Consider the following 113,256-nt stretch of genomic DNA (forward strand, 5'->3'; position numbering starts at 1 on the left):
AAGAACCACTGGCTGCGCCCGAACGGCCGGAACGGCGCCGACATGGTGAGCCTTGTGCGGTCCGAGGCTGCGGTCGGCGCCGCCCATGTGGAATTCATGCTGCACTCCTCCGAGTTCATGCCGGGGGGCAGCCCGACGTTCCGCGACGCCGAGGCGATCGAGCGGCTCTACGCCGACATCGATGCCGTCTTCGCCGAGGGCGCCGCTTTGTTCGAGGGTGCCACCCTGGCCGAGTTCCGGTCGAGCTTCGCCACGGCGGTGCAGCCGGTCCCCGATCCGATCGAGGCGATGGCCTCGGGCGGCAACGTGGTTATTGATGGCTTAAGGAGTTGACCTCTACGGTATAGTCCATCAGGAATGGTGGACCGGCTCGGCCGGGGCAGGATGAGGACGGCATGGATACTCTCTTCGTCGCTCTGAAGCGCGGCTTTCTCGCCGGTACCATCGCGGGTCTCCTCGCCGTCGGCGGGCTTCCGGCCCGGGCGACGGCGGCGCAGGCGGGGACCGATGCCCGCCTGTCCGCCGAGACCCTGGCAGCGGTGACGACGGTCACCGGCAGCTATCTCGCCGGCCGGCACGCGCAGCAGACCGACGACTGGGCCGCCGCGGCCGAATTCATGGGGCGGGCGCTCGCCAGCGATCCCGGCAACCTGGCGCTGCTGCGGCGGACCTACCTGCTGCAGCTGGGCGACGGACGGATCGGCGACGCCGCCGACCTGGCGCGCCGGCTGACCTCGGTGGAACCCGGCAATCATCTGGCGGCGACCCTGCTGGCGGCGGACGACGTGATCGCCGGCCGCTTCGCGGAGGCGCAGGCGCGGCTCGCCGGCGGCACCGACGACGCGCTGGCCCGCTATGTCGAACCGATCATGCTGGCCTGGATCGCCGTCGGCCGGGGCGACCTGTCGGCCGCCTGGTCCGCGCTGGAACCCATGTCCAAGGCCCAGGGCTTCGCAGTCCTCCACAACTTCCACGCCGGCCTGATCGCGGAGCATGCCGGCGACGCCGTCGCCGCCGAGAGCTGGTTCCTGAAGGCGATCGGCGCCGGGGCGCCGCTGCGGATCGTCCAGACCGTCGGAGGCTTCTTCGAGCGCGCCGGACGGCCGGAGGAGGCCCGCGCCCTCTATGGGAAATTCATCGCCGACAATCCCGGCACCCTGCTGCTCCAGGCCGACCTGGACCGGCTGGCGCGCGGCGAGAAGCCCGCGCCGACCGTCGCCGACCCTCGCCAGGGCATCGCCGAGGCGCTGTTCGACATCGGGAGCGCGCTGAACCAGGAAGGGGCCGGCGAGTTGGCGTTGATGTACGGCCGCATCGCGGTCCATCTGCGCGCCGACCTGCCGCTGGCCCGCCTGATGATCGGCGACATCCTGGCCCAGCGCACCCGCTACGAGGCGGCGCTGGCGGAATATTCCGCGGTCGGCGGCGGCGACGGGCTGCGCTGGACCGCCCGGCTGCGCAGCGCCGGCCTGCTGGAGAAGCTGGGCCGGACCGACGAGGCGGTGGCCCTGCTGGACGCCATGGCCGCCGAACGGCCCGAGCGGGCCGACGCGCTGATCGAGCTGGGCGACGTGCAGCGCGGGGCGGAGCGGTTCGACCAGGCGATCGCCGCCTATGACGCGGCGCTGGAACGGCTGGGCGAGCCGCAGGCGCGCCACTGGCTGCTCTACTACACGCGCGCGATCTCCTACGACAAGACCAAGCGCTGGACCGAGGCCGAGCGGGACCTCCAGCGGGCGCTGGAACTGTCCCCCGACCAGCCGCTGCTGCTCAACTACCTGGGATATTCCTGGATCGACCGCGGCGTGAACCTGGACCGCGGCCGGTCCATGATCGAGCGGGCGGTGCAGCTGAAGCCGTCCGACGGCTACATCATCGACAGTCTGGGCTGGGCGCTCTACCGCCTGGGCGATTTCGGCGGCGCCGTCACCCACCTGGAGCGCGCGGTGGAGCTGAAGCCGCTCGACCCGACCATCAACGACCATCTGGGCGACGCCTACTGGCAGGTAGGCCGCCGGGCGGAGGCGCGGTTCCAGTGGCGCCGCGCGCTTCAGAACGCCGAGGAGCCCGAACTGGCCAAGACGATCCAGGCCAAGCTCGACAACGGGCTGCCCCGGCACCAGACCGCCGCCGACCTGAACGCGCCCGCTCCGCAGTCCCCGGCTCCCCAGGGTCCCGCGCAAGGCCAGCCCGCCGCCCGATGAACTCCGACCAATCCTCGATCGTCGAGCACGCCCCGGCGAAGCTGAACCTGTACCTGCATGTGCTCGGCCGCCGCCCCGACGGCTACCACGAACTGGACAGCCTGGTCGCCTTCGCCGACATCCGGGACACCGTGACGATCCGCCCGGCCGACCGCCTGACGCTGGAGATCGACGGCCCCTTCGCGCCCGCCCTGGCCGGGGAGGCCGCCGGCGACAACCTGGTGACCCGGGCCGCCGTCCTGCTCGCGCGCGCGCTCGGTCGGGACGAGCCCGGCGCCGCGATCACCCTGACCAAACGCCTGCCGGTCGCGTCCGGCATCGGCGGCGGATCGGCCGACGCCGCCGCCTGCCTGCGCGCCCTTGCGCGGCTGTGGGCCATCGGCGCGGACGATGCCCGGCTGGCACCGATCGCCGCCCGGCTGGGGGCCGACGTGCCGGTCTGCCTCAGCGGCAGGCCCGCCTATTTCGGCGGGATCGGCGACATCGTGGATCCGGCGCCGCCGCTGCCGTCCTGCGCCGTGGTGCTGGTCAATCCCGGAACGCCGCTGGCGACCCCGGCGGTGTTCAAGGCCCGGAGCGGCCCGTTCTCCCTCCCGGCCCGCTTCGAGGGGGAGCCGCCGGCCGACGCCGCGGCCCTGGTGGCGCTGCTGGCCGCCCGGGGCAACGATCTGACCGCCCCGGCGCGGACCCTGGTCCCCGCCATCGCCGAGGTGCTGGAAGCGCTGGACCGGACGCCGGGCTGCCTGCTCGCCCGCCTGTCGGGCAGCGGCGCCACCTGCTTCGCGCTCTATGCCGACCGGGACGAAGCCGCCGCGGCGGCCGCCGGCCTGGAGAGCGACCATCCCGGATGGTGGGTGCGGGCGGGCGGGCTGCTGGCCTGAGAGGCTTTTCTTTTCCGGTTCTTCACGATTGGCCCGGTTCTTCACGATTGGTAAGCCCGTGCCGGTGTATGGAGGGGGCCGGTAACCCGATCCCTTCCGACGACGGTGCGTCCATGAGCGATTTCGTGAAGTTCCTGCGCGCGGGCCTCGTCCTCGCGGGCATCCTGGCTTGCGCCGCCCCCGCATCCGAGGCCCAGGCGTCCGAGAAGAAGGAAGGCCCGGTCTCGCTCAGCGTGCCGATCACCAACCTGACGCTGCCCCTGCTGCTGGAGGACCGCAGCATGGTCGGCCGCCTCGACCTCGTCCTGGATGTCCAGGCGACCGATGCCGCCGCCGTGACCCGGATCGAGGAGCAGCTCCCCCGCATCCGCGACCTGCTGCTGACCCGCGTCACGCCGGCGCCGATCCCCGGCAGCAGCAACGTTTCGGCGCAGACGCTGACCGAGATGAAGAGCCGTATCCTGGCCCTGCTGCGCGAAGTGGTCGGGGCCGACGCGGTGAAGGCCGTCTACATCGTCAAGGCGATGACCCGGCGGAGCTGAACCGCCCGACGGATCACCCGCCCGTCCGCCCGCCTGTCTACCGGGAGGGTCACCAGCCGGCGACCACCGAGCCCTTGAACTTGTCCTGGACGAACTGCTTGACCTCCGGCGAGTGGTAGGACTCGACCAGCTGCTTGACCCAGGGCTTGTCCTTGTCCTGCTCGCGCACCGCGATGATGTTGGTGTAGGGCGAGTCCGCGCTCTCGCGGGCGATGGCGTCGGTCAGCGGGTTCAGGCCGGATTCCAGCGCATAGTTGGTGTTGACCGCCGCCGCCGTCACGTCGCCCAGCGAGCGGGGGAGCTGCGCCGCGTCCAGCTCGACGATGCGGATGCCCTTCGGGTTCTCGACGACGTCGATCGGGGTGGCCTTCAGCCCGGCGCCCTCGGCCAGCTTGATCACGCCCTCGGCCTCCAGCAGCAGCAGCGCCCGGCCGCCGTTGGTCGGGTCGTTCGGCACGGCGACGGTGGCGCCCTCGGGCAGCTCGGCCAGGCTCTTCACCTTGTTGGAGTAGATCCCCATGGGGAACACCACGGTCTTGCCGACCGAGACCAGGTCCAACCCCCGGTCCTGGACCTGGTTGTCCAGGTAGGGCTGGTGCTGGAACGAGTTCGCCTCGATCTCGCCGGCGGCCAGGGCCGCGTTGGGGATGACGTAGTCGGTGAACTCGATGATCTTGATCTCCAGGCCCTGCTTGGCGGCGATCGGCTTGACCGCGTCCAGGATCTGGGCGTGCGGGCCGGCCGAGACGCCGACCCGGACGGTCTCGGCGGAGGCAGCACCCGCGAGGGCGATGGCGGCGGCGCCGACCAGGGCGGCACCGAGGCGCCGGGACAGGATCTTGGCGGAGGGGATGTTCATGAGGGTCCCACTTTCTTTAGGCTATTGGGCTTCAGGCTGTTGGGCTTCAGGCTGTTGTACTTCAAGCTGTCGAATTCGTTGTTCGTCTTGATCAGCGGGTTCCGATGGCCCGCTTGTTGAGCTTGCGGGCGAGGCGGTCGCCCAGGCTCTGGACGATCTGGACCAGCACGATCAGCACCAGGACGACGGCGGCCATCACCTCCGGCAGGAAGCGCTGGTAGCCGTACCGGATGCCCAGGTCGCCCAGGCCCCCGCCGCCGACCGCGCCGACCATGGCCGAGTAGCCGATCAGGCTGACCACCGCGAGCGTCAGGCCCAGCACGATGCCGGGCAGCGCCTCGGGCAGCAGGAACTTGGCGATGATCTGGAGCGGCGTGGCGCCCATGGCCTCGGCCGCCTCGATCAGGCCGCGGTCCACTTCCCGGATGGCGCCCTCGATCAGGCGCGCGATGAACGGGATCGCCGCCACGGTCAGCGGCACGATCGCCGCCGAGGTCCCGATCGAGGTGCCGGCGACCAACCGGGTGAAGGGGATGATCGCGACGACCAGGATGATGAACGGGGTGGAGCGGGTGGCATTGACCACCACGCCGGCGATCCGGTTGAACGCCACGTTCTGGAGCAGTTCGCCCCGGCCGGTGGTCGCCAGCAGCACGCCCAGCGGCAGCCCCAGCAGGGTGCCCAGCAGCGCTGCCAGGCCCACCATGTAGAGCGTTTCGACGGTGGCGTTAACCAGCAGCGCGTAGACTTGCGGGGACATGTCCGAGGACCTCTACCGACAGGTTGTTGACTTGGATGAACGAGATGGCGGACTGCACCGCCTCGGCGCCGCCGACCGCCTCGACCACCAGGATGCCGAACGGAGCGCCCTGGATATGGTCGATCCGGCCGTGCAGGATGTTCACGTCGAGCCCGAAGCGCCGGGTCATCTGGCTGATGATCGGCGTGTTGGCCATGGCGCCCTTGAAGGTGATGCGCAGCACCGGGTTGCCGCCGGGCAGCGGCTCCGCCACCAGCCGGGCGGCCAGGGTTTCCGGCAGCTCGGCCCCGGCCACGGCCGAGACGAAGCTGCGGGTCGTCGGGTGCCGCGGCGCCGTGAACACGTCGAACACGTCGCCGCGCTCGATGATGCGGCCGGCCTCCATGACGGCGACGCGGTGGCAGATCTCCTTGATCACGGCCATCTCGTGGGTGATCAGGACGATGGTCAGGCCGAGCTTCTCGTTGATGTCGGCCAGCAGGCGCAGGATCGACGTGGTGGTTTCCGGATCGAGCGCCGAGGTCGCCTCGTCGCACAGCAGCACCTTGGGCTCGCTGGACAGGGCGCGGGCGATGCCGACCCGCTGCTTCTGGCCGCCGCTCAGCTCTGCGGGATAGCGGTCCCGCTTGTCGCCGAGGCCGACCAGGTCGAGCAGCGGCTCCACCTTAGCCTTGATCTCCGCCTTGCGCAGCCCGGCCAGTTCCAGCGGCAGCGCCACATTGTCGTACACGGTGCGCGACGACAGCAGGTTGAAGTGCTGGAAGATCATGCCGATGCCGCGCCGGGCGGCGCGGAGGCCGGAACCGTCCAGCGCCGCCATGTCGACGCCATCGACCGTGACCCGCCCGGCGGTCGGCCGCTCCAGCATGTTGACCACGCGGATCAGCGTGCTCTTGCCCGCCCCGCTGCGGCCGATGATCCCGAAGATCTCGCCGCGGCCGACGGAAAGGTCGATCCCGTCGAGCGCCCGAACCTCGGGACCGCCGCCCCGCCCGGGAAACACCTTCTCGACACCGTGAAACTCGATCATCCCCATACCCCGCAAAAACAAAAATCCGCCCACAGCAGCTACGCCGGGCGGATCCCCACGCTCTTTAGCTGCATTTATAAAGCGCCCGCAATCTGGTGCTCAAATCGGCGCTGTGAATTGCTATATAATCACATGCTGCGTTGCGTCAAATGGAATTTCCGACGCATCTCCCATGTGGTTTGTGCAGGCGTCCGCTCCGGACTCTCTCCGGAATTCCTCCGGAATCTCTTCGGGACAAGGGCTTCCCGCACCCGGAGATGGTGCCAAGCAGCCGCTTGCGGAAGCACGCTTTTGTGGCTATGGTCCGCCCCACCTCAAGGCTGGGGCGTCGCCAAGCGGTAAGGCAGCGGTTTTTGGTACCGCCATACGCAGGTTCGAATCCTGCCGCCCCAACCAGCCTGATCGCGCGCAGGCTGAAGCGCCGGAACGTTTCCTGAAAATTGAAAAGAAGCTTCGATGGTCCCTGCGGGTGTTCGCCATTGGAGAACTTGCGCTTGACGCGGCATTCTCCATGAGAGAACATCGGGCATTCTTGGGAGAACGACCGTGCAGATCCAGATACTCCCGAAAGCGGCGAAGGACCTCAAGGCGCTGGCGCCGCCGGACCGAGCCCGCGTCGTCTCCAAAATCGAGCAGTACGCCGCCGACCCCGCTTCGCTGGTCAACAACGTCAAGGCATTGCAGGGGTCTGACCTGTTTCGCCTGCGCGTAGGGGATTATCGGATCCTTTTCACCGTTAACGAAGACGGCACCGTGTCTGTCCTGCTGGTCCACCGCGTTCGACACCGGAGAGAAGCCTATGACTGAGACGCTCACCATTTCCCGCGCCGAGTACGACGCGCTCACCGAGCGGGTCGAGGACCTGGAAGATATCCTGGCTGCGATGAACGCGCGCGGTGGTCAGCCGATGCCGCTGGAGTGGGCCGGGCGAATCATCAATGGGGAGAGCGCCATCCGGGTCTGGCGCGAGTTCCGGGGGCTGTCGCTGCGGGCGCTCGCCGCCAAGTCGGGTGTGAGCGCGGGTTATCTGTCCGAGATCGAGGCGGGCAAGAAGCCCGGGTCGGTGGAGGCCTACAAGGCGCTCGCAGAGGCCTTGGACACGTCCGTTGATTGGCTGGTCCTGTGACGGCGGAGCAGGGTCCGCGGCGGCCCGCCTGATAGGGCGGGGTACAGTGGTGGCGCTGGTCGGCTACGTGCACGTCTTAGCTGAAGCCTGAGCTACCCTCAGGCAATACGATGAGTTGAGGCATGCCACCGGTGCTGCGGTCTTCAAGAAGAAGTACAGCCACGTCAAACCACTTCCGGTCCTGGGAAGCGATCCATTCCGGCTCCGCGCTGGGATTGAGGATTGCAATCCTGAAAACATCAGGACAAAAAACCTTGAAAACTCCGCTATCCTTCTCTTCATCCAACGGCGCACGCTGATGCCTCGCGTGCTGGTGGAGGGCTGCGCAACATAAGGTCTCCAGATAGGAATGACCACGTTTGTTGACATCCCGGAGGGGGTTAGCCATCACCGATACGGTCGCCTGTGCCGTTTCCGGCAACGCCGGACATTCACGCCAAGGAGTACGCATAACGACGTTTGTTGACATCCCCGTGGGGCGTAGCCACCGCCGGCACCCGTGGCCCGGGCATCTATGGCGCTTCCCGACAGTCACACCAAGGAGTACGCATGATGACGTTCGCTGACATCCCCGGGGGGAGAGATTACTGCGGGCACCCATCCCCGGAACGCGCCGGCAACTCCTGACAGTCACACCAAGGCGAACGGATGATCACGTTTGTTGACAGGCTCCCAGGGGGTGAGCGGCATGGCGGGCACCCCGCCGCCCGGCTACTCGCTGCCCGCCGACAGACCGGCGTTCTGAAGATAGGGGGAAAGGCGTGCCGCTGCCGTGACGGTGATGGGCATGGTGTCGCTGTCCACCCCCGGACCAGACAGCCTCGCGAAGGCGCCCAGGATATCCTGCAACTCCAGCCCGGGGATCGGGAGCAGGTCGTCGGTGCGGACGCCGTCGATCCCGTCGAGCATGGTGCCGTCCACCTCGGTCGGGGATGCCAGGCAGGCGACCACCTCCGGTCGTCCCGGCGTGTCCAGGCGGATGTGGAAGGGCCGTTCCGGTCCCGGCGGCACCTCCACGACCCTGCCGGCCGGAACCAGGGCGTCGGGCTGGAACCGGTTGGGAAAAAGCCGCGCCACCTGGCCGAGCCCGTCCGTGTAGTAGCAATAGACGAAGCTGTCCGATGTGGTCTCCACCCGCACAACGATGGTCTCCCCGGCGGGCAGGACCGGGGCCGCGCCGTGGTCGCTGGAAACCAGCAGGCCGACAGCCGCCTCCGCCGGTTCCGGCGCTTCCGTCACTTGTATCGCTTGCGCCGTTTGGACTGCTTCCGGGCGGACCGGGGAGGGCTCCGGCCCGGTGGCGACAAGCCAGTACGCCGCGGCGGCGGCAGCGACGCAGGCCAGGGCGGGGATGCGGAGGCGGTGCGGACGGGAAGGGGCCGGGGGTGGCCGTTCGCCGGGGGATGCCTGCGGAAGGCCCGCCTCCCGCAGCGGGGCGAGATGCCATCGGGACACCGGGCCGTCCGGATCCAGGTCCAACCCTGCGGTCCCGGCCAGCAGCACCTGGAGCACGCGGCCCTCTCCCAAATCCGCCTGGGACAGCGCCACCAGCCTGCCCAGCAGGTCCGCGTCCAGAGCATGGGCCTGCAGGACGACGAGAAGCCCGGCATCCTCCCCCCGGAGCAAGCGGGAGGCCAGCGCCGCGGGGCCGCCGGCGGTCTGCCCTCCGGCCGGGACGGTCCGCGAGGGGGCCGCCTGGTCGAGCAGATCCTCCAGCGTCGTGCCGGCCTGGGCGACGGCGGTCATGACCACGGCACCCGCCGCCTCCAGGCGCGATCCGACGGCCTGGGCCAGAAGCGCGGCGTCGTCCTCCCGGTCGGCGGTCACGGCCAGGGCCCTGCGGCCTGCCATGGCGGAGAGAAGCACGGCGTTCAGGATCTCCCCGGCATCCGCTGGGGCGCCGTCCTGGCCGCCGCCCGGGTGCCGCGTCCCGACCGAGGGCACCCCAACCGATGTAGTCCGCGCCGTCGCCATCCCGATGCCTCGCGTTCCGGAGTTCCGCGTTCTGCGCAGCCGGGGCCGAGGGCCCGGACGCCTTGTTCGGGATTGGTTAAGGCCGATCCGGCCCGCCCGCTATGAACCGGTTCACATCCCGGCCCAGTCCCGGCCCAGGTCACGGGGTAGCGCCGGTGACGAATCAACGCTATCATCACCCATAACGGCCAGCAGCCGGGCCGGCGGCCGGCGACCACCCCGGCCCGCCGCCCAGGCCCTTTCTGAGCGTTCGGGAGAACCCAGCGACCATGACCGGCATGATCGATGACAAGAGCCCGCAGTCGCCGCCGTCCGGCCGGCGCGGGCCGGCGGAGCACGAGCGGCGCGGGCAGATCCTTGCCGCGGCGGACGAGCATTTCCGCCACTACGGCTACAAGAAGACCACGGTCGCCGACCTGGCGAAGGCGATCGGGCTGTCGACCGCCTACGTCTACAAGTTCTTCGAGTCGAAGCAGGCGATCGGGGAGGCGGTCTGCGGCCGGTGCCTCGGCTCCATCGAGGCCGAGCTGCGCGCCATCGCGGGGGAGCCGAAACTGGCGGCCGACCGGCTGCGGCGCATCTACAAGACGCTGGGCAAGCGTAGCGCCGAGCTGTTCTTCAACGACCGGAAGCTCCACGACATCGTCCAGGCCGCGGTGGAAGAGGACTGGCAGGCGCCCATGACCCACAAGGCCGCCCTGCAGGACATCGTCCGGCAGGTGGTCGGGGACGGCAGGGACGCCGGGGAGTTCGAGCGCAAGACACCGCTGGACGAGACCTGCCGGGCCATCATCCAGACGATGCTGCCGTTCTGGCATCCCCTCATCCTGGAGCGGACCCTGGACGACCTGGACGACAATACGACCGCCGTGGCGACCCTGGTCCTGCGGGGGCTGAGCGCATGACCGACGGGGCGGCGGCGTACCCCCTATCCTTTGGGTGATGAGTAACAAGTGACGGATTGACAAATTCATCACTCGTGAATTAGCGTGGTCTTCAATGTCCCACGGAGGCCAGCCATGACGCGTTCCAGCAGGTCCAGTACCTCCACCGCCTTTTCCCCGCTCGCCCTCTCCCCGCTCTCCTTTCTTCCGGCCACCCGCCGCATCCCGGCGACCCTCCCCCTCATGGCGTTGGCGCTCGCGCTCGCCGCCTGCACCCCGTCGCAGTCGGCCGAAGAGGCGCCGGCCGATCCCCGGACCGGTCCCCAACTGGTCCGCGTCGCGGCGGTGCAGCCCGCCGGCCCCGCCGTCCGCGGCTTCACGGGCACCGTCTCCGCCCGCATCCAGAGCAACCTGGGCTTCCGCGTGCCGGGCAAGATCGTCGAGCGGCTGGTCGATGCCGGCCAGGTGGTCCGGTCCGGCCAGCCGCTCATGCGGATCGACCGCACCGGGTACGAGCACGCCATCGCGGCGCAGCTCGGCAACGTCGCGGCGGCGAAGGCGCGGCTGATCCAGGCCGCCGCCGACGAGACCCGGCTGCGCGGGCTGGTGGCGTCCGGCGCCGTCTCCACCGCGGCCTACGACCAGGCGAAGGCCGCGGCCGACAGCGCGCGGGCGTTGCTGGCCGCCGCCGAGGCGACCCTGAAGATTGCGCGGGACGAGGCCGACTACGCGACCCTGGTCGCCGATGCCGACGGCACGGTGGTGGAAACCCTGGGCGAGCCCGGGCAGGTCGTCGGCGCAGGGCAGCCCGTCGTCCGGCTGGCCCATGCCGGCCCGCGGGAGGCGGCGGTCAGCCTGCCGGAAACCCTGCGCCCCGCCCTCGGCTCCGCCGCGCGGGCAAGCCTCTACGGCAGCGGCGCGGAGTGGCCGGCCCGCCTGCGCTTGCTCTCGGATGCCGCCGATCCCGTCACCCGGACCTTTGACGCCCGGTACGTCCTCGACGGCGAGGCGGCGCGGGCGCCGCTGGGCGCCACCGTCACGGTATACCTGGAAGGGGCCGCAGCACCTGCCGCCGGCACGGTCCCGCTCGGCGCCGTCGCCGACCGGGGCGACGGGCCGGGCGTCTGGGTGCTAGACCCCGGCTCCGAGCCCGGCGGGGCGACCGTCTCGTTCCGGCCGGTCCGGATCGGCGCGGTCGGCGGGGAAACCGTCACCCTGGACGGCGGCGTCGGCGTCGGCGAGCGGGTCGTGGCGCTGGGCGGGCGCTTCCTCCACGAAGGGCAGCGCGTCCGCGTCGCCGAGGATCTCGCGGTGCTGCGATGACGGGCTTCAACCTTTCCGCCCTGGCGGTCCGCGAGCGCTCGGTCACCCTGTTCCTGATCGTCGCGATCATCCTTGCCGGGGGCTACGCCTTCGTGAAGCTGGGACGCGCCGAGGACCCCGTCTTCACGATCAAGGTGCTGACGGTTTCGGCGATCTGGCCCGGAGCGACCGCCCGGGAGATGCAGGACCTCGTCGCCGATCCGCTGGAGAAGCGCCTTCAGGAGCTTCGCTGGTACGACCGCGTCGAGACCTTCACCCGTCCCGGCCTGGCCTTCATGACGGTCACGCTGAGGGACGACACGCCTCCGTCCGAGGTGCCGGCCGAATTCTACCAGGCCCGCAAAAAGCTGGACGACGAGGCCCGCAACCTTCCGCAGGGCGTCCTGGGGCCCTTCGTCAACGACGAGTTCTCGGACGTGACGTTCGCCCTCTTCGCGGTCCAGGCGCCCGACATGCCGCCGCGGCTGCTGACGCGGGAGGCCGAACGGCTCCGCCAGCGGCTTCTGCAAGTGGCGGGGGTCAAGAAGGTGAACATCCTGGGCGAGCGTCCGGAACGGATCTTCGTCGAGTTCTCCCACGCGAGGCTGGCGACCCTCGGCATCGGGGCCAGGGACATCTTCGACGCGCTCCAGCGCCGGAACGCGGTCACGCCGGCCGGATCGATCGAGACCGACGGGCCGCAGGTCTTCGTCCGGCTCGACGGCGCCTACGACGACCTGCAGGAGATCCGCGACACGCCGATCGTCTCCGGCGGGCGCGTGCTGAAGCTGTCCGACATCGCCTCGGTCGAGCGCGGCTACGAGGACCCGGCCACCTTCCTGATCCGCCACGGCGGCGAGCCGGCCCTGATGCTCGGCGTCGTCATGCAGGACGGCTGGAACGGCCTGGAACTGGGCGCGGCGCTGGAGTCGGAGCGGGCGCGGATCTCGGCGGAGCTGCCGGCCGGCCTCGCGCTCACGAAGATCACGGACCAGGCGGTCAATATCCGCGAGTCCGTGGACGAGTTCATGCTCAAGTTCTTCGCGGCGCTGGGCGTGGTCATGGCGGTCAGCCTCGCCAGCCTGGGGTGGCGGGTCGGCATCGTGGTCGCGGCGGCGGTGCCGCTGACGCTGGCGATCGTCTTCGTGGTCATGCTCGACACCGGGCGGGCGTTCGACCGGATCACGCTGGGCGCCCTGATCGTGGCGCTCGGCCTGCTGGTGGACGACGCGATCATCGCGATCGAGATGATGGTGGTGAAGCTGGAGGAGGGCTTCGAGCGCGCCAAGGCCGCCGCCTATGCCTGGAGCCATACCGCCGCCCCCATGCTGTCGGGCACGCTCATCACCGTCATCGGCTTCACGCCGGTCGGGTTCGCCAGGTCGACCGCGGGCGAGTATGCCGGCAACATCTTCTGGATCGTCGGGTTCGCCCTGGTCGCGTCCTGGTTCGTCGCGGTGATCTTCACCCCCTATCTCGGGGTCAGGCTGCTGCCCGACATCAAGCCGGTTCCGGGCGGGCACGCGGCGATCTACGCGACGCCCAACTACCGCCGGCTGCGCCGGATCGTGGGATGGTCGGTCCGCCGCAAGTTCCCCGTCGCGGGCGCGGTGGTCGGCCTGCTGGTCCTGTCCGGGCTGGGCCTGGGCACGGTCAAGCAGCAGTTCTTCCCGGCCTCCGACCGGCCGGAGGTGCTGGTCGAGGTGCAGATGCCGGAAGGGACCGGCATCGCCGCCACGTCGGCCGCGACGGCCAAGGTCGAGGCCTGGCTGAAGCTCCAGCCGGAGGCGGAGATCGTCACCAGCTACATCGGCCAGGGCGCCGCCCGGTTCTTCCTGTCCTACAGCCCGGAACTGCCCGATCCGTCCTTCGCCAAGCTGGTCGTGCTGACCCCCGACGCGGAGGCGCGCGACCGCCTCAAGCTCCGCCTGCGCCAGCGGATCGCGGAGGGGCTGGCCCCGGAGGCGCGGCTGCGGGTGACCCAGCTGGTGTTCGGCCCCTATTCCCGCTTCATGGTCAATTTCCGGGTGATGGGTCCCGATCCGGCGCGGCTCCGCGCCATCGCCGACGAGGTCCAGGCGGTGATGCGGGCCAATCCCCACACAAGGCAGGTCAACCAGGACTGGGGCGATCGCGCGCCGACGGTGCATTTCGTCCTGGACCAGGACCGCCTGGGCCTGATCGGCCTGACGCCCCGGGACGTGGGCGAGCAGCTCCGGTTCCTGCTGGCCGGCGTGCCGGTGACCCAGGTCCGGGACGGCATCCGCGCGGTCGAGGTGGTCGCCCGCAGCGCCGGCCCGGAACGCCTGGACCCGTCCAGGCTCGGCGAGCTGACCCTGACCGCGCGCGACGGCCGGCCGGTCCCGCTCTCCCAGGTCGGCCGCGTCGAGATCCGGCCGGAGGACCCGATCCTGAAGCGCCGCGACCGCACGCCCACCATCACCGTCCAGGCCGACATCGACGAGACCCTGCAGCCGCCCGAGGTCTCGCTGGAGATCCTGGAAGCGCTGGCGCCGCTGACGGCGCGGCTGCCCGACGGCTACCGGATCGAGGCGGGCGGCAACATCGAGGACGCGGGCAAGGCCAACGCGGCGCTGCTCCCGCTGTTCCCGGTCATGATCCTGCTGACCCTGCTGGTCCTCGTCGTGCAGACCCGGTCGCTGTCGGCGACCGCCATGGTGTTCCTGACGGCGCCGCTGGGGCTGGTCGGCGCCGTGCCGGCCCTGCTGCTGTTCCAGCAGCCCTTCGGCTTCAACGCGATCCTGGGGCTGATCGGGCTGTCCGGCATCCTGATGCGCAACACGCTGATCCTGATCGGCCAGATCCACGCCAACCAGCGGGACGGGCAGGATCCCTACACCGCCGTGGTCGAGGCGACCGTCCAGCGCGCCCGGCCGGTGATCCTGACGGCGCTGGCCGCCGTGCTGGCCTTCATCCCGCTGACCACCTCGGTCTTCTGGGGCTCGATGGCCTATACCCTGATCGGCGGCACGGCGGCCGGCACGGTGCTGACCCTGGTGTTCCTGCCGACCCTCTACGCGATCTGGTTCCGGGTCCGCGCCGGCGAGGCTCCCGCCGCGCCGCGGGCGACGCCGGATGACCTCATCCCGGGGTTGACGGTCTCCGGCTCGCGCCATAGCGTCGTCTGACAAGCCGCGACAAGAAGGCGGCGGAGGGGGAAAGAGCATGCATATCCTTATCATCGGCGCGGCCGGCATGGTCGGCCGCAAACTGGCCGGGCGCCTGGCGGTTGACGGCCAACTCGGGGGGAAGGGCGTGGACGTCTTGACCCTGGCCGACATGGTCGAGGCCGAGGCGCCGGCCGGCTTCACGGGCGAGGTTCGTAAGGTCGCCCTCGACATCTCCAAACCGGGCGAGGTGGAAAAGCTGGTCGCCGCGCGGCCGGACGTGATCTTCCACCTCGCGGCCATCGTCTCCGGCGAGGCGGAGGCGGATTTCGAGAAGGGCTACGCGATCAACCTGGACGGAACGCGCTTCCTGTTCGAGGCGATCCGGCTCGAATCCGCCCGGGAGCCTTACAAGCCGCGCGTCGTCTTCTCCTCCTCCATCGCGGTGTTCGGGGCGCCGTTCCCGGAGAAGATCGGCGACGAGTTCTTCACCACGCCGCTGACCAGCTACGGCACCCAGAAGGCCATGGGGGAGCTGCTGCTGGCGGATTATTCGCGGCGCGGTTTCTTCGACGGCATCGGCATCCGGCTGCCGACCATCTGCATCCGTCCGGGCAAGCCGAACAAGGCGGCGTCGGGCTTCTTCTCCAACATCCTGCGCGAACCCTTGGCCGGGCAGGAGGCCGTGCTGCCGGTCGGCGAGGATGTCCGGCACTGGCACGCCAGCCCGCGCTCCGCGGTCGGGTTCCTGCTGCACGCCGCGACCATGGACCTGGAGCGGCTGGGCTGGCGCCGCAACCTGTCGATGCCCGGCCTGTCGGCGACGGTGGGGGAGCAGATCGAGGCGCTGCGCCGGGTCGCCGGCGACAAGGCCGTGAAGCTGATCCGGCACGAGCCCGATCCCTTCATCATGAAGATCGTGGCAGGCTGGTCGCGCGACTTCGATACCAGCCGGGCGGAATCCCTGGGTTTCACGGCGGAGAAGAATTTCGACGAGATCATCCGGGTCCATGTCGAGGACGAACTGGGTGGGAAACTGCCGACTTATTCCTGAAACGGGTCGAAGTGGCCGCGGGTCGGTTCGATCTTCGGGCTTGACGGTTTGAAGCTCCCGCCGTAGCGTTCCCTGCAAGCCGCGATCAGACGGCTGTCGTGGGGAGCGTTCCGGTGTGGCTGTCTTGATTCCAGGGTCTTCGACCGCATGGTCCGGCCTGTCGGCCAGCGAAAGGGCCGTGCTGGACCTGCTGTTCTGGTCCCCGGGCCTGTCCCGCGACACGATCTCGACGCGCGCCGCCTTCTCCAAGACCCGCACCAACGCCATCGTCGCGGGCCTGATCGAGCAGGGCCTGGTCGAGGAGATCGGCCTTCAGGAATCGACCGGCGGCCGGCGCGCCGAGACGATCCGCATCAACCGCGGGCTGGGCGTGCTGCTGGGCGTCGATCTCGACGCCACCCGGTTCGACGTCGCCGTCTTCACCCCCGACCTCCACCTGCTGGCCCGCGACGGCGAGGAGATCGACGTGCGCCGGGGTCCCGGGCTGGTGCTGTCCCATGTCCGGGCGCGGATGCGCGGCCTGCTGGCGCGCTGCGGCGCCACGGCCGACCAAGTGCTCGGCATCGGCATCGGCGTTCCCGGCCCGGTGAATTTCGACACCGCCGAACTGGTGGCCCCGCCGCTGATGCCGGAATGGGACAGCTTCTCGATCCGCGCCGACCTGCGCGCCGACTATGCGGCGCCGATCTTCGTGGACAACGACGTGAACCTGATGGCCCTGGGCGAGCTGTGGCACCTCCGCCGCCGGCTGCAGGACTTCCTGGTCATCAAGGTCAGCACCGGCATCGGCTGCGGCATCGTCTGCCACGGGCAGGTCTATCGCGGGGCCAACGGCTCGGCCGGCGATGTCGGGCATATCTGCGTGGACACCCACGGCCCGCGCTGCCACTGCGGCAATATCGGCTGCGTCGAGGCCATGGCCGCCGGACCCGCCATCGCCCGCATGGGGGCGGAGGCGGCCCAGGCCGGCGAAAGCCCCGTGCTGGCCGACATGCTCGCGGCCAAGGGGGCAATCGATCTGGGCGACGTGGCCCAGGCCAGCCGCGCCGGCGACGCCGCGTCCAATATGATCATCCAGCGCGCCGGGGCGAGGATCGGGCAGATGCTGGCCTCCGTGGTCAATTTCTTCAACCCGTCCCACGTCTTCATCGGCGGGGAGGGGGCACGCATCGGGCCGCTGTTCCTGGCCTCCGTGCGGCAGAGCGTCTACCAGCGCTCCCTGCCGCTCTCCACCCGCAACCTCCAGATCCAGTACACCCCGCTCGGCGAGCAGGCCGGGCTGATCGGCGCCGGCGTCCTGGCGATGCAGGAGGCCATGAGGGACAGGGCCCGGAATGGGGCGCGGGGAAACCTGCTGGAACCCAGCCAGCTTGAGAGTGCCGGCCCATGAGCATCGCCGTCCGGTTCGATGGAATCGTGAAGGAGTTCGGCTCCGTGCGCGTGCTGCACGGCGTCGGCTTCGAGCTGGCGCCCGGCCGGGTCTACGGCCTGCTGGGCGAGAACGGCGCCGGCAAGTCCACGCTGATGAAGATCCTCAGCGGCTACGAGCAGCCGACCGGCGGCACCGTCCATGTGGACGGCCAGCCCCGGACCTTCCGCAGCTCCCGCGACGCCGAGGCCGCCGGGATCGTCCTGATCCACCAGGAATTCAACCTGGCCGAGGACCTGACGATCCAGCAGAACATCTTCCTCGGCCATGAGAGGAAGCGCGGCTGGTGGCTGGACGAGGCGGCGATGCGGGCCGACACCGTCCGGGTGCTGGCCCAGGTCGGCCTTGACCGCGACCCCGACACGCCGGTCCGGCAGCTGATCGTGGCGGAGAAGCAGCTGGTCGAGATCGCCAAGGCGCTCGCCCGCAACGCCCGCCTGCTGATCATGGACGAGCCGACCGCCTCCCTGACTCCGGGGGAGACGGAGGCGCTGTTCGCCCTGATGGCCAAGCTCCACGGCGAAGGCGTCACCATCGTCTATATCTCCCACAAGCTGGACGAGGTGGAGCGCACCACCGACGAGGTGATCGTGATGCGCGACGGCCGCTTCGTCACCCGGCAGGCCACCCGCGACGTGACCCGCCACCAGATGGCCAACCTGATGGTCGGGCGGGAGCTGTCCGACCTCTACCCGCCCAAGGACCCGGCGCCCGCCGGCAAGCCGCCGCTGCTGAGCGTGCGCGGGCTGAACGTGCCCGGCTGGGCTTCGGGTATCGGCTTCGAGGTTCAACCCGGCGAGATCCTGGGGTTCGCCGGGCTGGTCGGCGCCGGCCGGACCGAGCTGTTCGAGGGACTGCTGGGCCTGCGCCCGCACGACGTGGAGCGGATCGAGCTGGACGGCCGGGAGATCCGCATCCGCAACCCGCGCGACGCGGTGGACCAGGGCCTGACCTACCTGAGCGAGGACCGCAAGGGGAAGGGCCTCCATGTCGGGTTCGGCCTGAGCGAGAACCTGACCATGATGGCGCTGGAGCACTACGCGAAGCCCTGGCTCCGCCCCCGCGAGGAGCGCCGCGCGCTGGAGACGGCTGTGAAGGATTTCGGCATCCGCACCGGATCGCTGGACGTCCGCGCCGCCTCCCTGTCGGGCGGCAACCAGCAGAAGCTGGCGCTCGCCAAGGTTCTCCACCCCCGGCCCAAGGTGGTCGTCCTGGACGAGCCGACCCGCGGCGTCGATGTCGGCGCCAAGCGGGACATCTATTTCCTGATCCAGCGGCTGGCGCGCGAAGGGCGCGGCGTCGTCGTGGTCTCGTCGGAGCTGATGGAACTGGTCGGCCTGTGCCACCGCGTCGCGGTGATGCGCGCGGGCCGCATCCAGGCCGTCGTCGACGCGCAACATCTGACCGAAGAGGAGCTGATCTCCCATGCGACGGGAACGAAGCAGTGAGGGGGCGGCGTGGTAGAGCGGCAAGCTGAACCCCGGACGGTGCCCCGGTTCCAGCAGGTGCGGTCGCTGGGCTCGTGGCTGCACGGCGTCGGGCCGATCGCGGGGCTGGTGCTGCTGTGTGTCGTCGGCACCCTGCTGAACGGCGATTTCGCCTCGCTCGACAACGCGACGAACGTGCTGACCCGTACCGCCTTCATCGGCATCATCGCGGTCGGCATGTGCTTCGTCATCATCTCGGGCGGCATCGACCTGTCGGTCGGCTCCATGGCGGCGCTGATCGCCGGCCTGGTCATCCTGCTGATGAACACGCTGGCCGGGTGGATCGCCCAGCCGGTGCTGGTGGTCGCCGCCGGCATGGTCTGCTCGGTCCTGCTGGGCGCCGCATTCGGCCTGATCCACGGGCTGCTGATCACCCGCGGCCGGATCGAGCCCTTCATCGTCACGCTGGGCACGCTCGGCATCTTCCGGGCCTACCTGACCTACTTCTCCAACGGCGGCGCCATCACCCTCGACTACGAGCTGTCGGACGTCTACAGCCCGGTCTACTACGCGACCCTGGCCGGCCTCCCGGTTCCCGTCTGGGTGTTCCTGCTGGTGGCGGTCGCGGGCGGCCTGATCCTGAACCGGACCGCCTACGGGCGCTACGTCCAGGCGATCGGCTCCAACGAGCAGGTGGCGCGCTACGCCGCGGTGAACGTCGACCGGATCAAGGTGCTGACCTACGCGCTGCTGGGCGCCTGCGTCGGCATCGCGACGCTGCTCTACGTGCCCCGGCTGGGCTCGTCCTCGCCGACCACCGGCCTGCTGTGGGAGCTGGAGGCGATCGCCGCGGTGATCGTCGGCGGCACCGCGCTGAAGGGCGGGTCGGGCAGCATCGTCGGGACCGTCGTCGGCGCCATCCTGCTGTCGGTCATCAGCAACATCCTGAACCTGACCAGCGTCATCAGCGTCTACCTGAACGCGGCGGTCCAGGGCTTCGTGATCATCATCGTGGCGTTCCTGCAAAGGCGGAAATGACCACGCCGGCAAGGCCGGCAAAAGCAAGGGGAGGAAGAGACCATGACGTTGAAGTCCTGCATAGTCGCGATGGCCGCGGCGGCGGTCGCGTTCGGGGCGCCCGCGGCGGCGTTCGCCCAGAACAAGGTCAACCTGGGCGTCGCCATCCCGGCGGCGACCCACAGCTTCACCGCCGGCATCGTCTGGTGGGCCAACGAGGCCAAGAAGGAGCTGGAGGCCAAGCACCCCGACCTGAAGGTCACGATCAAGACGGCGGCCAACGCCGGCGAGCAGGCCAACCAGCTCCAGGACCTGGCGACCGCCAACAGGATCAACGCGCTGGTGATCTTCCCGTTCGAATCGGCGGCGCTGACCCGGCCGGTGGCCCAGGTCAAGAAGCAGGGCGTGTACGTGACCGTGGTCGACCGCGGCCTGACCGACACCAGCGCCCAGGACGCGTACGTGTCCGGCGACAACACAGCCTTCGGCAACGTGCCCGCGGAGTACATCGCCAAGGCGCTGGACGGGAAGGGCAATATCGTGGCCCTGCGCGGCATCGCCACCACGCTCGACAACGAGCGGATGGACGCCTTCAACTCCGTGCTGAAGAACTATCCCGACATCAAGCTGCTGGACGCCCGGTACGCCAACTGGAACCGCGACGACGCCTTCAAGGTGATGCAGGACTACCTGACCCGCTTCAAGCAGATCGACGCGGTGTGGGCCGCCGACGACGACATGGCGGTCGGCGTGCTGAGGGCGATCGAGCAGGCCAAGCGCGAGGACATCAAGATCGTGTTCGGCGGCGCCGGGGCCAAGGGCATGATCAAGACCCTGATCGACGGCGCCGACCCGCGCATCCAGGCCAACGTCTCCTACTCGCCGAAATTCATCTACGAGGCGATCAAAATGACGGCCGAGGCCCGCCTGAAGGGCGAGGCGCTGCCGGCAACCACCATCGTGCCCTCGGTGCTGATCACCAAGGACAACGCGAAGGACTTCTACTTCCCCGACAGCCCGTTCTGAGGAACCCCGGGGCGGACCCGGCCGGGCCCGCCCCATTCCCCGACGACCGTATCTTCTACCACTGGTAGCGGATGCGACCGAGCAGCGCGTAGGCCTGCTGGCCGTCGCGCAGCTCGGCCGCCCCGCCCAGGTTCAGGGCCGGCCCCATGGGCAGCTCGGCCGAGACGCCGGCGGCGAGGATCACGGCGTTGCGCGGCTGCTCGTTGCCCTCGACCGCGAAGCTGCCGCCGGTCGCCCCGGCGAAGCGCGAGGTGATGGTGGCGTCCGGCTGCACCAGGTCATAGCCCCAGCGGACCTCGAGCGACGGCGTGACGGTCCCCAGCGTCTCGGTCCGGAACGGGGCGGACGCCGCGACGCCGAGGGTGGCGGTCAGGGCGTTCTCCGCCTTGCCGGAGACGGCCAGTTCCGCCCCGGTGGCGCCGTTCTCGGTATAGCTGTCCTGGACGAAGCGGGTCCAGGACAGCCCGGCGGCGGGCTTGATCTCGAAACCCTCGATGTCGTAGGTGCGGCCTCCCTCGACCGCGGCGGACAGCTCGGTCCCGCCGAAGTCCGACGTGGCGACCCCCGGGCTGGCCACGAAGGCGATCCGCCGCGCCCCGTGATAGTCGTTCTGGGCGATCCCGACCTGGACGTTCAGGTCGGTCCGTCCCCAGGTCTGGCTGCCGTAGAGGCCGAGCTGATAGCTGCTGACGTCGCCGTCGGTGCCTGCCCGCTCATGCAGGACGACCGTGCGGGAGAACCCGGCCGACACGCCGACCACGGTGCCCGGCGCCACCTCGGCGTCGGCCCCGAACTGCATGCCGCCGCCCCGCCAGTCGAAACCGTTGTCGGTTCCGGCGTCGCCGTCCGCCCGTCCATAGAGGCCGAAGCCGCGGCCCCAGACCCCGCCGCGGGAGCTTCCCGCGACCGCATCGGCGGGTGCGGCCGCCAACTCGGCCGGATTGCCGGCGAAGGCGAACTGCGGGCCGGGAGCGTTCGCGTCCCCGGCGCTCCTCACGGCGCCCAACCGCTGCCCGACCGCGTCCCGGAACCGGGACGACGCGCCGGTGGCGATGGTGCTGAAGGCGTTGGAGGCGTCGGGCGCCATCTGGTCGAACGCGCCGGCCGCCTGGGCGGCGTCCAACTGGTTGAGCCGGGCCAGGGCCGTCTTGAAGTTCCCGGTGGCGCTGCCCTGCGACTGGTCCAGCGCGCGGGCGACGGCGGTGCCGGCCGCGCCGCTGGCGACCGACTGGTAAGTCGTCGCGTTGCGCACGACGGTGACCTGCACGGCATCAGCCCCGTAGCTGACCTCCGGCATCAGGAACAGGCTCGGCAGCGATCCGCTCAGGGTGGCGAAGCGGCCCGTCACGCCCCTGGTGGCGGACAGGACCGTATAGGCGGTATCCTGCGCATAGGTGCCGGACGCCGCCGTCAGCGCCAGGGTGCCGCCGTCCAGCACGGCGGAGCCGGCGGCCTGGAGCAGGTCCGACCGGCCGGCCGCGTCGATGTCCACCGCCACGGTGCCGGTGGAGGCGTTGGTGAAGCCCCCGGTCACGGCCAGCGTTGCGATCGAACCGGTCCCGCTTCCTGGCGATACCGTACCGGCGTTGGCCAGCGTCGCGGTGGCGATCGCCGCCGAGCCGCCCAGGCCGGCGCCGGCGGCGACCGTCACGCGGCCGGTGCTTTCCAGCGATCCGGTCAGCCGAACGGTGCCGGTGTCGATGCGGGTGGTCTCGAACCCGGAGAAGGCGTTGGCGTCGCCGTAGGTCGCCCCGCTTCCGACGGCGAAGACCAGGGCGTCCGACCCGGCGCCGCCGCGGACCGCGCCGGAGAAGCCGCCGCCGCGGACCGTCAGGCTGTCGTTGCCGGCCCCCAGGTCCAGCGCCACCGCGCCGGTCCCCGCACCGGAGATGGTGCCGCTGTTCGTCACGGTGTCGTCGTAGGGGCCGACCAGGGTGATGCCTGCCCCGGCGAGGCCCGCGATCGTGCCCTCGTTGGTGATGGTGGTGGCGCCGTAGGCGCTGCCCGACGCCCCGTCGTCGATCAGGATGCCGCGCGTGGCGCCCGTGATGGTGGCGCCGGCGGCGTTCAGGATGGTGCCGCCGCCGGCCGCGATGCCCTCGCTGCCGTTGGGCCGCCCGCCGCTGTCCACGCCCCCGGCGCCGGTCCCCCGGATCGTGCCGTAGTTGGAGATCGTCGCGATCAGGTCGATATCGACCCCGTCGCCGTCGCCGTTCTGGGAGGCCGTGCCGCTGCTGTTGAAGATGTTGCCGGCGCCGGCATAGTCGCCGGAGATCAGGCCGTAACTGACGACCGTGCCGTTGCCGTCCGATCCGACGCCGGACCCGTTGCGACCGGTGATGGTCCCGCCCGCCAGGTTGGTGACGCTGATGTCATTGTCGGCTGTGATGCCGTGCCGCGCGCCGGAGATCACGCCGGTTGCCTGGTTGGTCACCGTGACGCCCGTCCTGCCACCCGCGTCGATCGCGTCCGAGGTGCCGTTGGCGCCGCCGCTGGTATTGGCGCCGAAGCTTCGGATGGTTCCGGCATTGTCGATGACGGCGTTCAGGCCCGGTCGTAGCGCGTCGTCGTTCAGCGCCTCGATCAGGCCGGTCGCCGTATTGGTGACGGTGAGCGCCACGCCGGCCGTGTTCATGGTGCGGAGGTCCAGCGCCTGCCCCTGCACCGAACTGGTGGTGTCGGTCGGCGCCGCGGCGCGGATCGTGCCGGAATTGGTGATGGCGACCGAGCCGCTGGTGATGTTGGTGTTGATCCGGAACGCGTCGTTCACGTCGGACTGGAACAGCGCGCCGGCGCGGTTGACCAACGAGAAGGTCCGGGCATTGGCGGCGCCGGAGGTGTCGAAGCCGCGGCTGCCGGTGGAGCGGATCGTGCCGACATTGTCGAGCAGGGCGCCGGTCGCGAAGTTGTTCAGCGTGACGGAGGTGCCGGAGGTCTGGAGCGTCCCGGTCGCCTGGACCGTGCCGGTCTGAGTGCCGCTCAGGGTCCTCGACGTGGTGCTGGTGGTGCCGGCGGCGACCGTGAACTGAGCCGAGGCCGGCGTCGCGCCGGTGAGCAGGAGGCCGGCGGCCAGGGGTAGGCCGAGGATCAGGGGGCTGACGCTGGAAAGAAGGATGCGCTTCATGAACTGATGGACTCCGTCGGCTGCGACCGGCCCGCCGGCAGGGAGCGGCGTCCGATGTATTCCGAAGGGCTTAATCCATTCGGTTTTCAGAAATGTGACGGGATTAGGGCAAGTGGAATTTAGTTCGGAAATGCTGAGTGCTTCTAGATGCCGGCGTCCGGCATCGTCGCGGTTCCCGACAGCCTGACGCCCGGCCCGCCGGACTCGTCCGCATCCTGGAAGCTGACGCCGGCACCTTCAAGCGCGCGGCGGATCGCCGCCATGGTCGCCCGCTGCATGTCCCTTTGGCCGCTTACGAATCCGCGCACGGTGCTTCGGCTCACTTCCGCGGCGGCGGCAAGCTCGTCCTGGGTCCAGTCCAACAGCGCGCGCGCGGCGCGGCATTGCTCGGGGGTCAGCGGCATCAGGCGAAGATGGGGATGTGACTTAAAAGGTCAAGATGCGCCATTTTGGTTGATTTGCATGCGGGGGCAACCATGTAGCAGGTGCAGCAGATCCGGATTCGGAGGGGAAAGAACAGTGCCGGCGCATCACACACCGCTTGTCTCGATGATCGCCATCGGCCTTGTCCTAGCCTTCCTCCTGGGGCTTGTCTCTCACCGCCTGCGCGTCTCCCCGCTGGTGGGATACCTGCTGGCCGGGATCATCGTCGGTCCCTTCACGCCGGGCTTCGTCGCCAACCAGGCGCTGGCGAACGAGCTGGCGGAGATCGGCGTGATCCTGCTGATGTTCGCGGTCGGCCTGCATTTCTCGCTCAAGGACCTGCTGTCGGTCAGGGCGGTGGCACTGCCCGGGGCCGTGGTGCAGATCGGCGTCGCGACCCTTCTCGGCATGGCCCTGGCCTGGGCGCTCGGATGGCCGGTCGGGGCGGGGATCGTCTTCGGCCTGGCGCTTTCGGTCGCCAGCACGGTCGTCCTGATCCGCGCCCTGCAGGAGCGGCGCATCATCGACACCGACCGGGGCCGCATCGCGGTCGGCTGGCTGATCGTCGAGGATCTGGCGATGGTCCTGGTGCTCGTCATGCTGCCGGCGCTCGCCGGGGCGCTGAGCGGCGCCGGGGAGACGCCGGACTGGTACGCCATCGCGGTCTCGGCCGGGCTGACCCTGGTGAAGGTCGCCACCTTCGTCGCGATCATGCTGATTGCCGGGCGCCGCGTTGTTCCCTGGATCATGCATTACGCCGCCCACACGGGATCGCGCGAGTTGTTCCGCCTGTCGGTCTATGCGGTCGCCCTGGGGATCGCCTACGGCGCCGCCGCCCTGTTCGGCGTGTCCTTCGCGCTCGGCGCCTTCTTCGCCGGCATGGTTCTGGCGGAGAGCCCGCTGAGCCAGCGGGCGACCGAGGAGGCGCTGCCCCTGCGCGACGCCTTCGCCGTGCTGTTCTTCGTCTCGGTCGGGATGCTGTTCGATCCCGGCGTCCTGGTCCGCTCTCCCTGGTCGGTGCTCGCCACAGTCGCCATCATCGTGATCGGCAAGTCGATCGCCGCCTACTCGATCGTCCGCCTGTTCGGCCGTTCCAACGGGACGGCGCTGACCATCTCCGCCAGCCTGGCGCAGATCGGCGAATTCTCCTTCATCCTGGCCGGCCTGGGCGTCGGCATGGGCGTGCTTCCGCAGGAAGGGCGCGACCTGATCCTGGCCGGCGCCATCATCTCGATCCTGCTGAACCCGCTGATCTTCGCCGCCGTGGACCGGCCGCGGTCCCGCAAGGCGCCGGACCGGACGCTCCTGACCTCCGCCGGGGATAACGCCGTCCCGGCCGCGGACGAGGCCGTCGGGGCGGCCGTGCCCGACGCGGTCGCCGACCTGACGCCGACGAGCCTGACCGGCCACGATGTCCTGGTAGGCTATGGCCGGGTCGGGTCCCTGGTCGGATCCGGCCTGCGCGCTGCCGGGCGTCCGGTCCTGGTGTTCGAGGAACGGGCCGACGAGATCGAGGCGGCGCGCCGCGACGGCGCCGAGGTGGTGGTCGGCAACGCCGCCGATCCCGAGATCCTGGCGACCGCCAACCTGCCGGGCGCCCGTCGGCTGATCGTCACCGTCCCCGAAGCCTTCGAGGCGGGGCAGGTGGTCGAGCAGGCGAGGGCGGCCAATCCCGACCTGGAGATCGTCGCCCGCGCCCACACCGACGCGGCGGTCGAACACCTGACCGACCTCGGCGCCAGCCTGGCGGTCATGGGCGAACGGGAGATCGCCATGCGGATCCTGGAGCGGATCGAGCACGACGATGAAGCCGCCGGAGTCCGTCCCCAGGCCGGCGGAGGACCCGCGGACCCGACTGCGGATTAGCCGGCCCGTCCGCTTCCGCTTGACACAGGCTTTCAATTGGGTGAAGATATTTTCATGAATGTGAATGGCAACGTCAAGACCGCGGGCCGGACGCTGGATGTGTTCGAGGCGTTCGAGGATATCGGCAAGCCTCTGACCCTGTCCGACCTGGCGCGCCGGTTGGAGATGCCGGTCAGCAGTTGCCATGGGCTGGTCGGCACGCTGAAGGCGCGGGGCTACCTGTACGCCGTGAACCGGCGCACGCTCTATCCGACCCGCCGGATCCTGGAGATGGCGCGCCGCATCGTCGCCAAGGATCCGATGCTGGAACGCATGGCCGCTTTCCTGGAGCGGCTGCGCGACGACACGGGGGAGACCGTCATCCTGGGCAAGCGCCAGGACGACGCGGTGATCTATCTCGACGTGGTCGAGGGGGCGCGGACGATCCGCTATTCCGCTGAGCCGGGCGAGCTGAAGCCGCTGCATTCCAGCGCGATCGGCAAGGCGATGCTGGGGGAGATGGCTCCGGCCGACCTCGCCGCATGGCTGGCGGGGCATTCCCTGGACGCCGTCACCGAAAACACGCTGGTCACGGCGGAAAGCCTCGCGAGCGATCTCGCGGCCGGGCGGCAGCGCGGCTACCACGTCACGCGGGGCGAAAACGTGGCCGACGTCATGGCCGTGGCGACCGCCATCCATCTCAACGGCGAGCCGCTCGGCGTCGCGGTCGCGGGACCGCTGGAACGGATGAAGTCCGGGCTCGCCGTCCACGCGGAAAGACTGCTGGCGATGAAAACGGCCGTCGAGGCCGGCGAGGAACACCCATGAACGACGAACTTCTGGTTGAGCGCCGCGACGACGTCCTGTCCGTCACCCTGAACCGGCCGGAAAAGCGCAACCCCCTGAGCCGCGCCCTGCTGGAGGCGCTCCGCCGATGCTTCGAGGCGCACGCGGACGATCCGGGCTTGCGGATCGCCGTGCTGCGCGGGGCGGGCGAGAAGAGCTTCGCGGCCGGCGGCGACCTGAAGGATCTGGGCATGCTCCGCTCGGCCGAGCAGGCCGGCGAAATGGCGGACTATGCCAAGGCGGCGCTCGACGCGGTCCGCCGGTTCCCCGTTCCCGTGGTCGCCGCCCTCAACGGCGACGCGCTGGGCGGCGGGGCGGAACTGGCCGTCGCCTGCGACTTCCGCGTCGGCGCCCGCCATGCCCGGATCGGCTTCGTCCAGGGCAGACTCAACATCGCGACCGCCTGGGGCGGCGGCATCGACCTGCTCAATCTGCTCGGACCCGCCGCGGGACTGCGGCTGCTGGCCCGCTCCGATCTCCTCGACATGGAGGCGGCGCAGGCGATCGGGCTGGTGGACGCGGTGGCCGAACCCGACCAGGAACTGGACGGGGCCGTCGCCGACTTCATCGGGCCGATGCTGCGCCAAGCCCCGCAGGTGCTCCGGGCCTTCAAGGCGCTGGCGCTGGCGCATCGCTCGGGAGCTTCCCGCACCGACATGGAACGGCTGGAAACCAGGCTGTTCGCCGGGACCTGGGTCCATGACGACCACTGGTCCGCCGTCGAGCGGCTCAACCTGGGACGGAGGTAGCATGACCGCCGCGCAATCCACCAAGGCAGAAAGCACCAAGACGGCCGTCGCGGCCGAACTGGAAGCCGCGAGGCCGGGTCCCGGCGCGCCGAAGCCGGTGACCCCCTCGGGGATCGAGATCCCGGCGGTGGTCACGCCCGACATGCTGACGCGGCCGGACCCCGGAATGCCGGGGGAAGCGCCGTTCACGCGCGGGATCTTCGCCGACGGGTACCGGGGGCGGCTCTGGACGATCCGCCAGTATTCCGGCTTCGGCACGGCGGAGGAGTCGAACCAGCGCTACCGTTTCCTGCTCGACGGCGGCCAAACCGGGCTGTCCGTGGCGCTGGACCTGCCGACCCAGTGCGGGCTCGACCCGACCGACCCCATCGCGAAGCCCGAGGTCGGCAAGGTCGGAGTCTCGCTGTCCAACCTCGCCGAGGCGGAGATCCTGTTCGACGGCATCGACCTGTCGAAGATCTCCACCTCCTTCACCATCAACGGCACCGCGGCGATCATCTACGCCATGTATTGCGCGGTCGCCGACAAGCAGGGCGTGCCGCGCTCCAAGCTGACCGGCACGATCCAGAACGACATATTGAAGGAGTACGTGGCGCGCGGCACCTGGATCTTCCCGGTGCGCCCGAGCATGCGCCTGATCGCCGACACGATCCTGTTCTCCAACGAGGAAACGCCGCGCTTCAACCCGATCAGCATCGCCGGCGCCCATGTCCGCGACGCCGGAGCGACGGCGGTGGAGGAACTGGGCTACACCCTCGCCAACGGGCTCGCCTATGTCGAGGAACTGCTGCGGCGGGGCGGCGATGCCACGAAGTTCGCCCAGCGGCTCAGCTTCTTCTTCTATGTCCACATGGATTTCTTCGAGGAGGTCTGCAAGTTCCGGGCGGCCCGGCGGCTGTGGGCCAACCTGCTGGAGGAGCGGTTCGGCATCACCGATCCCAAGGCGCAGCGCTTCCGGTTCGGCGTCGTGTGCGGCGGTTCCTCCCTGACCTCGGCCCAGCCCTACAACAACATCGTGCGTGTCGGCATCGAGACCATGGCGGCCGTCATGGGCGGCGCCCAGTCAATCTTCACCTGCGCCTACGACGAGGCGTTCCAGATCCCGACCGAGTTCAGCGCCGAGATCGCCATGCGGACCCAGCAGATCGTGGCCCACGAGACCGGCATCTCCAAGACCGTGGACCCGCTCGGCGGGAGCTATTTCGTGGAGTGGCTGACCGAGCGCATGGAGCAGGAGACCCGAGCCGTCATCGCGGAGATCGACGACTACGGCGGCGTGATCAAGGCCATCGAGGACGGCTATCTCCAAATGCGGATCGCGGAGCGGGCCAAGCTCCGCAAGCAGGGGATCGACAGCGGCGAGACCGTCGTCGTCGGCCAGAACCATTTCCGGCGCGACAACCAGACCGACGATTTCGGCGAGGTCTTCCGCCTGGACCCCCAGGCGGCCCGCCGGGTGCGCGAGAAGTACGACGGCGTCATGGGGCGCCGCGACGAAGCCCGCGTGACCCGGAGCCTGGAGGCGCTAGGCAGCGCCGCGGCCGACGACGGGGAGAACGTGATGCCGTACCTGATCGAGTGCTGCCACGCCTATGCCACCGTCGGCGAGATGGTGGCCGCGCTGAAGAATCACTGGGGCGAGTTCCAGGAGCCGATCCGACTGTGATCATCCGCGCATCGCGGCCAGGAAGCGGCGGGCCGGGAAACGGCAGACCGGGAACCGATGGGGGAGGAAACGACAATGAGCCTGAAGGGCAAACGCATCCTGATCGCCAAGCCCGGCCTGGACGGGCACGACGTCGGCGCGAAGGTGATCGCCCTGGCGCTGCGCGACGCGGGGGCCGACGTGATCTATACCGGCCTGCGCAAGAGCCCCGACTACATCGCCCGCGTCGCCGTAGAGGAGGACGTGGACGCGGTCGGCCTCAGCCTGCTGTCGGGCAGCCACAACGAGCTGGTGGCCGAGACCCTGCGCTGCCTGCGCGACCTGGACGGCGGGGACATCATGATCTTCGTCGGCGGCACCATCCCGGCGGAGGACCAGCCGGAACTGCTGCGGATCGGCGTCCGGGGCGTGTTCACCGCGGACCAGAAGCTGGAGGACGTGGTGGCGGCCATAGACCGGGAACTGGCCGCATGAGCGGGCCGCTTTCCGGCATCCGCATCCTCGAAGCCGGCCATATGCTGGCGGGTCCCTATTGCGGCATGCTGCTGGCCGACCTGGGCGCCGAGGTGATCAAGATCGAATCGCCCGAAGGCGACATTGCCCGCCGGCTAAGCCCCCACCGCGTCGGTCCCCACAACGCCTATTTCGCCTCCCTCAACCGAAACAAGCGGAGCGTCGTGCTGGATCTCGGGTCGGCCGAGGGACAGGCGGCCCTGGGGCGGCTGGCCGCGTCCAGCCAAGGGCTGCTGACCAACATGCGGCCGGCGGTGATCCGCAAGCTCGGCCTGACCTACGACAGCCTGTCCGCCCACAATCCCCGGATCGCCTGCCTGGCGCTGACCGGCTACGGGCTGGACGGCCCGTACGCCGACAGGCCCGCCTACGACTACGTGATCCAGGCGCTGGTCGGCATCATGGCGCTGACCGGCGATCCCGGCGCGCCGCCGGTGAAGTGCGGCTACTCGGCGGTGGACAATTCCGCCGGCATCATGGGAGCGCTCGGGCTGGTCGCCAAGATCCTGGAGGGCAAGGGCGGACAGATCGACGTGTCCCTGTTCGACACCATGCTCTCGCAGCTGAACTATGTGGCCGGCGCCTGGCTCAACGCCGGCGAGTCCCCGAGCCGGTACGAGAGCGGGGGACATCCCTACATCGTCCCCGCCCAGATCTTCGAGACCGCCGACGGCCACCTCGCCCTGTTCATCACCCACGACGATTTCTGGCGGCGCTTCGCCCGCGAGGCCGGCCGGCCGGAATGGCTGTCCGACGAGCGTTTCGGCACGATGGCGGGACGCACCGCCAACCGCGACCTGGTGATCCGCGCGGTCGGCTCGCTGCTGCGGACCCGCGGGACGGCGGAGTGGGTCGGACGGCTGGCACCCCTGGGCATCGTCGTCGCCGGCGTCGAGCGGCTGGAGGACGCGCTGGCGGGCGACCTCGCGCGCAGCCACGACATGGTGGTGTCGATCCCGACCGCCGACGGCGACTTGGCCGTCGTCGGCAATCCGATCCGCTTCCCGGGCGAGCCCACCCGGTACGAGCCGCCGCCGCTGCTCGGCGAGCACACCTCGGCGCTCCTGGCGGAGGGGGCGGGGGGATGAGCATGGCCGGAAGCCCGTCCCGCCGCCGGGAACTGAGCCGGACGCTCAGCCGGATCAGCCGGGCCGGTGTGACGCAGACCCTGGCCGGGCACGGCGATGCGGCGCCGCCCGCCCGTCCGGCCTATCGCATCGGCATCACCGGCGCGCCGGGGGCCGGCAAAAGCACGCTGATCGCCCGCTTCGCCGCGCGCCGGCTGGAACGGACCGCGGGAGAGGTCGCCGTCCTGGCGATCGACCCGACCAGCCCGATCACCCACGGGTCGATCCTGGGCGACCGCGTCCGGATGGACGCCATCGCCGGCGACCCCCGCCTCTATATCCGCTCCCTTCCCAGCCGGGGCAGCCATGACGGCCTGGCCGACAACCTGCCGGACCTGCTCCTGGCCCTGGACCGGTACGGCTTCGACGAGGCGCTGGTCGAGACGGTGGGGGTGGGGCAGGCCGAGCATGCGGTGCGCACCCTGGTCGATACGGTCGTGCTGGTGCTCCACCCCGAATCGGGGGACAGCGTCCAGGCCATGAAGGCCGGCATCCTGGAGATCGCCGACATCTACGTGGTCAACAAGGCCGACCTGCCCGGCGCCCGGAAGACCGCTGCCGAGATCCGCGCCGTCACGCGACGCGTCGGGGACGGCGGAGCCTGGACGCCGCCCGTGATCCTGTGCACCCAGGGCGACGACGCCGGCCTGACGGAGCTGGACGAGGCGGTGGAGCGGCATCGCGCCTGGGCGGCGGAACGCCGCGACGCCGGTGCGGTCCGCCTCGCGCGCGCCCGGCACCATGCCCAGGCGCTGCTGTCCCGCCGGGCCGCCGAACTGATCGAGGAGTCCGACCCGGCCCTGTTCGACGGGCCGCTGGAGCCGATCTACCATCGGATCCTGCGCCGCTTGGCCGATGATCTGGGAGGCAAATAATCCGGAAGATGACGATCCGGGGTGGCTCCCGCTGGCCGGATGGTCTTAAATGGATGAAAAGAGGGAGAAAATCCCCGGAACAAGAATGCAATCAAAAGAGGAGGAGACGTTCATGGGAAATACAGGCATGTGGAAGACGGGCAGGCTCCTGACGGGGCTGGCGCTCGGTGCGGCGCTGACCCTGTCGGCTGCGGCGGCCGGTGCCCAGACCCTCAAGATTTCCCACCAGTGGAAGGCGCAGACCGATGCCCGCGACCGTGCCGTCCGGGTCTTCGTGGAGGAGGTCGGCAAGAAGGCGCCCGACCTGAAGTTCCGCATCTTCCCCGGGCGTTCGCTGATCCAGAACCCGGTCGCCCAGTTCGACTCGCTCCAGAACAATTCGCTGGAGATGGCGATCTATCCGCTGGTCTACGCCGTCGGCAAGGTGCCGGAATTCTCCATCACCATCATGCCCGGCCTGGTCAGCAACCTGGACGAGGCGGTCAAGCTGAAGGACTCCGCCTACCATAAGCGGCTCCAGGAGATCGCCCACGCCAACGGGGTCCATATTGTCACCTGGTGGTGGACGCCCGGCGGCTTCGCGTCGAAGAACCGGGAGATCCAGGGACCGGACACGGTCAGCGGCCTCAAGATGCGCGCGGCCGACCCATATTTCGAAACGGTGCTCCAGGCGGCCGGCGCCTCCGTCCAGTCGATGCCCTCCACCGAGATCTACTCGGCGCTCCAGACCGGCGTGCTCGACGGCGTCATGACCTCGGCGGAAAGCTTCGTCAGCATGCGGATCTACGAGCAGACCAGCAACGCGACGGTCGGCGGCGACAACATCCTGTTCATGCTGCTCCAGCCGCTGATCATGTCCAAGCAGGCCTGGGACAACCTGACCCCTGACCAGCAGAAGGCGTTCGAGGAGGCGGCCACCGTCAGCGAGGAATTCTTCAACGGTCTCCAGCGGGAGGCGGACCTGGAGATGAAGCGGGCCTTCGAGGAGGCCGGGGCCGACGTGAGGCCGCTGACCGACGCGGAGTTCGAAGCCTGGGTCGACCTGGCGCGCGAGACCGCCTGGAAGAAGTTCGAAACCGAAGTCCCCAACGGCAAGGAGCTGATCGGGCTGGTCGAGACCTCGCTCCAGAACGCCCAGTAAGCCAAGAACAAAGAAAAGAAAGATGCGGGTGCCGCCGAGCCGGCCCCCGCGCATGCCAAACGGGGGAGGACAGTCGATGCGTGCAGTGATCGCGCTGATCGACCGCCTGTCGATATCATGTGCCGTCGTGGCGTCGGTGCTGCTGGCATCGGCGGTCGTGATCGTCTGTTACATGGTCGTGATCAGGACGTTGGGTTACTCCAGCTACTGGGAGATCGAGGCGTCGATCTACATGGTCGTCGCCGCGACCTTCCTCGCGTCGCCCTATACGCTGATGACCAGGGGGCATGTGTCGGTCGATTTCCTGCCCTGGATGATGGGGCAACGCGCCGCCCGCGTGATCCAGGCCGGGATCGCGGTGGTCGGGATCGTCATCTGCCTCTACATGGCCTGGCTCGGCTGGCACCTCACCCTCGAGGCGATCGCGAGCGACGAGCGCAGCACCAGCATGTGGCGCCCGGTCAAATGGCCGCTCTACGTCATGATGCCGATCGGCCTCGGCCTGACCGCCCTCCAATATCTGGCGGAGATTTTCCGGAGCGCTTCGGACGAGGCGCCGGCCAAGGCGCCCCTGCCGCGGATGGAGGCGGTTCCGGAACCTGCCCCCGGACGGAACACCCCCGGCCGGAGCGACCCTGAACGGAGGATGCCCGCGCGATGACCGAACTCCAGATCGGCTCCCTCATCCTCGTCTGCACCACGCTGGTGCTGTTTTCCGGCATCCCGATCGCGTTCGGGCTGACCGTCGTCTCGATCGCTTTCCTCTACGTCTTCGACGGGCCGGGCAGCCTGTCGGCCGTGCCGCGCACCTTCCTGGACGAGATCAGCGGCTTCGCACTGCTGGCGGTGCCGATGTTCGTGCTGCTCGGGTCGCTGATCGGGTCGTCCCGGGCGGGCGCCGACATCTACGAGGCGCTCCACCGCTGGCTCGCCCGCGTGCCGGGCGGGCTGGTGATCGCCAACATCGGCGCCTGCGGCCTGTTCTCCGCCCTGTCCGGCTCCAGCCCGGCGACGGCCGCCGCGATCGGCAAGGTCGGAGTGCCGGAGATGCTGAAGCGCGGCTGCCCGCCGGGCCTCGCGACCGGCGCCATCGCGGCGGGCGGGACGCTGGGCATCCTGATCCCGCCGTCGGTCACCATGATCCTGTACGGCGTCGCGACCGAAACCTCGATCGGGCGGCTGTTCGTCGCCGGCGTCGTGCCGGGCGTCCTTCTCGTGGTGATCTTCTGCGTCTATGCCTGGGCCGCCACCGCCTTCGCCGAGCGGCATTCCGTCCAGCCGCGCGAGAGCTACACGCTCCGGGAGAAGATCCGCGCGTCGGGTACGGTGATGCCGCTGTTCGGCATCATCGCGCTGATCATCCTGGCGCTCTACGGCGGCTACGCGACCCCGTCGGAGATCGCGGCGCTGGCGGCCATGCTGGCGTTCCTGTACGTGGCGCTGGTCTACCGCATCGTGAACCGGGAGAACCTGTGGCCGATCTTCGGCAACGCGGTGCGCGAGAGCTGCATGATCCTGCTGATCATCGCGGCATCGGGCCTGTTCTCCTACATGATGTCGCTGCTCTACGTGACCCAGACCATGGCCGACCTGCTGGTCGGCTGGGAACTGAACCGCTGGGTCATGCTGCTGGTGGTCAACGTCTTCCTGCTGGTGGCCGGCTGCTTCCTGCCGCCGGTCGCGCTGATCCTGATGACCATGCCGATCCTCCAGCCGGTGCTGGAGGCCAATGATTTCGACATGATCTGGTTCGGCGTGCTGATGACGATCAACCTGGAGATCGGCCTGATCACGCCGCCGGTCGGGCTCAACCTGTATATCCTGCGGAACGTGGCGCCCCAGGTGCCGCTGATGACCGTCCTGTGGGGATCGGTCCCCTTCGTCCTGATCATGATGGGGTTCATGGTGCTGCTCTGCTTCTTCCCGGGCCTGGCCCTGTGGCTGCCCAGCCAGATGTTCGGCCCGTGATGACGGGGACCATCCGCTTCGAGAACCGGGGCGAGGTGGGAGTCGTCGTCATCGACAACCCGCCGCGCCGCAACGCGCTGACCGTCGGCATGTGGGCGGCGCTGGGCGAGCTGGTCCGCGGGATCGACCGCGAGGGCGGGCACCGCTGCCTGGTCCTGCGCGGCGCCGGCGAAGAGGCGTTCGCGTCGGGCGCCGACATCAGCGAGTTCGAGCACGAGCGGTCCGACCGCGAGCAGGTGACCCGCTACCACGAGCGCTATGTCGGCCCGGGGCTGGCGTCCCTGCTGGAGTGCGGCATCCCGACGGTCGCCATGATCCGGGGCACCTGCATGGGCGGCGGGCTGGAGATCGCGTCCTGCTGCGACATAAGGATCGCCGCAGACGACGCGAAGCTCGGCATCCCGATCAGCCGGATGGGCTTTCCCCTGGCGTTCGGCGAGACCGAACTGCTGTTCAGGCTCCATGGCCGCGGCATCGCGGCCGAACTCCTGCTGGAGGGCCGGATCTACGACGCGCGCGAGGCCCTGTCCAAGGGGTTGGTCGAGCGGGTCGTCCCGGCCGAACGGCTGGAGGAGGAGGCGCTGGCGACCGCCCGCCGGGTCGCCGCCGGGTCGCCCAATGCGCACCGCAGCACCAAGGCCCAGTTCCTGCGCCTGCTGCGCGACCCGTCGCCCGTCACCGCCGAGGAGCGCGCGCGGTCCTACGATTTCGCCGACACCGAGGACTACCGGATCGGCTACCGGGCGTTCCTGCAGAAGGTCAAGCCGGTCTTCGAGGGACGGTGACGGTTCGGCGCAGGGGTGGTCGGCATAACTGATTGTTTCCCGAACCTGTTATCTCCTTCAGAATGACGTGACCAACGTTCCGCTGAGGAGATGGCCATGCAGCCGTTCAAGACCGTCGATATCGCCTTCGGCCGGGGTCACCTGACCGTGGGGCTGCCCGAAGAGGCCGAGGTGACGGTGATCCGGAAGGCCTCCCTGCCGAAGCTGGCCGACCAGGACGGCGCGGTCCGGGCCGCCTTCGCGAACCCCGTGGACTCTGCCCCGCTCGCCGAACTGGCGAAGGGCCGGGGCAGCGCCTGCATCCTGATCTGCGACATCACCCGGCCGGTGCCCAACCGCCTGTTCCTGCGGCCGATGATCCAGACCCTGGCCGAGGCCGGCATCCCGAAGGACCGCATCACCGTGCTGGTCGCGACCGGCCTGCACCGCCCCAACGAGGGCGCCGAGCTGGCCGAGCTGGTCGGCGATCCCTGGGTGCTGGAGAATGTCCGGGTCGAGAACCACTTCGCCATGCGCGACGAGGACCACGCGGACCTGGGCCGCACCGCCACCCGGAACACGCCGGTCCGCATCGACCGGCGCTTCCTGGACGCCGACCTGCGGATCGCGACCGGGCTGGTTGAGCCGCACTTCATGGCCGGCTGGTCGGGCGGCCGCAAGGTGGTGGCGCCGGGCGTCGCCGGGCACGAGACGATCCGGACGTTCCATTCCGCCCGATTCATGGAAGATCCGCTGGCGGTCCAGTGCAACTTGGTCGGCAACCCCCTGCACGAGGAGCAGCTGGAGATCGTCCGCATGATCGGCGAGATCTACGCGCTCAACACCGTGATCGATGAGGACCGCGACCTCGTCCACGTCACCTTCGGCGAGATCATCGCCAGCCACCTGGCCGCCGTCGGCTTCATCCAGGACGTGACCCGGATCAGGCTGCCGCAGCGCTTCAAGACCGTCGTCACCTCCTCGGCCGGCTATCCGCTGGACAAGACCTATTACCAGACGGTCAAGGGCATGGTGACCCCGCTGGACATCCTGGAGCCGGGCGGCACCCTGATCATCGCGTCGGAATGCTCGGAAGGCATGGGCTCCAAGGAGTTCCGCGACGCCCAGGCGCGTCTGGTCGAGCTCGGGCCGGAGCGTTTCCTCGCCACCCTGACCGCCAAGTCGCTGGCCGAGGTGGACGAGTGGCAGACCGAGATGCAGCTGAAGCCCATGCGGATCGGCCGGGTCCAGCTCTACACCTCCGGCCTCGACGAGGAGGAGCGGCGGATCACCGCGGTCGAGGTGATCGGCGACCTGGACGCCGCCGTCGCCGACAGTATCCGGCGCCATGGCGACAGCCGGGTCGCGGTGATCCCGGAAGGCCCCTACGTCGTCCCCGTCGTCGAGGCGGCATGACCCTCCGCCACATCCACCTGGACGCCGTCGGCGGCATCGCCGGCGACATGTTCGTGGCGGCCCTGGTCGATGCGGTGCCGGCGCTCCGGGACCGGGTGCTCGACGATGCCGCCGCCGTGCTGCCGTCAGGCGCCGGGACGCCCGTGTTTTCCGCCGGCGCCAGCGCCGGGATCTCGGTGCTGCGCTTCGGCCTGGAAAGCGGCGGGCGGGACGGCGGCCATGACCATCACGACGGCACCGGCAGCTACCGGCATATGGTCGGCCTGATCCGGGAGGCCCGCCTGTCCGAGGGAACCGCCGGCCACGCGGTCGCGATCCTGACCCTGCTGGCCGAAGCGGAAGCGGCGATCCACGGCGTTCCGGTCGAGCAGGTCCACTTCCACGAGATCGGCGACTGGGACAGCCTGATGGACGTGGTCGCGGCCGGCTCGCTCGCCGCGGCGCTCGAGTCCACCTGGAGCGTTTCCGATCTGCCGCTGGGCGGCGGGCGGGTGCGGACCGCGCATGGCCTGCTGCCGGTGCCGGCCCCGGCGACCGCCCGCCTCCTGGAAGGATTCCACTGGCGCGACGACGGCGTGTCCGGCGAGCGGGTAACCCCGACCGGGGCCGCCATCCTGCGCCACCTCGTCAATGGTCCCGGCCGTCCCGGCGGGCGGCTGGAGGCGACCGGGAGCGGCGCCGGCACGCGGGAGCTGCCGGGCACGCCCAACATCCTGCGGGCATTGGTGTTCGACACGGCCGCCGCGGGGGCCCGGGACGTGGGGCAGGAGGTGGCGGTGCTCAGCTTCGACGTCGACGACATGACAGGGGAGGAGATCGGCGTCGCCGCCGACCGGCTCCGCGCGCTGGACGGCGTGCTGGACCTGGCGCTGGCGCCCCTGGCCGGCAAGAAGGGCCGCCCGCTCACCGGGTTCCGCCTGCTGGTCCGCCCCGACGCCCTGGCCTCCATCCGGGAACGCTGCCTGGTGGAGACCTCCACCATCGGCCTGCGCTGGCGGACTGAGCGGCGGACGGTCCTGCCCCGCGCGTCCTCCGGCGAAATGGTCCGGGTCAAGCGCGTGGAGCGGCCCGGCGGCGGGACCACCGCCAAGGCGGAGAGCGACGACCTCGCCGGGATCGATGGCCTCGCCGCCCGGCGGGCGCGCAAGGCTGAAGCGGAGACGGGGCCATGAGCGCGCGGGAAGCCCAGGCCCGCCTCGTCGCGGCGCTCGACCGGCATGCCGAGCTGGTGATCGCCGTATCCGGCGGGGTGGACAGCATGACGCTGGCCTTCGTGGCGCACCGGTTCTCCCGCGGGCGCGTTTCCATGCTGCATGCGGTCTCCCCGGCCGTTCCGCCCCACGCCACGGCGCGGGTCCGTGCCCATGCCGGGCGGGAGGGCTGGGACCTCGCCGTCGCCGACGCGGGGGAGTTCGCCGACCCGCGCTACCGCGCCAATCCGGTGGACCGCTGTTTCTTCTGCAAGTCCAACCTGTACGACCGCATCCGCTCGGTCACCGAAGGAACGGTCGCCTCCGGCACCAACCTGGACGACCTGGGCGATTTCCGGCCCGGGCTGAAGGCGGCGTCCCAGCGGGGCGTCGTGCATCCCTTCGTGGAAGCCGGCATCGACAAGGCGACGGTGCGGGCGCTCGCCCGGCTCCATGGCCTGGACGATCTCGCGGAACTGCCGGCCCAGCCCTGCCTGTCCAGCCGGGTCGAGACCGGCATCGCCATCGACGCCGACGACCTGGGCTTCATCGATCAGGTCGAGACAGCCGTCGCGGCCCTGGTCCCGGCCGGATCCAGCGTCCGCTGCCGGATCACCCATGCCGGCGTCGCCCTGGAACTGGACGACCCCGAGACCGCCGGCGAGACGGCCGGGCGCCTGGTCTCGGACCTGTGCGCCCGCACCGGCCGCACCTTCGGCGGCGTGCGCCCCTATCGCCGGGGTTCCGCCTTCCTGCGGGATGCGCCATGAGCGACTTCGTGATCGACTGGGGGCGGGAAGGGCGCACCGGCGTGCCGGAAGCGGTGCTGTGCGCGTCGAAATCGGTGGCACAGGTCGAGGCGATCCTGAAGGAGGCGGCCATGGCCGGCCGCCGCTTGCTGTTCACCCGGCTGGAGCCCGCCGCCTTCGAGGCCCTGGCGCCGGAATGCCGCGCCATGCTCGATTACGACTCCCTTTCCCGCACGGCCTGGTGCGGAGCCTTGCCGCCGGCGGGGGCCGCGCGCGACGGCATCGGCATCGTCGCCGCGGGAACCTCCGACCTGCCTGTCGCCCGCGAGGCCGCCCGGACCCTCGAGTTCCTGGGGTTCTCGGCGCCGGTCGTCGCCGATGTCGGCGTCGCGGGCCTGTGGCGCCTGATGCGCCGGCTGGAGGAGATCCGCGGCTGGCGCGTCGTGATCGCGACGGCCGGCATGGAGGGGGCGCTGTTCAGCGTGCTCGCCGGGCTGGTCGACTCGCCGGTCATCGCCGTCCCCACTTCCGTCGGCTACGGCGTCGCGGCCGGCGGGACCGCGGCCTTGCACACGGCGCTCGCGTCCTGCGCCCCGGGCGTCCTCGCGGTCAACATCGACAACGGGTTCGGCGCGGCCGCCGCCGCCGCGAAGATGCTGAATAAAATGTGAGACAAATTGCTATTTGTCCGTCATGCCATATGGTGCGATAAGGGGGCAGGCACCAGGGAGCGGAAAGGACGCCTCTCAGCGATGTTCCACTGGAAGAAGCATGCCCGGTACGAGGTGGTCGCCGAGCAGGCCGGCCATGCGAGCATCGACGGTATCTTCGAAACGGAACACGAGGCGGTCGAACGCGCGACCTACCTGCTCAGCCTCGCCAAGTTCACCCGGGTTCAGGTCGTCCAGGTCGCCAAGCACACCCAGACCGTCGTGTTCGAGCGGGCGTCGCAGACCGGCGGGGCCGGGATCATCGGCATCACGGCGATCGAGGACGCCCATTTCTGCACCGACGTGCTGGACGTCTACGGCCATCCCAGCCGGATGACCCTGCTGCGCCTGACCCGCCGCCATGCCGACCGCCAGATCGCGATCCCGTGCGAGACGCTGCACGATTACCTGGCGCTCCGCCTGATCGAGCGGGAGGGCATGCTGCTCAATTCGGGCATCACGCGGCTCGCCCGGGTGCAGTCCAGGGAGAACGCGACGGTAGCCGCCGAGCGCGAGCGGGAACTGGGCGCCCTGTGGCTCCGCCTGAAGCAGCTCGCCCAGACCTCCGACAGCTTGGCCGGATACGGCAAGCTGCTGATCCAGAAGGGGCTGGGCGCGTTGCAGGAACAGGTGGCATCGACCTGCGCGCCGGCCGAATGCGACCGCGTCGTCAGCTACGCCTTCGCCCGCCTGCTGGAGGGGCACCGCGACTGGGGCACCAAGACCCGCGCGCTGATCCAGGTGCTGGAGGAGGACGACGGCGACGCCACCGGCATCGCCTGGGTCGATCAGGTCCTGGCGGAGACGATCGACGGCCGCGACCCGATCAAGGTCCTGATCGGCTATTCGCCCGACCTCGGCGCGGCGCTGGGCAGCCTGCTGGCCACGCTGAACGGCCGGCTCGACGACCGCCACCCTTTCACGCCGGTGCTGATGGACTTGAGCAACGCCCTGGCGCGCTGGCACCTGCCGGAGGTCGAGGCGGCCCTGCTGCGCCGCGTCGCGACCGGGCTGACCGGCAGCCAGCCCCTGACCAAGGAGGGGCCGATCGCGGACGCCGCCGCGCTGCGCCGGATCGTCGCCGGCCTCGCCTGCTTCAGCGGCTTCCGCGGCGGTCCCGACATGAGCCAGGCGCTCCTCCGCCGGGCCAAGACGGCGCTGCGTTTCGGGGAAGCAGACCTGCCGTTCGAAACGGCGGTCCAGCAGCTCTGCGGCAGCCTCAAGGGACCCGGTGCCCAGATCGGTTTCCTGCTGGACTTGGCGGAGACCGAACTGGGGCGCCAGAAGGGCGTCTTCCTGTTCGGCAGCCTGTCCCGCATCTTCTCCCGCCTGCGTAGCGCCCGCGATCTGGCGCCCGCCCACGTTCCCATGGAGGATATCCGCCGCGAACTCGGCGGTCGCCTGCGCCGCGCCGGCATCCCGCGCGACCTCGCCGACCAGCTGATGTACAAGATCTCGTCCCTGCCGGCGGAAGCGCCGAGAGCGCTGCTGCGTTAGAGCGGTTTCCGACCGGGTTGAACCGCTCCGGCGGGGGCGACGCAAGCGTCATTCAGGTTCTTGCCACAGATTACGGCGATGGACAAAGATACGGACCGGATCATCTGAGGATATCGCCGTCATCTGTGGCCGAATTTATTCATTCCATGCCGGCTTCGAACAAGGTGCACCAAGCCTCACGGGTTCAGCAGCCACACCGAGGCGTTCAGCACCGCCGCGTAGCTGACCCACAGCAGGTACGGCACGAACAGCCAGCCCGCCAGCGGACGTACGCGCCAGAACGCCACCATCGTGGCGGCCACCGCGATCCAGAGCGCCGATATCTCCGCGAAGGCCAGGCCGGGCTGCTGCATGCCGAAGAAGATCAGCGACCACAGGATGTTCAGCCCGAGCTGGAGCCCGAACAGCAGCAGCGGCCCGCGCGCCCCGGCCAAGCCGCGGTCCCGCCAGACCAGCCAGCCGGCGACCGCCATCATGCCGTAGAGCACCGTCCAGACCGGCCCGAACAGCCAGTTCGGCGGGTTGAACCAGGGCTTCTGCAAGCCGGCGTACCAGCCGCCGATCTGCGGCAGGGTCACGGAGGATGCCGTCGCCGAAGCGACGGCGACGAGGATCACGAAGGCCGCGAGCCCGATCAGGGACCGGCTCCGGCTGCCCGCCCGGCCTGGGGCGGCGATGGTGGACTGGGTCATCATGCTGCGTGACATCGGACGCGGGACGGCGCCGGTCAAGGTCCTCTATTCCGGTGTTCCCCCCAAGGGAGCCTTGTCGCGGGGGCGGGTGCGGCAAATGTCTGGTTCAATCCTCGACATCGCAACCCTGGACCACCACCATGAAGCCGGAAGACATCATCGGCGCATGGCTGGCAGGCATCGCCATCTGGGCGGCAGCCATGCTCTGCGTCGTCCTTTTCGGGCCGATCGAACACCGGTCCGGTCCGGTCCCCACGCCGGCCGGGATCACCATCGACGACTGGTACGCCGGCGCCTGGCAGGACGAGGGCCAGCGGGAGTGGGACGAGGCGGACCGGCCCACCCGCCTCGAACCGGAACTCCCCTGGCTCCCCGCCGAAGACGGGACCGGCCAGCCACCGGGGGTGGACGTCAGCCTATCGCCCCTCGCGCCGCCAGGCGGCCAGTAGGGCGCCGACCACCAGCAGGACGACCAGCCCGGCGGGAAGCAGCGACGCCTCGCTGACGCCGGTCACCACGTAGTCGCCGTTGGCCCGCAGCCCGATCCAGTTGTTGCCGGCCTGGTCGCGGTCGGGCCGGGTGCGCCGCACGTCCACGTCGCCGTCGGCCAGCCAGTGGACCCCGCCGCCGCTGGCCTGGGCGGCTGGAGCCATCGGCTCCCCGGTCGTGCGCACGTCGGCCAGTTCCGGCGGGTTGACCGCGCCGACCACGGCCAGGGCCGTGCGCTCCCCGTCACTCACCCGGTAGATGCCGGGTTCGGTCGCCAGCACCGCGGCGGTCGCGAGGCCGTTGCCGTCCTCGACCAGATCGACCCCGCGCACCTGGTCCGACGGGCTGGTCAGCTCGACGGAGCGCGGGTCGGGTTCCAGGCTGCGGCGCTCGATCGTGATGCGGTTGCCCTCGACCTTGGCGCGCAGGTCGTTCTCCTCCAGCTCCGGCTCCTTCATGAGCCAGTGGGCGAGACGCCGGAGCAACTCGGCCTGCGGGCCGCCGCCCTCGTAGCCGCGGGACCACAGCCAGATCTGGTCGCTGGCGATCTGGGCGACCCGGCCTTCGCCGACGCGGTTCAGGATCATCAGCGGCCGCTGGTCGGCGCCTTCCATCACGACGCTGCCCTGGAGCGGAGTCACGTCGGTCTGGCGGAACCATCGGCCCCAGCTCGGCTCCTGCCCCTGGGGAGCGCCGGCCGGCACGTCGCCGGGCAGGCCGGCGGTTACGGGATGGCGGCGGCCCAGCTCGGTCACCGACGGCTTGAACGGCCGCTCGATCACCTCGCCGGTCGGCTCGCCGGGCAGCACGGCGCCCAGCGGCGTGCGGAACAGGCTCATGGAGGTCGAGAAGGTCGGTCCTCCAGCTTCCAGCAGGGCGCCGCCGTTCTCCACATAGCTCGCGATGTTGCTGAGATACAGCTGGGGCAGCACGCCGCGCCGCCGGTAGCGGTCGAAGATGATCAGGTCGAACTCGTCCAGCTTGATCTCGAAGAGCTCCCGGATCGGGAAGGCGATCAGCGACAGCTCGCGGATCGGCGTCCCGTCCTGCTTCTCCGGCGGGCGCAGGATCGTGAAATGGACCAGGTCGACGCCGGGATCGGCCTTCAGCAGGTTGCGCCAGGTCCGCTCGCCCGCGTGGGGCTCGCCCGACACCAGAAGCACCCGCAGCCGGTCGCGCACGCCGCTGATCACCACGGCGGCCCGGTTGTTGGCCAGGGTCAGTTCCTGGGGGGCGGCGGCCACCTCCATCTCCAGCACGTTCTGGCCGCCATGCTCCAGGTTGAACTCCAGCGGCACGTCGCGGCCGACCGGCACCCGGAATGGGCGCGGGGCGCCGCCGTCCTGGCGCACGTTGACGACGGCGTCGGGCGACTGGCTGCCCGGCATGTCCTCGACCCGCACGGTCACGGTGACCGGCCTGCCGACCAGGCCGAAGCTGGGCGCCCGGACCACGGCCAGCCGGCGGTCCGCCTCGTCGCGCTCCCCCGTCAGCAGGGTGTGGATCGGCCCCAGGTCCTCCAGCCCCTTGCCGCCGCCCGGAACGTCGTGGACCTGGCCGTCGGTGATGAAGACGGCGCCGGCCATGCGCCGGCGGGGCAGGTCGGCCATGGCGTTATCGAGCACCTCGAACAGCCTGGTCTCCTCGATCGCGCCGCCGACGCCGCCTTCCGCGCCGCCGGTGCGCACGATCCGCACCTCCAGGTCGGGGAAGCGCGACAGCCGTTCCTGGAGGTCTGCCAGCGCGCGTTCGGTGCGGGCGCGGCGCTCGCCGATGTTCTGGCTGGGGGACTCGTCCACCACCAGCACGGCGACGTCCCGGATCGGCTCACGGTCCTCCTGGACCAGCGCCGGGTTCAGCAGCGCCACCGCCAGCGCGGCCAGGCCCAGGGTCCGCCACGCGGTCCCGCGGGCCCGCCGGAAGGCCGCCACGAGGATGCCGGCCGCCGCCAGGACGAACAGCGGGATCAGCACCGCCCAGGGAAGCAGCGGGGAGAAGTCAATGGCGGTGCCGCCACCCATCATTGGCCGAGCCTTTCCAGTATGGCGGGCACATGGACCTGGTCGGCCTTGTAGTTGCCGGTCAGGGCATACATCATCAGGTTGACGCCGAAACGATAGGCCATCTCGCGCTGCCGCTCGCCGCCCGGCACGACGGCGTTCAGCGGCCGGCCGGCCTCGTCGACCGCCCAGGCGCCGGCCCAGTCGGCGGAGCCGATGATCACCGACGACACGCCGTCATTGTGCCGGCCCTCCTCGGCCTCGACCCAGACGTCGCCGCCGCCGAACCGGCCGGGAAAATCCTGGAGCAGGTAGAACGCCTTGGTCAGCACATGCTCGGGCGGGACCGGCGCCAGCGCGGGCACGTCGAGCCCGTCCACCAGCTGGCGCAGCCGCTGGGCGCCCGGCCCGCCGCCGGTCAGCGCCGAGCCGGGGCCGTACTGCCGGTCGCGGGTGTCGAACAGGATGGTCCCGCCGTTGCGCAGGAACTCGTTCAGCCGGAGGCGCGCCGAATCGCTGAGGTCGGGCTGCGACGGCGAGATCGCCCAATAGATCAGCGGGAAGAAGGCCAGCTCGTCCTGCTCCAGGTTCACCGCCATGGCGCCGGCGGTCTCGACCGCGGTGCGGCGGTTCAGGATCTCGCTCAGCCCCTCCAGCCCGGCCCGGGTGGTCTCGTCCACCGTCCGGTCGCCGGTCACCACATAGGCCAGGTAGGTCTCGCCGCTGGCCTTGATCGCGAACTCGTCCGAGGCGCGCGCCGGGCCGGTTCCGGCGGCGACCAGCCCCGCCGCGAGCAGGACCGCGGATGCGGCCGCCGCGGCGCGGCGCCGGCGGCCGAAGCGGATGTTGCCGAGAAGCCCGCGCAGCACCAGCGCCACGAACAGGTCGATGATCGCCAGCGCCATGGCGGCTCCCAGCAGCCAGGGTTTCAGGTCGATCTCGCCGCGTGCCGCGTAGGTTCCCTGGGCGACGCCGGCGGGCAGCCGGCGCAGGGGTTCGATCGCGGTCACCAGCGAGGTCAGGTTGAGCGCCCGGCGCGCCTCCTCCGTCCCGTAGAAGCCGGGCGGGTGGCGGGGGCCGAGCGATTCGGGCCGGAACGCGTTGCCGGCGATCGGGAATACGGTGGCGGGCGGCGGGATCAGCTGGCCCAGCCCGTCGAGCACCTCGATCGGCGCGAAGGTCGCCGCCTGGACGTCGCCGGACACGCCCTCGCTCAGCGCGGTCACCCGCCGCAGCATGTCCACGAATAGGCCGGACAGCGCCAGGTTCGACCAGTCCGAATTGGCCGTGGTGTGGACCAGCACGATCCGGCCCTCCTCGCGCTGCTCCGCCGTGACCAGCGGGGTGCCGTCGGCCAGCCGCGCCCAGGTCTTCTCGGCGAGGTCGATCGACGGCTCGGCCAGGACCTGGCGGTCGACCACCACGTCGGGCGGAACGGCCAGGCCGGCGAAGGGGCTGTCGGGCGGGAAGGGCGCCAGCCGCGCCGGCTCCGACCAGGACAGCGCGCCGCCCAGCGTCCTGTCGCCCAGCCGGAGGCGCACCGGCACCAGCTGGTCGGTATGCTGGGCCAGCCGCGGCCCGGCGAAGCGCACCAGCACGCCGCCGCGCTCCACCCAGGCTGCCACGGCCTGCGCCTCGGTGTCGGTCAGGGCGCCGATGTCGGCCAGGATCAGCACCGACAGGTCGCGGCCCATCAGGTCCAGCACGCTGCCCCGTCGGATCTCGCTGAACGGGGCGAGCGCCCGTTCCAGGTAGTAGAGGTCGCTCAGCAGCGGCTGGTTCTCGCCCTCGGGTCGTCCGGACACCAGGCCGACCGGGCGGCGGCGCCAGCGCTCGTCCAGCAGGACGGTGGCCCCGGCGGTCGCCTCGCCCTCGATCGACAGGCGGGTGACCTCGTTGCGCAGCTCCACGGGAAGCGACAGCGGGACCTCCAGGCTGTCCGAGCCGGGCGCGAAGGCGGTTTCCTGGCGCGCGAGCAGCCGGCCGTCGGCGGCGGTCGCCCGGACCGTGACGGGGGTCGGCAGGGTCGTGTCGGCCCGCCGCACCCGGGCCACCAGGTCGTTCCCCTCGATGCTGGGCGGCAGCAGCAGGTTGGGCAGGCGGTCGGCACCGTTCATCAGCACCTCGGCGCCGCCCAGCTGCTGGAGCCGCTGGGCCAGCGGCAGCGCCGCCGCGTCGGCCAGCCCGTCGGACAGCCAGACGGTATGGGCGGAGCCTTCGACCTGCAGCCCGCGGAGCGTCTCCAGCACGGCGGCCCGGTCGGTCGGCCAGGGCCGGGGGGCCAGCGACTGGGTCAGCCGCCTGGCGTCCGCAGGCCGGAGCAGGGTGCTGGGCTGCGGCTTCTCGCCGGAGGCGGACGGCGCGGTCGCCACCACGATCAGGTCGCGGCCGTTCCGCTCCGCCTGGTCGACCAGCTCGCCCATGGTGCGCTGGCGCGCCTGCCAGTCGCGGGCGGCGCCCCAGCCGTTGTCCACCACCAGGATGATCGGGCCGCTGCCCGGCAGCCCGGCGCGCGGGTTCAGCAGCGGCTGGGCGAGCGCCAGGATCACCAGCGCCGCCAGCACCATCCGCATGATCAGCAGCCAGAGCGGCGTCCGGGCGGGGGTCTCCTCCCGCGCCACCAGGTCGCGCAGCAGGCGGATCGCCGGGAACTGGACGATCCGGGGGCTGGGCGGCGTCAGGCGCAGCAGCCACCACAGCACCGGAAGAACGATCAGGGCACCGAGGATCCAGGGTGCGGCGAAGGCTATCGGTCCCAGTCCCAGCATCTGTTCAGCTCTTCGGTGCTTGGGCAATCGCCCCGTGAAGTGCCAGGAGCGCCGTCTGCGGCGGCCTGTCGGTCCGGTGCGTCGCGAAGCTCCAGCCGGCGGCGCGGGCAAGGGCCGCCAAGCCGTCGCGGTGGGCTTCCAGCCGTTCCAGATAGGTCTGGCGGACCGCCTCGACCCGCGGGATCAGCAGTTCCTCCTCGCCTTCCAGGCCCTCGAACTCGATCCGGCCGGCGAAGGGCAGCGTCTCTTCCGCCGGGTCGAGCACCTGGACCAGGTGGCCACGCACGCCGCGGCCGCTGAACGCCGCCACGGTCCGCTGGATTTCCGCCAGGGGCGACAGCAGGTCGCCGATCAGCACGGCCTGGGCATGGCGGGGCAGGAGCGGCACCGCGGGCAGCCCGTCCCTGGGCAGCTGCCCCTCCGCCAGGGTCATGGCGAGCCGGTTCAGCGTCACCTTGTTGCCCGACGGCGGCACGCCCGAACCCAGCAGGGCCACCCGTTCGCCGCCGCGCACCAGCAGGACGGCAAGCGCCAGCAGCAGCAGTTCGGCGCGTTCCTTCTTGGTCGGCAGGCCGGGGGACGAGCGGTAGTCCATGGACGACGAGGCGTCCGTCCAGAGCCAGACGCTCTGCGCCGCCTCCCACTCGTTCTCGCGCACGAAGACGGGCTGCGATTTGCCCGACTGGCGCCAGTCGATCATCAGGGCGCTGTCGCCGACCTCGTAGCGGCGATACTGCCAGAAGGTCTCCCCGGTCCCGACGCGCCGGCGGCCGTGGACGCCCTGGGCAACGGTGGAGGCGACCCGCTCGGCCGCCACCAGCAGGGGCGGCAGCCGCGACGCCAGCGCTTCCGACCGGTGCTGCGCCCGCAGCGAGGTCGCCGCGAGATCGGGCTTTCCCATCCTGTCGCGCGCCATGCCCGGCTACCGCAGCGGGGCGCAGAGGCGGTCAATCACGTCGTCGAGCGTGATGCCGTCGGCGCGGGCCGCGAAGTTGAGCGCCATGCGGTGCTTCAGCACCGGCTTGGCCAGGGCCAGCACGTCGTCGAGCGAGGGCGACAGCCTGCCGTCGAGCACCGCGCGGGCGCGGGCGGCCAGCATCAGCGCCTGGCTGGCGCGGGGGCCGGGTCCCCAGGCCACGTGGCTGCGGATCTCCTCCATCTCGCTGGTCTCCGGCCGGCCCGACCGGACCAGGCTCAGGATGCCCTCGACCACGCTCTCGCCGACGGGGATGCGGCGGACCAGCCGCTGGGCCGCCATCAGGTCGGCCGGGTTCAGCACGGCGACCGCGGCCTCGTCCTCGGTCCCGGTGGTGGCGATCAGCATGCGCCGCTCGGCGTCGTAGTCGGGATACGTGACGTCGACCTGCATCAGGAAGCGGTCGAGCTGCGCTTCCGGCAGGGGATATGTGCCTTCCTGCTCCAGCGGGTTCTGGGTCGCCAGGACGTGGAACGGCTGGGGCAGGGGATGGTAATGGCCGGCGACCGAGACCCGGCGCTCCTGCATCGCCTGGAGCAGGGCCGACTGGGTCCGCGGGCTGGCGCGGTTGATCTCGTCCGCCATCAGCAGCTGGCAGAACACCGGGCCGGGGATGAAGCGGAACGACCGGCGGCCGTTCTCGTCCTCCTCCAGCACTTCCGAACCCAGGATGTCGGCCGGCATCAGGTCGGGGGTGCACTGGACGCGCTTGTCGTCGAGCCCCAGGACGATGCCCAGCGTCTCGACCAGCCGGGTCTTGGCGAGGCCGGGGACGCCGATCAGCAGCACGTGCCCGCCCGCGAGCAGGGTGATCAGGGTCAGGTCCACCACGTCCTGCTGGCCGAAGATGATGCGGCCGATCCGGTCCCGCACCATGGACAGGCGGCCGCCCAGGGTTTCCACCTCGGCCAGAAGCTGGGCCGGATTCTCGATCCCGGCAGACCCGTGGCGCATTGCATCGGTAGCGGTCAAATCAGGGATCTCCTGTGCTCTCAAGACAACCGGCTGCGGAACCCCCGCCGGAAACCAGGCGTTGCGACGCCCGTTCTCAATCAGGGTATCGGACCTAGATTACCAGTATGGCGAAATTGCGTACCCGGGTACCGATATTAACAGGAAATTCGGCTTCACAAGGGGGAAAGCAAGCCTATGACCAGTTCGATTCCGACGCCGGGCATGCCGTCCGGCCTGTTCCGCCCCGACGGCCCGGGGCCGGACGAGGGCTACCCGATTCGCATCGATCGCGACGGCACATGGTACTATCATGGGTCGCCGATCCGCCGGCTGGAGCTGTCCAGGCTCTTCTCGACCGTTCTCCGCCGCGACGAGGCCGGCGATTACTGGTTGGTTACTCCGGCGGAACGGGGCAGGATACAGGTCGACGAGGTGCCGTTCACCGCGGTAGGGTTGACCGTCAGCGGCGAGGGCCCAAACCAGCGGTTGACCTTCCGCACGAACCTGGACGCCGAGGTGACCGCCGGGCCGGATCATCCGATCAGGGTTGAGGAGGATGATGGAACCGGCGAGCCGAGACCCTATATCCTGGTGCGTGACAATCTGGAAGCCAGGATTACGCGATCGGTCTTCTACGATCTGGTGGAGCGTGCCGAGACGCGCGGGGACGGAGAGGAAGTTCAGGTCGGAATATGGAGCATGGGCACATTCTTTCCTCTGGGGCGTCCGATGAGCAGGGCAACGGGGATCTGACCGTCGGCGACATCACCAAGGAGCGGATCAGGAGCCTGATCCCGCGTTTCGCGGCCGCACCCGGCCGCACCCTCAGCATCAGGGGCGACCACGACCTCAATCCCGGCACCGGCGCCCCGGCGCAGCTCCGCCACGCGGCTGTGCTGGTCCCGCTGGTCGAACGGCCGGACGGGATGACGGTCATCTTCACCCAGCGCACCGCCCATCTGGCGGCGCATGCCGGGCAGATCAGCTTTCCCGGCGGCGGGATGGAGCCGACCGACCAGGACGCCCTCGCCTGCGCCCTGCGCGAGACCTCGGAGGAAATCGGGCTGGCGCCCGAGCGGGTGGAGGTGGCCGGGCGGCTGGACACCTACGTGACCCGCACCGGTTTCGAGATCACGCCGATCGTGGGCTTCGTCCGCCCGCCCTTCATCCTGAACCCGGACCCGTTCGAGGTGGCGGAGGTGTTCGAGGTGCCGCTGGACTTCTTCCTGAAACCGGGCGCCGCCCGCAAGGAGACCCGCCAGTTCCAGGGCACCCAACGGTACTTCTACGTGTTTCCCTACGAGCACCGATACATCTGGGGAGCGACGGCCGGGATGCTGGTGAACCTGGTCGACGTGCTGCACGGGCGATGCTGAGGAAACTTCTCCTGGTCGTGCTGCCGCTGATGCTGCCGACCCTGGTCTACATGGCCTACATGCTGGTCGAGCGCCGCCGGGCCGGCGCCTCGGGCGGCGCGGTCCAGCCCTGGTGGGTGGGCGCGCCCTGGACCCCGCTGATCGTCGGCGGCGTGGCTCTGGCCGGACTGACGCTGGTGACGGTGGCGCTCACCGGCGGTTCCGATACGACGGCCACCTACCATCCCGCCCGGCTGATCGACGGCCGCGTGGTGGAGGGCGAGACGACCCCGTCCGCTCCCGCGCCGGGGCGCTGAGCCGTGGAGCCCGCCGGCAGGATCGAGCTGCCGCCCGCGATGGCGGCGCCCGGGACGGTGCGGGTGTTCGATGCCCTCACGGCGGACGGGGCCAAGGCCCGCTTCGTCGGCGGCTGCGTCCGCGACTCCCTGCTCCGGCGGCCGGTCAAGGACATCGACATCGCGACCGATGCGGAGCCGGAACGGGTCCTCCGGCTGCTGGAATCCGCCGGCCTGCGGGCGATCCCCACGGGGCTTGCCCACGGCACCGTCACCGCGGTGGCGGACGGGTCCCACTACGAGATCACGACACTTCGTCACGATGTCGAAACGTTCGGCCGGCACGCCCGCGTGGCCTTCACAGACGACTGGATGATTGACGCGTCGCGCCGGGACTTCACCATGAACGCGCTGTTCTGCGCGATCGACGGCACGCTGTACGACCCGTTCGGCGGCGTGCGCGACGCGCTGGCCGGCCATGTCCGTTTCGTCGGCGATCCCCGAGCCCGCATCACCGAGGACGTGCTGCGCCTGCTGCGCTTCTTCCGCTTCCAGGCCCATTACGGCCGCACACCGCCGGAGCCGGCGGCGCTGGACGCCTGCGCCGACTTGGCGCCGCTGCTGCCCCGCCTGTCGGGCGAGCGGGTCCAGGGCGAGCTTTTCCGGCTGCTGGGCGCCGCCGACCCGCTGCCCGTGCTGCGTCTCATGGCCGACCTGGGGATCATGGCGCACCTGCTGCCGGAGGCGACCGCGCTCGACCGGCTCGGGCGGCTGCTCGGCATGGCGCCGGACCGGCCCGATCCCCTGCTGCGCCTGGCCGCCCTGCTGGAGGTGGACCGCGCGGGCGCCCTCCGGGTCGCGGAGAGGCTCAGGCTGTCCAACGCCGACACCGACCGGCTGGCGCTGCTGGCCGCACCCCCGCTGGACCCGGCTTCCGCCGGTCTCCGCCCCGCGCTCTACAGGCTGGGACCGGACAGGGTGCGCGACGTCGCCCTGCTGCATGCCCCGGGCCGCATGGCCGAGGTGGAGGCGGCGGTCGGCGCCTGGGAGAACCCCCGCTTCCCGCTCCAGGGTCGCGACCTGCTCGACCTGGGCATTCCCCGGGGCAAGCTGGTCGGACAGCTCTTGCGCGACCTGGAGCGCTGGTGGGAGGATCGGGATTATCGCCCCAGCCGCGAGGAATGCCTGGCCGAACTGCGCGCCCGGCAGTGAAGTCCGGGAAAGGACACCAGCGATGCGCGCCCTGATCGTCACCGTCGTCCTGGCCGGCGTCCTGATCGCGCTGGTCTTCGGCAACGCGGCTTTTTCCATCGCCGTACTGGCCGACCGCATCGGGGGCGTCAACGCCTTCACCTATCGGATCGCCTCGACAGCCGTCCTGATCCTGGCGGTGGCCTGGCTGCACGCGCGCCTTACCGCCGGCCCCGGCTGGCTGCCCCGCGCCGTCCTGGCCGGCCTGCTCTGGCTCGCCGCCTCCGTCGCCCTGGAACTGACGATCGCCCGCGCCGTGATGGGCGTCAGCTGGCCCAACCTGCTCGCCAACTACGCCTTCTGGCGCGGCGAGCCCTGGCCCTTCGTCCTCCTCCTCGAACTGGCCGCCCCCATCCTGTTCGGCTGGCTGCGCAACCGAAGGCCGTAGGGCTGCGGATCGTCGGCCGTCGGTGCTCTCTCGGCGAGAGCTCCTGATCAAAGGATCTCAAATCATCCACAGATGAACGCAGATGGACACAGATACTTAAGCCTTATCTGTGTCCATCTGCGTTTATCTGTGGGCAATACAATCCATTTAATAATGCTTTACGGCCACTTCACCTCCGGCGGCATCGACATCAGGATCGCTTCCACGTTGCCGCCGGTCTTCAGGCCGAAGGTCGTGCCGCGGTCGTAGAGCAGGTTGAACTCCACGTAGCGGCCGCGCCGGACCAGCTGGTGCTCGCGCTGCTCGGGCGTCCAGGGGTCGTTCATGTGGCGGCGCACGATCCGGGGATAGACGTCCAGGAAGGCGAGCCCGACGTCGCGGGTGAAGGCGAAATCGGCCTCCCAGTTCCCGGAATCCAGGTTGTCGTAGAAGATGCCGCCGATGCCGCGCGGCTCGTTCCGGTGCGGCAGGAAGAAGTAGCGGTCGCACCACTCCTTGAAGCGCTCGTAATAGTCCGTCCCGTGGGCGTCGCAGGCACCCTTCAGCGCCGCGTGGAAATCGGCCGCGTCCTGTTCCGCCGGGAACATCGGCGTCAGGTCGGCGCCGCCGCCGAACCAGCCGAGGCTGGTGACGATATGACGCGTGTTCATGTGGACCGCGGGGACCAGCGGCGAGCGCATGTGGGCCACCAGGCTGATTCCCGCGGCCCAGAACCTTCCGTCGTCCGCCGCGCCCGGCATGTTCTTGCGGAACTCGGGACTGAAGGTGCCGTGGACGGTCGAGATGTTCACGCCGACCTTCTCGAACACCCGGCCGCGCATGATCGACATCACGCCGCCCCCGCCGTGCGACCCCTCGGCGTCGGGCCGATCCCAGGCCTTGCGCTCGAACCGGCCGGCCGGCATGTCCGAAAGGGTGCCGGTCAACTCGTCCTCCAGCGCCTCGAACGCGGCGCAGATCCGGTCGCGCAACTCGGCGAACCAGGCGGCGGCGCGGGCCTTGTGCTCCTCGGTCGGGACCGCGCGGTCCTTCGTGTCGTCCATCCCCTCAGTCCCTTCCCGTTTCCATTCCGATACCGTCGGTTCCCTTACCGTCGGGGGCAGTCTGCCGCAACGCTTCGCCCAGCACCATGGCCGCGGCGAGGGCCACGTTCAGCGAGCGCAGGCCCGGCCGCATCGGGATCCTGACCCGGGCGTCCGCGGCTTCCGCGACGCCGTCCGGCACGCCGGCGCTCTCGCTGCCCAGCAGCAGCGTGTCGCCGGGCCGGAAACCGAAGTCGAGATAGGGGACCGAGCCGCGCGTGGTCAGCAGGACGAGCCGGCCGCGATTCGTTGCGGCGACGTATTTTTCCCAGGAGGCATGGCGGGCGAGATCAAGATGATCAATATAATCCATACCGGCGCGGCGCAGCCTGCGGTCGTCCAGGATGAAGCCGCAGGGCTCTATGATGTCCAGCGGCACGCCCAGGCAGGCGGCAAGGCGCATCATCGCGCCGGTATTCTGGGGAATGTCGGGCTGGTAGAGCGCGAGCCTGATGCGGCTAGTGTCAGTCGGCGGAAAAATCAAGAGTCATTCTTTCTGCGAAACGACCCAGTCGGGCAAGCGCGACACTATGTCCCCGGAACTCCGACTTTCCTTGACCGGGAACCGGAGGTATATCCCTGTCGCAACTGCGGCCGGCGCGAACCGGCCCCTAGTCCCGAGGTTTTGGGCTCGAGGTTTTGGGCAAGGTCCGAAGCAGACACGGCCGAAAACTATTGTTAATGTCCGTCCGGTTTGCAAGCGCACGCCAGTGCGCTTGCCAGGGCCAAGGAGAGAAAAGCTAATGTCGGATACCACCCATCCGGCCGGTGCTGGCGGTCAGGGAGGCCATGAAGGCGAGGGAGCGACCCGTCGCGATTTCCTCTATCTCGCTACCGCGGCAGTCGGCGCGGTCGGCGTCGCGTCGGTCGCCTGGCCGTTCATCAACAGCATGAACCCGGCGGCCGATACGCTGGCGCTCGCCCAGATCGACGTCGATCTGTCGCCGGTCCAGGTCGGCCAGGCGATCACGGTCACGTGGCGGGGCAAGCCGGTCTTCATCCGCCGCCGCACGGAGGAGGAGATCGCGACCGCCCAGGCGGTCGACCTCGCCGAGCTGCGCGATCCCGCTCCCGACAGCGCGCGCGTCCAGCAGCCGCAATGGCTGGTCATGGTCGGCGTCTGCACCCACCTGGGCTGCGTCCCGCTCGGCCAGAAACCGACCGATCCCAAGGGTGATTACGGCGGGTGGTTCTGCCCCTGCCACGGTTCGCACTACGACACCTCGGGCCGCATCCGCCGGGGTCCGGCACCGCTGAACCTCGCCGTTCCGGAATACGCCTTCCTGACGGACACCTCGATTCGCCTCGGCTAGTTGGTCAACTGGAGCTGAACATGGCTGCCCCGCAGTTCAAGAACCCCATAGTCCGGTGGATCGACTACCGCCTGCCGATCTTCACCGGGCTGCACCACGAGTACAACGAATACCCGATGCCGAAGAACTGCAATTATTTGTGGTCCTTCGGCGCGATCGCGATGGTCACGCTGATCATCATGATCGTCTCCGGCATTACCCTGGCGATGAGCTATACGCCGCACACCGCCTACGCCTTCCAGTCGGTCGAGCGCATCATGCGCGACGTCAACTCGGGCTGGCTGATCCGCTACATCCACATGAACGGCGCGTCGATGTTCTTCATCGCCGTGTTCATCCACATCTTCCGCGGCCTGTATTTCGGGTCCTACAAGGCCCCGCGCGAGATCCTGTGGATGCTGGGCGTCGTCATCCTGCTCCTGATGATGGCCACCGCCTTCATGGGCTACGTCCTTCCCTGGGGCCAGATGAGCTTCTGGGGCGCCACCGTCATCACCAACCTGTTCTCGGCCTTCCCGATCATCGGGGACCACATCGTGACCTGGCTGTGGGGCGGCTTCTCGGTCGACAACCCGACCCTCAACCGGTTCTTCGCGCTGCACTACCTGCTGCCGTTCGTGCTGCTGGGCGTGGTCTTCCTGCACGTCGCCGCGGTCCATGTCCACGGGTCCAACAACCCGGTGGGCATCGACATCAAGGGCCCGCAGGACAGCCTGCCGTTCCACCCCTACTTCACGATCAAGGACACCTTCGGCCTCAGCATCTTCCTGCTGGTGTTCGCCGGCTTCGTGTTCTTCGCGCCGAACTACATGGGTCATCCGGACAACTATATCCCGGCCAACCCGCTGGTCACCCCGGCGCACATCGTCCCGGAATGGTACTTCCTGCCGTTCTACGCGATCCTGCGCGCGGTTCCCGACAAGCTGGGCGGCGTGCTCGCCATGTTCGGCGCCATCGCGGTCCTGTTCTTCCTGCCCTGGCTCGACACCTCCAAGGTCCGCAGCTCCAACTACCGGCCGATTTACCGGCAGTTCTTCTGGGTTCTGGTCGTCGCCTGCCTCGTGCTGGGCTATGCCGGCGCCATGCCGGCGGAAGGCATCTGGCTGACCGTCGCCCGTGTCGCGTCGATCTACTACTTCGCCCACTTCCTGATCATCCTGCCCCTGCTCGGCAAGCTGGAGCGTCCGCGGCCGCTTCCCAGCAGCATCAGCGAACCCGTACTGGGCGGTGGTCGCATCGCGACCGCGGCAGCCGCCAAGCCGATGGAGAAGGCCTAACATGCGCGCGTTGAAGACGGTCATCCTGGCCGCGGCCCTCGGCCTCGGCCTCACGGGCACCGCCCTTGCCGCGGGTGAAGCCCCGGTTCCGCCCAAGCAGGAATGGTCCCACAGCGGCATCTTCGGCACCTTCGACCGGGCGGCGCTCCAGCGCGGTTTCCAGGTCTACAAGGAGGTCTGCGCGACCTGCCACTCGATGAACCTCGTCGCCTACCGCAACCTTGAGGCGCTGGGCTTCAACGAGGACGAGGTCAAGGCGATCGCGGCCCAGTACGAGGTCACCGCGGGGCCGAACGACAACGGCGAGATGTTCGAGCGGCCCGCCATTCCGGCGGACCACTTCAAGAACCCGTTCCCGAACGAGCAGGCCGCCCGCGTGGCCAACGGCGGCGCCTATCCGCCCGACCTGTCGCTGATGGCCAAGGCCCGTCCTTACGGCGAGGACTACATTTACGCCCTGCTGACCGGCTACGAGGATCCGCCGGAAGGCTTCAACGTGCCGGACGGCCAGTACTACAACAAGTACTTTCCCGGCCACCTGATCGGCATGCCGCCGATCCTGCAGGACGACAGCGTCACCTATGCCGACGAGACCCCGGCCACCCAGGCCCAGCTGGCCCACGACGTCGCGGCCTTCCTGACCTGGACCGCGGAGCCTCACCTGGAAGCGCGCAAGCAGACCGGCGTGAAGGTGATACTGTTCCTCCTGGTCTTCACGGGTATGATGTACGCCGTGAAGCGCAAGGTCTGGGCCGACGCGCACCCCTGAGTGCCGCCGGTGTCTATCGGACCTCCTGGAAAAGGGCGCCTCCGGCGCCCTTTTCTTTTGTCCGAACGCGCGAAGAAGGGAAGGAAGCGACGAATGATGACGTTCCATGACATCCATGGGTTCTGGTTCAGTCCGGCGACCCGCCCGAACTGGTTCGAGAAGAGCGACGCGTTCGACGCCGAGGTCCGGCGCCTCCTGCTGCCCGCCCACGAGCAGGCGGCGGCGAACCGCCTGGCCGAGTGGCGCGACGATCCGCGCGGCTGCCTCGCGCTGGTGATCCTGCTCGACCAGGTGCCCCGCAACGTGTTCCGCGGCAGCGCCCGCGCCTTCGCGACCGATGCCGCCGCCCGCGACCTGACCAGGCTGGCGGTCGAGCGCGGCTACGACGGCGGCTTCGACCGGGATGAGCGCACCTTCCTCTACCTGCCGCTGGAGCACAGCGAGGATCTGGCGGACCAGCGCCTCTCGGTCGAACTGTTCCGTGACCGGGTGGGCGATCCCGGCTATCTCGACTATGCCGAGCGGCACCTGCGGGTCATCGAGCGGTTCGGCCGCTTTCCCCACCGCAACCGCATCCTCGGCCGGGTCTCGACGGAGGAGGAAGAGGACTTCCTGAAGCAGCCGGGATCGTCGTTCTGATGGCCGCCCCGGCGATCGGCCCGATCTCGGGCATCGACCATACCCTGGTGGGCGTCCGCGACCTGGAGGCCGCGCGCGCAACATGGCGGCACCTCGGCTTCACCGTGACCCCGCGCGGCCGCCATATCGGCTGGGGGACCGGCAACTACTGCATCATGTTCCCGGGCGACTATGTCGAGCTGCTCGGCATCGTCGATCCCGGCCAATTCCTGAACCGACTGGACACCCTGCTGGAGACGCGGGGCGAAGGGTTCCTCGGGCTCGCCTTTTCGGCCCCGGACCCGGACGCCGTCCACCTGGCCCACCCCGACGTCACCGGACCGCCGAAGGACCTCGGCCGTTTGCTGGAACTGCCCGAGGGGACGGTAACGCCGCGCTTCTCGCTGGTCCATTTCAAGCCCGAGGCGACGCCCGGCCTGTCGGCCTTCTGCTGCACGCACCTGACGCCCGGCCTGCTGCGCCGTCCGGATTGGCTCGACCACGCCAACGGCGCCATCGGCCTGGAAGGGGTCACCGTCCCGGCGGAGGATCCCGCAGCGCTGGCACCCGCCTACGAGGCCCTGTTCGGCCCGGCGTCGCTTCATGCCGGCAGGGGCCGCCTCGACATCCGCGCGGGGACCCATGACCTGCGCTTCGTCGCCCCGGACCGTCTCGCCCGCCGCTACCCCGGCCTGGAGCCCGCGCCGGTGATGACGGTGCTCTGCCGCGACCTGGCGGAGACCGGCGCCTACCTGGGCGGCCAGGGGATTGCGACGGCGGAAGCTCCGGGTGCGCGCATCGTCGTGCCGCCGGACCAGGCCAACGGCGTCATCCTGGAGTTCGCCGTGTCTTGAGTCCTGGTAGCCCTGCACAGTGGTTTTGGTCGATTTGCCGTAGGTCGGCCTCGGCCGAAGGCCGACGCCGACAGCGTGGCCGGAGCGTTGACGCAGGGTGTCGGCGTTCGCCCTGACGGGCGAACGCCGACCTACGCCACTGAGCCCTAGACCGCCAGCCGGCGCACCAGCGCCGGGATGTCGGCGACCGGCGTCGGCGGCGCGAACAGGAAGCCCTGCATTCGGTCGCAGCGGTAGGCCCTGAGGAAGATCAGCTGCTCGTGGGTCTCGACCCCTTCGGCGACCACCCGCATCTTCAGGGCATGGGCCATGTTGATGATCGCGTTCACGATGGAGGCGGCGTCGGGATCCTCGACCATGCTCTGGACGAAGCTCTTGTCGATCTTGATCGCTTCGATCGGGAAGCGCTTCAGGTAGCTGAGCGAGGAATATCCGGTTCCGAAATCATCCAGCATGAAGCGGACGCCGGCCGCGTGGAGTTCGAGCAGCGCGTCGCGAATCCCCGGCGTGCTGCGGAACAGCGCCGTCTCCGTCAATTCCAGCTTCAGGTGCGATGCCGGCAGGCCGGAGTCCCTCAGGATCGCCAGCGCCTTCCGGCTCAGGAGCGGGTCGCTGACCTGGCGGCCCGACAGGTTGACGGAGACCGGCACGTCGACCACCCCCTCGCGCCGCCACTCCGCCATCTGGCGGCAGGCGTCGCGCAGCACCAGCTCGCCCAGCGGGATGATGAGGCCGGTTTCTTCCGCAGCCGGAATGAACTCGCCGGGGGAAATCAGGGCACCGTCCTCGCCCCGCCAGCGGACCAGCGCCTCGAAGCCGGTCAGCTTCAGCGTCTCGACCTCGATCTTGGGCTGGTACAGCAGCTCGAACTGGTCGGCGTCGATCGCGCGGCGCAGCCGGCTCTCCAATGAGAGCTGGCGGGCCGCGTGGGTCTCCATGTCGGGAGAGTACAGCTCGTACCGCGAGGTGCCGAGGTCGCGGGCGCGCTGCAGGGCGGCCCCCGCCATCCGGACCAGCTCGTCCGGTCCGGTGGCGTCGGCCGGGAACAGGCTGACGCCGATCATCGGCGGCAGCAGGAAATCCTGCCCGTCGGCCTCGATCGGCGTGCCGAAGGTGGCGATGATGCTCTTGACCGTCGCCAGCGCCTCCTCATGGTCCGCCAAGTCGGGCAGCAGCACGGCGAACAGGTCGTCGCCGATCCGGCCGACCAGGTCGCCCGGGCCGAGCGCCCGGCGCAGCCGGTCCACCAGACGCCGCATCAGGTGTTCCGCGGCGCTGCGGCTGTGCGCGAACCGGATCGGGTCGAGCCGGTCGAAGCTGATCGCCAGCAGGGCGGCGACCCGGCCGGCGGATTCCGACTGCTCCAGCGCCGCGGCGACCCGCTCGCTGAACAGCGACAGGTTGGGCAGCCCGGTGACCTGGTCGAAGGAGGCGAGGTAATGGATGCGCTCGCGGGCGCGGCGGGTTTCCGTCACGTCCTCGAACAGCCCGATGATGTATTTCGGCCGGCCCAGCGGATCGCGCACCAGCGACGCCGTGGTGCGCGCCCACAGGGCGGTCCCGTCGCGGCGCTGGAACCGGCGTTCGGTCTGGAACGTGGCCCGGCGGCCGCTCAGCAGCTCCTGGAAGCGGCCGGTGACGTGGGAGATCTCGTCGATATGGACGAATTGCTTGAAGGACTTGTCGATCAGCTCGTCGCGCCCGTAGCCCAGCATGTTCTCCAGGGTGCGGTTCACGTCGATGATCCTGCCGTCCACGGCGGCGTAGCCGATGCCGACCCCGGCATGCTCGAAGATCGAGCGGAATCGTTGCTCGCTGTCGCGCAGCGCCTGCTCGGCCACCACCCGTTCCGATATGTCGATGCTCGATCCGAACAGGCGGGTGACCCGCGAACCCGCGACCCCTCCGGTGATCGGCACCAGCCGGGTTTCCCAGTGGCGGCGGCCGGTCGGCAGGTGAAGCACCTCCTGAAAGGTGGTCGGCAGCCGGCGCTTGACGCAGGTCCGGTAATGGGCGAGGACGCTCGCGGCGTCGTCCGGCGGCAGGACCTCCGCCGGGCTGCGGCCGATCACGTCGGCTGCGATCAGGCCGGTCTGCTCCTCGTGGCGGCGGTTCAGCATCGCATAGCGGAAGCTGCCGTCCGGCTGGACGTCGACGATGAAGACGGCGGCCAGCAGGTGGTCGATGACCAGGCTGATCTGGCCGTCGCTCGGGCCGGTATCCTCGGTGACCAGGATGTGCGAGGCCGGGCCGTCTCCGGTCACACTGATCGGCTGGATGATCAGCGCGACGGGGCCGGCGGCCAGGTTGAGGATGACCGTCGCGATCTCGTTGGCGGCCAGCACCTCGGCGAGACGGGCGACATCCTCCGGGCGGGCCGACCGGGCGGCCAGCTCGCCCAGCGGGCGCCCGACGATCTCGTCCGCGGTGGCACCCAGCAAGTGCATGAAGCGGCTGTTCACCGCGACGACCTCGGGCTCCGCCGGGGGCGCCGCCGGCCTCTTCAGGATCGCGTGACCGGTTCCTTCGGACGCCGGGTTGCGCGGACGCGCGACCAGCGCTTCCAGACCAGCGGCCATCACATCATACATGCCTGTACTTAAACCCATTGATCCGGCCCATTGATCCGGCTCGTGCCGTACTAGCTCCTGTCACAAGTAACACAGTAAGCCGGATCATTGCCCCATTTTTAGTAAAAAATCTTTTCCTCCATCGTTTGGAGTAAGGTGATAATGACCTCGCAGTCTCACACGTTAAAGCGGAAATGGAAGATGTCGCCGTCCTGAACGACATACTCTTTGCCTTCCTGCCGCATCTTTCCCGCTTCTTTTGCAGCCTGTTCGCCGCCCAGTGTGACAAAGCTGTTATAATCGATCGTCTCCGCCCGGATGAATCCCCGTTCGAAGTCGCTGTGGATCGCGCCGGCGGCCTCGGGAGCCTTCGCGTTGCGTCGCACCGTCCAGGCCCGTGCCTCCTTGGGACCCACCGTGAAGAAGGTGATCAGGTCGAGCAGGGCATACCCGGCGCGAATCACCCGGTTCAGCCCCGGCTCTTCCAGCCCCAGGGTCTCCAGGAATTCCGCCTTTTCCGCCGCGTCGGCGAGTTGGGCCACCTCCGACTCGATCGCCGCGGAGACGACGACGCTGGCCGCGCCCTGCGCCTTCGCCATTTCGGCGACCTTGGCCGACAGGGCGTTGCCGGTCGCGGCCGAGGCTTCCTCGACATTGCAGACATAGACGACAGGCTTCCCGGTCAGCAGCAGCAGCGACTTGAACAGCGGCTGTTCGTCCGCGGACACCTCCAGCGTCCGGGCGGGCTTGCCGGCCTGGAGGACCGCCAGCGCGCGCTCCATCATGTCGGCGGTCGCCTTGGCTTCCTTGTCGCCGCCCTTGGCCTTCTTCTGGGTGGCGGTCAGCCGGCGCTCCAGGCCGTCCATGTCGGCCAGCATCAGCTCGGTCTCGACGGTCTCGGCGTCGCGGATCGGGTCGATGCCGCCCTCGACATGGGTGATGTCGTCGTCCTCGAAGCAGCGCAGCACATGGACGATGGCATCGACCTCGCGGATGTTGCCCAGGAACTGGTTGCCCAGCCCTTCGCCCTTGCTCGCGCCCCGGATCAGGCCGGCGATGTCGACGAATTCGAGCTGGGTCGGGATGATCTTCGCCGACTTCGCGATGGCGGCGATCTTGTCCAGCCTGGGGTCGGGCACGCCGACGCGGCCGACGTTCGGCTCCTTGGTGCAGAACGGGAAGTTGGCCGCTTCGGCCGCCTGGGTGGCGGTCAGCGCGTTGAACAGAGTGGACTTGCCCACATTCGGCAGGCCGACGATGCCGCAGTTGAAACCCATGGGATGCCGTCGCTTTCAAGAGATTTGCCGGGGGCCGGCGTCCGGCCCGTCTGGCAGGTTATATGCGGCACCGGGGACTAAAACGAAAGTCCCGTACGGCCCCGTGCGGCTCATGCTATGATAGCCCTATCGAAAAGGGGAGATCCGCCGACCATGTCCGATCCGCGCCAGGAACTGCTGCGCCAGATGGCCGCCCTGCGGAGCAGCCTCGACCCCAAGGTGATCCAACGCCTCGATCTCGCCAGCGAAGGCAAGGTGCCCTACGACCGGGAGACCGCCCAGAGCGCGGTACGCCAGTTCCTGGCGACCCGGCGCGACGGCGGCAGGTTCCAGCGCAAGCTTGTGGATGCCCTGAAGAAGGGCGGCGGCAAGGACTGAAGGGCCGGGGAAGCTGCCGGACCGCGGGGCTCAGGCGCCCAGCGCGACGCGGCTGGCGAACTTCTCGGGCTGCCCCGCGACCATCAGCGGAAACTCCCGCGAGACCGTGTCGAGCAGCGGTTCCAGCCAGGATTGCTCGGTCTTGCTGAAATCATGCAGGACATAGCCGTGGACCTGGTCCTTGTGGCCGGGATGCCCGATGCCGAGCCGGATGCGCCAGTAATCCTTGCCGATATGGTCGTCGATCGAGCGCAGGCCGTTATGGCCGCCATGGCCGCCGCCCTGCTTCACCCTGACTTTCCCGGGGGCGAGGTCGAGGTCGTCGTGGATCACGATCACCTGGGGCGGGGCGAGCTTGAAGAACCGCATCGCCTCGCCGACGGACTGGCCGGAAAGATTCATGAAGGTGTGCGGCTTCAACGCCAGCACCTTCTCCGCATCGACCGAGCCGTCGCAGCTCTGGCCCTGGAAGCGCCTGCGCCAGGGGCCGAAGCCATGGCGGCGGACGATCTCGTCCACCGCCATGAAGCCGATATTGTGCCGGTTGCGGGCATATTCCGATCCTGGATTGCCCAGACCCACCAGCAGCAGCATGGGCTTACTCCTGCGCCTCCGGCTCCTCGCCGGCGGCTTCGGACTTCACCGCCGACGGGGCGGCGATGGTCGCGACCGTGAAGTCGCGGTCGGTGATGGTCGGCTTGACGCCGGCCGGCAGCGTGACCGCGCTGATGTGGATCGAATCGCCAAGGTCGAAACCGGTCAGGTCCACGGTGATGTGCTCCGGGATCTCCTCGGCGCCGCACTCGACCTCGATCGCGTGGCGGACGATGTTCAGCATGCCGCCGCGCTTCAGGCCCGGCGACTTCTCCTGGTTGACGAACTCGACCGGGACTTCGACGGTGATCCTGGCTTCCCCGCTGACGCGCAGGAAGTCGACATGGATCGGCGTGTCGGTGACCGGGTCGAACTGCACGTCGCGCGGGAGCACATGGTAGGACGCGTCGCCGACCTTGACGTCGAACAGATGCGTGAAGAAGCCCGGGGTGCGCAGGATGCGGTCGAACTTCAACCGGTCCAGCGAGATCATCACCGGCTTTTCCTTGTTGCCGTAGATCACGGCGGGGATCCGGCCTGCGCGGCGCGTCTGACGGGCAACCCCCTTGCCGGCCCGGTCGCGCGCCTCGGCGGCGAGAACTGTAGCTTCGGACATACTCTACTACTCCAATGACAAGGCGGCCGCTCCGGGCCGCCTTTGGGTGAACGCCAGCCTCCAGGGGTGCTGGCGTACCGCGGCCGCCTTGCTCGGCGCCGACCGCAGGTCCCTGTGCGGGGAGCCTTCCCGAGGCTCCCGCGAATTCCTGAATGATCCGGTCAGTTGAACAGGCTGGAAACCGACCGTTCCTCGCTGATCCGGGTGATCGCCTCCGCGATGAGCGGGGCGATGGTGAGCTGGCGCACGTTGCGCGACACGCGCACGGCCTCGGTCGCCTGGATGCTGTCGGTGGTCACCAGCATCTCCAGCGGCGACGACGACACGCGGGCGACGGCGCCGCCGGACAGCACGCCGTGGGTGACATAGGCGCTGACCGACTTCGCGCCTTCCTTCATCAGGGCGGCGGCGGCGTTGCACAGGGTGCCGCCGCTGTCGACGATGTCGTCCACCAGGATGCAGCGCCGTCCCTCGACCTCGCCGATGATGTTCATCACCTCGGACACGCCGGCCCGCTCGCGGCGCTTGTCGATGATCGCCAGGTCGGCGTCGAGCCGCTTGGCGATGGCGCGAGCGCGCACCACGCCACCGACGTCCGGCGACACGATGACAAGCTGCTCGCCGTGCTTGGTGGTCTCCTGGATGTGGCGGACGAAGACCGGCGCACCCTCCAGGTTGTCCAGCGGGATGTCGAAGAAGCCCTGGATCTGGCCGGCGTGCAGGTCCAGCGTCAGCACGCGGTTGGCCCCGGCCATGGTGATCAGGTTGGCCACCAGCTTGGCCGAGATCGGCGTCCGCGGACCCGTCTTGCGGTCCTGGCGGGCATAGCCGTAATAAGGCAGCACGGCCGTGATGCGGCGCGCGGATCCGCGGCGCAGCGCATCGATGGTGACCAGCAGCTCCATCAGGTTGTCGTTGGCGGGGTACGAAGTCGACTGGATGACGAACACGTCCTCGCCGCGGACGTTCTCCAGGATCTCGACGAACACTTCCATGTCCGAGAAACGGCGAATGCTGGCCTTGGTCAACGGCACGTTGAGTGCGGCCGAGATCGCTTCGGCCAGCGGCCGGTTGCTGTTGCCGGCAATGACTTTCATACTTCGCAGCTCTCTTCTGGAAATAGTGCCGTTGACGCCGCCCCGATTGTCCGGAACCGGTGCAGCACGAAATCGGCCGGGACCATATCAGCCCGCCCCCGTCATGTAAATGTTCGATGACGGCCGTCGCGGCCCCCATGCACCCTGCACATGGGGTCAACGCACGGAGGCGGCGCCCTGTTCCTCGCCGGGCGGAAAGCCACGTCAGATGACGCAACTCACCATCAGTCCCAGCACGCAGAAAGCGATGAGCATGATCGTGTAGGGCATCGGCGCGGGTCCTCAGGACTGCCGGACGATGACCGAGATGCCGCGGCCGTAGTCCGCCTCGCCGCGCAGGGTCGCCCGGCGATAGCTGAAGAAGCGGTCCTCCTCGGCCACCGTGTCGTTCGGGCAGCGCTGGAGCGCCGCGACGCCGCTGCGGCCGAGCCGGCGCGCGACATAGCCGCCGACGTCGAACATGAAGTGCCCGGCCCGGCGCGCCGGCGCGAAGAAATCGCCGTTCGCCGCGTCCTCGTCGAGGAACGGCGCCGGGAACTCCGGCCCGACCTCGTAGGAGCGCTGGGCGATGCAGGGGCCGATGGCCGCCACGATGCGTTCGGGACGGGCACCCAGGGCCTTCATGGCGCCGATCGTCGCCTCGATCACGCCGGCCTTGGCGCCCTTCCACCCGGCATGCGCGGCCCCGATCACGCCGGCCTCGGCGTCGGCGAACAGGACCGGGACGCAGTCGGCGGTCAGGATGCCGAGCGCCACGCCCGGGGTCGCGGTCACCATGGCATCGGCGCGGGGCGGCGTCTCGCCGGGCCGCCAGGGCCGTTCCACCGTCACCACGTCGGGGCTGTGGACCTGGTAGAGCGTGACCAGCCGGTCGGGCTCCAGGTCGAACGCCGCGGCGCATCGGCGCCGGTTCTCGGCGACGTGGCGGGGGTCGTCGTTCGATCCGAGCCCGCAGTTCAGGGAAGCGTAGATGCCCGTGCTGACGCCTCCCCGCTTGGTGAAGAAGCCGTGCCGGATGGCCGGAATGTCGTTCAGCGCGCCGAGTGTGATCACGTCAGGGTCCAGTGCTCCAATGTCGGGTCCTTGATGCTCGGCCCGTCAGATCCCCGCGGCACCCTCCTGCCGGGGATCGGTGAGGGCAAGGACCTTGAACAGTGTGCCCATCTCTGAACCGTCGATCAAGCGATGGACGGCCGAATCGATGTCCGCCGCCTGCTCCGGCGTCGCCCGCCGGCGCAGCTGGCCGGCGCGCTCCCGGATACCCAGGGCGGCCAGGAAGGCGCCCTGCGTGGTCGGCCCCCAGGTCCGGGCGCCGCCGGACCGGGCCGCGTCGGCCAGCATCCCGAAATCCACGTGGGCCGTCAGGTCGGCCGTCCCGGGCGCCTCCAGCACCGGCACGAAGGCGTGGCGCCGCACCGCCTGGAGCGTCTCGCCGGCCGCGGAGACCGGATGGCCGTAATCGACGATCAGGGCGGCCCCGCCCGACGCCGCCAGCCGGACGCCCAGCTCGTGCGCGACCGCCATCGCGGCGGGGCACGCCTCGAACACGCTGCCCGGCGGCGCCTCCCGTATGGCGGCCGGGATCAGCGCCTCGACGGGTCCCGGCCGGCGGTCGAGCACGAAGCGGAAGCAGCCCTCCGCCTCGTCGAAATCGACCATCCGCTCGGTCCAGCCGTGCGCGGTCTTCTCGAACTGCCGGATCGGCAGGGCGTCGAAGAACTCGTTGGCGATCACCAGCAGCGGGCCGTCCGGCACCCCGGCCAGCGCGTCGTGCCAGCGGGGAGGGCGCTCCCCCAGGGCCGGCGCCAGCAGCTCGCGCTGCCGTTCGCGCAGGACCGGGCTGGTCTCGACCAGATGGACCCGGGCGGCGTGGCGGAACTGCGGCACCATGGCGGCGGCCCGCAGGGCGTCGCGCATCAGGGTGCCGCGCCCGGGTCCCAACTCCACCAGGTTGACCTGGTCGGGCGCGCCCATCGCCGACCAGGTATGGGCGCACCACAGGCCGATCAGCTCCCCGAACATCTGGCTGATCTCCGGCGCCGTCACGAAGTCGCCGGCGGCGCCGAACCGGTCGGCGGTGATGTAGTAGCCGTGCTGCGGGTGCCCCAGGGCGTCGCCCATGAAGGCCGCCACGGAGATCGGCCCCTCCACGGCGATACGCCGCCTCAGGTGCCCGGCCAGGCCGCCGTCATCCATCCCGCGCATCCGCCCGGCCGGCCGTCCGCCGGGCGTCCGTCCGGCCCTTGCGCCGGGCATGGACCACCAGCGCCAGCCCGAACAGCACCATGGGGACGGACAGGATCTGGCCCATGGTGGCGTGGCCGCCCAGCAGGAAGCCCAGCTGCGGGTCTGGCTCCCGGAAATACTCGGCGAAGATCCGCGACAGGCCGTAGCCGATGAAGAAGATTCCGGCCAGCAGCCCGGGCCGGGACCTGACCGACGGGCGCCGCGCCAGCACGGCCAGCACGGTGAACAGCACCAGCCCCTCCAGCACCGCCTCGTAGAGCTGGCTGGGATGACGGGGCAGGCCGCCGGCCCGTTCCCCCGGGAAGATCACCGCCCAGGGCACGTCGGCCACGCGGCCCCACAGCTCGGCATTGACGAAGTTGGCGATGCGCCCGAAGAACAGGCCGATGGGCGCGGCGCAGGCGATCAGGTCGCCCAGCGCCAGCGGCGAGAAGCCCCGCCGGCGCGAGAACAGCAGGATCGCCGCCATCACTCCCAGCAGGCCGCCGTGGAACGACATGCCGCCGTGCCAGACCGCCAGCGCCTCCAGCGGATTGCTCAGGTAGTACCCGGTATTGTAGAAAAGCACGTAGCCGATCCGACCGCCCAGGATCACGCCGATCACCGCCCAGGTCAGGAAATCGTCGAAGTCGACCGCGGTCGGCGGCCGGTCGTCCTTGCGCGCCAGATGGATGCAGTAGCGCCACCCGGCGACGAAGCCGACCAGGTAGGCCAGGGCGTACCAGCGGATCGCGATGGGGCCGATCTGGATCGCGACCGGGTCGATGGCGGGGAACAGGATGGCAAGCATGGCGCGGTTCGACTTCGGTGCGGCGGCGGCCCCGGGAAAATCCGCCCGCGGGACTGGCCAGGGGACGGGGTAACCCGCCGGGGCTGGCGACCTTATAGGCTCCCTTGCCGCACCGCCGCAAGGCACCCCTGCCGTCCCGGATGCGTCCGGCCGGCCGATGCGGCGTTGATTCGGCCCCGGTCCATCCCCATAATGGTGTCTCTTTGGAGGATACGGATCCATGCAGGTCGATAACAAGCTTCTCGACGATCTGGCCCGGGTGGCGGGCGGCGCGGTCGGCGCGCTGACCGGCTTGCGCGGTGAGGTCGAGGCACAGGTGCGCCAGCAGTTCGAACGCATCCTCAGCCGGATGGACCTGGTCAGCCGGGAGGAGTTCGAGGCGGCCCGCGAGATGGCCGTCAAGGCCCGATCCGAGCAGGAGGACCTGGCGGACCGGGTGACCGCGCTGGAAGCCCTGGTCGCGACCCTGCTCGCCGAACGCGAGCTGGCCCACGAGACGGCCGCCCCGAAACGCCCGGCCGGCGGCCATGCCGCCAAGCCCGCGGCGGACGAGGCGGGGGAGCTTAGGCCCGGTTCCGCTTCCGGCGGCGCCTGACCGCCCCCGCCCGGCCGGCGATACGTCCGCGGCCCGCCCGGTCGCGGGCGGTCGCCTCATGTGCAAATTTATGGAATTCTGTTGCGAGTGTGGGGCCGTTCTGTCACGGTCCTCGGGGTAGTAGCCCCATGACCACCTGGATACGACATCTCGGGGCATAGTAGATCAGACGGTACAAGCCGGCTGGGCCCTCGGGATCGGGCCGTTTCCGGTGTCGGCCGGGGCGAACGCCGTTCACCGCGCGATCAGGGAGTCGCAGGCATGTCGGCAGTCGCCGTCGAAGAAACGCCCACGTCAACGCTCAATCCGCTGGATATCGTCGAGGAGATCGTCGTCGCCAACGAGTGGCCGTTCGACCGTTCCAACGAGGATGAGCTGATCGTCGAGATCGCCGCGCGCTGGTGCGATTACCGCCTCTATTTCGTCTGGCAGGGCGAGGTGAGCGCGATGCAGTTCTCCTGCCAGTTCGACATGAAGGCGACCAAGGCCCGCCGGCACGAGCTCAACGAGCTGCTGTCGGAGGTCAATGCCAAGATGTGGCTTGGCCATTTCGACGTCTGCCCCGACGAGCACACCCCCATGTTCCGCCACACGACGCTGCTGCGCGGCGCCCCGCGGGCGAGCGTCGAGCAGATGGAGGACCTGGTCGAGATCGCCCTGATGGAGTGCGAGCGCTTCTATCCCGCCTTCCAGTTCGTCATCTCCGGCGGCAAGTCGGCGTCGGAAGCCGTCACCGCGGCCATCCTGGACACGGTGGGGGAGGCCTGAGCCATGGGTTGCTCGCTGCTTCTGGTCGGGTGCGGCAAGATGGGCGGCGCCATGCTGGACGGCTGGTTCGCCGCGCGGACGGTCGACGATGTGGTCGTGGTCGAGCCGCAGGGCGCCTTCGGGGCCGACGCGCCGCCCGGGGAGCACCGAATCGTGCGCTGCGCCGGGCCGTCCCGGATCCCGCCGGGCTTCGATCCCGACGTGGTGGTGTTCGCCGTCAAGCCGCAGGTGATGGACGAGGTGGTCCCCGGCTACGCCTCCTTCGCCCGTCCGGGCACGGTGTTCCTGTCGATCGCCGCCGGCAAGACCGTCGGCTACTTCGCCGAGCGCCTGGGCGCGCAGGCGGCGATCGTCCGCGCCATGCCGAACACCCCGGCCTCGGTCGGCCGCGGCATGACCGTCGCCGTTCCCAACGACGCGGTCACCGAGGATCAGCGCCGCCTGTGCGATACGCTGCTGGGAGCGGTCGGGCAGGTCGCCTGGGTCGAGGACGAGGGGCTGCTGGACGCCGTCACGGCGGTATCGGGCGGCGGTCCCGCCTATGTCTTCCTGCTGATCGAGACGCTGGCGAAAGCCGGCGTGGCCGCCGGCCTTCCGGAAGACCTGGCGATGCGGATCGCCCGGGCCACGGTAGCGGGCAGCGGCGAACTGGCGATGCGGTCGGCCGAACCGGCCTCCGTGCTGCGCCGGAACGTCACCAGCCCCAACGGGACCACCCAGGCCGCGCTTGAGGTGCTGATGGCGGCGGACGGGATCCAGCCATTGTTCGACCGCGCCATCGCCGCCGCCACGGCCCGGTCGCGCCAGCTGGCGGGCTGACTCTCCCGGTCAGCCGCCCGGCATGCCGTGGGCGGCCGCGAGCGGCTGAAGCATCTCGCGCAGGCGCAGCAGGGCGCGTTTCTCGAGCTGCCGCACCCGGTCCTTGGAGATGCCGAGTTCCCGCCCGATCGCCTCGAAGGTCGGCGCCGCCTCGCTCATGTGGCGGTGGCGGATGATAGCGGCCTCGCGCGCCGGCAGCATGGCCAGCGCCCGGTCGATCAGGCCGCTCCAGGTCCGGCCCATGCTGCGCTGCTCGACGATCTCCTCCGGGCTCGGCTGGTCGGCGGGCAGCCGGTCCAGCAGGCTTTCCGCCTCCTCGCCGTCGCCGGCCGGCAGGTCGAGCGACTGGTCGAGCCGCGCGATCCGGTGGGCAAGGCCCGAGACCTCGGCGGGCGGCATGTCGAACCGGGTCGCCAGCACGGCCAGAGCCTCGTCGTCGAGCCCGTCGGACGAGGTCTTCCGTTCCGCGGCGACCTTCTTCAGGGCGAAGAACAGGGCCTTGTGCGCGGCGGTCTTGCCGACCCGCACCAGCGACCAGGACCGGACCACGTAATCCTGGATCGAGGCCCGGATCCACCACATGGCGTAGGTGCCGAGCCGCGCCCCGCCGTCCGGGTTGAACTTGCGGACGGCCTGGATCAGGCCCAGCGTCCCCTCCTGGATCAGATCGTTCACCGGCAGGCCGAACCGTCCGTAGCTGCGGGCGATCCGGACCACGACGCGCAGGTGGCTCGCGACCAGCCGCTCGGCCGCGATCTGGTCGCCGGCCGCCGAGCGCAAGGCCAAGTCGCGCTCCTCATCGGGGGTCAGATAGGGAAGCCGGTGAGCCAGTGTCATGAGGCAGCCGGAGGCCCAGCCGAACGAAGCAGTCATGGTTTTCATGCCCGAAGCAGGTTTCGCGCCCGACGGGGGAGGCGCGGCAGCATCGCATGCCCTTGCACACAGTCAACTCCCCATCGCGCCGATCGTCACCGCCGGACAGGGCATTTCGGCCTGGCGGTCCGGCATAATCGACGGGGTTCCGGCCCGGGGGCTTTGGCATCCGCGCCGGCGGCCCAATCTTAAGGGCATGGCAAACGAACTGCACGGGAATCACGGAAACCATGGCCAAGAAGGCTGATCTGTCGCGCCAAATCATCGATGCCGCCATGAGGCAGGCCGCGGACAAGGGATGGCGGGCCACGACCATGGCCGACATCGCGGCCGAGGCCAAGCTGTCGCTGGCCGACATATACCGGATCTTTCCGGGCAAACCCGACATCCTGCGCGGGTTCACCCGCCAGATCGACGAGGCCGTGCTGGCCGGAGGCGGGGAGGGCGACGAGGGGGAATCCGCGCGCGACCGGCTGTTCGACGTCATGATGCGCCGCTTTGACGCACTGACCCCCTACCGGGCCGCGGTGGAGAGCATTTCCCGCGACCTGCGCTCCGATCCGGTCGCCGCCGCGTGGCACGCGTGCTCCCTGCGGCGGTCGCTCGCCTGGATGCTGGAGGCCGCGGGGATCTCGGCGGACGGCTTCGCGGGCGCGCTCCGGGTCAAGGGCCTGGGGGCGGTCTACCTGGCGGTCATGAGGGTCTGGCTGACCGACGACAGCGCCGACCTGTCGCGCACCATGGCGGCGCTCGACGCCAGGCTGCGCCAGGCCGAGCAATTCTCCCGCACCCTGCGCTCCCGCGGGGACCGCGGCGGCGCTCCCCGGCCCGACGACTCCCCGGCCCAACCCGGCGGAACGGTCTGAGGGGCGTTGTTGTTGCGCTGCACAAAAGAAGTTGACGCAGAATTGCGCAATCTGCATGATGTGGCATCACACCTGTTGCGGCGCAGCAACGACGAATGCTCTCAAGGGGATGGCACATGGCAAAGACTAACCCGTTCTTCGACGTCGACGTTTCCAAGTTCACCGACGTGTCGAAGCTGATGTCCGAATTCAAGCTTCCCGGCGTCGATGTCGAGTCCGCGCTCGCCGCGCAGCAGAAGAACATCCAGGCCCTGACCGCCGCCAACCAGCTCGCGTTCGAGGGTTTCCAGGCCGTCGCCCGCCGCCAGTCCGAGATCCTGCGCCAGACCATCGAGCAGACCACCTCCATCGTCTCCGAGCTGCTCGCCGCCGGCTCGCCGGAGGAGAAGGTCGCCAAGCAGGCCGACCTCGTGAAGGCCGCCTTCGAGAAGGCCCTGGCCAACACCCGCGAATTGGCCGAGCTGGTCACCAAGTCCAACTCCGAGGCCGCCGACGTGATCAACAAGCGCGTCAGCGAGAGCCTGGAAGAGCTGAAGTCGGTCGTCGCCAAGGCCAAGGCGGCGAAGTAAGCGCCACCGAGGCAGCGGTCCGCCGTCCGCGGGACACCGGGGCCGCCGCCGGGCAACCGGCGGCGGCCTTGTTTTTCAGGTGTCCTGCCGGTAGCCTGCGCGCCCTGAAAAAGAAGGGGGACTGCGGATGACGGGCAAGACCGAAATGACGGCCACCATGAACATCGGCTTCGAGGATTTCCTGAAGGTCGACATCCGCGTCGGGACGATCACCGCCGTGGAGCCCTATCCCGAGGCGCGCCGGCCGGCCTACAAGCTCCAGGTGGATTTCGGTCCGGAGATCGGGGTCCGCCGCACCTCCGCCCAGATCACCCGCCACTATTCGCCCGAGACACTGGTCGGCCGTCAGGTCGCCGGCGTCGTCAATTTCCCGCCGAAGCAGATCGGAAAGTTCATGTCCGAGGTGCTGGTCCTGGGCTTTCCAGACAAGAACGGCGACGTCGTGCTGGTCACGCCGGAGCGCAAGGTTCCGGACGGCGGGCGGCTGTACTGACCCCGCTTTCCCGGCTCCGGCCGACAGACGTCGTTTGAGAAAATTCCCGCTCGTTCATCCGATGTAAAGCGGTGATGACTTACTGCGTCCTGTAAATGGCGATGCATCATGCTCGCCATTACTACAGTTTTGCGGTAATTCATGGAAAACCCAAGAAGTCTTTCCACTCTCCTGTCCATCAGCATCGCGGTGCTGTGCATCGCGCCGGTGGCCGGGGTCAGCCTGCTCGCCAACGGGACGATCGGCAGCCGCCTCCGCGACCAGGCGGGCGCCGGCGCGCTGGATCTCAGTGCCCAGATCGCCGACAAGCTGGATCGCAGCATGTTCGAGCGGTGGCAGGACATCCGGATGATCGGCCGGATCCAGGAAACCCTGGAAACCGACTCCGATCCGGACCGGCTGCGGGTCAAGCTCGAGACCCTCCAGCGGAGCTCTCCCGAATATGCCTGGGTCGGCCTGGCGAGCCCGGAGGGCAAGGTCCTCGTCAGCACCGGGCGCCTGCTCGAGGGCGCCGACGTGTCGGGCAGGCCTTGGTTCCGGGCCGGCAGCCGGAACATGTTCGCCGGCGACGTCCACGAGGCGGTGCTCCTCGCCAAGAAACTGCCGCCGAACGCCAAGGGCGATCCCCTGCGCTTCGTCGACGTCGCCATGCCGCTCAGGCGTGCCGACGGCGTTCCGCTCGGTGTCCTGGGAGCCCATCTCAGCTGGTCGTGGGGAGAGGAGATCACCGCCTCGGTCCTCGATGTCCGCGGCGACCGGAGCGAGAGCGCCGAAGCGCTGATCGTCAGCGCCGAAGGCGACGTCCTCCTGGGGCCGGAAGACCTGACCGGCGGGAAGCTGGACCTGCTCAGCCTGGGCGCCGCGCGCCAGGGCGGCACGCGCTACGGCCTGGAGACCTGGCCCGACGGCCGCGACTACCTGACCGCCGCCACCCTCACGGCGGGGCATCGCGATTATCCGGGGCTCGGCTGGGCCGTGGTGGTGCGCCAGGACGCCGACAAGGTCCTGGCCCCGATCCGGCGGTTCCAGTGGAACCTGGCGCTGCTCGGCCTGGGCGCGGCGCTGGCCGCCGCGTTCGCCGGATCGGTGCTGGCGAAGCGGATCACCCGGCCGCTGCTGGAGATCGCGGAGGCTGCCGACCGGATCCGCGAGTACGACCACGACGCCCGCATCCCCTACACCCGTTCCTATGCCGAGGTTTTCCGGCTCTCCAGCGCGCTGGTCGACCTCGACGCGAGGCTGCGGCGGCGCGTGGCCGGCCGGTCCAAGGCCCCCGCCGCCTGAACCGGCTGGGCTCCGCGCCGCCGGCGGCCTACTGGGCCGCCCGGCTGCCGAGCCCGGCCAGCAGGCCCTGCCAGTTCACCCGCGATACGTTGAGCTGGTAATCGTCCGAATAGATCTTCCGGATCATCCTGTCGCGGGTCTCGGCGTCGTGCAGGAACTTCACCACGAATGCGCCGTCGCGCTCGTTGACGACCGTGACCGGCATCACCCCGACATCGGCGACATGGAGCAGGAAGCCCTCGCCGACATCCGTCGGGACGGCCCCCTGGATACGCGCTCCACCGATCGAGATGTCGATCAGGCGCGCCGGGATCAGGTCGCCGGCCAATTCCATCTCGACCTGCTCGTCGGTCGGATAGCGTTCGTCGCCGCGCAGCCGGGGCAATTCGATGCAGACGGTCATCGCCAGCAGCAGGACGATCAGGTTGTAGAAGCTCCAGAACAGGATTACCAGCTTTCCGTCCCCGGCGCCGCCGTCCGGGGCGTAATCCGACAGCATGGCATAGACCATGCCGCCGGCCGTCATCAGCGCCAGCGCGCCGAACCGCCGCATCATGACCCATTGCACGATCCGCCGGCTGCGCTCGCCGCCCTTGGCGGTGACCTTGAACTTCTGGCCCTCGGGCCGCAGCAGGCCGGTGAATACTGCCCGGTTGATCTCGAACATGGTCAGCACCTGGCTGACATCGTTCATGATCGGGATGATCTTGGCCTGCGTGGTCCAGTTCAGCGCGATCATGACGGCGACGAAATAGGGTATGAAATAGGCCACCACGTCGTGGAACGGCGCGTTCACCGCGCTGATGCCGAACCACCAGTAGAGCGCCGGGATCAGCAGGCAGGCCAGCCGGAAATAGAAGGTCGAGCTCCAGTAGAGCAGGGCGTCCAGCAGGCCGAGCCGGTCCATCCAGTCCAGCCGGTTGCTCCGGAACGGGCTGAGCGGGCCGCGGACGATCTGCATCAGCCCCAGGCACCAGCGCCCGCGCTGGGTCACGTACTCCTTCATCCCCTCCGGGGCCAGGCCGTCGCTCAGCCGCTCGTTCAGGTAGACGGTGCGCAGCCCGTGCTGCTTCAGGCGCAGCGTGACCAGGAAGTCCTCGGTCACGCTGTCGGTCGGGAAGCCGCCGATCGCCTTCAGCCCATCCCAGCGCATCATCGAGGAGGTGCCGCAGCAGAAGGCGATGCCCCAGGCGTCCCGGCAGGCCATGAGATGGTCGAAGAAGAAGCGCTGCTCGTCCGGATAGGCCCGCCCGATTCGCAGGTTCGACTGGATCGGGTCGGGATTGAAGAAATGCTGCGGCGTCTGGACCAGCCCGACCGTGGGATCGTGGAACAGGGCCAGCGTGCGGCTGACGAAGTCGTCGTGGGCGACGAAGTCGGCGTCGAGCACGACGATGAATTCCGGTTCCCTTTCCAGGGTCGCCAGGTGCGCCAGGCCGTTGTTGATGTTGCCGGCCTTGGCGTGGCTGTTGTCGGGCCGCGTCAGGTAGCCGACGCCCCGGGCGGCGCACAGGTCGCGCAGCCAGTCCCGGCGGCCGTCGTCCAGCACCCAGACCCGGAGCGCGGGGTGGTCGATGCCCAGCGCGCCGGCGATCGTCCGCGACAGGATCGCCTCCTCCTCGTTGTAGGTGGTGATCAGGACGTCCACCTGCGGCGGCCGGTCGGCCGGCCACCACCGCGCGTTCGCCGTGGCCTCGTCCCGCCGGTCGCGGGTCCTGGACAGGATCAGCGACGACAGCGTGGACCCCAGCATCACCAGGGTTTCCAGCGTCATGAAGGCGGCGCCGCAGACGAAATCGGCGTCGAGCGCCGGCGGCGGCAGCGTCTCGGCCAGCCGCCACGCGATGTAGCGCCAGCCCATGCCGACCGACACCAGGAACAGCACGGCGCGCACCCGCACGTCGGAGGTCGAGCAGAACGGCAGCACCGCCAGGGCCAGCCCGGCGATCACCAGCGACGGCGCCAGGCCGGCCTCCAGGGCCGAGAAGACCATCGGCCTACAGGTCCAGCCAGGAGCGCAGCCGTCCGGTCGCGTCGCCGATGCCGGAGAACGAGATCTTGCCGGTCCGGCCGACCGCGCAGTTCGCCTCCGGGTCATGCAGCAGGCCGGGCACCGACAGGGCCACGTCGTAGCGCTGGAGATGGTCCGGCCCCGGGCTGATCGCCATGTTGTTGTAGACCGTCGCGGCGCCCGAGCCGGCGAGCCGGAGGACCACCGCGTCGTAGCTCCGGCGCGTGCCGGCCAGCCGGAACCGGGCCGGATCCCCGACCCGCAGGCGGTTGTAGTCGCGCTCGCCGACCGACGCGGTGACCACCGTGGTCGAGCAGTCCAGCAGGCGCAGGATGTCCTGGCCCTTTCGGGCATATTCGCCGGCGCCCAGCGCCGCTTCCCAGACCCGGCCGTCCACGGGGGAGTTCAGGAACGCCTCGCGCATCCGGCCGACCCGCTGGCGCTCCACGGCGATGTGGTCGCGCACCTTGGCGAGCCGGCCGGTGCGTTCCTCCAGGCCGGCGCGCAGTTCGGCGGCCAGCAGGTCCAGTTCCATCGTCCGCTGGCTGGAATAGGGCGTGTCGTTGTAGCTGTCGCCCAGGAAGGTGCCCTTGGATGCCGCCGCGTGCTGGATCCTCAGCGTCTCGACCCGGGCGGCGGCCGCCTTCGCGGCCAGGGCCGCGACGCTGTGGCTGGCGCTCGCCTTGTCCAGCAAGGCCGCGGACTGGATGCCCTTGGCCTTCAGCTCCTCGGCCCGCACCAGGGTGGCTTCGGACTCCTGGCTGGTCGCCCGGGCGCCGGCCAGCATGGCCTCCGCCTCGTCGATCTGGGCGCGGAGCTGGCGGAGCCGGCCCTCCTGGTAGGACAAGGTACGTCCGGCCAGTTCCGCCCTGCTGCCCTTCAGGTCGGCGAGCCTGGCCTGGAGCAGGGCGGTCTCCGCCGACAAGGCGTCGGCGGCGCGCTCCAGGTCCTGGACCCGCGCATCGTCGGCCCGCTCGTCCGTGACGCTGCCCAGCGGCTCGCGGGCATGGACGCGCTGGCCGATTGCCAGGGGTTTCATTTCCAGATATCCGTCGATCGGAGACCTGACCACGGCGACCCGGGCATTGATCACGGCATCGCTGCTCACGATCGAGAAACCCTCGCCGATCAGGATATATATACCCAAACCGGATATTACCGCTCCGGCTATCAGCTTGGCCGATTTGTTGGGCACCTTGATCTTCCCATGTAATATACTTCCAACTCCGGAAAGTATTACTGGAAGATGGTTGAGAATCGGTAAGCGTACCGGGATATGCAGGGCGCCGGCGCCGACGGGTCAGACCGGCAGCCGCACCACCGCGCGCAGGCCGCCGCGCGGGCTTTCCGCCAGCGTGATGTCGCCGCCATGGCTCCTGATCACGTCGCGGGCGATGGTCAGGCCCAGGCCGACGCCGCCGGTCGACCGGTTGCGCGACTCCTCCAGCCGGAAGAAGGGTCGGAACACGTCCTCGTGGGAACCGGCCGGTATGCCGGGACCGTCGTCGTCCACGGTGATCTCGATCGCGTCGTCGCGCCGCCCGGCCTGGACCCAGACATGGTCGGCGTAGCGCCGGGCGTTGCCGATCAGGTTGGCCAGGCAGCGCTTGACCGAGTTCGGGCGGAGCGGCAGGCTCATCTCGTCCTCCAGGTGGACGTCGACGATGGCCCCGTCCCGGCGCGCGGCGCTGACCGCCTCGTTGATCAGGCGGTTCAGGTCGGTCGGGACCGGCGTCTCGGCGCCCTCGCCGCGGGCGAAGGCCAAGTAGCCCTCGATCATCTGCTCCATCTCGATCACGTCGGTCTTCAGGTCGTCCACGTCGGGCCCGTCGCCGAACAGCTCGAGCTGGAGCTTCATGCGGGTCAGCGGCGTGCGCAGGTCGTGGGACACGCCGGCCAGCATCTCGGTCCGCTGGCTGATCTGGCGCTGGATGCGTTCGCGCATCACCAGGAAGGCGGCGGCGGCCTGCCGGACCTCGGCGGCCCCCTCCAGTTTGAACCGGGTCACGTCGCGGCCCTTGCCGAAGGCGTCCGCCGCCGCGGCCAACCGGCGGATCGGCCTGATCTGGTTGCGCATGAAGATGATCGCGATGGCGAACAGCACCATGGCGGCGCCGACCATCCAGAGCAGGAAGATATAGGTCGTGGAGCTGAACAGGCGGCGCTCGGGCGCCATCACCGACAGCACGCCGTCGGCCATCTGCACGCGGATCTCGACCCAGTTGCTGGCGACCCGGGTGTCCACCGTGAAGGGCTTCCGCACGCGCTCGTCCAGCGCCATGCCCAGCGTGCGCTCCAGCAGGCTGCTCAGCTCCTGCCGGCGGTTCGGGATGACCGCCTCCGGCTCGAAGGTGATGATCAGGTCCATGGTGCGCGCCGCCATGGCCAGCGTATCCGTCCGGTCGGCCATCGAGACGTCGCGCTCCAGCTGCTCGATCACCATGCCGATCTCGCCGGCCACCGCGAAGGCGAGCCGGTTGGTCATGGTGTCCCAGTGCCGGTCGTAGAAGATCCAGGTGGCGACCACCTGGAGCAGGATCACCGGCGTGACGATGATCAGGAGCGACCGCCCGAACAGCGTCTGGGGCAGCATCCGCTTGATCAGCCCGCGCGGCCCGCGCCGGTCGGGACCGTAGCTGCGCGCGGTCAGTTCATGTATCGCCGTCATGGCCCTGCCTCGTGAACCCGGGAATGGGACCCGGCCGGTATAGTCATTCCGGTCTCAGAACATAACCCTCGCCGCGCACGGTGTGGAGATAGCGCGGCAGCCTGGGATCGTCCTCCAGCTTGCTGCGCAGGCGGCTGACCTGGACGTCCACGGTGCGCGCGTTGCCCACGATGCCGGCGCGGTCGGCCAGTTCCTCGCGGGTCAGGATGGCCCCGGGGCGGCCCGCCAGGACCCTCAGCAGGGCCGCCTCCGCGCTGGTCAGGCGCACCGTCTCGTCGCCGGCCCTCAGCTCCTCCCGGTCGGGGACGAAGGTCCATTTGCCGATCCGCAGGTCGGTCATCGGCTCGACCGGGCGCGGCACCCGGCGCAGGATCGAGGTGATGCGCAGGACGAGCTCGCGCGGCTCGAAGGGCTTGCTCATGTAGTCGTCGGCGCCGGCTTCCAGCCCGGCGATGCGGTCGTCCAGCTCGCCCCGCGCGGTCAGCAGCAGGATCGGTACTTGGCTTTCCCGCCGCAGGCTCTCGGTCAGGTCCAGGCCGCTCTCGCCCGGCATCATGACGTCCAGCACGATCAGGTCGAAGGCGAGGCTGCCCAGCTTGGCCCGGGCGTCGGCCGCGTGCTGCGCCGTGGTCACCATGAACCCGTTCTTCACCAAGTACTTGCGCAGCACCTCCCGCAGCCTCAGGTCGTCGTCGACCACCAGGATGTGGGGCATCTCCTCGGTCATGGCGGCATCCTGTCAGCGTTTGTCAGCGTTGTTCTGTCAGCGTTTGGGGGGCGGGCGGTCCATCCTGGCGGTGAATTTCGGGCGGTCCTCGTCGTCGATGATGCCCAGCATCACCTCGCGGAAGCCCTCCACCGCGACGGCGCCGGCCTTGCGGTAGGCTTTGGCGATCCGCTGGCGCTGGCTCTCGGACAGCTGGCGCTCCAGCTCGACGCCCTTTTCGGTCAGCTCCAGCAGCCGCTGGCGGCGGTCGCGCACGCCCGGGCGCTGGGTCACGAAGCCCAGCCGGACCAGTTCGCTCAGTACCCTGGACAGGCTCTGCTTCGTTATGCGCAGAATCGATAGCAGCTCTGTAACCGTGATCGCGGGGTTCCGGCCGATGAAGTAGATGACCCGGTGGTGGGCACGCCCGAGGCCGATTTTGCCAAGGATTGCATCGGGTTCGGCGGTGAAGTCGCGATAGGCGTAGAACAGCAGCTCCATGCCCTGGCGCAATTCCTCCTCGCGCAGGAAGAGGGGGTTCACCCCGGTTTTTACGTCAGCCATGTTGACACAAGTGCAATCCGAATGTTACGTGTTACCCGCCATGCCGAGACATAATCTAACAATGAAAGTGCTTTGTGATGTCCATGCTTCCCTTCGATGACCGCGAGGGCCAGATCTGGTTCGATGGCGAACTGATCCCGTGGCGCGACGCCAAGGTCCATGTGCTGACCCACGGCCTGCACTATGCAAGCTGTGTATTCGAAGGTGAGCGGGTTTACAACGGTTCCGTCTTCAAGCTGACGGAACATTCCGAACGGCTCGCCAAGTCCGCCGAGGTGCTGGGCTTTTCGCTGCCCTACAGCGTGGAGGAGATCGACGCGGCGACCAATCTGGTGGTCAAGGCGCAGGGCTACACCGACGCCTATGTCCGGCCGGTCGCGTGGCGCGGCAGCGAGATGATGGGCGTCTCCGCCCAGCAGAACACCATCCATGTCGCGATCGCCTGCTGGGAGTGGCCGAGCTACTTCTCGCCGGAGGCGCGGATGGCCGGCATCAAGCTGCAGACCAGCAAGTGGGCGCGCCCCGCTCCCAACACCGCGCCGACCAGCAGCAAGGCCGCCGGCCTCTACATGATCTGCACCATGAGCAAGCACGCCGCCGAGAACGAAGGATTCCACGACGCGCTGATGCTGGACTATCGCGGCCGCGTGGCCGAGGCGACCGGTGCCAACTTCTTCATGGCGGTGGACGGCAAGCTGCACACCCCGACCCCGGATTGCTTCCTGGACGGCATCACCCGCCGCACGGTGATCGACCTCGCCAAGCGCCGCGGCATCGAGGTGATCGAGCGGGCGATCATGCCGGACGAGCTGAAGACGGCCGACGAGATCTTCCTGACCGGCACCGCCGCCGAGGTGACACCGGTCGGCCAGATCGACGACCTGAAGTTCACGCCCGGCCAGATGTGCAAGACGCTGATGACCGACTACGACACCCTGGTGCGCGGCGCCACCGCGGCGGCGGCGGCGGAATAGTCTCTCCGGCCCAGTCACGGAATGCCCGGGGGGCGGCGGAAGTTCAGGCTTCCGCCGCCCTTTCGCTTTGCGCGGGCGCGCCTTCCGCCCGGCCGTTCCAAGCGATCCGATGTAGTGATGCGATCCTGTTCTTGCCTTGGCTGTGCTCACCGGGTGCGAACATTATAGTCGCGCGGAGTTACGAAAATTACATAGACTTATAAGCTTTGTCATGGGCTCTGCGACATCTTGTTCAGACACAATCCCGAACTTCCGACTATTCTAGGGCCGGGATCCCGCCATCGGTTCGCGAGCCGCATCGTGGCGCTCCCAGGGTGCGCAACCCGTGGAAGTCGGCTTTGGGGGTTTAAGGAGGGTTCGTGATGGGAGGGCGTGAGGAGCAAGGCTCGGGGCCGGGCAGGAGCAGGTTTTCGCTCAGGAGCATCAACCAGAAAGTCATCCTGTCCGTGGCGCTGCTGCTGATCGGCGGACTCGGCGGGCTCGTGGCCTATCAGAGCTACACGTCGCGTGTCCTGGCGCTCAGCACCTTCGACGACAGCAACGCCATCCTCACCGCGACCCTGGGCGACAACATGTCCAGCGCGGTGAAATATGCGCGGACCGAGGCACTCGCCAACTCCTACAAGGAGATCGCGCAGAACCCCCGCGCCGGGCTGGACGGGGTGATCGTGCAGGCCGCCGACGGCAAGCTCCTGAACGAGTTCGCTCAGCCCGGCTTCGACAAGGCCCTGCTCCAGGCCTTCGTCGAGTCCCACAAGCTGCCGGCGGACAGCAACATCGTCACGGCCTCGACCGACGACCATACCTACATGATCATCCCGGTGGCGTTCGGCGCCCAGCGCGAGCGGATCGGCACGCTGGCGGTGGCCTGGAGCCGCGCCGCCGTGATGAAGGCGATCGCGGACGACACCATGGCGTCGGCCCTGATCTCCATCGGGATCGTGGCGGCACTCGTGACCGCGCTCTACCTGCTGCTGCGACTCGTCGTGATCCGCCCGACCGGGGTCATCTCCGAAGCCATGGCGAAGATCACCCGCGGCGACCTGGATTTCGAGCTGGACCTGATCCGGCGCGGCGACGAGATCGGCACGATGGCGCGCGCCGTCGGCGTCTTCCGCGAGAACGCCCTCAAGGTCCTCGACTTCGCCCGCGAGCAGGACCGCCTGAAGGCGGAGGCCGAGCAGAAGCGGGTCGAGATGGTCGGCAGCATGGCCAACGACTTCGACCGCAAGATGGCGTCCGTGCTCGACACCGTGTCGCGGTCGGCTGAGGAGATGGCCTCCTTCGCCCGCGCCATGTCGGAGAAGATGAACGAGGCCGAGCGCGGCACCGCGGAAATCACCCGGGCCACCGACAACACCATCTCCAACGTCGGCAACATCGCCGCCGCGACGGAGGAGCTGTCCGCCACCACCAGCGAGATCGCCCAGCGGATCAACGAGAGCGTGGACGTCGCCCGCAAGACCGCCACCGCCGCCGACCAGACCAGCCGGACCATCGCCGACCTAGCCGCCCAGGCGCTCAAGATCGGCGACATCGTCCAACTCATCAACGACATCGCGGGCAAGACGAACCTGCTGGCGCTGAACGCCACGATCGAGGCGGCGCGCGCGGGAGAAGCCGGCCGGGGCTTCGCCGTCGTCGCGTCGGAGGTCAAGGCCCTGGCCAGCCAGACCGCCCAGGCGACCGACGAGATCACCCACCAGATCATGGGCGTCCAGCAGGTCACCAACCGCGCGGTGGAGGAGATCCGCACGATCTCGGCCGTCGCCGACGGCGCGCGGGAGATCGCTTCGGGCATCGCCGCCGCCGTGGAGGAGCAGAACATCACCACCCAGGACATCTCGCAGGCTGCCGCCCACGCCGCCAACGGCACCCAGGCGGTCGCCAGCAACATCAACGTGGTGACGCTGGGAGTGGTCGACGCCAGCCAGACGACCCGCCAGCTGCTGGAGGCGAGCCAGGAGGTGACGAAGCAGTTCGATTACCTGCGGGCCCAGGTGAAGCAGTTCCTCAACGACATGCGCGCCGCGTAGCCGCGGCCCGTCCCATCCCCCGTCTCAGCCGCCGCTTCGGCCGATGACCCGGTGCAGGGTGCTCGACAGGGCGTTCTTGATCCTCCGCTGCGCCCTGTTGGACCAGCGCTGCTCGTAGGCCCGCTTGCGCTCCAGCCGGGCGGTCGGTTTGTCCACGTTCCAGGGATAATCGACCGCTACCACCGGTTCCGGCTTCTGCACGGCGAACAGCAGCGAATAGACCTTACGGGGCTGATTCGAGAGATTCGGCCCGGCATAGTGCAGCGTGCGGCTGTGGTGGATCGAGACGGAGCCCTTGCGCAGCGGCACCGTCACGGCCTTGTCCAGATCGACCCCGACCGCCTCCAGGCCCTCGATCCGCTTGTCGTCGCGGTAGTTGCGGTGAGTCAGCATCGGCCCGGTATGGCTCTCCGGAACGAAGGTCAGGCAGCCGTTCTCCTCGTCCACGTCCTGCAGGGGCAGCCAGATGGTGATGTTCTCCACATGGCTTCCGGCCCGGTGGAACGCCTGGTCCTGGTGCCAGGGAGTGGCGGAGTCGGGATGCGGCGGCTTGCTGATCGCGTGATCGAACGAGAAGCGCGCGTCCGCGCCGAGCAGGGTCTTCGCAACCGCCTCGGCGTTGGCCCAGAACGCCGTGCGCAGCAGTTCCGGCGCGTATTTGGCGGGGTGGAGCAGCTGCGGCAGCTTGAACTCGTCGCCCTGGTCCAGCCCGGCGATGTCGTAGAAGTCGCCCTCTTTCCAGCCGGCACGGGTCCGGAACAGCCGCTGGAAGGAGCGGTCGATCTCGTCGACCTGGGCGGTATCGATGAAGTCGGGGATCGTCAGGTACCCCTCCTTCCAGAAAGTGTCGATCTGATGCTTGCTGAGCGCCACCCGGGGCCGGCGCTTCACTAGGTTCCAGCGCATGTCGAACGGGAGCGTCTTGTGGAGAACCACGTCGAGGACGGTCAATTCGATCTCCGAACGAAACTAGTTACAGTTGATCCAATGCCGTCATCTTCCACGCACGGGTAACGAAAATCATTCCGGAAGTTGTTCTAATCCGAGGTCGTGGCGCCGAAAGCCGCCGGGATTCCCGAACGCGCCGCCCTGAGCGCAAAGGTCGCGCCGGACGGGTAGGGAAATCGGATTGCGACAGGGATCCGGCCGATTTACCTCCACGCTCATCGTTCTTGATTTGTTTTTAAAGGCTCCGATAAATTTATGCATCCTCCGCTTCCGCCCAAGGTCCGCCGCCATGCAACCAGCCCCACATTCCTCATCCACCCCGGTGATCCGCCTGACCGCCCACCAGGAGGCGTTCTGCCAAGCCATGGCCGAGAATGTCGGCGGGGCGGAGGCGGCCCGGCGGGCGGGCTATTCGCCGAACGGGGCGAAGCAGCGCGGAGCCTTCCTGATGACGCAGCCGGAAATCCGCATCCGGGTCGATCAGCTCCGTGCCGCCCGCGCCGCCAGCCACGAGGCCGACCTGGAGGAGGCGGCGGAGACCGTCAAGACCATCATCGCCGAGGCCATGGACAGGAAGTCGCTGTCGCTCGCCTTGCGCGCGGTCGAATTGCGGCTCAAACTGCGCGGCGTGATCCGGGACAAGCGGATTCCCCACCACTACGTCAGCGACGCCCCGCATCCCGACGCCGACCTGGAGCAGCTGGATTTCGACCCGGCCGAGGATGACGACGCCCCGGTGGCCGAGATGCCGGCCGAGGTGCCGGCCGAGGTGTCGGCAGGGGGGCGGGCCGAAACAGTGACCCCGGATAGTGACCCTGCGCCGCCGCCCGCCGCCGCCGGGCGGCCGACTTCGGCAAACCCCACGCAGAAGCCGTTCCGCCACCGCGAGCAGGGCGGCGGCCCGGGCCGCCAAGGGCACCGGGACCGCCGCGCCGCTTAAACCGGCCCCGCCGCGCCGCGCCTCAGAACTTGTAGCGCAGGGCCGCCGCGATGATGTCGACGCTGCCCTCGCTCACGGCGCGCGTGTTGGTGGACAAGGCCGCGACGGCGCCGGGCTGGGTGGTGTTGATGTCGGCGTCGTCGATGATGATGTGGGTATAGGCCACGTCCACGACGAAGCTCTCCGACAGGGCGTAGGAGGCGCCCGCGCTCAGCCAGTACCGGTCGGCGTCCGGCGTCCGGGTCGAGCGGAAATTGTCCACCGTCGGGGTCTCGTCGTACTGGAAGCCGCCGCGGACCGTCCAGGCGTCGTTGAGCTCGTACTGGGCGCCGATGGCCAGCGAGAAGGTGTCCTCGTAGTTCTGGCCGACGACCTGATCGGGCAGGCCCGGCCGCTTGACGCGGATCTCCTCGAAGTTGCTCCAGCCGTACCAGTTGTACTCCGCCATCAGGGTCAGCTTCGGCGTCAGCTCGTGGGCGACGCCGACCGCGATAATGTCGGGGAGGTTGAGGTCCGCGGTGCCGGGGGAGGTGTTGAATGTGGTGCCGGCCCGGCTCAGCTGCACGTCGCCGTCAAGCGTGTGCTCCACCTGCGACCGGTAATGGATGCCGATCCGGGTCGTCGGGATCGGCTCGAACATCACGCCCACATTGTAGCCGAACGTCCAGTCGTCGCCCTCCACCTTGGAGATGATGTCGGGGCCGGTCCCGGTGAACACCGCGTTGGTCAGCTTGGCGTCGGCATACTGGATGTCGATGCCGCCGCCGATCGAGATCCAGTCGTTGACCCTGTACGCGACGCTGGGCGCGATGTTGAGGGTCAGCAGGTCCGTCTCGATCGAGTCGTAGCGCCCGAACCAGTTGGCGTCGTACTTGTTGGCGAGGCCGAACGGGGCGGAAACTCCCAATCCCACCCACAGGTCCCGGTCCATCAGCGGATAGGCGAAATAGGCGTTCGGCACCGGCGTCGGATCATAGGGATTGCCGCCGTCATTGCCGCCGACCGGGCGGGTCAGCGCCCCGGCGGGCGTCCGGACGGTCGCGGTCGAGCCGCGGTTCTCCAGGTCGGCGCGCGGGATCAGCAGATGGACGCCGGCGGTCGCCTCGGGGCCTTCCAGCCGGGTCATCCCGGCGGGGTTGAAGAAGATGGTGCTGGCGTCCTCGCCGATCGCGGACTCGCCGGCGAAAGCGCGGCCCAGCCCGGTGACGCTCTGCTCCTTGATGTAGAAGCCGGCGGCCTGGACGGCCTGGGTGCCGGCGAGCAGGGCGATCGCCGAGGTGGCGACCAGGACGTGTGCCGTCGCACGTCCCGGGAAGCGCTTGATGGGATTCATTGGGTGTCTTCTCCCGTTTGATTCTTTCTTCCGCGGATCGTTGATCTTTTCCGCAGGTATGGGAGAAAGGGCTACTAGCAGTTTACGTAAACGTCAAGACCCCCGTGCGGGGAGGGAGACGAAGCGCCCGCAGGTGTGGCGCTCCGTCTACACGGGCCTGACAGGGCAGGCCGGTGTCACCCCTGTCCGGTCACGTAGCCGCGCAGGGTTTCCACCTCCAGTTCGGTCTCGTCCAGCCGCTGCTTGACCACGTCGCCGATGCTGATCATGCCCAGCAGCTTGCCGTTCTCGACCACGGGAAGGTGGCGGAAGCGCCGGGTCGTCATGACGGTCATGATCTCGGCGATGGTGTCGGAGGGGGAGCACTGCTGCACGTTGCGGGTCATGACCTCCTCGACCCGCCGGTTCAGCGTGTCGGCACCGAACTTGGTCAGGGCGCGGATGATGTCGCGCTCGGAGATGATGCCGCGGATGCCTTCGTTGCCGTCCATCACCAGGACGGCGCCGATCCGGTTCTCGGTCAGCAGGTTCGCGGCCTCCCCGATGGTTCGCTCGGGCGCGATGGAGATGACGCTGGAGCCCTTGCGCTTGATGACGGCTGCGACATGCATGGAACCTGCTCCTCCTTGTCAAGGCGGCCCGTGGGCAAGATGCGGGCGGACCGCCATCATTGGTCTTGTCAATCGACAGGCCATGATACGTCCATTCCCGGGGCGCCGTGCAAGCCGGAGTTGTCGCTCCTCTCTTTATTGTCCCTGACCCTGGACGCCGTTCTGGACAGGGCGCCCGGGAATCTGGGCCAGGCAGTTCTCGATGATGGTCTGGCACTGGGCCAGCTGGCTGCCGCCGATGCCCTCCGGTCCGCCATAGACGATCCGCTCGACGACGCCGTTCCGCAGGGTGAAGGTCGCCTGGCAGCTGAAATTGCGGAAATCGTAGGTCGGCGCGAAGGAGCCGTAGTAGGGAAAGCCGTAGCCGTAGCCATGATAGGGATAGCGGCTGAAGCCCATCAGCGGCGTATAGCTCTGGTAGACCACCGTCCGGTTGCTGGTGTAGGTGAAGTATTCCAGGTTGTCGACCGTGGCCATCCGTTCCGGGACGCCGGCGCAGGACAGAAGAGTCTCCTTGGGCATGCCGACGAAGGCCGTCTGGGCGAACAGCGCTTCGTCGGCGCGCGGGTTGGCGCAGGACGCCAGCGCCGCGGCGCTGAGGCCCAGCAGGGCGGGGCGCAGGGGGAATGCCGCCAGGGACATCATCGTTCGCATCCTCGCTCAGGGCGCCCGCAACCGCTCCGGCGCCAGATCCACGGCCTTCACTCCGAGGGCGGCGAGGTCCTCCGGCACCCTGCCGTCCGCCAGCAGCCCGGCGGCGGTCCGCGCCATGCCCGGCGCCGTCTGGATGCCGTAGCCGCCCTGGCCGGCCAGCCAAAAGAATCCTTCGGCCTCGGGGTCGGGTCCCACCACCGGGCTCTTGTCCGGCGCGAATGTCCGGAGCCCAGCCCACCGGTGGCTGATCCGCCGGACCTTGAACAGGCACGCCCGCTCGATCCGGTCAACCGTCAGTGCGATGTCGAGTTCCTCCGGCTGGACGTCGCAGGGTTCGACCGGCGTCTCGTCGGCCGGCGAGCCCAGGAGCCGGCCGCCCTCGGGCTTGAAATAGAATGTTTCGTCCACGTCGCAAACCATCGGCCAGCGGGGCAGGCCGGCCTCGTCGGGGATCGGCGTGGGATCGAAGGTGATCGCGGTCCGGCGCTTCGGCACCAAGCCGACCGGGGCCAGCCCCGCCATCCCGGCGACCGCGTCGGCCCAGGCCCCGGCGGCGTTGACGACCCAGGGGGCGTCGAAGGTCCCGGCGCGGGTTTCCGCCCGCCAAGTCCCTTCCCGGCGAGTCAGCCCCATCAGTTCCGCGTCGGTCACGACCTCGCCGCCCTGGGCGCGCAGCCCGCGCAGATAACCCTGGTGAATCGCATGGACGTCCATGTCCATGGCGTCCGGCTCCCACACCGCGCCCGCGACATAGTCCGGCCGCAGCATCGGGGCGAGCGCCAGGGTCGCGTCGCGGTCGAGCAGCTCCACGGACGGCGTCAGCACGCTGCCGGTGCGGAACGCGCCGTCCAGGCCGTCCCTCTGGTCATTCCGCCCGACCAGCACCACGCCCCGCGGGGTCAGCACCGGATGCTCGGCGAAGCCCGAAGCCACGGCGGCGTCGTAGAAGGGCCGGCTGCCGACGGTCAGCGCCCGGATCACGGCGTTGCCGTAGGTCTCGGTATAGAGGGCGGCGGAGCGGCCGGTCGAGTGGTAGCCCGGCTGTGCCTCGCGCTCCAGCAGCACGACTCGGCCGCGGGACGAGAGCTCGTAGGCCGCGGAGGCTCCGGCGATGCCGCCGCCGATGATCAGGAAGTCGCAGGAAGTCATGGTGCGCAGTACCGGTCCGCCGTCGATGTTCAGGGATTTCCCATAGTCTATGCCCTGCGGACCGCTTAGTCACATCCCCTGGAGGAGGATGTCCACGGAATGGACTGGCGGGATCAGGCGGCGCCCCGCAGTTCCTCGGCGCGGCGCAGGTCGACGGAAACCAGCTGGGAAACCCCCCGCTCGCCCATGGTGACGCCGAACAGCCGGTCCATGCGGGCCATGGTCAGCCGGTGGTGGGTGATGATCAGGAAGCGGGTGGCGCCGACGCGGGCCATCTCCTCGACCAAGGTGCAGAAGCGGTCGACGTTCGCCTCGTCCAGGGGAGCGTCCACCTCGTCCAGCACGCAGATCGGCGCCGGGTTGGTCAGGAACACGGCGAACAGCAGCGACAGCGCGGTCAGCGCCTGCTCGCCGCCCGACAGCAGGGACAGCACTTGGAGCCGCTTGCCCGGCGGGCTGGCATAGATCTCAAGCCCGGCGTCCAGCGGGTCCTCCGCCTCGGTCAGCTTCAGGTACGCCTTGCCGCCGCCGAACAGCCGGACGAACATGTCCTGGAAATGCCGGTCCACCGTCTCGAACGAGGCCAGCAGACGCTCCCGCGCCTCCCTGTTGAGGCTGGAGATGCCCTGGCGCAGCCGGCCGATCGCGGCGACCAGATCGGCGCGCTCGCTCTGCATGCCGGCGATCTGCTGGTCCAGCTCGGCCGCCTCGGCCTCCGCCAGCAGGTTGACGGGGCCCATGTTCTCGCGCTCGCGCACCAGCTTCTCCAGCCGCGCCTCGATGCCGGCCGGGTCGGGAAGCGGCTCGCCGGGCGGCAGGTCGGCCAGGGCGGCCGTCTGCTCCGGCGCGCATTCCAGCTTCTCGGCGATCCGCTCGCGCACCGCCTCCAGCGTCTGGCGGGCCGAGGCCACGGCGGCTTCCGCCCGCACCCGGGCCTCGCGGGCGTCGCCCAGCCCCGTCTCCGCCTGTTTCAGGCGCTTCTCGGTGGCGGCCAGCGTCGCTTCGGCCTCGTTCAGGGTGTCGGCGGCGCGCTTGCGCACGCGTTCGGCATCGGCGATCCGGGTCGCCAAGTCGGCCCGCTCGGACTCGATCTCGTCCGGGCGGCCGGCCAGCTCCTCCAGTTCCGCCTTCGCGGTCTCGGCGCGCTCCATCAGTTCGGCCAGCCGCTCGTCCGCCCCGTCGGACCGGCCGGTCCAGCCGCGCCGTTCCGCCTCGATCGCGGCGAGGCGCTGGCGCCGGCCCTGGGCCTCGCGCAGGATGCGGTCCAGCGCGTTCTGCCGGCCGACCAGATCGGCGCGGGTCTCCGCCAGGGTGGCGCGCAGGTCGGCGACCCGCTCCCGTGCCTGTCCCGAGTCGGGCAGCGCGTCCAAGGCGGCCCGGGCTTCGGCGACTTGGCGCTCGGCTTCGCGCCGGTCGGCGTCCAGGCGCTCCACCGCCTCGGCCAGGGCGGTCAGGCGGGAGGCCGCCGCCGCGGCCGCCTGGGCCAGCTTGGCGTGCTGGTCGCGGGCGCGGCCGACCACGCCGAAGGCGTCCCGCACGGCGTCGCGGCACCGCCGTTCCTGGACCGCGGCCTCCGACGCGGCGGTGCGGGCGGCCTCGAACTCCTCCCGCGCATGGGCGGAGGTATCCTCGGCGCTTTCCAACTCCAGGCGAAGCTCGGCGAGGCGGTTGCGCTGCTTCAGCCGGATCGCGGCCGCCGTCGGGGCGCCCGCCGCGACCGACAGCCCGTCCCAGCGCCAGGAGGCGCCGTCGCGCGTGACCAGGATCTGGCCGGGCAGCAGGGTCGGGGCCAGGGCGTTACCCTCCTCGGCACCCGCGACGACGCCGATATGGTCGAGGCAGCGGGCCAGGGCAGGGGGTGCCTTGACCCGGGAGGCCAGCGGCTCCGCCCCGGCGGGCAGGGGCGCGGTATGGTCGAGCGCCGGGTGAGCCCGCCAATGGACCGCCGCGGCCTCGTCCAGCGGAGCGGTCAGGTCGTCGCCCAGCGCCGCGGCGATCGCCACCTCGTAGTCCGGCGCCACGGTGACGGCATCGATCAGCGGCGGGAACAGGTCGCCGGAGCCGGACTCCAGAAGCTCCGACAGCGCCCTCTCCTCCGCCTTCAGCCGGGCGCGGGCGCCGTCCGCCGCCTGCTGGGCCTCGCGGCTGCGGGCCTGCGCGGTTTCGGCCGCCGCCTTGGCGTGTTCCGCCGCCTCCGCCCGGTCTCTGGCGAGGTCCAGCGCCTCCTCCGCGGCGGCGACGGCTTCCTCCGCCGCCTCGATGTCGGGACGGGACGCCAGCTCGGCCTCCAGGGCCGCGCGCTGGCGCTGCTGCTCGTCGAGCCGGCGGGTCGCGGTCGCCAGCCGCTGCTCCAGCTCGGCGGACTGCCGCTGAAGGGCGGTGCGGCGGGCCTCGTCCGCGGCGGTCCGCTCGGTCAGCGCCGTCAGTTCGCGGTCCAGCGCCTCGACCCGTTCGCGGGCCTCGGCCAGGGACTCGCGGGCGGCCTCCTCGACGGCGGCCTCGTCGCCCTGTTCCTCGATCAGGCCGTCCCGCTCGTCGGCGAGGCGGGCCAGCGCCGTCCCGGCGTCCTCCGCCAGCGCCCGCTCGCGCGCCAGGTCGGTGGCGACCTGGGCCAGCCGGCGCTGGTTGGCGGTCCGGGCCTCGGCGACCCGCTTCTCCTCCGCGTCCAGCGCCTCGCGGGCGATCACCAGCCGCTGGAGCGCCTGGGCCGCCTGGGCCTCGGCCTGGCGGAGGCGGGGCAGCCCCTCGGCGTCGGCGGCGCGCCGGGTGGTCTCGGCCGCGACCTCGCCCATTCGGTCGCGCACCAGCACCTCGGCATCGTTGAAGGCGAGCCGCGACGCCGCGAGCGCCGCCTGGGCCGCGACCCAGCGGATATGGAGCAGCACCGCCTCGGTCCGGCGGACATGTTCGCTCAGGTTCCGGTAACGCGAGGCTTGCCGCGCCTGCTTGCGCAACGTGCCGAGCTGGGCGTCCATGGTGACGATCACGTCGTCCAGGCGCATCAGGTTGGCCTCGGCCGCCTTGAGGCGCAACTCGGCCTCGTGGCGCCGGGAATGCAGCCCGGTGATGCCGGCCGCCTCCTCCAGCAGGACGCGGCGCTCGGTCGGCTTGGCGTTGATGATGGTGCCGATGCGGCCCTGGCTGACCAATGCCGGGGAATTGGCGCCGCTGGCGTTGTCGGCGAACAGCAGCTGGACGTCGCGGGCGCGCACCAGCTTGCCGTTTATCCGGTAGTCGGACCCGGAGCCGCGCTCGATCCTGCGCTGGATCTCCAGGTCGTCGAACTCGTTGAAGCCGGCGGGGGCGGTGCGCCGCGAGTTGTCCACCCCCAGCGTCACCTCGGCGATGTTGCGGGCCGGCCGCCTGTCGGTCCCGCCGAAGATGACGTCGTCCATGTCGTCGCCGCGCATCTTCTTGGCCGAGGTCTCGCCCATGACCCAGCGGAGCGCCTCGACCAGGTTGGACTTGCCGCAGCCGTTGGGGCCGACGATGCCGGTCATGCCCGGCTCGATCACCAGTTCGGTGGGGTCGACGAACGACTTGAAGCCCGAGATGCGGAGCTTTACGAACTGCACGGCGCGGCCGACCCCAATCCTGTCCAGTACCTGCTGCGATCGCCGGTCCGAGCGCCGCTCAGGAGCCCAGCTTGTCGAGCACGCGGGCGAACTCGGCGATCGGCTGGGCGCCCACGATCTTTTCCGTGGTGTCGCCGCGCAGGATCACGAAGGTCGGCGTGGACTGGACCTGGTACTTCTGCTCGGCCTCCAGCCGGCGCTCGATCAGCTTGTTGGCCAGCGCCTCGTTGCCCATGCAAGCCTGGAACTGCTGCTCGCCGACGCCGGCCAGCTTGCCGGTTTGGGCCAGGGCCTGGGTCGGATCGCTGGCGCCCGCCCATTTGTTCTGGCTCTTGAACAGCACGTCGAGGAAGCCGAAGTACCGCTCCGGGTTGGAGCAGCGGGCCAGCATGCTGGCCTGGAGCGCCGCCCGGTCGAACGGGAAGTCGCGGAAAACCAGCTTGGCCTTGCCGGTGTCGATATAGTCCTTCTTCAGCTGCGGCAGCGTGTTGGCGTGGAAGCTGGCGCAGTGCGGGCAGGTCAGCGAGGAATATTCCAGGATCGTGATCGGCGCGTTGGGGTCGCCCAGCACGCGCTCGCTCAGCGGGTCGTTCTTCTCGGCGGCCTGGGCCACCTGGGCCTGGGTCGCCTGGCCCTGGGCGAGTTGGGCCTGGACCACCTGGGTCGGCTTGGGCGTGGAGTCGTCGTCCGGGACGGTCCCGGCCTGCGCGGGCGCGATGACTTCGGGTGCCGGTTTCTCCTTGGCGATGACGCCGGTGTTCACGAGGCCGACGCCGGCCCCAACAGCGACCACGGCGACCATGGCCAATCCCAGCATATAGCGGCGCAAGATGCCCTCCTGCATACAAGAGCTAGTGAGTATAAGGTCGGCCTACCCGATCGGGCAAGCACTGGACGGGGTAAGGGGGCGGGCTCAGGATCCCGTCTTGGCGTGGATCGCCCTTCCGAGCCGCACCAGCGCGTCGCGCAGGGTGGGATCCTCGATCGGGCCTGCCGCCCGCTGGATGTCGGCCTCCTCCTCCGGCGTCATAGGGCGCTGGATCTTGGGGCGACGCGGCGCACCGGGCAGGGGGCCCTGGATCAGCTTGATCCGGTCGACGGCCCGGTAGCCGAAGAAGGCGTTGATCCGCTCGATCACCTGGGGTTCGGAGTGCTGGACGTCGAGCGCCGCGGCGCCGGAAACCTTCAGGTGCAGCGTGGCCCCCTCGCGCTGGCCGGGCGGGAAGGCCAGCTTCTGGGGCAGGGTGCTTCGGGCCAGTTCCGGCCCCATGATGGTCGGCCAGTCCGTGATCAGGGTGCCGAACGCCATGCCGCGCTTGCCCAGCGCCTTGCCGGCCACCTTGGGCACGATTCTGGCGAGAGGGCGGGGGGCTGCCATTGGGGGATCTCCGAAACGTGAGGGACTGAAGCGGGTGGGTAAACGGAGCGCAGAGATTATTCTCATCGAAGCTATTGTTAAAGCACCTGTTGCGGGGCGACAACACACCATGACATTGCACTCGGAACCAAGCCTTTTCCCCGCGCCGCCGGCCCGGACCCTGGAACCGGACGAACTGGCCCGGTCGATGCTGGGCTGGTACGACCGCCATCGGCGCGTGCTGCCCTGGCGCGCGCCGGCCGGCAGGACCGCCGACCCCTACCATGTCTGGCTGTCGGAGATCATGCTGCAGCAGACCACGGTCGTCACCGTCGGATCCTATTTCCAGGAGTTCCTGCGGCGCTGGCCTACCGTCACCGATCTGGCGGCGGCCGACCTGGACGCCGTCCTCCATGCCTGGGCGGGGCTCGGCTACTATGCCCGGGCGCGCAACCTGCACAAGTGCGCCCGGGTGGTGGCCGACCGGTACGGCGGCCGGTTTCCCGATAATGAACAGGAATTGCGGCAACTTCCGGGCATCGGCGCCTATACCGCCGCGGCCGTCGCCGCCATCGCCTTCGACCGCCGCGCCACCGTGCTGGACGGCAACGTGGAGCGGGTCATGGCGCGGCTCTTCGCGGTCGAGGAGCCGCTGCCGGGCTCCAAGGAGAAGCTCCGCGCGCTGGCCGACACCATCACGCCGGACCGGCGCTCCGGCGACTACGCCCAGGCCGTGATGGACCTGGGCGCCACGGTCTGCACGCCGCGCAAGCCGAGATGCCCGCAATGCCCCTGGCACGACGGCTGCGCCGCACGGGCGGCCGGCATCGCCGAATCGCTGCCGCGCAAGACGCCCAAGGCGGACAAGCCGACCCGCCGCGGCACGGCGTTCTGGCTGCTCAACCCCGACGGCGCGGTGCTGCTGCGCCGCCGCCCCGAGAGCGGATTGCTGGGCGGCATGATCGAGGTGCCGTCGGGCGACTGGCTGGAGCGGCCGGCCCAGAGCCTGGCCGCCGCGTCGGTCCAGGCGCCGTTTGCTGCGTCCTGGCGGCTGCTGCCGGGGCTGGTCCGCCATACCTTCACCCATTTTCACCTGGAACTTCAGGTCGCGGCGGCTCGACTCGGCGCCGGGGATTGCGACGGCTGGAAGCGGGCCGACGGCATCTGGGTGCCGGTCGACCGGCTGTCGGAGCACGCCGTTCCCACGGTGATGCGCAAGGTGGTACGGCATGCGCTGGGCAGCATTGGAGTTCCCGAATGATCCTCATCCGAAGCCTGGCCGCGGCCGTTCTCCTGCTGCTGGCCGGCGCCGCCGCACGGGCGGACCAGCAGCCGGTCGACCTTGAACTGGTGATGGCCGTGGACGCGTCGGGCAGCATCACGACGGGCGCGCTGGAGTTCCAGCTGCGCGGCCACGCCGCCGCCTTCCGAAGCGCCGAGGTGGCGGAGTCCCTGACCGTCGGCGGCACCCGGTCGGTCGCCGTCACGCTGGTGCAGTGGGCGGGTCCCAACACGCTGGAGACCGTGGTGCCCTGGACGCGCGTCGCCGACGCCGCCGACGCCAAGGGCTTCGCCGACCGCATCGGCGCGGCGACGCGACCTCCCCTGGACGGCAGCACCGCGATGGGCAGCGCCATCGACCGGGCCGCCGGCCTGTTCGACGGCAACGGCTTCGACGCGCCGCGCCGCGTCATCGACATCTCCAGCAACGGATTCAGCAACAGCGGCGTGGACGTCGAGGGTGCCCGCGACCGCGCCGTGGCTCGGGGCGTCACCATCAACGCCCTCGCGATCCTGGACGAGTACGACTGGCTGGAGGAGTACTACGCGGAGAGCGTCATCGGCGGTCCGTTCTCCTTCGTCCGCACCGCCGAGAACCGCGACAGCTTCGCCGACGCCATCCTCCGCAAGCTGGTGGAGGAGATCGCGGGCGGGGACGGGGTGCCGGAACGGCGGCGGCTGGCGGCGCGCTGATCAACCGGCCCACCCGCCGGGGGAGATCACCGCGCACCTTGGGCGTCGCTCGCCAGCACCGTCTCCTCCGTCCGCTTCGGCTTGGGGTCGGTAGGCGTCCGGCCGGGCGGGATCAGGCCGTCGCGCTGGCGCAACAGGTTGTGGATCGCGGTCGCCGCGACCGCCGCCTGGCCCATGGAGACGGAGATCTGGTTCAGCCCCTCCACCACGTCGCCCACGGCATAGAAGCCGGGGACGGAGGTTTGACAGTGGCTGTCCACGACCAGGCGGCCCTGGTTGTTCATCTCGGCGCCGAGCTGGCCGGCCAGCGTCGAGCGGGCCAGCGTGCCGAGGGCTGAATAGAGCGTGTCGAAGGCAAGCTCCGTGCCGCTCTTCAGGATCACCTTGGTGATCCGGCCGGCCTCCTCGGTCACCCGCTCCACCTGCTCCTCGACGATCGCGATGCCCAGGTCCGACAGCTTGGCCCGATCGTCGGCCGTCAGGTTCATCGGCGTGCCCAGCGTCAGCAGGGTCAGGTCCGACGTGTAGCCTCGGATGAACAGCACCTCGCCCAGGGCGTCGCGGCCGTGGCCGATCACCGCCACCTTGCGGTCGATCACCTCGTAGGCGTCGCAGATCGGGCAGACGCGGATCAGGCCGCGCTGGACCGTGTCGAACAGGTTGGGCAGGCGGGGCTGGTCGTCGATCACGCCGGTGGCGAGGATGACGGTCTCGGCGTCAAGCTCGGTGCCGTCGGCGGTGGTGGCCCGGAAGCCGTGCTCGCCCAGGCGGCGCAGCGAGGCGATCGAGCCGGTCTCGATGCGGGTCCCGTACTGCCGGGCCTGGCACCGCATCCGCTCCAAAAGCTCGATGCCGTTGATGCCCTCCATGAAGCCGGCATGGTTATGGGAGGTCGGGATCCAGGCGCAGCGGCTTTTGTCCTCGTCCACCACCAGGATGCTGCGCCTGAAACGCACGAGGTAGATGGCGGCCGTCAGTCCGCCGGGTCCGCCGCCGACGATCAGACAATCGAGCATGCCGGTCATGGTTCTTTCGACTCCAACGCTATGGCTGAAGCCATCAACGGGACTCGGTGCCGGCCGTTCCCGGTTAGTTTGGGTGGGGTGACGCGCGGTTCCGGGGCCGCGCGTCACCCAACAGGCCGGGATCAGCCGGCCAGCCTGGCCTTCAGCTCGCGCCGCCGCCGGTGCAGGACCGGCTCGGTGTAGCCGTTGGGCTGCTCGCGGCCCTTCAGGACGAGGTCGAGGGCGGCCTGGAAGGCGATGCTGCCGTCGAAGTCGTCGGCCATCGGACGGTAGTCCGGGTCGCCGGCGTTCTGCCGGTCGACCACCGCGGCCATCCGCCTCATCGTCTCGATCACCTGTTCTTCCGAGCAGATGCCGTGGCGCAGCCAGTTGGCGATATGCTGGCTGGAGATGCGGAGAGTCGCGCGGTCCTCCATCAGCCCGACATTGTTGATGTCGGGCACCTTGGAGCAGCCGACGCCCTGGTCGATCCAGCGGACCACGTAGCCCAGGATGCCCTGCGCGTTGTTGTCCAGCTCCTGCTGGATCGCCTCGGGCGTCCAGTTCGGCCGCTCGACCAGCGGGATGGTCAGGATGTCGTCCACCGTGGCCCGCTTCTTACCGGCAAGCTCGGCCTGGCGGGCGGCCACGTCGACCTTGTGGTAGTGCAGCGCATGGAGCGTCGCGGCGGTGGGCGAGGGGACCCAGGCGGTGTTGGCGCCGGCCTGCGGGTGGCCGATCTTGGTCGCCAGCATCTCGGCCATGCGGTCGGGCATCGCCCACATGCCCTTGCCGATCTGGGCCTTGCCCTTCAGCCCGGCGGCAAGGCCGGTATCGACGTTCCAGTCCTCGTAGGCCTTGATCCAGTTGGCGCCCTTCATGTCGCCCTTGCGCAGCACGGCGCCGGCTTCCATGCAGGTATGGATCTCGTCGCCGGTGCGGTCCAGGAACCCGGTGTTGATGAAGGCGACGCGGTGCTTGGCGGCGCGGATGCACTCCTTGAGGTTCACCGTGGTGCGGCGCTCCTCGTCCATGATGCCCATCTTGACCGTGTACTTGGGCAGGCCCAGCGCGTCCTCGACCCGGCCGAACAGCTCGTCGGCGAAGGCCACTTCCTCGGGGCCGTGCATCTTGGGCTTCACGATGTATAGCGAGCCGGCGCGGCTGTTGCGGAGGTCCCCTTCGCCCTTCTTCAGGTCGTGCATCGCGATCAGTGTCGTGAAGACCGCGTCCAGGATGCCTTCCGGCGCCTCGCCGCCGTCCTTGAGCTTGACCGCGTCGATGGTCATCAGGTGGCCGACGTTGCGCACCAGCATCAGGCTGCGGCCGGGCAGGGTCAGGGTGCCGCCGTCGGGCTTGGTATAGGTGCGGTCCGGGTTCAGCCGGCGCTCGATCCGCTTGCCGCCCTTCTCCAGGGTGGCGGTGAGCTTGCCGGTCATCAGGCCGAGCCAGTTGCGGTAGACGGTGACCTTGTCCTCCGCATCGACCGCGGCGACAGAGTCCTCGCAGTCCATGATGGTGGTCAGCGCGGATTCCGCCACGACGTCGGCGATGCCGGCCGGGTCGTCCTTGCCGATGAAGTGCGAGCGGTCGAACCGGATCTCCAGGTGCAGGCCGTGGTTGGCCAGCAGCACGGCCGACGGGGACTCCGCGTCGCCCTGGTATCCCGCGAACCGCGCAGGGTCCTTCAGGCCGGTGGTGCGGCCGCCCTTGAGCGTGACGGCCAGCTTGCCGCCCTCGACGGCGTAGCCGGCGGCGTCGGCGTGGGAGCCGTCGGTCAGCGGGGCCGCCTCGTCCAACACCTGGCGCGCGAAGGCGATCACCTTGGCGCCGCGATGCGGATCATAGCCGCCGACCGGCGTCTTCTCGTCGTCGGAAGGGATGGCGTCGGTGCCGTACAGCGCGTCGTACAGGCTGCCCCAGCGGGCGTTCGCCGCGTTCAGCGCGTAGCGGGCGTTCATGACCGGGACGACCAGCTGCGGGCCGGCGATCGTCGAGATCTCCGGGTCGACGTCGGCGGTCGCGGCGGAGAAATCCTCGCCCTCGGGCAGCAGGTAGCCGATCTCGCGCAGGAAGGCCTTGTATTCCTCCAGGTCGATCGGACGGCCGCGGTGCTCGCCGTACCAGGCGTCGATCCTGGCCTGCAGCTCGTCGCGCCTGGCCAGAAGCGCGCGGTTCCGGGGAGTCAGGTCGTGCAGGATGGAGTCCAGTGCGGTCCACAGCTGGCTGGGCTCCACACCGGTTCCGGGCAGCGCTTCCTTCTCGATGAATTCGTGAAGCTCGGCGGCGACCTGAAGTCCGCCGATCTGGATCCATTCACTCAAAACCCCATCCTCCTGTATTTCGTTCGTAATCATGTCAACCCGTCCGGCACGCCGCCGGAGCGCATGCCCCGTATATAGTCAGGTCAAGCGTGTTTGTGCACCGCATCAACGTCAGAGTCAAAAATGCCGTCGGCATGGCTGCCGTTCCGCGGGTTGCGGCGGAGGTTGCGGCGCGGGCCGGCCGGGGTCTATAGCTGCCGGCGCGGGAGACCGGCGTTGCAAGTCCGGAACCGCTGCCCCACATCAACGCCACCGCCGCAGCTCCCCGGAGCCGGATCCCGGGGCTGCAACGCTCGAAATCACCATGGAGACGAGAGACCATGCGGCAATTCCCTTCCTCGCGGGTCCTGATGCTCGCTTCCGCCCTGTTGCTGGCCGTGGCGGCCGGCATGCCCCGCGCCGCGGACGCGGCCGACGCCGGGGGGCTGGTCAACGCGCTGACGTCGCAGCTCGGCGTCAGCAAGCCCCAGGCGGAGGGGGGTGCCGGCGCGCTGTTCAACCTCGCCAAGCAGCGGATGAACCCGGACCAGTTCGGGCAGGTCGAGAACCAGGTGCCCGGCATCGGCGGGCTGATGGGCGCCGCGCCCGGCGGGGCGAATAGCGGCGGATCGGATGGCGGCGGCTTGGCCGGCATGGCGTCCGGCGCGCTCGGCGGCATGGGAGGCGGGAGCGGCGGCGGCCTCGGTGCCCTGGCCCCGCTGGCAGGCTCCTTCTCGTCCCTCGGCCTGTCGCCGGACATGGCGACCAAATTCCTGCCGGTGGTCCTGGAATATCTCAACTCCAGCGGCGGGGGCGGTGCCGCCGGACTGCTCAAGGGCGCGCTGACGGGCTGACGGGCGCAGGCCGGCGCAGGGGCGCGCGATCACATGCTTGCGGTCCTCGCGCACGAACTGGTGCCGGCCTCGGCGCTTCCGGACGCGTTCCGCGCCCTGCTGGACCACGGGCGATCCATGACCGCCGTGCTGACCGACCATTGGCGGGCCGACATCGTCGCCGAGGTCGCCAGTCACGACATGGCCGGCGAACTGGCGGCGCTGGTCCGGCGGGTCGTCCTGATGACGGAGCCCGGCCGCCTGCCGGTCGAGATCGCCGAGATCCGGGTGGAGCCCGGCGCGCTGGACGGCGCGCTCCTGCGAAGGCTCGCCGGGACTTCGGTTCCGTTCGGCAAGTCGCTTCAGCGGGAGGGGATCGCTTTCGCCACCGAGCCGGTCGCGTTCTTCAGGGTGACCGCGGCCGGAGCCCTGGCCGAGGCCGGGCGGGTGGAGGAGGGCACCGTCCTGTTCGGGCGGAAGGCCAGGCTGCTCGGCGGTGACGGCCGGCTGCTTGCCGAGACCGTGGAGATATTGCCGCGGGCCTGAGCCGCGCTCAGCCGAGGGCTCCGATCAGGCGGGCGACCTCCGCGGCGCGCGCCCGCCACAGCGCCGAGCCCGTCTCCATCTCCTCGCGGGCCGAACCGGCCTGCGCCATGACGACCGTCTTGCCCGCCGGAAACCGGGCGGCCAGGGCGGGCGACGCCGTTATGATCAGGTCGGCCCGGCGGGCCAGCTCGCTTTCCAGCTGCTCCAGCGGGCAGTGGGCGGCCCCGTCGTGCCGAGCGAAATCGGTGTCGCAGTGATAGACCACGGCATGCTCGTCCAGTTCGCCGACCGCGTCTATCGCCGTCGGGCGCGACGTCAGCAGGATCGGCCGGCGCAGGCCCAGCGCCGCCATGGCGGTGCGGATCTGGTGGCCCAGCAACTGCTGGTTGGCCGCCCTCGCGGCGGGGTCGGTCGGGAAGGGCAGCGTCAGCGGCGCCAGGATCCTGTCCGGCCGGTAGCCGTCCGCGGGCGACGCGCCCTTCAGGCGGGGGCAGGTGGGGCAGCAGCCGACGGTCGGTGAATTGACCCAGACCACCTTGCGTCCGGCGCCGAGATGGCGGACCAGATGATAGGTGCCGCTCGACGGCCAACCCCAGTTTTCCCCGAAGACGACAAGATCTATGCTCATGTCGCTGTGCTCCCAGTGAGTGCTATACTTGTCCTGTCCCGATTGCACGGATCGTGCCGTTCGGCCTAATACGGGAGGGGCATGGATTCCGCGGGCGGCAGGCGGTTCTGATTCGCGATTCGCAATTCAGATTGCTTGAGGGGTCCGGCTCTTTCACAATTTTCTGCCGGGCGTGCGAATTGCCATCCGGAATGCGACGCGGCCGACCGTCCCGGAGCGGGAACGGGGCCGGGACATGCGTGTTCCTGCCCAGCCGGTCCCGAGACATGTATCCTGCATTGCCATGCGAACCTGCGCCGGCAACCTTAGATATCAGTACTTTCCCTTGGACGAGCTTTTCATGTCATTCAGCCAGGCAGCCGCCTTCTCCATCGTCATCGGCATGGTCGTCCTGTTCATCTGGGACAGGATCCGCTACGACGTGGTGGCGCTCGGCGCCTTGCTGGCCGCCGTGGCCTGCGGGATCGTCCCGGTCGACAAGGCGTTCAGCGGATTCAGCGACGACATCGTGATCATCGTGGCGTCGGCCCTGGTGGTCAGCGCCGCGGTCGGCCGGTCCGGCATCGTCGAACTGATGATCCAGCCCTTCGTCGGGCACATGAAGACCACCAATTCCCAGGTCGCGATCCTGGTGTCGATCGTGACGGTGCTGTCCGGCTTCATGAAGAACATCGGCGCGCTGGCGATCTTCATGCCGATCGCCTTCCAGATCTCGCGGCGGACCGGCAAGCCGGCGTCGCGCCTGCTGATGCCGCTGTCGTTCGGGTCGCTGCTGGGCGGCGTCGCGACCCTGGTCGGGACATCGCCCAACATCATCGTGTCGCGCATGCGCGAGGACATCGTGGGCGAGCCGTTCCGCATGTTCGACTTCGCCCCGGTCGGCGCCGGACTCGCCGCGGCCGGCGTGGTCTTCCTGGTGTTCGGCTGGCGCCTGCTGCCGCGCAAGCGCGGGCGGGGGCCCAGCGACCAGATGTTCTCGATCGAGAACTACACCACGGAGGTGCGCCTCACGCCCGGCTCGCCGCTGGTCGGCAAGACCGTCTTCGACCTGGAAAGCATGGCGGAGGCCGACATCACGGTCGCCGGCATCATCCGCGAGGGGTACCGGCGCTACGTTCCGTCCGGCACCTGGACGCTGTTCGCCGACGACCTCCTGGTCCTGGAAGGCGAGACCCACGCGCTGGAGAAGCTCGTGAAGGACGCCAAGCTGGAACTGATCGGGATGAAAAAGGACGGCAAGGTCGCGTCGGCCCGGCGCGGCGAGGTCGGCATGGTCGAGGCGGTGGTCACCCAGGGCTCCCAGATGATCGGCCGGTCGGCCGAACAGCTCAGCCTGCGCGAACGGTTCGGCGTCAACCTGGTCGCGGTCAGCCGGCGCGGCCGGCAGATCAGCCAGCGCCTGCGCCGGGTCCGCTTCCAGCAGGGCGACCTGCTGGTGCTCCAGGGCGCCAAGGACGCGATGCCGGAAACGCTGGCGGCGCTGGGCTGCCTGCCGCTCGCCGAGCGGAACCTGCAGCTCGGCCGCAAGCGCCACGCCTATCTGCCGATCTCGGTGCTGGCGGTCGCCATGGTGCTGGTGGCGATCCAGGCGGTGAGCGTCACCATCGCCTTCTTCGGGGCGGCGGTCGTGCTGCTGCTGACCCGCGTCCTGAGCCCCCAGGAAGCCTACGAGGTGGTCGACTGGCCGATCCTGATCCTGCTGGGGGCGCTGATCCCGGTCAGCGACGCGCTGCGGACGACAGGCGGCACCGACCTGATCGCCGGCTGGCTGTCGGGCGCCGCCGCGGCGCTGCCGCCCCTGGGCGCTCTCGCGCTGATCCTGACGGTCGCGATGGCGGTGACGCCGTTCCTCAACAACGCCGCGACGGTCCTGGTGATGGCGCCGATCGGGGCGGGCCTGGCGCAGCGGCTGGGGCTCAACCCCGATCCGTTCCTGATGGCGGTGGCGGTCGGCGCCGCGTGCGATTTCCTCACCCCGATCGGCCACCAGTGCAACACGCTGGTGATGGGGCCGGGGGGATACCGGTTCGGGGATTACTGGCGGCTGGGCCTGCCGCTGTCGGTGCTGGTCGTCGTGCTCGGCACGTTCCTGATCAGCGTCTTCTGGCCGATGTGAGGACCGGGACCCGTCCGGAAATGAAAACGGCCCCGGGAGCGCGGCTATGCCGCCGGACGCGACTTCCGTCACGCCGGCGCCAGTGCCGGACCCCCAGGGCCGCCTCCGCTTCCTTGATCGACCCGTTTTCCCGGTCGCGGGTCCTGGTCAGACCCGCTTCAGGTTGACGGCCGAGGTCTTCCCCTTGCGGGGGTCGTTCTCGAGATCGAAGCTGACGGTGTCACCGTCGTTGAGGCCGCTCATGCCAGAGCGCTCGACGGCGGAGATGTGAACGAAGACGTCGGGCCCACCCTGATCGGGCTGGATGAAGCCATACCCTTTCGTGGCATTGAACCATTTGACGGTACCAGTCGGCATTTTCTTGGTCTCCCTGACCGTATTATCAACCCTCCCAACCCTGTCTCGCCTTACGGCCTGTTGCAAGCCGCAAATGTCACGATCGGCGCGCGCGACAGTGGTATATCTTCTCACCAATCTTTTTTGCATCTCCTCCGTGCAAGCGTGACCTTCCGTCTCGCCAAATGTTCTGTCAGGACGAAGGATCGCGAGGTGCCGATCCGGAACACTCATCCGAAGCACCAGGGAAAGATCAGATGACAGGACATCGTCCGCTGCGAGAGGGTGTGTACGACACATCCAATGGAACCGGTGCCCGCAGGGGGGCCATCTCCGAAACGGTCGCGGTCCAGCCCGGCCTCTATCGCAGGATTTCATGGGGCGCAGTGCTCGGCGGCACGCTGATGGTGGTGGCGGTCCAGTTGCTGCTCAGCATGCTGGGCCTGGGACTGGGCCTGACCACGATCGATCCGGCGCAGGGAGGGGCGGGAACCCCGGAAGCGACCACCATGGGCACCACCGCGGCGGTCTGGTGGGCCGTCAGCTACCTGGTGGCGCTGATCGTCGGCGGCTACGTCGCCGCCCGGCTGGCGGGCGCGTTCGAGAAGACCGACGGCGTGCTTCACGGCCTGCTGACCTGGGCGCTGGCCCTGGTGGTCAGCTTCTGGCTCCTGACCTCCGCGATCGGCAGCGTCATCGGCGGCGCCTTCAACGCGGTCGGCAACGCCGTCTCGGGCATCTCCAGCACGGTGGCCGACGCGGTTCCGCAGGTGGCCGACGCGAGCGGCCTGTCCGCCGAGCAGATCCAGCAGCGGGTCCAGAACCTGATGCGGCCGGCCGACCAGACCGGCCAGAGCCCGGAGGCGGCCCAGAACGAACTGGTTTCGCTGGTTCCGCGCATCGTCGGCGGCGGCCAGGAGGCCGAGCAGGCCGAGCAACGGGCGATCCAGATCGTCAGCCAACAGGCCGGCATCAGCGAGGATGAGGCGCGTACCCGCGTCGACCAGCTTCGCCAGCAGGCCGAGCAGACCGCCCAGCAGGCGGAGCAGACGGCCCGGCAAGCGGCGGACACCACCGCCAACGCGCTCAGCCAGGCATCGCTCTGGGGCTTCGGCGCCCTGCTGCTGGGGGCGATCGCCGCCGCCATCGGCGGTGCTTCGGGTACCCGCCGCCGCGACGACCTGACCGCGGCGTAACGGTTCCGGGTCGGGACAGGGGGGACCGGCCGGCTTTTTCCGGCCGGTTCCTTTGTATTAACCCTTTTTCGCCAGGATGCGGGCTCCCGTTGCCGTCACCGGTTCGAAGGCCCGCATCATGTCCTCCACCCTCTGGATGCTCGTCTGCCTGTATCTGATCATCGCTGCCGTTTCTGTGATGGAAACCGGCTTCGCGGCGAGCCGCCCCGGCCGCGGCGCCTCTTTCGCCATATGCGCCGTCGCCCTGCTCCATGGACTGGGATGGCCCCTGCGCATGGCCCTCGGGGCCCGCCGCCCCTGAGCGATCGAATCAGTTAGTTAACTCATAATTAACTATAGCTCGCCACCCTGGGCGCTCCTGGCGCTTGATTTCGGGTGGGAGATGGATGCGATCGATCTGAGGGCCTGGCATTCCGCCGCGGCCCCGAAACCACAGCAGAAGCTTGCCCAATACCTTTACCTCTTCGTGGCGCCTTCGGCGGCCGCGGGGCTTGGGCTGTTCACGTCGCGGCCGATTCGCGCCGGCTCCAGCGTCCTGACGGTCACCGACCCCGACTATCTGGCACGGGCGATGAGCCGCCGCGAGATCACCAGGGCCGGCTACAGCCACGCCGACATATTCCAGGTCGGCTCCGACCTGTTCATCCCGCCCTACGGCGGCCCGGACGACTTCACCAACCACAGCTGCGAGCCCAATTGCGGCCTCAGGGTCCGGCCCGACGGCTTCTCCATGGTCGCCCTGTACGACATCGAGGCCAACGAGGAACTGACCTACGACTACTCCACCCATCAGGAGCATCCGGACGAGGACATGGCCTGCGCCTGCGGGTCGCGGACCTGCCGCGGCGTGGTCCGCAGCTTCTCGACCCTGCCGGCCGCCCTGCGGAAGCGCTACCTGGATCTCGGCATCGTCGCGGACTTCGCCGCCGCCGCGGTCCGCCATGATGCGGCGCTGGCCCTGCCGTTCTAGGCCGGAACAGCGGGAACGGGAATGTCCAAGCCCCCGACGCCGGTGTCGTCCCTCCTGAGGCGGTACATCGGGGTTCCCCCCTGCGTCGTCGAACTGGCCGTCCTGGGAGCCTTGGCTTCGGGCGGCATCCTGGTCCTGACCACCAGCAGCGCCGCGCTCTTCCTGGCCAAGGAAGGCAGCGACGCCATGCCGGTCTTCTACATCCTGCTGGCCGTGGTCTCGATCCCGCTGGCCTCGACCGTCTCGGCGGTGCTGTCGCGCTGGCTGACGCTCCAGGTTTCCGCCGCGCTGTGCCTCGCCTCCGCCCTCACGGGCGTGGCGCTCTGGGCGACGGTCGCGGCGGAGATCCCGGGCGCCACCCACGCCGCCTACATCGCGGCCTATAGCCTGGAGATCCTCTACGACACGCTGTTCTGGCTGCTCGCGTCGGAGTACCTGACGACGCTCGACATGAAGCGGCACGCGGCGCAGCTTGCCATGGCCTTCGGCGCCGGCGGCGTCGGCGGCGGCCTGATCGCCTCCGCGCTGTCCCAGTTCGTCGCGACCCAGGCGCTGCTGCTGGTAGCGTCGGCCCTGTTCGGGCTGGCCCTCCTGCAATGCCTGCGCATCGGGCGGCGACTCGAACGGCTGGGCGACGGGGAGGACGACGAGGACGAGGGCGGGATGCTGGACGCCCTGCGGTCCCTGGCCGGCACGGTCGCCGGGTTCCCGCTGATCGCCGCGATCGGCGTCGGCATCCTGCTGATGTCGACCTTGTTCTGCCTCCAGGACTATCTGGCGATGGTGGTCTACGCCGAAGCCTACGAGGACGAGGACGCGCTGGCCGGCTTCCTGGCACTCGTCTATTCCGCCCAGCAGGCGGCGGAGCTTGTTATCCTGGCGCTGTTCGGGCGGCTCGTCCTGGAGAGGGGAAGCCCGCTGCTGCGCAACCTGATCTTCCCGGTGACCACCCTGCTGAGCCTGGCGGGGCTCTTCCTGTTCTGGGGCCTGCCCGCCGCCGTCGTCATGCACATGAACGCCAACGCGGTGTCGAACGCGATCTTCGAGCCGGTCAAGACATTGAACTATGCCGCGATCCCCTATCGGGTGCTGGGGCAGGTCCGCATCCTGGTGGAGGGGGCCGTCTACCCCGCCGGCATAGCCCTGTCCGGCATCGGTCTGCTGTGGCTGCAGGGCTGGGCGGATCCGCGCACCGTCCTGCTGGTGACCATCGTCCTCGCGGCGCTGTTCGCCGCCGTCTGCGCTTCCATCGGCCTGGGCTTCCTGCCCAGCCTGCTGAAGAGCCTGCGAGGGCGTTCGGCCGGCCCGCTCGATTCCAGGCGGCGCGCGGGGATGCACCGGTTCTCCCGGTCCGACATCCTGGCGCTGCATGCCCATCCCGATCCCCAGGTCCGGCGCCACGCCGAGGAACTGGCCAGGAAGTTCGCTCCCGACCTGGTTCTCGGCGGCGGGGCAGGACTGCCCGCCCAGGCGCCGGCGTCATGGGGTGCCGTCGTCGCGATAGACTCCCTGCGCACCATCCAGGGGCTGGCGCGCATGCTGGAACAGGGATCGGCCGAGGCCCGGCAGAACGCGGCGGAGGCGCTGGGCCGGTGCGGCGACGCCGCCATCCCGGAAATCCTGCCGCGGCTGGTCTCCCGCCGACCCGAGGTCGCCAACGCCGCCGTGCTGGCGCTGGGCGCCATCGGGACGCGCCGCGCCCGGCGCATCCTGCGGGACCATCTGGCGCCGCTCTACCGGCAGGCCCACCACAATCTCCACGGCTTGGCCGCGGTGGCCGGGCTGTTCGACCCGTCGCAATCGATGGTCGACGTGATGGCGGCCGCCATCCGCGCGAGCAATCGGCGCATCATCTGGCGGGTCCTGATGGTCAAGGCGGCGCTGGGCAACAAGCGGGACATCAGGTTGCTCTACAGCCTGGCCCACTCCTCGGACGCCCGGGTCCGGGCGGATGCCATCGAGGCGCTGTCCAGCCTGCCGACCGGCCGGTTCATCCGCCCGGTGCTGGCCCTGCTGGAGGCCGGAGCGGACGACGCGCCGCCCGCCGCGGGCGGTCCGCAGGCGTCCCGGTCGCCGACCCAGGCGGCCGGCGCGGTGATGAAGGCGGCGTCGGCCGACCGCTGGACGCGCCTGCTGGCCGCCCGCCTGCTCGACGAGACCGCGGTCCCCGCCGCCGGAGAAAACGCCATGCTCGACCTGATCCTGTTCCTCAAGACGCTTCCCCTGTTCCAGGCGCTGACCCTGGAGGAGGTGGGCTTCCTGGCGGAGCGGGCGGAAACCGCGACCCCTACCGCGGGAACGTCCCTGTTCGAGGCCGGCGAGCCGATCCGCTGTCTCTCGGTGATCCGCGCCGGCACCGCCGAACTGCGGATCGACGGGGTGCCGGTGGATCGCATCGGCGCCGGAGCCGCGTTCGGCGAGACCGCGTTCCTGGAAGGCGCGAGCCACCCCTTGAGCGGCGTCGCCGTGACGGACATGGTCGTGCTGCGGTTCCACCGCGCGCTGATCGCCGACCTGGTCGCCGAACACCCCATGGCGCTGCCGCCGCTCCTCGCCGACTGGCAGCGCCGGCTCGCCCGCCTCTACGGCCGGCTGGCCGAGCAGACCGCGGCCGGTCCGGGCAGGACCGGCGCCAGGCTGCAGCTGATCCACAGGACCGATGTCCAAGCCGCCGTCACAGCCACCGCCGCAGCCACCGTCACCGCCACCGCCACCGATGTCCATGCCGCCGCCAGGCAGGGGAGCCCCGACGAATGCGCCTGATCCACCGTGTCATCCTCATCCTGTCGGCAGCGGCGCTCGCGATGCTGGTGGGCAACGCCCTGGTCGTCCACCTGATCGTCGGCAAGGAGTTCAGGTCGATCGAAAGCTCCCTGGCGGAGCGTAACGCCGACCGCGCGGTCGATGCCGTTTCGGACAACCTGGCCCACCTGCGCGGCTCGGCCCTGGACTGGGCCACCTGGGACAGCAGCTACGCATTCATGCAGGGCGAGGGCGTCCGGGAGTTCGTCGCGCAGAACCTGGTGCCGCAGAGCTTCCAGGGCATCCGGATCAACCTGATGTATTTCGTCCGGTTCGACGGCACGGTGGCCTGGGGGGACATCCGCGACCTCGCGACGGGCGAGGCCGTGGACTTGCCGGAAATGTCCAAGGAGCTGCTGACGCCGGCCCAGCTCGCCCTGTTCTCCACCGGGGAGGGGGACGTGGCCGCCACCCCGTCGGGCATCCTGATGACCTCCAGGGGGCCGATGCTGGTCGTCAGCGCGCCGATCCTGCGGGCCGACGGCACGGGGCCGGCGGCCGGCTTACTGCTGCTGGGACGCTTCCTGGATGCCGGCCTGGTGGACCGGCTCGGCCGGCAGGTCCATGCCCGTTTCACCCTCGATCCGATCGACGCCGCCGGCGTCAAGGTCTCCGGCGATGCCTCGGCCGGCCCGGCGGCGCCGGCGGTCCAGGAACCGACCGGGGAGCTGCAGCGGGACCGGAGGGCGGAGGCGCCGCGGAACCGGGAGGTCACGGTCGGGGAGGATCACCTGACGGTCCGCACGGTCCTCAACGACATCGCGGGCAAGCCCGCCCTGGCTCTGGAGACCAGTTACGCCCGCACCATCAGCGAGGCGGGCAGCAGCATGGTCAACTACGTGATCGCGCTGATGGCCGCCGTGCTGGCGCTCGCCGGCCTGGCGATCCTGCTGATGCTGAACCGGACGGTCGTCAAGCCGGTCGCCCGCCTGATGCGGCGCGTCCTGGAGGCGCGCGGCTGCACCGCCCCGGAGTCCGCCGCGTCGGCCAGGCTTTCCGCCGCCGGGGGAACGCCCGACGAGATCGTGATCCTGGAGAACGAGTTCGAGCGCACGATCCAGCAGCTCGACGAGACCCAGAAGCGGCTGGTCGAGCAGAGCTTCTATACCGGCATGGCGGAGCTCGTCGGCGGCATGACCCACAATGTCCGCAACGCGCTGACCCCGATCTCGATCAAGCTGTGGCATATCGGGCGGGCGCTCGACATGGCGCATCTCGACAGGATGGAGGCCGCCGTCGGGCGGGTCGAGGCGGCGACCGCCGACCGGCAGGACTGCGCGCTGGCGGTGACGTACCTGAAGGCCTGCATGGAGCATCTGCGTACCAGCCACTCGACGATCGAGACCGACATCGGCGTGATCGGCGACCAAGCGACCCAGATCGAGCAGATCTTCTATGACCATGAGCGTTTCAGCCGGGCAAAACGTCAGGTTGAGACAATCGACATCTCCCGCGTGGTCGACGAGGCCTCGAAACTGTTGCAGAATGGCGAGAAGATCAGGATTGCGGTGGCACCCGAAGTGGCGAAATTGCCGGCGGTTCGCGGCCATCACGTCGTCCTGACCCAGGTGTTCGGCAACCTGATCGTGAATGCCGAGGAGTCGATCCTGGCGTCCGGCCACGGCACGGGGACGATCTCGATCGATGGCGAACTGGTGAGGCGCGACGGCGTGGACATGGTGGAACTGCACGTTTCCGACGATGGGCAAGGTATTCCGGAGGACAAGCTGGACCGGATCTTCGAGCGCGGCTACAGCACCCGCCGGGTTCACAGCGGCGGCATCGGGCTGCACTGGTGCGCGAACAGCCTGGCGGGAATGGGCGGCGGCATCTGGGCGGTCAGCGACGGCGTCGGCCGGGGCGCGCGGATGGTGGTCCGGCTCCCGGCCAGGAAGAAGGTCTTCAATTTCGACAGCCTGAAAGAGACGGCATGAGACCGACCGAGCCCTTTCGCGTCCTGGTGGCGGATGACGAGCCCATGCTGCTCGACAGCTACCGCTATGTCATCGACGACCTGGCGCCGAGGCGCGACCGCGTCACCGAGATCGGGGAACAGCTTTTCGGCCGGTCGGAAGACCCCGCGAACCTGGAGGTGGAGCTGGTCTGCGTACGCCAGGGCGAGCCGGCGGTCGCCCAGGTCGTCGAGGGGCTGCGGACCGGCCGGCCGTTCGGCGCGGCGTTCCTGGACGTGCGGATGCCGCCCGGCATGTCCGGGCTGGAGGCGGCCAAGCGCATCCGGGAACTGGACGGCCTGATCAGCATCGTGATCGTCAGCGGCTTCACCGGGGTGGACGCGCGCGAGATCACCCGCGACATCCCGCCGGCCGACCGCCTGTTCTTCCTGGCCAAGCCGTTCCAGGCCCGCGAACTCCAGCAATATGTCCTGTCCTTCTCCGCCCGGCACGAGAGCGACCGGAAGATCCTGGAGGCGGAGGCCGCGCGAAGCCGGAGCCTGCACCAGTATTGCGGCTGAGGGTACGGCGGATCGGATATCCGGCCGGCCCGGACTCCTGGTTAACCGCTCGGAAATGCATTCCCGCTAGGCTGCGGCGGAAAGCCGCTCAGTCCTGCCAAGGGTTTACAGTCCCATGCGCCGTCCCGCCGCCGCCGTCGCCCTCCTGCTCGCCCTAGGCGCCTGCCAGGCCGTTCCGCCCAGGCCGGAGGCGACGCTTACCCCCCCTCCGGCTCCCGTCGCGGCACCGCGGTTCGAGGCCGTCCCCGGGAAATGGGTCGCGGCCAAGGCGGCCAACCTGCGCGCCGGGCCCGGCACGGATTTCCAGATCATCGGCGGTGTGCGGCCGGGCGACCCGCTCGACGTGCTGGGCCGGGCGCCCGGGACCGAATGGCTCGCGGTGCGGCAGGGGAATTCACAGGCATTCATCCATACGCGGCTGACCCACCAGACCGACGAGCCCCCGCCGGTGACCCAGCGGGTCGTCGTCGCGACGCCGGCCCCGATCCGTCAGGTCGCCCCGGCCGCGCCCGTGGCTGTCCCGGCACCGTCCGGCACGCCGGCAACCGTTCCGGTCGCCACGCCCGCCGCCCCGGCCGGTTCGGTCGCCCTGGTCGGTTCGCAGACCCGGACCGGGGCGGCGTCGAGGGGCGTCGGCGGATGGGTGGCGACCGGCGATCCCGTCCCGCTCAGGCCGATCGCCCGCTGACCGAGCGAAGCGCCGCCCGCCGCTTCGGCGCCGGCAGGGTGACGGTCACCGTCGTGCCGCGTCCCGGTTCGCTGGACAGGTCGAGCCGGCCGCCGTGCAGTTCCGCCAGCATCTTGGCCAGCGGCAAGCCGAGCCCGGTGCCCTGGTGGCGCCGCGACATCGAGTCGTCCAGCTGGCGGAAGGGCTCCAGGGCGATCCGGATATCCTCCGGCCGCATGCCGACCCCGGTATCCCGCACGCTGATCTCCAGCCCTCCCTCCGCCGGGAGGCGGACGGCGACATCGACGCGTCCCCCGGTCGGGGTGAACTTCACGGCGTTGGACAGCAGGTTGAGGATGATCTGGCGCAGCCGCACCTTGTCGGCGGTGATCTCGACCGGGTGCGGGGGCAGGTTGGTCTCCAGCGCCACGCGGCCCTGGTCCGCCTCGCTCGCCATCAGTCCGGCGCACGACTTAACCAGGGCGGAGACATCGACGGTTTCCGGGTGTAGCTCCATGCGCCCGGCTTCGACCTTCGACAGGTCGAGCACGTCGCCGATCACCTCCAGCAGGTGCGAGCCGGAGGTGTTGATGGCGGCGGCGTATTCCTTCTGCTTGGGCGTCAGCGGCCCGAAGAACTCGCGCAGCAGCATGTCGGAGAAGCCGATGATCGCATTCAGCGGCGTTCGCAGCTCGTGGCTCATGTTCGCCAGGAAGTGGCTCTTGACCCGGCTCGCCGCTTCCGCCTCGGCGCAGGCGTCGAGCGCCCGCTGTTCCGCAAGGCGCCGCGCGGTCACGTCGGTGTGGGTTCCGACCATGCGGCGCGCGGCGCCTTGGGCGTTGCGCGTCACGACCCTGCCGCGCGCCAGGATCCAGTGCCAGCTGCCGTCCTTCGCCCGCATCCGGTGCTCCACCTCGTAGACGGCGCTGCGGCCCAGGCGGCATTCGGCCAGGGCCTGCATCACCTCCGGCAGGTCGTCGGGATGGACCAGGCTCTCCCACGCACCCGTCCTGGGCGCGATCTCGTCCGGCCGGTAGCCCAGCATGGTAGCCCAACGCGCGCTGAAATGGGCCTCGCCGGTTTCGATGTTCCAGTCCCACAGCCCGTCGCGGGCCGCGTCCAGCGCCAGCGCCAGCCGCTCCTCGCTGGAGGCCAGATGCTCGGCGAACTGCCGGGCGCGCGACAGGACGAGGGCGAGCAGCAGCCCCATGATCAGCCCGACCACCAGGAGAGGGGGAAGGAACCAGTTCAGGAAGTCGCGTCCCGGGGTAGGCGGAATCCAGCTCAGCGTCGCCAGCGCGTTCCCCACGGGCGACCGCAAGGGTGCGGTCAGCGAGCCCGCTTTCTCCGCTTCGGGCGGCAGGAGCGCGAAGTCATGGACATGGGCGGTCTGGCCGATTTGGGCGAGGAACCTGTCGTCCATCCGGCGCAGGATGGCCAGCGTGCCGAGCGGCGGCGGTTCGGCGAAGTCGGTGCTGTCCATTTCCGGCGTGAAGCGCGAGACCGCCGCGACATGGAGGGAGCCGCCGAGATCAAGAACTCCCGTCGCCACCACGGGCTCCGTCGGCCCGGACGCCATGGCCTCGCGGATCATCCGGCGGAGGTCCGGATCGGCGCCGATCTCCTGGCCGCCCTCCGCCCCGCCCCCGAACCGGTCGTCGGTACGGCTGTAGATCTGCGCGCCGCCCTCGTTGAACACGAAGACCGCGGCCGCGCCG

Annotated in this window: 104 protein-coding genes, 1 tRNA gene and 1 riboswitch (2 of these 106 running past the window's edge); of the genes, 65 read left to right on the top strand and 40 right to left on the bottom strand. The window is 69.6% G+C overall.

Annotated features, from left to right (window positions below):
- From JL101_RS03890 to JL101_RS03905, 4 genes are all read left to right on the top strand, one after another.
- Positions 1-333, top strand: the final stretch of a protein-coding gene (locus JL101_RS03890) for a polysaccharide deacetylase family protein (protein ID WP_203098425.1). The gene continues 555 nt to the left of window position 1, outside the view; 333 of the gene's 888 nt are visible here — the last part of the coding sequence; the start codon falls outside the window, past its left edge; the stop codon is at positions 331-333.
- Between the two features lie 62 nt (positions 334-395).
- A complete protein-coding gene (locus JL101_RS03895; RefSeq protein ID WP_203098424.1) occupies positions 396-2,204 on the top strand; it encodes a tetratricopeptide repeat protein in 1,809 nt (602 codons plus the stop codon).
- The gene (locus tag JL101_RS03900) at positions 2,201-3,085 is read left to right on the top strand and encodes a 4-(cytidine 5'-diphospho)-2-C-methyl-D-erythritol kinase (RefSeq protein WP_203098423.1); all 885 of its coding nucleotides are present in this window, start codon (positions 2,201-2,203) and stop codon (positions 3,083-3,085) included. The genes JL101_RS03895 and JL101_RS03900 overlap by 4 nt, the downstream gene beginning before the upstream one ends.
- A gap of 113 nt (positions 3,086-3,198) precedes the next feature.
- Positions 3,199-3,627 (top strand): flagellar basal body-associated FliL family protein, encoded by a 429-nt coding sequence (locus JL101_RS03905; protein WP_203098422.1) that lies wholly within the window; start codon positions 3,199-3,201, stop codon positions 3,625-3,627.
- Positions 3,628-3,676: 49 nt separating this feature from the next.
- Here JL101_RS03905 and JL101_RS03910 read toward each other — a convergent pair whose 3' ends face one another.
- From JL101_RS03910 to JL101_RS03920, 3 genes are all read right to left on the bottom strand, one after another.
- Entirely contained in the window at positions 3,677-4,486 is an 810-nt protein-coding gene (locus JL101_RS03910; protein WP_203098421.1) for a MetQ/NlpA family ABC transporter substrate-binding protein, read from the bottom strand.
- 91 nt (positions 4,487-4,577) lie between these two features.
- Positions 4,578-5,246 (bottom strand): methionine ABC transporter permease, encoded by a 669-nt coding sequence (locus JL101_RS03915; protein WP_158043980.1) that lies wholly within the window; start codon positions 5,244-5,246, stop codon positions 4,578-4,580.
- Positions 5,215-6,276: a methionine ABC transporter ATP-binding protein gene (locus JL101_RS03920; protein ID WP_202681718.1), complete on the bottom strand. Its 1,062-nt coding sequence runs from the start codon at positions 6,274-6,276 to the stop codon at positions 5,215-5,217. Before JL101_RS03920 ends, JL101_RS03915 begins: the two co-directional genes overlap by 32 nt.
- 43 nt (positions 6,277-6,319) lie before the next feature.
- A riboswitch (SAM riboswitch) is annotated at positions 6,320-6,397 on the bottom strand.
- Between the two features lie 200 nt (positions 6,398-6,597).
- Between JL101_RS03920 and JL101_RS03925 the strand changes: the two genes are divergently transcribed.
- From JL101_RS03925 to JL101_RS03935, 3 genes are all read left to right on the top strand, one after another.
- A tRNA-Gln gene (locus JL101_RS03925) sits at positions 6,598-6,672 on the top strand.
- 150 nt (positions 6,673-6,822) lie between these two features.
- Positions 6,823-7,083, top strand: a complete 261-nt coding sequence (locus JL101_RS03930) for a type II toxin-antitoxin system RelE family toxin (RefSeq protein ID WP_203098420.1) — start codon at positions 6,823-6,825, stop codon at positions 7,081-7,083.
- Entirely contained in the window at positions 7,076-7,402 is a 327-nt protein-coding gene (locus JL101_RS03935) for a helix-turn-helix domain-containing protein (RefSeq protein ID WP_203098419.1), read from the top strand. The genes JL101_RS03930 and JL101_RS03935 overlap by 8 nt, the downstream gene beginning before the upstream one ends.
- Before the next feature lie 711 nt (positions 7,403-8,113).
- Here JL101_RS03935 and JL101_RS03940 read toward each other — a convergent pair.
- On the bottom strand, positions 8,114-9,376 hold the full coding sequence (locus tag JL101_RS03940) for a DUF4384 domain-containing protein (RefSeq protein WP_203098418.1): 1,263 nt from the start codon (positions 9,374-9,376) through the stop codon (positions 8,114-8,116).
- A gap of 269 nt (positions 9,377-9,645) precedes the next feature.
- On the opposite strand from JL101_RS03940, the gene JL101_RS03945 reads away from it, so the two are divergent.
- The 8 genes from JL101_RS03945 (at position 9,646) to JL101_RS03980 (ending at position 20,643) form a co-directional block, all read left to right on the top strand.
- Positions 9,646-10,281 (top strand): TetR/AcrR family transcriptional regulator, encoded by a 636-nt coding sequence (locus tag JL101_RS03945; RefSeq protein ID WP_228435272.1) that lies wholly within the window; start codon positions 9,646-9,648, stop codon positions 10,279-10,281.
- Positions 10,282-10,395: 114 nt separating this feature from the next.
- Entirely contained in the window at positions 10,396-11,583 is a 1,188-nt protein-coding gene (locus tag JL101_RS03950) for an efflux RND transporter periplasmic adaptor subunit (RefSeq protein ID WP_228435273.1), read from the top strand.
- Complete coding sequence (locus JL101_RS03955) at positions 11,580-14,711, top strand: efflux RND transporter permease subunit (protein ID WP_203098417.1); 3,132 nt, start codon at positions 11,580-11,582, stop codon at positions 14,709-14,711. Before JL101_RS03950 ends, JL101_RS03955 begins: the two co-directional genes overlap by 4 nt.
- 37 nt (positions 14,712-14,748) lie before the next feature.
- Entirely contained in the window at positions 14,749-15,744 is a 996-nt protein-coding gene (gene denD / locus JL101_RS03960) for a D-erythronate dehydrogenase (RefSeq protein ID WP_203098416.1), read from the top strand.
- Positions 15,745-15,859: 115 nt separating this feature from the next.
- Positions 15,860-17,134 (top strand): ROK family transcriptional regulator, encoded by a 1,275-nt coding sequence (locus tag JL101_RS03965; RefSeq protein ID WP_228435274.1) that lies wholly within the window; start codon positions 15,860-15,862, stop codon positions 17,132-17,134.
- Positions 17,131-18,621: a sugar ABC transporter ATP-binding protein gene (locus JL101_RS03970; RefSeq protein WP_203098415.1), complete on the top strand. Its 1,491-nt coding sequence runs from the start codon at positions 17,131-17,133 to the stop codon at positions 18,619-18,621. The genes JL101_RS03965 and JL101_RS03970 overlap by 4 nt, the downstream gene beginning before the upstream one ends.
- 9 nt (positions 18,622-18,630) lie before the next feature.
- Entirely contained in the window at positions 18,631-19,638 is a 1,008-nt protein-coding gene (locus JL101_RS03975) for an ABC transporter permease (protein ID WP_202681710.1), read from the top strand.
- 42 nt (positions 19,639-19,680) lie between these two features.
- Positions 19,681-20,643, top strand: coding sequence for a substrate-binding domain-containing protein (locus tag JL101_RS03980; RefSeq protein WP_203098414.1), 963 nt, complete (start codon positions 19,681-19,683; stop codon positions 20,641-20,643).
- A 55-nt stretch (positions 20,644-20,698) separates the two neighbouring features.
- Here JL101_RS03980 and JL101_RS03985 read toward each other — a convergent pair whose 3' ends face one another.
- Complete coding sequence (locus JL101_RS03985) at positions 20,699-23,767, bottom strand: autotransporter outer membrane beta-barrel domain-containing protein (protein ID WP_203098413.1); 3,069 nt, start codon at positions 23,765-23,767, stop codon at positions 20,699-20,701.
- A 143-nt stretch (positions 23,768-23,910) separates the two neighbouring features.
- Positions 23,911-24,171 carry a helix-turn-helix transcriptional regulator gene (locus JL101_RS03990; RefSeq protein ID WP_203098412.1) on the bottom strand — a complete coding sequence of 87 codons (261 nt, stop codon included), beginning with the start codon at positions 24,169-24,171 and terminating at the stop codon, positions 23,911-23,913.
- A gap of 115 nt (positions 24,172-24,286) precedes the next feature.
- Between JL101_RS03990 and ybaL the strand changes: the two genes are divergently transcribed.
- The 16 genes from ybaL to JL101_RS04070 all read left to right on the top strand — a co-directional run bounded on the left by ybaL (position 24,287) and on the right by JL101_RS04070 (position 41,246).
- On the top strand, positions 24,287-26,056 hold the full coding sequence (ybaL, locus tag JL101_RS03995) for a YbaL family putative K(+) efflux transporter (protein ID WP_228435275.1): 1,770 nt from the start codon (positions 24,287-24,289) through the stop codon (positions 26,054-26,056).
- A 54-nt stretch (positions 26,057-26,110) separates the two neighbouring features.
- The gene (locus JL101_RS04000; protein WP_203098410.1) at positions 26,111-26,863 is read left to right on the top strand and encodes an IclR family transcriptional regulator; all 753 of its coding nucleotides are present in this window, start codon (positions 26,111-26,113) and stop codon (positions 26,861-26,863) included.
- Complete coding sequence (locus JL101_RS04005; RefSeq protein WP_203098409.1) at positions 26,860-27,630, top strand: enoyl-CoA hydratase/isomerase family protein; 771 nt, start codon at positions 26,860-26,862, stop codon at positions 27,628-27,630. The genes JL101_RS04000 and JL101_RS04005 overlap by 4 nt, the downstream gene beginning before the upstream one ends.
- A 1-nt stretch (position 27,631) precedes the next feature.
- Positions 27,632-29,296 (top strand): acyl-CoA mutase large subunit family protein, encoded by a 1,665-nt coding sequence (locus JL101_RS04010; RefSeq protein WP_203098408.1) that lies wholly within the window; start codon positions 27,632-27,634, stop codon positions 29,294-29,296.
- Between the two features lie 75 nt (positions 29,297-29,371).
- Positions 29,372-29,770 carry a cobalamin B12-binding domain-containing protein gene (locus JL101_RS04015; RefSeq protein WP_202681703.1) on the top strand — a complete coding sequence of 133 codons (399 nt, stop codon included), beginning with the start codon at positions 29,372-29,374 and terminating at the stop codon, positions 29,768-29,770.
- Positions 29,767-30,897 carry a CaiB/BaiF CoA transferase family protein gene (locus JL101_RS04020; protein ID WP_203098407.1) on the top strand — a complete coding sequence of 377 codons (1,131 nt, stop codon included), beginning with the start codon at positions 29,767-29,769 and terminating at the stop codon, positions 30,895-30,897. The genes JL101_RS04015 and JL101_RS04020 overlap by 4 nt, the downstream gene beginning before the upstream one ends.
- Positions 30,894-31,811: an ArgK/MeaB family GTPase gene (locus JL101_RS04025; RefSeq protein ID WP_203098406.1), complete on the top strand. Its 918-nt coding sequence runs from the start codon at positions 30,894-30,896 to the stop codon at positions 31,809-31,811. The genes JL101_RS04020 and JL101_RS04025 overlap by 4 nt, the downstream gene beginning before the upstream one ends.
- Before the next feature lie 112 nt (positions 31,812-31,923).
- Positions 31,924-32,952, top strand: a complete 1,029-nt coding sequence (gene dctP, locus JL101_RS04030; RefSeq protein WP_203098405.1) for a TRAP transporter substrate-binding protein DctP — start codon at positions 31,924-31,926, stop codon at positions 32,950-32,952.
- A 76-nt stretch (positions 32,953-33,028) separates the two neighbouring features.
- Positions 33,029-33,613: a TRAP transporter small permease subunit gene (locus JL101_RS04035; RefSeq protein ID WP_203098404.1), complete on the top strand. Its 585-nt coding sequence runs from the start codon at positions 33,029-33,031 to the stop codon at positions 33,611-33,613.
- Positions 33,610-34,920: a TRAP transporter large permease gene (locus JL101_RS04040; protein ID WP_203098403.1), complete on the top strand. Its 1,311-nt coding sequence runs from the start codon at positions 33,610-33,612 to the stop codon at positions 34,918-34,920. The genes JL101_RS04035 and JL101_RS04040 overlap by 4 nt, the downstream gene beginning before the upstream one ends.
- A complete protein-coding gene (locus JL101_RS04045) occupies positions 34,920-35,705 on the top strand; it encodes an enoyl-CoA hydratase-related protein (protein ID WP_203098402.1) in 786 nt (261 codons plus the stop codon). Before JL101_RS04040 ends, JL101_RS04045 begins: the two co-directional genes overlap by 1 nt.
- Before the next feature lie 96 nt (positions 35,706-35,801).
- Complete coding sequence (locus JL101_RS04050; protein ID WP_203098401.1) at positions 35,802-37,100, top strand: nickel-dependent lactate racemase family protein; 1,299 nt, start codon at positions 35,802-35,804, stop codon at positions 37,098-37,100.
- A complete protein-coding gene (gene larC / locus JL101_RS04055; protein WP_203098400.1) occupies positions 37,097-38,272 on the top strand; it encodes a nickel pincer cofactor biosynthesis protein LarC in 1,176 nt (391 codons plus the stop codon). Before JL101_RS04050 ends, larC begins: the two co-directional genes overlap by 4 nt.
- Positions 38,269-39,060, top strand: a complete 792-nt coding sequence (locus tag JL101_RS04060; RefSeq protein ID WP_203098399.1) for an adenine nucleotide alpha-hydrolase family protein — start codon at positions 38,269-38,271, stop codon at positions 39,058-39,060. Before larC ends, JL101_RS04060 begins: the two co-directional genes overlap by 4 nt.
- Positions 39,057-39,710, top strand: coding sequence for a nickel pincer cofactor biosynthesis protein LarB (gene larB / locus JL101_RS04065; protein WP_203098398.1), 654 nt, complete (start codon positions 39,057-39,059; stop codon positions 39,708-39,710). Before JL101_RS04060 ends, larB begins: the two co-directional genes overlap by 4 nt.
- A gap of 81 nt (positions 39,711-39,791) precedes the next feature.
- The gene (locus JL101_RS04070; RefSeq protein WP_203098397.1) at positions 39,792-41,246 is read left to right on the top strand and encodes an FHA domain-containing protein; all 1,455 of its coding nucleotides are present in this window, start codon (positions 39,792-39,794) and stop codon (positions 41,244-41,246) included.
- Between the two features lie 176 nt (positions 41,247-41,422).
- Here JL101_RS04070 and JL101_RS04075 read toward each other — a convergent pair whose 3' ends face one another.
- On the bottom strand, positions 41,423-41,941 hold the full coding sequence (locus JL101_RS04075; RefSeq protein ID WP_228435276.1) for a TspO/MBR family protein: 519 nt from the start codon (positions 41,939-41,941) through the stop codon (positions 41,423-41,425).
- 137 nt (positions 41,942-42,078) lie between these two features.
- On the opposite strand from JL101_RS04075, the gene JL101_RS04080 reads away from it, so the two are divergent.
- A complete protein-coding gene (locus JL101_RS04080) occupies positions 42,079-42,387 on the top strand; it encodes a hypothetical protein (protein ID WP_203098396.1) in 309 nt (102 codons plus the stop codon).
- Here JL101_RS04080 and JL101_RS04085 read toward each other — a convergent pair.
- Genes JL101_RS04085 through JL101_RS04100 form a run of 4 tightly spaced genes read right to left on the bottom strand, consistent with a single transcriptional unit; the run spans position 42,355 to position 49,125 of the window.
- Positions 42,355-44,451, bottom strand: coding sequence for a hypothetical protein (locus JL101_RS04085; protein ID WP_203098395.1), 2,097 nt, complete (start codon positions 44,449-44,451; stop codon positions 42,355-42,357). The two genes, JL101_RS04080 and JL101_RS04085, sit on opposite strands and share 33 nt — an antisense overlap.
- Positions 44,448-47,195, bottom strand: coding sequence for a DUF4159 domain-containing protein (locus tag JL101_RS04090; protein ID WP_203098394.1), 2,748 nt, complete (start codon positions 47,193-47,195; stop codon positions 44,448-44,450). Before JL101_RS04090 ends, JL101_RS04085 begins: the two co-directional genes overlap by 4 nt.
- 4 nt (positions 47,196-47,199) lie before the next feature.
- Positions 47,200-48,111 (bottom strand): DUF58 domain-containing protein, encoded by a 912-nt coding sequence (locus tag JL101_RS04095; protein WP_228435277.1) that lies wholly within the window; start codon positions 48,109-48,111, stop codon positions 47,200-47,202.
- A gap of 6 nt (positions 48,112-48,117) precedes the next feature.
- On the bottom strand, positions 48,118-49,125 hold the full coding sequence (locus tag JL101_RS04100; protein WP_203098529.1) for an AAA family ATPase: 1,008 nt from the start codon (positions 49,123-49,125) through the stop codon (positions 48,118-48,120).
- Between the two features lie 195 nt (positions 49,126-49,320).
- Between JL101_RS04100 and JL101_RS04105 the strand changes: the two genes are divergently transcribed.
- Genes JL101_RS04105 through JL101_RS04125 form a run of 5 tightly spaced genes read left to right on the top strand, consistent with a single transcriptional unit; the run spans position 49,321 to position 52,415 of the window.
- Positions 49,321-49,878 (top strand): DUF1285 domain-containing protein, encoded by a 558-nt coding sequence (locus JL101_RS04105; RefSeq protein ID WP_203098393.1) that lies wholly within the window; start codon positions 49,321-49,323, stop codon positions 49,876-49,878.
- A complete protein-coding gene (locus JL101_RS04110; protein ID WP_203098392.1) occupies positions 49,818-50,501 on the top strand; it encodes a CoA pyrophosphatase in 684 nt (227 codons plus the stop codon). The genes JL101_RS04105 and JL101_RS04110 overlap by 61 nt, the downstream gene beginning before the upstream one ends.
- Positions 50,495-50,797 carry a DUF6111 family protein gene (locus JL101_RS04115; protein ID WP_203098391.1) on the top strand — a complete coding sequence of 101 codons (303 nt, stop codon included), beginning with the start codon at positions 50,495-50,497 and terminating at the stop codon, positions 50,795-50,797. Before JL101_RS04110 ends, JL101_RS04115 begins: the two co-directional genes overlap by 7 nt.
- 3 nt (positions 50,798-50,800) lie before the next feature.
- Positions 50,801-51,988 (top strand): CCA tRNA nucleotidyltransferase, encoded by a 1,188-nt coding sequence (locus tag JL101_RS04120; protein WP_228435278.1) that lies wholly within the window; start codon positions 50,801-50,803, stop codon positions 51,986-51,988.
- Between the two features lie 22 nt (positions 51,989-52,010).
- Positions 52,011-52,415, top strand: a complete 405-nt coding sequence (locus JL101_RS04125) for a hypothetical protein (protein WP_203098390.1) — start codon at positions 52,011-52,013, stop codon at positions 52,413-52,415.
- A 158-nt stretch (positions 52,416-52,573) separates the two neighbouring features.
- On the opposite strand, the gene hemF is transcribed toward JL101_RS04125, so the two are convergent.
- Both hemF and JL101_RS04135 read right to left on the bottom strand, forming a co-directional pair.
- On the bottom strand, positions 52,574-53,458 hold the full coding sequence (hemF, locus tag JL101_RS04130) for an oxygen-dependent coproporphyrinogen oxidase (protein WP_203098389.1): 885 nt from the start codon (positions 53,456-53,458) through the stop codon (positions 52,574-52,576).
- 4 nt (positions 53,459-53,462) lie between these two features.
- Complete coding sequence (locus JL101_RS04135; protein ID WP_203098527.1) at positions 53,463-53,951, bottom strand: tRNA (cytidine(34)-2'-O)-methyltransferase; 489 nt, start codon at positions 53,949-53,951, stop codon at positions 53,463-53,465.
- Between the two features lie 289 nt (positions 53,952-54,240).
- Between JL101_RS04135 and petA the strand changes: the two genes are divergently transcribed.
- The 5 genes from petA (at position 54,241) to JL101_RS04160 (ending at position 58,328) form a co-directional block, all read left to right on the top strand.
- Positions 54,241-54,810: a ubiquinol-cytochrome c reductase iron-sulfur subunit gene (gene petA / locus JL101_RS04140; RefSeq protein ID WP_203098388.1), complete on the top strand. Its 570-nt coding sequence runs from the start codon at positions 54,241-54,243 to the stop codon at positions 54,808-54,810.
- A gap of 20 nt (positions 54,811-54,830) precedes the next feature.
- A complete protein-coding gene (locus JL101_RS04145; RefSeq protein WP_203098387.1) occupies positions 54,831-56,087 on the top strand; it encodes a cytochrome b in 1,257 nt (418 codons plus the stop codon).
- Between the two features lies 1 nt (position 56,088).
- On the top strand, positions 56,089-56,856 hold the full coding sequence (locus JL101_RS04150) for a cytochrome c1 (protein WP_203098386.1): 768 nt from the start codon (positions 56,089-56,091) through the stop codon (positions 56,854-56,856).
- 93 nt (positions 56,857-56,949) lie between these two features.
- The gene (locus tag JL101_RS04155; protein ID WP_323374708.1) at positions 56,950-57,495 is read left to right on the top strand and encodes a DUF924 family protein; all 546 of its coding nucleotides are present in this window, start codon (positions 56,950-56,952) and stop codon (positions 57,493-57,495) included.
- Positions 57,495-58,328 (top strand): VOC family protein, encoded by an 834-nt coding sequence (locus tag JL101_RS04160; RefSeq protein WP_203098385.1) that lies wholly within the window; start codon positions 57,495-57,497, stop codon positions 58,326-58,328. The genes JL101_RS04155 and JL101_RS04160 overlap by 1 nt, the downstream gene beginning before the upstream one ends.
- Before the next feature lie 146 nt (positions 58,329-58,474).
- Here JL101_RS04160 and JL101_RS04165 read toward each other — a convergent pair whose 3' ends face one another.
- Positions 58,475-60,907: a putative bifunctional diguanylate cyclase/phosphodiesterase gene (locus tag JL101_RS04165; RefSeq protein WP_203098384.1), complete on the bottom strand. Its 2,433-nt coding sequence runs from the start codon at positions 60,905-60,907 to the stop codon at positions 58,475-58,477.
- 167 nt (positions 60,908-61,074) lie between these two features.
- Entirely contained in the window at positions 61,075-62,175 is a 1,101-nt protein-coding gene (gene ychF / locus JL101_RS04170; RefSeq protein ID WP_203098383.1) for a redox-regulated ATPase YchF, read from the bottom strand.
- Between the two features lie 153 nt (positions 62,176-62,328).
- On the opposite strand from ychF, the gene JL101_RS04175 reads away from it, so the two are divergent.
- Positions 62,329-62,553: a hypothetical protein gene (locus JL101_RS04175; RefSeq protein ID WP_203098382.1), complete on the top strand. Its 225-nt coding sequence runs from the start codon at positions 62,329-62,331 to the stop codon at positions 62,551-62,553.
- Between the two features lie 30 nt (positions 62,554-62,583).
- On the opposite strand, the gene pth is transcribed toward JL101_RS04175, so the two are convergent.
- From pth to lgt, 6 genes are all read right to left on the bottom strand, one after another.
- Positions 62,584-63,147: an aminoacyl-tRNA hydrolase gene (gene pth, locus JL101_RS04180; protein WP_203098381.1), complete on the bottom strand. Its 564-nt coding sequence runs from the start codon at positions 63,145-63,147 to the stop codon at positions 62,584-62,586.
- A 4-nt stretch (positions 63,148-63,151) separates the two neighbouring features.
- The gene (locus tag JL101_RS04185; RefSeq protein WP_203098379.1) at positions 63,152-63,763 is read right to left on the bottom strand and encodes a 50S ribosomal protein L25/general stress protein Ctc; all 612 of its coding nucleotides are present in this window, start codon (positions 63,761-63,763) and stop codon (positions 63,152-63,154) included.
- A 161-nt stretch (positions 63,764-63,924) separates the two neighbouring features.
- Positions 63,925-64,860, bottom strand: coding sequence for a ribose-phosphate pyrophosphokinase (locus JL101_RS04190; protein ID WP_158044023.1), 936 nt, complete (start codon positions 64,858-64,860; stop codon positions 63,925-63,927).
- Between the two features lie 282 nt (positions 64,861-65,142).
- Positions 65,143-65,913, bottom strand: coding sequence for a peptidoglycan editing factor PgeF (gene pgeF, locus JL101_RS04195; protein WP_203098377.1), 771 nt, complete (start codon positions 65,911-65,913; stop codon positions 65,143-65,145).
- 45 nt (positions 65,914-65,958) lie between these two features.
- Positions 65,959-67,056 (bottom strand): class I SAM-dependent methyltransferase, encoded by a 1,098-nt coding sequence (locus JL101_RS04200; protein WP_228435279.1) that lies wholly within the window; start codon positions 67,054-67,056, stop codon positions 65,959-65,961.
- Positions 67,049-67,897 carry a prolipoprotein diacylglyceryl transferase gene (gene lgt, locus JL101_RS04205; protein ID WP_203098373.1) on the bottom strand — a complete coding sequence of 283 codons (849 nt, stop codon included), beginning with the start codon at positions 67,895-67,897 and terminating at the stop codon, positions 67,049-67,051. Before lgt ends, JL101_RS04200 begins: the two co-directional genes overlap by 8 nt.
- 220 nt (positions 67,898-68,117) lie before the next feature.
- Here lgt and JL101_RS04210 point away from each other — a divergent pair, with 220 nt between their 5' ends.
- From JL101_RS04210 to proC, 3 genes are all read left to right on the top strand, one after another.
- Positions 68,118-68,492 carry an accessory factor UbiK family protein gene (locus JL101_RS04210; RefSeq protein ID WP_203098371.1) on the top strand — a complete coding sequence of 125 codons (375 nt, stop codon included), beginning with the start codon at positions 68,118-68,120 and terminating at the stop codon, positions 68,490-68,492.
- A 261-nt stretch (positions 68,493-68,753) separates the two neighbouring features.
- On the top strand, positions 68,754-69,260 hold the full coding sequence (locus JL101_RS04215) for a type III secretion system chaperone family protein (RefSeq protein ID WP_201077601.1): 507 nt from the start codon (positions 68,754-68,756) through the stop codon (positions 69,258-69,260).
- Positions 69,261-69,263: 3 nt separating this feature from the next.
- Entirely contained in the window at positions 69,264-70,079 is an 816-nt protein-coding gene (gene proC / locus JL101_RS04220) for a pyrroline-5-carboxylate reductase (protein WP_203098369.1), read from the top strand.
- Between the two features lie 9 nt (positions 70,080-70,088).
- On the opposite strand, the gene JL101_RS04225 is transcribed toward proC, so the two are convergent.
- The gene (locus JL101_RS04225; RefSeq protein WP_203098367.1) at positions 70,089-70,952 is read right to left on the bottom strand and encodes a sigma-70 family RNA polymerase sigma factor; all 864 of its coding nucleotides are present in this window, start codon (positions 70,950-70,952) and stop codon (positions 70,089-70,091) included.
- 230 nt (positions 70,953-71,182) lie between these two features.
- Here JL101_RS04225 and JL101_RS04230 point away from each other — a divergent pair, with 230 nt between their 5' ends.
- The 4 genes from JL101_RS04230 (at position 71,183) to JL101_RS04245 (ending at position 74,164) form a co-directional block, all read left to right on the top strand.
- A complete protein-coding gene (locus tag JL101_RS04230; RefSeq protein WP_203098365.1) occupies positions 71,183-71,818 on the top strand; it encodes a TetR/AcrR family transcriptional regulator in 636 nt (211 codons plus the stop codon).
- A gap of 116 nt (positions 71,819-71,934) precedes the next feature.
- Complete coding sequence (locus tag JL101_RS04235) at positions 71,935-72,387, top strand: phasin family protein (protein ID WP_203098363.1); 453 nt, start codon at positions 71,935-71,937, stop codon at positions 72,385-72,387.
- Positions 72,388-72,544: 157 nt separating this feature from the next.
- On the top strand, positions 72,545-72,880 hold the full coding sequence (locus JL101_RS04240; RefSeq protein WP_203098525.1) for a tRNA-binding protein: 336 nt from the start codon (positions 72,545-72,547) through the stop codon (positions 72,878-72,880).
- Between the two features lie 141 nt (positions 72,881-73,021).
- Positions 73,022-74,164: a HAMP domain-containing protein gene (locus JL101_RS04245; protein WP_203098361.1), complete on the top strand. Its 1,143-nt coding sequence runs from the start codon at positions 73,022-73,024 to the stop codon at positions 74,162-74,164.
- Between the two features lie 28 nt (positions 74,165-74,192).
- Here the strand turns inward: JL101_RS04245 and JL101_RS04250 are convergent, their stop codons facing one another.
- The 5 genes from JL101_RS04250 to JL101_RS04270 form a co-directional block, all read right to left on the bottom strand.
- On the bottom strand, positions 74,193-76,157 hold the full coding sequence (locus JL101_RS04250) for a glycosyltransferase (RefSeq protein ID WP_203098359.1): 1,965 nt from the start codon (positions 76,155-76,157) through the stop codon (positions 74,193-74,195).
- Between the two features lie 4 nt (positions 76,158-76,161).
- Entirely contained in the window at positions 76,162-77,322 is a 1,161-nt protein-coding gene (locus JL101_RS04255) for an HlyD family secretion protein (RefSeq protein ID WP_228435280.1), read from the bottom strand.
- 153 nt (positions 77,323-77,475) lie between these two features.
- A complete protein-coding gene (locus JL101_RS04260) occupies positions 77,476-78,843 on the bottom strand; it encodes an ATP-binding protein (RefSeq protein WP_203098355.1) in 1,368 nt (455 codons plus the stop codon).
- Between the two features lie 43 nt (positions 78,844-78,886).
- The gene (locus JL101_RS04265) at positions 78,887-79,570 is read right to left on the bottom strand and encodes a response regulator (protein ID WP_203098353.1); all 684 of its coding nucleotides are present in this window, start codon (positions 79,568-79,570) and stop codon (positions 78,887-78,889) included.
- Between the two features lie 36 nt (positions 79,571-79,606).
- Positions 79,607-80,113 (bottom strand): MarR family winged helix-turn-helix transcriptional regulator, encoded by a 507-nt coding sequence (locus JL101_RS04270; protein WP_158044038.1) that lies wholly within the window; start codon positions 80,111-80,113, stop codon positions 79,607-79,609.
- Positions 80,114-80,190: 77 nt separating this feature from the next.
- Here JL101_RS04270 and JL101_RS04275 point away from each other — a divergent pair, with 77 nt between their 5' ends.
- Complete coding sequence (locus JL101_RS04275; protein WP_203098351.1) at positions 80,191-81,087, top strand: branched-chain amino acid aminotransferase; 897 nt, start codon at positions 80,191-80,193, stop codon at positions 81,085-81,087.
- 362 nt (positions 81,088-81,449) lie between these two features.
- Complete coding sequence (locus JL101_RS04280; protein ID WP_203098349.1) at positions 81,450-83,123, top strand: methyl-accepting chemotaxis protein; 1,674 nt, start codon at positions 81,450-81,452, stop codon at positions 83,121-83,123.
- A gap of 24 nt (positions 83,124-83,147) precedes the next feature.
- Here the strand turns inward: JL101_RS04280 and JL101_RS04285 are convergent, their stop codons facing one another.
- Positions 83,148-84,074: a phytanoyl-CoA dioxygenase family protein gene (locus tag JL101_RS04285; protein WP_203098348.1), complete on the bottom strand. Its 927-nt coding sequence runs from the start codon at positions 84,072-84,074 to the stop codon at positions 83,148-83,150.
- Between the two features lie 286 nt (positions 84,075-84,360).
- Between JL101_RS04285 and JL101_RS04290 the strand changes: the two genes are divergently transcribed.
- Positions 84,361-85,011: a terminase small subunit gene (locus JL101_RS04290; protein WP_203098347.1), complete on the top strand. Its 651-nt coding sequence runs from the start codon at positions 84,361-84,363 to the stop codon at positions 85,009-85,011.
- 22 nt (positions 85,012-85,033) lie between these two features.
- Here the strand turns inward: JL101_RS04290 and JL101_RS04295 are convergent, their stop codons facing one another.
- The 7 genes from JL101_RS04295 to JL101_RS04325 form a co-directional block, all read right to left on the bottom strand.
- Positions 85,034-86,344 carry an OmpP1/FadL family transporter gene (locus tag JL101_RS04295; protein WP_203098346.1) on the bottom strand — a complete coding sequence of 437 codons (1,311 nt, stop codon included), beginning with the start codon at positions 86,342-86,344 and terminating at the stop codon, positions 85,034-85,036.
- A gap of 176 nt (positions 86,345-86,520) precedes the next feature.
- Entirely contained in the window at positions 86,521-86,955 is a 435-nt protein-coding gene (locus JL101_RS04300; protein WP_203098345.1) for a CBS domain-containing protein, read from the bottom strand.
- 135 nt (positions 86,956-87,090) lie between these two features.
- Entirely contained in the window at positions 87,091-87,600 is a 510-nt protein-coding gene (locus JL101_RS04305; RefSeq protein WP_203098344.1) for a hypothetical protein, read from the bottom strand.
- 15 nt (positions 87,601-87,615) lie between these two features.
- Positions 87,616-88,758, bottom strand: coding sequence for an NAD(P)/FAD-dependent oxidoreductase (locus tag JL101_RS04310; protein WP_203098343.1), 1,143 nt, complete (start codon positions 88,756-88,758; stop codon positions 87,616-87,618).
- Positions 88,759-88,871: 113 nt separating this feature from the next.
- Entirely contained in the window at positions 88,872-92,333 is a 3,462-nt protein-coding gene (gene smc / locus JL101_RS04315; protein ID WP_203098342.1) for a chromosome segregation protein SMC, read from the bottom strand.
- Between the two features lie 58 nt (positions 92,334-92,391).
- On the bottom strand, positions 92,392-93,162 hold the full coding sequence (locus tag JL101_RS04320) for a DsbA family protein (RefSeq protein WP_228435281.1): 771 nt from the start codon (positions 93,160-93,162) through the stop codon (positions 92,392-92,394).
- 84 nt (positions 93,163-93,246) lie between these two features.
- The gene (locus JL101_RS04325) at positions 93,247-93,711 is read right to left on the bottom strand and encodes a DUF721 domain-containing protein (protein WP_203098341.1); all 465 of its coding nucleotides are present in this window, start codon (positions 93,709-93,711) and stop codon (positions 93,247-93,249) included.
- Positions 93,712-93,820: 109 nt separating this feature from the next.
- Here JL101_RS04325 and mutY point away from each other — a divergent pair, with 109 nt between their 5' ends.
- Together mutY and JL101_RS04335 are read left to right on the top strand one after the other, a co-directional pair.
- Complete coding sequence (gene mutY, locus JL101_RS04330) at positions 93,821-94,951, top strand: A/G-specific adenine glycosylase (RefSeq protein WP_203098340.1); 1,131 nt, start codon at positions 93,821-93,823, stop codon at positions 94,949-94,951.
- The gene (locus JL101_RS04335; RefSeq protein ID WP_203098339.1) at positions 94,948-95,664 is read left to right on the top strand and encodes a DUF1194 domain-containing protein; all 717 of its coding nucleotides are present in this window, start codon (positions 94,948-94,950) and stop codon (positions 95,662-95,664) included. Before mutY ends, JL101_RS04335 begins: the two co-directional genes overlap by 4 nt.
- A 26-nt stretch (positions 95,665-95,690) precedes the next feature.
- On the opposite strand, the gene JL101_RS04340 is transcribed toward JL101_RS04335, so the two are convergent.
- Positions 95,691-96,689, bottom strand: a complete 999-nt coding sequence (locus tag JL101_RS04340; protein ID WP_203098338.1) for an NAD(P)/FAD-dependent oxidoreductase — start codon at positions 96,687-96,689, stop codon at positions 95,691-95,693.
- Between the two features lie 122 nt (positions 96,690-96,811).
- The gene (locus JL101_RS04345; protein WP_203098337.1) at positions 96,812-98,992 is read right to left on the bottom strand and encodes a malate synthase G; all 2,181 of its coding nucleotides are present in this window, start codon (positions 98,990-98,992) and stop codon (positions 96,812-96,814) included.
- Positions 98,993-99,312: 320 nt separating this feature from the next.
- Between JL101_RS04345 and JL101_RS04350 the strand changes: the two genes are divergently transcribed.
- Together JL101_RS04350 and JL101_RS04355 are read left to right on the top strand one after the other, a co-directional pair.
- Entirely contained in the window at positions 99,313-99,825 is a 513-nt protein-coding gene (locus JL101_RS04350) for a DUF2780 domain-containing protein (protein WP_203098336.1), read from the top strand.
- 33 nt (positions 99,826-99,858) lie between these two features.
- The gene (locus JL101_RS04355) at positions 99,859-100,350 is read left to right on the top strand and encodes a hypothetical protein (protein ID WP_203098335.1); all 492 of its coding nucleotides are present in this window, start codon (positions 99,859-99,861) and stop codon (positions 100,348-100,350) included.
- A 7-nt stretch (positions 100,351-100,357) separates the two neighbouring features.
- Here JL101_RS04355 and JL101_RS04360 read toward each other — a convergent pair whose 3' ends face one another.
- On the bottom strand, positions 100,358-100,978 hold the full coding sequence (locus JL101_RS04360; RefSeq protein ID WP_203098334.1) for a glycosyltransferase family protein: 621 nt from the start codon (positions 100,976-100,978) through the stop codon (positions 100,358-100,360).
- A gap of 340 nt (positions 100,979-101,318) precedes the next feature.
- On the opposite strand from JL101_RS04360, the gene JL101_RS04365 reads away from it, so the two are divergent.
- Positions 101,319-103,094 (top strand): SLC13 family permease, encoded by a 1,776-nt coding sequence (locus tag JL101_RS04365; RefSeq protein ID WP_203098333.1) that lies wholly within the window; start codon positions 101,319-101,321, stop codon positions 103,092-103,094.
- Between the two features lie 147 nt (positions 103,095-103,241).
- Here the strand turns inward: JL101_RS04365 and JL101_RS04370 are convergent, their stop codons facing one another.
- Complete coding sequence (locus tag JL101_RS04370; RefSeq protein ID WP_158044056.1) at positions 103,242-103,451, bottom strand: cold-shock protein; 210 nt, start codon at positions 103,449-103,451, stop codon at positions 103,242-103,244.
- A gap of 236 nt (positions 103,452-103,687) precedes the next feature.
- On the opposite strand from JL101_RS04370, the gene JL101_RS04375 reads away from it, so the two are divergent.
- The 7 genes from JL101_RS04375 to JL101_RS04405 all read left to right on the top strand — a co-directional run bounded on the left by JL101_RS04375 (position 103,688) and on the right by JL101_RS04405 (position 111,559).
- Entirely contained in the window at positions 103,688-104,626 is a 939-nt protein-coding gene (locus JL101_RS04375) for a hypothetical protein (protein WP_203098332.1), read from the top strand.
- A 118-nt stretch (positions 104,627-104,744) separates the two neighbouring features.
- Positions 104,745-104,927 (top strand): hypothetical protein, encoded by a 183-nt coding sequence (locus JL101_RS04380; RefSeq protein ID WP_203098331.1) that lies wholly within the window; start codon positions 104,745-104,747, stop codon positions 104,925-104,927.
- A gap of 81 nt (positions 104,928-105,008) precedes the next feature.
- On the top strand, positions 105,009-105,596 hold the full coding sequence (locus JL101_RS04385) for an SET domain-containing protein (protein ID WP_203098330.1): 588 nt from the start codon (positions 105,009-105,011) through the stop codon (positions 105,594-105,596).
- 21 nt (positions 105,597-105,617) lie between these two features.
- Positions 105,618-108,359, top strand: coding sequence for a HEAT repeat domain-containing protein (locus JL101_RS04390; protein WP_203098329.1), 2,742 nt, complete (start codon positions 105,618-105,620; stop codon positions 108,357-108,359).
- The gene (locus tag JL101_RS04395) at positions 108,350-110,332 is read left to right on the top strand and encodes a CHASE4 domain-containing protein (protein ID WP_203098328.1); all 1,983 of its coding nucleotides are present in this window, start codon (positions 108,350-108,352) and stop codon (positions 110,330-110,332) included. The genes JL101_RS04390 and JL101_RS04395 overlap by 10 nt, the downstream gene beginning before the upstream one ends.
- A complete protein-coding gene (locus JL101_RS04400; RefSeq protein WP_203098327.1) occupies positions 110,329-110,871 on the top strand; it encodes a response regulator in 543 nt (180 codons plus the stop codon). The genes JL101_RS04395 and JL101_RS04400 overlap by 4 nt, the downstream gene beginning before the upstream one ends.
- 115 nt (positions 110,872-110,986) lie before the next feature.
- Complete coding sequence (locus JL101_RS04405) at positions 110,987-111,559, top strand: SH3 domain-containing protein (RefSeq protein ID WP_203098326.1); 573 nt, start codon at positions 110,987-110,989, stop codon at positions 111,557-111,559.
- Here the strand turns inward: JL101_RS04405 and JL101_RS04410 are convergent.
- Positions 111,540-113,256 carry the 3' portion of a sensor histidine kinase gene (locus tag JL101_RS04410; protein ID WP_203098325.1) on the bottom strand. It continues 299 nt past the right edge of the window, so only the last 1,717 of its 2,016 coding nucleotides appear in the window; the start codon falls outside the window, past its right edge — the gene reads right to left on this strand; its stop codon occupies positions 111,540-111,542. The two genes, JL101_RS04405 and JL101_RS04410, sit on opposite strands and share 20 nt — an antisense overlap.

It is taken from the genome of Skermanella rosea (assembly GCF_016806835.2).
Taxonomy (GTDB): domain Bacteria; phylum Pseudomonadota; class Alphaproteobacteria; order Azospirillales; family Azospirillaceae; genus Skermanella; species Skermanella rosea.

Coding starts and splice junctions, on each gene's coding strand:
- JL101_RS03895 (WP_203098424.1), top strand. CDS start 396: ATGGATACTCTCTTCGTCGCTCTGAAGCGCGGCTTTCTCGCCGGTACC.
- JL101_RS03900 (WP_203098423.1), top strand. CDS start 2,201: ATGAACTCCGACCAATCCTCGATCGTCGAGCACGCCCCGGCGAAGCTG.
- JL101_RS03905 (WP_203098422.1), top strand. CDS start 3,199: ATGAGCGATTTCGTGAAGTTCCTGCGCGCGGGCCTCGTCCTCGCGGGC.
- JL101_RS03910 (WP_203098421.1), bottom strand. CDS start 4,486: ATGAACATCCCCTCCGCCAAGATCCTGTCCCGGCGCCTCGGTGCCGCC.
- JL101_RS03915 (WP_158043980.1), bottom strand. CDS start 5,246: ATGTCCCCGCAAGTCTACGCGCTGCTGGTTAACGCCACCGTCGAAACG.
- JL101_RS03920 (WP_202681718.1), bottom strand. CDS start 6,276: ATGATCGAGTTTCACGGTGTCGAGAAGGTGTTTCCCGGGCGGGGCGGC.
- JL101_RS03935 (WP_203098419.1), top strand. CDS start 7,076: ATGACTGAGACGCTCACCATTTCCCGCGCCGAGTACGACGCGCTCACC.
- JL101_RS03940 (WP_203098418.1), bottom strand. CDS start 9,376: ATGGCGACGGCGCGGACTACATCGGTTGGGGTGCCCTCGGTCGGGACG.
- JL101_RS03945 (WP_228435272.1), top strand. CDS start 9,646: ATGACCGGCATGATCGATGACAAGAGCCCGCAGTCGCCGCCGTCCGGC.
- JL101_RS03950 (WP_228435273.1), top strand. CDS start 10,396: ATGACGCGTTCCAGCAGGTCCAGTACCTCCACCGCCTTTTCCCCGCTC.
- JL101_RS03955 (WP_203098417.1), top strand. CDS start 11,580: ATGACGGGCTTCAACCTTTCCGCCCTGGCGGTCCGCGAGCGCTCGGTC.
- denD (WP_203098416.1), top strand. CDS start 14,749: ATGCATATCCTTATCATCGGCGCGGCCGGCATGGTCGGCCGCAAACTG.
- JL101_RS03970 (WP_203098415.1), top strand. CDS start 17,131: ATGAGCATCGCCGTCCGGTTCGATGGAATCGTGAAGGAGTTCGGCTCC.
- JL101_RS03980 (WP_203098414.1), top strand. CDS start 19,681: ATGACGTTGAAGTCCTGCATAGTCGCGATGGCCGCGGCGGCGGTCGCG.
- JL101_RS03985 (WP_203098413.1), bottom strand. CDS start 23,767: ATGAAGCGCATCCTTCTTTCCAGCGTCAGCCCCCTGATCCTCGGCCTA.
- JL101_RS03990 (WP_203098412.1), bottom strand. CDS start 24,171: ATGCCGCTGACCCCCGAGCAATGCCGCGCCGCGCGCGCGCTGTTGGAC.
- JL101_RS04000 (WP_203098410.1), top strand. CDS start 26,111: ATGAATGTGAATGGCAACGTCAAGACCGCGGGCCGGACGCTGGATGTG.
- JL101_RS04005 (WP_203098409.1), top strand. CDS start 26,860: ATGAACGACGAACTTCTGGTTGAGCGCCGCGACGACGTCCTGTCCGTC.
- JL101_RS04010 (WP_203098408.1), top strand. CDS start 27,632: ATGACCGCCGCGCAATCCACCAAGGCAGAAAGCACCAAGACGGCCGTC.
- JL101_RS04015 (WP_202681703.1), top strand. CDS start 29,372: ATGAGCCTGAAGGGCAAACGCATCCTGATCGCCAAGCCCGGCCTGGAC.
- JL101_RS04020 (WP_203098407.1), top strand. CDS start 29,767: ATGAGCGGGCCGCTTTCCGGCATCCGCATCCTCGAAGCCGGCCATATG.
- JL101_RS04025 (WP_203098406.1), top strand. CDS start 30,894: ATGAGCATGGCCGGAAGCCCGTCCCGCCGCCGGGAACTGAGCCGGACG.
- dctP (WP_203098405.1), top strand. CDS start 31,924: ATGGGAAATACAGGCATGTGGAAGACGGGCAGGCTCCTGACGGGGCTG.
- JL101_RS04035 (WP_203098404.1), top strand. CDS start 33,029: ATGCGTGCAGTGATCGCGCTGATCGACCGCCTGTCGATATCATGTGCC.
- JL101_RS04040 (WP_203098403.1), top strand. CDS start 33,610: ATGACCGAACTCCAGATCGGCTCCCTCATCCTCGTCTGCACCACGCTG.
- JL101_RS04045 (WP_203098402.1), top strand. CDS start 34,920: ATGACGGGGACCATCCGCTTCGAGAACCGGGGCGAGGTGGGAGTCGTC.
- JL101_RS04050 (WP_203098401.1), top strand. CDS start 35,802: ATGCAGCCGTTCAAGACCGTCGATATCGCCTTCGGCCGGGGTCACCTG.
- larC (WP_203098400.1), top strand. CDS start 37,097: ATGACCCTCCGCCACATCCACCTGGACGCCGTCGGCGGCATCGCCGGC.
- JL101_RS04060 (WP_203098399.1), top strand. CDS start 38,269: ATGAGCGCGCGGGAAGCCCAGGCCCGCCTCGTCGCGGCGCTCGACCGG.
- larB (WP_203098398.1), top strand. CDS start 39,057: ATGAGCGACTTCGTGATCGACTGGGGGCGGGAAGGGCGCACCGGCGTG.
- JL101_RS04070 (WP_203098397.1), top strand. CDS start 39,792: ATGTTCCACTGGAAGAAGCATGCCCGGTACGAGGTGGTCGCCGAGCAG.
- JL101_RS04075 (WP_228435276.1), bottom strand. CDS start 41,941: ATGATGACCCAGTCCACCATCGCCGCCCCAGGCCGGGCGGGCAGCCGG.
- JL101_RS04080 (WP_203098396.1), top strand. CDS start 42,079: ATGAAGCCGGAAGACATCATCGGCGCATGGCTGGCAGGCATCGCCATC.
- JL101_RS04085 (WP_203098395.1), bottom strand. CDS start 44,451: ATGATGGGTGGCGGCACCGCCATTGACTTCTCCCCGCTGCTTCCCTGG.
- JL101_RS04090 (WP_203098394.1), bottom strand. CDS start 47,195: ATGCTGGGACTGGGACCGATAGCCTTCGCCGCACCCTGGATCCTCGGT.
- JL101_RS04095 (WP_228435277.1), bottom strand. CDS start 48,111: ATGGCGCGCGACAGGATGGGAAAGCCCGATCTCGCGGCGACCTCGCTG.
- JL101_RS04100 (WP_203098529.1), bottom strand. CDS start 49,125: ATGCGCCACGGGTCTGCCGGGATCGAGAATCCGGCCCAGCTTCTGGCC.
- JL101_RS04105 (WP_203098393.1), top strand. CDS start 49,321: ATGACCAGTTCGATTCCGACGCCGGGCATGCCGTCCGGCCTGTTCCGC.
- JL101_RS04110 (WP_203098392.1), top strand. CDS start 49,818: ATGGAGCATGGGCACATTCTTTCCTCTGGGGCGTCCGATGAGCAGGGC.
- JL101_RS04115 (WP_203098391.1), top strand. CDS start 50,495: ATGCTGAGGAAACTTCTCCTGGTCGTGCTGCCGCTGATGCTGCCGACC.
- JL101_RS04125 (WP_203098390.1), top strand. CDS start 52,011: ATGCGCGCCCTGATCGTCACCGTCGTCCTGGCCGGCGTCCTGATCGCG.
- hemF (WP_203098389.1), bottom strand. CDS start 53,458: ATGGACGACACGAAGGACCGCGCGGTCCCGACCGAGGAGCACAAGGCC.
- petA (WP_203098388.1), top strand. CDS start 54,241: ATGTCGGATACCACCCATCCGGCCGGTGCTGGCGGTCAGGGAGGCCAT.
- JL101_RS04145 (WP_203098387.1), top strand. CDS start 54,831: ATGGCTGCCCCGCAGTTCAAGAACCCCATAGTCCGGTGGATCGACTAC.
- JL101_RS04150 (WP_203098386.1), top strand. CDS start 56,089: ATGCGCGCGTTGAAGACGGTCATCCTGGCCGCGGCCCTCGGCCTCGGC.
- JL101_RS04155 (WP_323374708.1), top strand. CDS start 56,950: ATGATGACGTTCCATGACATCCATGGGTTCTGGTTCAGTCCGGCGACC.
- JL101_RS04160 (WP_203098385.1), top strand. CDS start 57,495: ATGGCCGCCCCGGCGATCGGCCCGATCTCGGGCATCGACCATACCCTG.
- JL101_RS04165 (WP_203098384.1), bottom strand. CDS start 60,907: ATGGCCGCTGGTCTGGAAGCGCTGGTCGCGCGTCCGCGCAACCCGGCG.
- ychF (WP_203098383.1), bottom strand. CDS start 62,175: ATGGGTTTCAACTGCGGCATCGTCGGCCTGCCGAATGTGGGCAAGTCC.
- JL101_RS04175 (WP_203098382.1), top strand. CDS start 62,329: ATGTCCGATCCGCGCCAGGAACTGCTGCGCCAGATGGCCGCCCTGCGG.
- pth (WP_203098381.1), bottom strand. CDS start 63,147: ATGCTGCTGCTGGTGGGTCTGGGCAATCCAGGATCGGAATATGCCCGC.
- JL101_RS04185 (WP_203098379.1), bottom strand. CDS start 63,763: ATGTCCGAAGCTACAGTTCTCGCCGCCGAGGCGCGCGACCGGGCCGGC.
- JL101_RS04190 (WP_158044023.1), bottom strand. CDS start 64,860: ATGAAAGTCATTGCCGGCAACAGCAACCGGCCGCTGGCCGAAGCGATC.
- JL101_RS04200 (WP_228435279.1), bottom strand. CDS start 67,056: ATGGATGACGGCGGCCTGGCCGGGCACCTGAGGCGGCGTATCGCCGTG.
- lgt (WP_203098373.1), bottom strand. CDS start 67,897: ATGCTTGCCATCCTGTTCCCCGCCATCGACCCGGTCGCGATCCAGATC.
- JL101_RS04210 (WP_203098371.1), top strand. CDS start 68,118: ATGCAGGTCGATAACAAGCTTCTCGACGATCTGGCCCGGGTGGCGGGC.
- JL101_RS04215 (WP_201077601.1), top strand. CDS start 68,754: ATGTCGGCAGTCGCCGTCGAAGAAACGCCCACGTCAACGCTCAATCCG.
- proC (WP_203098369.1), top strand. CDS start 69,264: ATGGGTTGCTCGCTGCTTCTGGTCGGGTGCGGCAAGATGGGCGGCGCC.
- JL101_RS04225 (WP_203098367.1), bottom strand. CDS start 70,952: ATGACTGCTTCGTTCGGCTGGGCCTCCGGCTGCCTCATGACACTGGCT.
- JL101_RS04230 (WP_203098365.1), top strand. CDS start 71,183: ATGGCCAAGAAGGCTGATCTGTCGCGCCAAATCATCGATGCCGCCATG.
- JL101_RS04235 (WP_203098363.1), top strand. CDS start 71,935: ATGGCAAAGACTAACCCGTTCTTCGACGTCGACGTTTCCAAGTTCACC.
- JL101_RS04240 (WP_203098525.1), top strand. CDS start 72,545: ATGAACATCGGCTTCGAGGATTTCCTGAAGGTCGACATCCGCGTCGGG.
- JL101_RS04245 (WP_203098361.1), top strand. CDS start 73,022: ATGGAAAACCCAAGAAGTCTTTCCACTCTCCTGTCCATCAGCATCGCG.
- JL101_RS04250 (WP_203098359.1), bottom strand. CDS start 76,157: ATGGTCTTCTCGGCCCTGGAGGCCGGCCTGGCGCCGTCGCTGGTGATC.
- JL101_RS04260 (WP_203098355.1), bottom strand. CDS start 78,843: ATGACGGCGATACATGAACTGACCGCGCGCAGCTACGGTCCCGACCGG.
- JL101_RS04265 (WP_203098353.1), bottom strand. CDS start 79,570: ATGACCGAGGAGATGCCCCACATCCTGGTGGTCGACGACGACCTGAGG.
- JL101_RS04270 (WP_158044038.1), bottom strand. CDS start 80,113: ATGGCTGACGTAAAAACCGGGGTGAACCCCCTCTTCCTGCGCGAGGAG.
- JL101_RS04275 (WP_203098351.1), top strand. CDS start 80,191: ATGTCCATGCTTCCCTTCGATGACCGCGAGGGCCAGATCTGGTTCGAT.
- JL101_RS04280 (WP_203098349.1), top strand. CDS start 81,450: ATGGGAGGGCGTGAGGAGCAAGGCTCGGGGCCGGGCAGGAGCAGGTTT.
- JL101_RS04290 (WP_203098347.1), top strand. CDS start 84,361: ATGCAACCAGCCCCACATTCCTCATCCACCCCGGTGATCCGCCTGACC.
- JL101_RS04295 (WP_203098346.1), bottom strand. CDS start 86,344: ATGAATCCCATCAAGCGCTTCCCGGGACGTGCGACGGCACACGTCCTG.
- JL101_RS04300 (WP_203098345.1), bottom strand. CDS start 86,955: ATGCATGTCGCAGCCGTCATCAAGCGCAAGGGCTCCAGCGTCATCTCC.
- JL101_RS04305 (WP_203098344.1), bottom strand. CDS start 87,600: ATGATGTCCCTGGCGGCATTCCCCCTGCGCCCCGCCCTGCTGGGCCTC.
- JL101_RS04310 (WP_203098343.1), bottom strand. CDS start 88,758: ATGACTTCCTGCGACTTCCTGATCATCGGCGGCGGCATCGCCGGAGCC.
- JL101_RS04325 (WP_203098341.1), bottom strand. CDS start 93,711: ATGGCAGCCCCCCGCCCTCTCGCCAGAATCGTGCCCAAGGTGGCCGGC.
- mutY (WP_203098340.1), top strand. CDS start 93,821: ATGACATTGCACTCGGAACCAAGCCTTTTCCCCGCGCCGCCGGCCCGG.
- JL101_RS04335 (WP_203098339.1), top strand. CDS start 94,948: ATGATCCTCATCCGAAGCCTGGCCGCGGCCGTTCTCCTGCTGCTGGCC.
- JL101_RS04340 (WP_203098338.1), bottom strand. CDS start 96,689: ATGACCGGCATGCTCGATTGTCTGATCGTCGGCGGCGGACCCGGCGGA.
- JL101_RS04350 (WP_203098336.1), top strand. CDS start 99,313: ATGCGGCAATTCCCTTCCTCGCGGGTCCTGATGCTCGCTTCCGCCCTG.
- JL101_RS04355 (WP_203098335.1), top strand. CDS start 99,859: ATGCTTGCGGTCCTCGCGCACGAACTGGTGCCGGCCTCGGCGCTTCCG.
- JL101_RS04360 (WP_203098334.1), bottom strand. CDS start 100,978: ATGAGCATAGATCTTGTCGTCTTCGGGGAAAACTGGGGTTGGCCGTCG.
- JL101_RS04365 (WP_203098333.1), top strand. CDS start 101,319: ATGTCATTCAGCCAGGCAGCCGCCTTCTCCATCGTCATCGGCATGGTC.
- JL101_RS04370 (WP_158044056.1), bottom strand. CDS start 103,451: ATGCCGACTGGTACCGTCAAATGGTTCAATGCCACGAAAGGGTATGGC.
- JL101_RS04375 (WP_203098332.1), top strand. CDS start 103,688: ATGACAGGACATCGTCCGCTGCGAGAGGGTGTGTACGACACATCCAAT.
- JL101_RS04380 (WP_203098331.1), top strand. CDS start 104,745: ATGTCCTCCACCCTCTGGATGCTCGTCTGCCTGTATCTGATCATCGCT.
- JL101_RS04385 (WP_203098330.1), top strand. CDS start 105,009: ATGGATGCGATCGATCTGAGGGCCTGGCATTCCGCCGCGGCCCCGAAA.
- JL101_RS04390 (WP_203098329.1), top strand. CDS start 105,618: ATGTCCAAGCCCCCGACGCCGGTGTCGTCCCTCCTGAGGCGGTACATC.
- JL101_RS04395 (WP_203098328.1), top strand. CDS start 108,350: ATGCGCCTGATCCACCGTGTCATCCTCATCCTGTCGGCAGCGGCGCTC.
- JL101_RS04400 (WP_203098327.1), top strand. CDS start 110,329: ATGAGACCGACCGAGCCCTTTCGCGTCCTGGTGGCGGATGACGAGCCC.
- JL101_RS04405 (WP_203098326.1), top strand. CDS start 110,987: ATGCGCCGTCCCGCCGCCGCCGTCGCCCTCCTGCTCGCCCTAGGCGCC.